Annotated in this window: 101 protein-coding genes, 5 tRNA genes and 1 pseudogene (1 of these 107 running past the window's edge); 33 read left to right on the top strand and 74 right to left on the bottom strand. The window is 36.5% G+C overall.

Annotated features, from left to right (window positions below):
- From ACLI50_RS18885 to ACLI50_RS18860, 6 genes are all read left to right on the top strand, one after another.
- Positions 1-733, top strand: partial view of a cell division protein FtsQ/DivIB gene (locus tag ACLI50_RS18885; protein ID WP_202842292.1) — the 3' portion only. Its footprint begins 236 nt before the window's first position; the window shows 733 of its 969 coding nt (coding positions 237-969); the start codon falls outside the window, past its left edge; it ends in the stop codon at positions 731-733.
- 79 nt (positions 734-812) lie between these two features.
- Positions 813-2198, top strand: a complete 1386-nt coding sequence (gene ftsA, locus ACLI50_RS18880) for a cell division protein FtsA (RefSeq protein ID WP_120232264.1) — start codon at positions 813-815, stop codon at positions 2196-2198.
- A gap of 125 nt (positions 2199-2323) precedes the next feature.
- Positions 2324-4237, top strand: a complete 1914-nt coding sequence (gene ftsZ / locus ACLI50_RS18875; RefSeq protein ID WP_202842290.1) for a cell division protein FtsZ — start codon at positions 2324-2326, stop codon at positions 4235-4237.
- 90 nt (positions 4238-4327) lie between these two features.
- Positions 4328-4774 (top strand): GatB/YqeY domain-containing protein, encoded by a 447-nt coding sequence (locus ACLI50_RS18870; protein ID WP_062672649.1) that lies wholly within the window; start codon positions 4328-4330, stop codon positions 4772-4774.
- A gap of 455 nt (positions 4775-5229) precedes the next feature.
- Positions 5230-5640 (top strand): BrxA/BrxB family bacilliredoxin, encoded by a 411-nt coding sequence (locus ACLI50_RS18865; protein WP_047099553.1) that lies wholly within the window; start codon positions 5230-5232, stop codon positions 5638-5640.
- Between the two features lie 105 nt (positions 5641-5745).
- Positions 5746-7260 (top strand): GH3 auxin-responsive promoter family protein, encoded by a 1515-nt coding sequence (locus tag ACLI50_RS18860; protein ID WP_202842288.1) that lies wholly within the window; start codon positions 5746-5748, stop codon positions 7258-7260.
- A 71-nt stretch (positions 7261-7331) separates the two neighbouring features.
- On the opposite strand, the gene ACLI50_RS18855 is transcribed toward ACLI50_RS18860, so the two are convergent.
- From ACLI50_RS18855 to ACLI50_RS18810, 10 genes are all read right to left on the bottom strand, one after another.
- Complete coding sequence (locus tag ACLI50_RS18855) at positions 7332-7742, bottom strand: hypothetical protein (protein ID WP_343641284.1); 411 nt, start codon at positions 7740-7742, stop codon at positions 7332-7334.
- 28 nt (positions 7743-7770) lie between these two features.
- Positions 7771-8133 carry a hypothetical protein gene (locus ACLI50_RS18850; RefSeq protein WP_202842284.1) on the bottom strand — a complete coding sequence of 121 codons (363 nt, stop codon included), beginning with the start codon at positions 8131-8133 and terminating at the stop codon, positions 7771-7773.
- Positions 8134-8137: 4 nt separating this feature from the next.
- Entirely contained in the window at positions 8138-9109 is a 972-nt protein-coding gene (locus tag ACLI50_RS18845; protein WP_202842283.1) for an endonuclease/exonuclease/phosphatase family protein, read from the bottom strand.
- A gap of 73 nt (positions 9110-9182) precedes the next feature.
- A complete protein-coding gene (locus tag ACLI50_RS18840) occupies positions 9183-10172 on the bottom strand; it encodes an endonuclease/exonuclease/phosphatase family protein (protein ID WP_343641287.1) in 990 nt (329 codons plus the stop codon).
- A gap of 9 nt (positions 10173-10181) precedes the next feature.
- Positions 10182-10937, bottom strand: a complete 756-nt coding sequence (locus ACLI50_RS18835) for a rhomboid family intramembrane serine protease (RefSeq protein ID WP_202842281.1) — start codon at positions 10935-10937, stop codon at positions 10182-10184.
- 5 nt (positions 10938-10942) lie between these two features.
- Entirely contained in the window at positions 10943-12739 is a 1797-nt protein-coding gene (gene mutL, locus ACLI50_RS18830; RefSeq protein WP_343641292.1) for a DNA mismatch repair endonuclease MutL, read from the bottom strand.
- A 315-nt stretch (positions 12740-13054) separates the two neighbouring features.
- A complete protein-coding gene (locus ACLI50_RS18825; protein ID WP_137904592.1) occupies positions 13055-13882 on the bottom strand; it encodes a YoaK family protein in 828 nt (275 codons plus the stop codon).
- Positions 13883-13911: 29 nt separating this feature from the next.
- Positions 13912-14406, bottom strand: coding sequence for a hypothetical protein (locus ACLI50_RS18820; RefSeq protein WP_202842277.1), 495 nt, complete (start codon positions 14404-14406; stop codon positions 13912-13914).
- Between the two features lie 214 nt (positions 14407-14620).
- A complete protein-coding gene (locus ACLI50_RS18815; RefSeq protein WP_110011304.1) occupies positions 14621-16033 on the bottom strand; it encodes a sensor histidine kinase in 1413 nt (470 codons plus the stop codon).
- 3 nt (positions 16034-16036) lie between these two features.
- Positions 16037-16744, bottom strand: coding sequence for a response regulator transcription factor (locus tag ACLI50_RS18810; protein ID WP_062673733.1), 708 nt, complete (start codon positions 16742-16744; stop codon positions 16037-16039).
- A 177-nt stretch (positions 16745-16921) separates the two neighbouring features.
- On the opposite strand from ACLI50_RS18810, the gene ACLI50_RS18805 reads away from it, so the two are divergent.
- The 6 genes from ACLI50_RS18805 to ACLI50_RS18780 all read left to right on the top strand — a co-directional run bounded on the left by ACLI50_RS18805 (position 16922) and on the right by ACLI50_RS18780 (position 26320).
- Positions 16922-17491: a helix-turn-helix domain-containing protein gene (locus ACLI50_RS18805; RefSeq protein WP_202842276.1), complete on the top strand. Its 570-nt coding sequence runs from the start codon at positions 16922-16924 to the stop codon at positions 17489-17491.
- A 600-nt stretch (positions 17492-18091) separates the two neighbouring features.
- Positions 18092-20917, top strand: coding sequence for a TonB-dependent receptor (locus ACLI50_RS18800; RefSeq protein ID WP_411414410.1), 2826 nt, complete (start codon positions 18092-18094; stop codon positions 20915-20917).
- 9 nt (positions 20918-20926) lie between these two features.
- Positions 20927-22225: a DUF5690 family protein gene (locus ACLI50_RS18795; RefSeq protein ID WP_411414409.1), complete on the top strand. Its 1299-nt coding sequence runs from the start codon at positions 20927-20929 to the stop codon at positions 22223-22225.
- A gap of 11 nt (positions 22226-22236) precedes the next feature.
- On the top strand, positions 22237-23391 hold the full coding sequence (locus ACLI50_RS18790) for a TIGR03364 family FAD-dependent oxidoreductase (protein ID WP_411414408.1): 1155 nt from the start codon (positions 22237-22239) through the stop codon (positions 23389-23391).
- Between the two features lie 7 nt (positions 23392-23398).
- Entirely contained in the window at positions 23399-24067 is a 669-nt protein-coding gene (locus ACLI50_RS18785; protein WP_202842268.1) for an HAD-IA family hydrolase, read from the top strand.
- Between the two features lie 399 nt (positions 24068-24466).
- Positions 24467-26320 carry an alkaline phosphatase family protein gene (locus tag ACLI50_RS18780; RefSeq protein ID WP_411414407.1) on the top strand — a complete coding sequence of 618 codons (1854 nt, stop codon included), beginning with the start codon at positions 24467-24469 and terminating at the stop codon, positions 26318-26320.
- A gap of 75 nt (positions 26321-26395) precedes the next feature.
- Here the strand turns inward: ACLI50_RS18780 and ACLI50_RS18775 are convergent, their stop codons facing one another.
- The 8 genes from ACLI50_RS18775 to ACLI50_RS18740 form a co-directional block, all read right to left on the bottom strand.
- Entirely contained in the window at positions 26396-26881 is a 486-nt protein-coding gene (locus ACLI50_RS18775; RefSeq protein WP_202842257.1) for a GNAT family N-acetyltransferase, read from the bottom strand.
- Positions 26882-26892: 11 nt separating this feature from the next.
- Positions 26893-28311 (bottom strand): aminotransferase-like domain-containing protein, encoded by a 1419-nt coding sequence (locus tag ACLI50_RS18770; protein WP_411414406.1) that lies wholly within the window; start codon positions 28309-28311, stop codon positions 26893-26895.
- A gap of 41 nt (positions 28312-28352) precedes the next feature.
- A complete protein-coding gene (locus ACLI50_RS18765) occupies positions 28353-28721 on the bottom strand; it encodes a hypothetical protein (RefSeq protein ID WP_062672683.1) in 369 nt (122 codons plus the stop codon).
- Between the two features lie 229 nt (positions 28722-28950).
- Positions 28951-33753, bottom strand: a complete 4803-nt coding sequence (locus ACLI50_RS18760) for a DNA repair ATPase (protein ID WP_411414405.1) — start codon at positions 33751-33753, stop codon at positions 28951-28953.
- A 154-nt stretch (positions 33754-33907) separates the two neighbouring features.
- Positions 33908-35929, bottom strand: coding sequence for a flotillin family protein (locus ACLI50_RS18755; protein WP_062672688.1), 2022 nt, complete (start codon positions 35927-35929; stop codon positions 33908-33910).
- 124 nt (positions 35930-36053) lie between these two features.
- Entirely contained in the window at positions 36054-36710 is a 657-nt protein-coding gene (locus ACLI50_RS18750; RefSeq protein ID WP_411414404.1) for a hypothetical protein, read from the bottom strand.
- A gap of 1 nt (position 36711) precedes the next feature.
- Positions 36712-37413 (bottom strand): PspA/IM30 family protein, encoded by a 702-nt coding sequence (locus ACLI50_RS18745; RefSeq protein ID WP_411414403.1) that lies wholly within the window; start codon positions 37411-37413, stop codon positions 36712-36714.
- Positions 37414-37432: 19 nt separating this feature from the next.
- Entirely contained in the window at positions 37433-37828 is a 396-nt protein-coding gene (locus tag ACLI50_RS18740; protein WP_343642597.1) for a type III secretion system chaperone family protein, read from the bottom strand.
- Positions 37829-37952: 124 nt separating this feature from the next.
- Between ACLI50_RS18740 and ACLI50_RS18735 the strand changes: the two genes are divergently transcribed.
- Complete coding sequence (locus ACLI50_RS18735; RefSeq protein ID WP_343642599.1) at positions 37953-38573, top strand: helix-turn-helix domain-containing protein; 621 nt, start codon at positions 37953-37955, stop codon at positions 38571-38573.
- Between the two features lie 51 nt (positions 38574-38624).
- Here the strand turns inward: ACLI50_RS18735 and ACLI50_RS18730 are convergent, their stop codons facing one another.
- From ACLI50_RS18730 to ACLI50_RS18685, 10 genes are all read right to left on the bottom strand, one after another.
- Entirely contained in the window at positions 38625-38975 is a 351-nt protein-coding gene (locus ACLI50_RS18730) for a hypothetical protein (protein WP_343642601.1), read from the bottom strand.
- Between the two features lie 80 nt (positions 38976-39055).
- Positions 39056-39406, bottom strand: a complete 351-nt coding sequence (locus ACLI50_RS18725) for a hypothetical protein (protein ID WP_343642603.1) — start codon at positions 39404-39406, stop codon at positions 39056-39058.
- A 79-nt stretch (positions 39407-39485) separates the two neighbouring features.
- Positions 39486-39827 (bottom strand): hypothetical protein, encoded by a 342-nt coding sequence (locus ACLI50_RS18720; protein ID WP_343642605.1) that lies wholly within the window; start codon positions 39825-39827, stop codon positions 39486-39488.
- Positions 39828-39908: 81 nt separating this feature from the next.
- Complete coding sequence (locus ACLI50_RS18715; RefSeq protein WP_343642607.1) at positions 39909-40256, bottom strand: YrhB domain-containing protein; 348 nt, start codon at positions 40254-40256, stop codon at positions 39909-39911.
- A gap of 2 nt (positions 40257-40258) precedes the next feature.
- Complete coding sequence (locus ACLI50_RS18710; protein ID WP_343642609.1) at positions 40259-42763, bottom strand: hypothetical protein; 2505 nt, start codon at positions 42761-42763, stop codon at positions 40259-40261.
- Between the two features lie 369 nt (positions 42764-43132).
- Positions 43133-43216: transfer RNA gene (locus ACLI50_RS18705), tRNA-Leu, on the bottom strand.
- Positions 43217-43293: 77 nt separating this feature from the next.
- Positions 43294-43375: transfer RNA gene (locus ACLI50_RS18700), tRNA-Leu, on the bottom strand.
- Between the two features lie 119 nt (positions 43376-43494).
- Positions 43495-43578, bottom strand: a tRNA-Leu gene (locus ACLI50_RS18695).
- 6 nt (positions 43579-43584) lie between these two features.
- Positions 43585-43660, bottom strand: a tRNA-Gly gene (locus ACLI50_RS18690).
- 4 nt (positions 43661-43664) lie between these two features.
- Positions 43665-43746 (bottom strand) — tRNA-Leu (locus tag ACLI50_RS18685).
- Between the two features lie 178 nt (positions 43747-43924).
- Between ACLI50_RS18685 and ACLI50_RS18680 the strand changes: the two genes are divergently transcribed.
- Genes ACLI50_RS18680 through ACLI50_RS18665 form a run of 4 tightly spaced genes read left to right on the top strand, consistent with a single transcriptional unit; the run spans position 43925 to position 46795 of the window.
- Positions 43925-44302, top strand: a complete 378-nt coding sequence (locus ACLI50_RS18680; RefSeq protein WP_041461994.1) for a DUF3127 domain-containing protein — start codon at positions 43925-43927, stop codon at positions 44300-44302.
- Positions 44303-44362: 60 nt separating this feature from the next.
- Entirely contained in the window at positions 44363-45016 is a 654-nt protein-coding gene (gene aat, locus ACLI50_RS18675) for a leucyl/phenylalanyl-tRNA--protein transferase (RefSeq protein ID WP_202842248.1), read from the top strand.
- Positions 45003-45881: a DMT family transporter gene (locus ACLI50_RS18670; protein ID WP_343642612.1), complete on the top strand. Its 879-nt coding sequence runs from the start codon at positions 45003-45005 to the stop codon at positions 45879-45881. Before aat ends, ACLI50_RS18670 begins: the two co-directional genes overlap by 14 nt.
- 47 nt (positions 45882-45928) lie before the next feature.
- A complete protein-coding gene (locus tag ACLI50_RS18665; RefSeq protein WP_343642614.1) occupies positions 45929-46795 on the top strand; it encodes a hypothetical protein in 867 nt (288 codons plus the stop codon).
- 45 nt (positions 46796-46840) lie between these two features.
- On the opposite strand, the gene ACLI50_RS18660 is transcribed toward ACLI50_RS18665, so the two are convergent.
- The 8 genes from ACLI50_RS18660 to ACLI50_RS18625 form a co-directional block, all read right to left on the bottom strand.
- A complete protein-coding gene (locus tag ACLI50_RS18660; protein ID WP_227943862.1) occupies positions 46841-48223 on the bottom strand; it encodes a tetratricopeptide repeat protein in 1383 nt (460 codons plus the stop codon).
- Positions 48224-48430: 207 nt separating this feature from the next.
- Positions 48431-49399, bottom strand: a complete 969-nt coding sequence (locus ACLI50_RS18655) for a quinone oxidoreductase family protein (RefSeq protein ID WP_202842242.1) — start codon at positions 49397-49399, stop codon at positions 48431-48433.
- A 247-nt stretch (positions 49400-49646) separates the two neighbouring features.
- Positions 49647-50228, bottom strand: a complete 582-nt coding sequence (locus tag ACLI50_RS18650; protein WP_110008917.1) for a Crp/Fnr family transcriptional regulator — start codon at positions 50226-50228, stop codon at positions 49647-49649.
- 47 nt (positions 50229-50275) lie between these two features.
- A complete protein-coding gene (gene glmM, locus ACLI50_RS18645) occupies positions 50276-51658 on the bottom strand; it encodes a phosphoglucosamine mutase (RefSeq protein WP_110008918.1) in 1383 nt (460 codons plus the stop codon).
- Positions 51659-51727: 69 nt separating this feature from the next.
- Complete coding sequence (locus ACLI50_RS18640; protein WP_411414402.1) at positions 51728-52744, bottom strand: DUF4421 family protein; 1017 nt, start codon at positions 52742-52744, stop codon at positions 51728-51730.
- A gap of 218 nt (positions 52745-52962) precedes the next feature.
- Positions 52963-54996 carry a ferrous iron transport protein B gene (gene feoB / locus ACLI50_RS18635; RefSeq protein WP_411414401.1) on the bottom strand — a complete coding sequence of 678 codons (2034 nt, stop codon included), beginning with the start codon at positions 54994-54996 and terminating at the stop codon, positions 52963-52965.
- Entirely contained in the window at positions 54996-55250 is a 255-nt protein-coding gene (locus ACLI50_RS18630) for a FeoA family protein (RefSeq protein ID WP_082798751.1), read from the bottom strand. The genes feoB and ACLI50_RS18630 overlap by 1 nt, the downstream gene beginning before the upstream one ends.
- 133 nt (positions 55251-55383) lie before the next feature.
- Entirely contained in the window at positions 55384-56283 is a 900-nt protein-coding gene (locus ACLI50_RS18625; protein WP_202842234.1) for a GLPGLI family protein, read from the bottom strand.
- A 181-nt stretch (positions 56284-56464) separates the two neighbouring features.
- Between ACLI50_RS18625 and ACLI50_RS18620 the strand changes: the two genes are divergently transcribed.
- Entirely contained in the window at positions 56465-56962 is a 498-nt protein-coding gene (locus ACLI50_RS18620) for a DinB family protein (protein WP_062672748.1), read from the top strand.
- A 56-nt stretch (positions 56963-57018) separates the two neighbouring features.
- On the opposite strand, the gene ACLI50_RS18615 is transcribed toward ACLI50_RS18620, so the two are convergent.
- On the bottom strand, positions 57019-59796 hold the full coding sequence (locus ACLI50_RS18615; RefSeq protein ID WP_411414400.1) for a TonB-dependent receptor: 2778 nt from the start codon (positions 59794-59796) through the stop codon (positions 57019-57021).
- Between the two features lie 445 nt (positions 59797-60241).
- Between ACLI50_RS18615 and ACLI50_RS18610 the strand changes: the two genes are divergently transcribed.
- The gene (locus ACLI50_RS18610) at positions 60242-61123 is read left to right on the top strand and encodes a cupin-like domain-containing protein (RefSeq protein WP_110008924.1); all 882 of its coding nucleotides are present in this window, start codon (positions 60242-60244) and stop codon (positions 61121-61123) included.
- Positions 61124-61183: 60 nt separating this feature from the next.
- Here ACLI50_RS18610 and ACLI50_RS18605 read toward each other — a convergent pair whose 3' ends face one another.
- The 16 genes and pseudogenes from ACLI50_RS18605 to ACLI50_RS18530 all read right to left on the bottom strand — a co-directional run bounded on the left by ACLI50_RS18605 (position 61184) and on the right by ACLI50_RS18530 (position 74121).
- Positions 61184-62908, bottom strand: a complete 1725-nt coding sequence (locus ACLI50_RS18605; RefSeq protein ID WP_411414399.1) for a M14 family metallopeptidase — start codon at positions 62906-62908, stop codon at positions 61184-61186.
- Between the two features lie 146 nt (positions 62909-63054).
- Entirely contained in the window at positions 63055-63783 is a 729-nt protein-coding gene (locus tag ACLI50_RS18600) for a metallophosphoesterase family protein (RefSeq protein WP_202842228.1), read from the bottom strand.
- A gap of 1 nt (position 63784) precedes the next feature.
- A complete protein-coding gene (locus ACLI50_RS18595; protein ID WP_202842226.1) occupies positions 63785-64327 on the bottom strand; it encodes an RNA 2'-phosphotransferase in 543 nt (180 codons plus the stop codon).
- Between the two features lie 10 nt (positions 64328-64337).
- Positions 64338-65279 (bottom strand): ADP-ribosylglycohydrolase family protein, encoded by a 942-nt coding sequence (locus ACLI50_RS18590; protein ID WP_411414398.1) that lies wholly within the window; start codon positions 65277-65279, stop codon positions 64338-64340.
- The gene (locus tag ACLI50_RS18585) at positions 65279-65965 is read right to left on the bottom strand and encodes an SIR2 family NAD-dependent protein deacylase (RefSeq protein WP_202842221.1); all 687 of its coding nucleotides are present in this window, start codon (positions 65963-65965) and stop codon (positions 65279-65281) included. Before ACLI50_RS18585 ends, ACLI50_RS18590 begins: the two co-directional genes overlap by 1 nt.
- A complete protein-coding gene (locus ACLI50_RS18580) occupies positions 65962-66546 on the bottom strand; it encodes a hypothetical protein (RefSeq protein ID WP_202842219.1) in 585 nt (194 codons plus the stop codon). The genes ACLI50_RS18585 and ACLI50_RS18580 overlap by 4 nt, the downstream gene beginning before the upstream one ends.
- A pseudogene (locus tag ACLI50_RS18575) lies at positions 66543-67051 on the bottom strand (O-acetyl-ADP-ribose deacetylase). Before ACLI50_RS18575 ends, ACLI50_RS18580 begins: the two are co-directional and overlap by 4 nt.
- On the bottom strand, positions 67048-68280 hold the full coding sequence (locus tag ACLI50_RS18570; protein WP_411414397.1) for a TIGR02452 family protein: 1233 nt from the start codon (positions 68278-68280) through the stop codon (positions 67048-67050). Before ACLI50_RS18570 ends, ACLI50_RS18575 begins: the two are co-directional and overlap by 4 nt.
- Before the next feature lie 17 nt (positions 68281-68297).
- On the bottom strand, positions 68298-68891 hold the full coding sequence (locus ACLI50_RS18565; RefSeq protein ID WP_411414396.1) for a DUF4291 domain-containing protein: 594 nt from the start codon (positions 68889-68891) through the stop codon (positions 68298-68300).
- Positions 68892-68905: 14 nt separating this feature from the next.
- Entirely contained in the window at positions 68906-69379 is a 474-nt protein-coding gene (locus tag ACLI50_RS18560) for a macro domain-containing protein (protein ID WP_062672771.1), read from the bottom strand.
- Positions 69380-69447: 68 nt separating this feature from the next.
- Positions 69448-70518: an adenylosuccinate synthetase gene (locus ACLI50_RS18555; protein ID WP_411414395.1), complete on the bottom strand. Its 1071-nt coding sequence runs from the start codon at positions 70516-70518 to the stop codon at positions 69448-69450.
- A 63-nt stretch (positions 70519-70581) separates the two neighbouring features.
- On the bottom strand, positions 70582-71436 hold the full coding sequence (locus ACLI50_RS18550; protein ID WP_343642655.1) for a hypothetical protein: 855 nt from the start codon (positions 71434-71436) through the stop codon (positions 70582-70584).
- Between the two features lie 2 nt (positions 71437-71438).
- Positions 71439-71774, bottom strand: a complete 336-nt coding sequence (locus tag ACLI50_RS18545; protein WP_120232302.1) for a hypothetical protein — start codon at positions 71772-71774, stop codon at positions 71439-71441.
- Positions 71775-71851: 77 nt separating this feature from the next.
- Positions 71852-72403 (bottom strand): prolyl hydroxylase family protein, encoded by a 552-nt coding sequence (locus ACLI50_RS18540; RefSeq protein WP_343642659.1) that lies wholly within the window; start codon positions 72401-72403, stop codon positions 71852-71854.
- A gap of 26 nt (positions 72404-72429) precedes the next feature.
- A complete protein-coding gene (gene ybiA, locus ACLI50_RS18535; RefSeq protein WP_411414394.1) occupies positions 72430-72972 on the bottom strand; it encodes a riboflavin biosynthesis intermediates N-glycosidase in 543 nt (180 codons plus the stop codon).
- Positions 72973-73425: 453 nt separating this feature from the next.
- Positions 73426-74121: an NUDIX hydrolase gene (locus tag ACLI50_RS18530; protein ID WP_110008940.1), complete on the bottom strand. Its 696-nt coding sequence runs from the start codon at positions 74119-74121 to the stop codon at positions 73426-73428.
- Positions 74122-74243: 122 nt separating this feature from the next.
- Between ACLI50_RS18530 and ACLI50_RS18525 the strand changes: the two genes are divergently transcribed.
- A complete protein-coding gene (locus ACLI50_RS18525; protein WP_411414393.1) occupies positions 74244-74885 on the top strand; it encodes a DUF1579 domain-containing protein in 642 nt (213 codons plus the stop codon).
- A gap of 55 nt (positions 74886-74940) precedes the next feature.
- Here the strand turns inward: ACLI50_RS18525 and lepA are convergent, their stop codons facing one another.
- The 5 genes from lepA to ACLI50_RS18500 form a co-directional block, all read right to left on the bottom strand.
- Complete coding sequence (lepA, locus tag ACLI50_RS18520) at positions 74941-76737, bottom strand: translation elongation factor 4 (RefSeq protein ID WP_062672783.1); 1797 nt, start codon at positions 76735-76737, stop codon at positions 74941-74943.
- 124 nt (positions 76738-76861) lie between these two features.
- A complete protein-coding gene (locus ACLI50_RS18515; RefSeq protein ID WP_411414392.1) occupies positions 76862-77881 on the bottom strand; it encodes a hypothetical protein in 1020 nt (339 codons plus the stop codon).
- 100 nt (positions 77882-77981) lie between these two features.
- Positions 77982-78494: a hypothetical protein gene (locus ACLI50_RS18510; protein ID WP_202842184.1), complete on the bottom strand. Its 513-nt coding sequence runs from the start codon at positions 78492-78494 to the stop codon at positions 77982-77984.
- A gap of 6 nt (positions 78495-78500) precedes the next feature.
- Positions 78501-79043 (bottom strand): hypothetical protein, encoded by a 543-nt coding sequence (locus tag ACLI50_RS18505; RefSeq protein ID WP_411414391.1) that lies wholly within the window; start codon positions 79041-79043, stop codon positions 78501-78503.
- 17 nt (positions 79044-79060) lie between these two features.
- On the bottom strand, positions 79061-79612 hold the full coding sequence (locus tag ACLI50_RS18500; RefSeq protein WP_110008945.1) for an RNA polymerase sigma factor: 552 nt from the start codon (positions 79610-79612) through the stop codon (positions 79061-79063).
- A gap of 181 nt (positions 79613-79793) precedes the next feature.
- Here ACLI50_RS18500 and ACLI50_RS18495 point away from each other — a divergent pair, with 181 nt between their 5' ends.
- The 4 genes from ACLI50_RS18495 (at position 79794) to porW (ending at position 84327) form a co-directional block, all read left to right on the top strand.
- Positions 79794-80543 (top strand): Rossmann-like and DUF2520 domain-containing protein, encoded by a 750-nt coding sequence (locus tag ACLI50_RS18495; protein WP_411414390.1) that lies wholly within the window; start codon positions 79794-79796, stop codon positions 80541-80543.
- Positions 80533-81051: a KdsC family phosphatase gene (locus ACLI50_RS18490; RefSeq protein ID WP_202842178.1), complete on the top strand. Its 519-nt coding sequence runs from the start codon at positions 80533-80535 to the stop codon at positions 81049-81051. The genes ACLI50_RS18495 and ACLI50_RS18490 overlap by 11 nt, the downstream gene beginning before the upstream one ends.
- Before the next feature lie 8 nt (positions 81052-81059).
- A complete protein-coding gene (locus ACLI50_RS18485; protein WP_202842176.1) occupies positions 81060-81623 on the top strand; it encodes a Maf family protein in 564 nt (187 codons plus the stop codon).
- A gap of 148 nt (positions 81624-81771) precedes the next feature.
- The gene (porW, locus tag ACLI50_RS18480; protein WP_343643423.1) at positions 81772-84327 is read left to right on the top strand and encodes a type IX secretion system periplasmic lipoprotein PorW/SprE; all 2556 of its coding nucleotides are present in this window, start codon (positions 81772-81774) and stop codon (positions 84325-84327) included.
- A gap of 17 nt (positions 84328-84344) precedes the next feature.
- Here porW and tsaB read toward each other — a convergent pair whose 3' ends face one another.
- From tsaB to rpiB, 7 genes are all read right to left on the bottom strand, one after another.
- Positions 84345-85025 carry a tRNA (adenosine(37)-N6)-threonylcarbamoyltransferase complex dimerization subunit type 1 TsaB gene (gene tsaB / locus ACLI50_RS18475; protein WP_202842172.1) on the bottom strand — a complete coding sequence of 227 codons (681 nt, stop codon included), beginning with the start codon at positions 85023-85025 and terminating at the stop codon, positions 84345-84347.
- Between the two features lie 84 nt (positions 85026-85109).
- Positions 85110-85859 (bottom strand): SDR family NAD(P)-dependent oxidoreductase, encoded by a 750-nt coding sequence (locus ACLI50_RS18470; RefSeq protein WP_411414389.1) that lies wholly within the window; start codon positions 85857-85859, stop codon positions 85110-85112.
- 82 nt (positions 85860-85941) lie between these two features.
- A complete protein-coding gene (locus ACLI50_RS18465) occupies positions 85942-86313 on the bottom strand; it encodes a YraN family protein (protein ID WP_202842168.1) in 372 nt (123 codons plus the stop codon).
- A gap of 42 nt (positions 86314-86355) precedes the next feature.
- On the bottom strand, positions 86356-87285 hold the full coding sequence (locus ACLI50_RS18460) for a S66 peptidase family protein (protein ID WP_202842166.1): 930 nt from the start codon (positions 87283-87285) through the stop codon (positions 86356-86358).
- Entirely contained in the window at positions 87282-87968 is a 687-nt protein-coding gene (locus tag ACLI50_RS18455) for a LysE family translocator (protein WP_202842164.1), read from the bottom strand. The genes ACLI50_RS18460 and ACLI50_RS18455 overlap by 4 nt, the downstream gene beginning before the upstream one ends.
- A 256-nt stretch (positions 87969-88224) precedes the next feature.
- The gene (gene rnr / locus ACLI50_RS18450) at positions 88225-90378 is read right to left on the bottom strand and encodes a ribonuclease R (protein WP_395972076.1); all 2154 of its coding nucleotides are present in this window, start codon (positions 90376-90378) and stop codon (positions 88225-88227) included.
- Between the two features lie 340 nt (positions 90379-90718).
- Positions 90719-91153, bottom strand: a complete 435-nt coding sequence (gene rpiB, locus ACLI50_RS18445; protein WP_202842160.1) for a ribose 5-phosphate isomerase B — start codon at positions 91151-91153, stop codon at positions 90719-90721.
- Between the two features lie 644 nt (positions 91154-91797).
- Between rpiB and ACLI50_RS18440 the strand changes: the two genes are divergently transcribed.
- Positions 91798-92988 carry a phosphoglycerate kinase gene (locus tag ACLI50_RS18440; RefSeq protein WP_395972078.1) on the top strand — a complete coding sequence of 397 codons (1191 nt, stop codon included), beginning with the start codon at positions 91798-91800 and terminating at the stop codon, positions 92986-92988.
- A 1347-nt stretch (positions 92989-94335) separates the two neighbouring features.
- Here the strand turns inward: ACLI50_RS18440 and ACLI50_RS18435 are convergent.
- From ACLI50_RS18435 to ACLI50_RS18410, 6 genes are all read right to left on the bottom strand, one after another.
- Positions 94336-95157 (bottom strand): class I SAM-dependent methyltransferase, encoded by an 822-nt coding sequence (locus ACLI50_RS18435; RefSeq protein ID WP_202842156.1) that lies wholly within the window; start codon positions 95155-95157, stop codon positions 94336-94338.
- 113 nt (positions 95158-95270) lie between these two features.
- Entirely contained in the window at positions 95271-97133 is a 1863-nt protein-coding gene (gene mnmG / locus ACLI50_RS18430; protein ID WP_120232317.1) for a tRNA uridine-5-carboxymethylaminomethyl(34) synthesis enzyme MnmG, read from the bottom strand.
- Positions 97134-97280: 147 nt separating this feature from the next.
- On the bottom strand, positions 97281-97700 hold the full coding sequence (gene ybeY / locus ACLI50_RS18425) for an rRNA maturation RNase YbeY (protein ID WP_034694045.1): 420 nt from the start codon (positions 97698-97700) through the stop codon (positions 97281-97283).
- 5 nt (positions 97701-97705) lie between these two features.
- A complete protein-coding gene (locus ACLI50_RS18420) occupies positions 97706-99865 on the bottom strand; it encodes a patatin-like phospholipase family protein (RefSeq protein WP_110008959.1) in 2160 nt (719 codons plus the stop codon).
- A 2-nt stretch (positions 99866-99867) separates the two neighbouring features.
- Positions 99868-102315, bottom strand: coding sequence for a bifunctional UDP-N-acetylmuramoyl-tripeptide:D-alanyl-D-alanine ligase/alanine racemase (locus tag ACLI50_RS18415; protein ID WP_411414388.1), 2448 nt, complete (start codon positions 102313-102315; stop codon positions 99868-99870).
- Between the two features lie 203 nt (positions 102316-102518).
- Complete coding sequence (locus ACLI50_RS18410; RefSeq protein WP_062672824.1) at positions 102519-103106, bottom strand: thymidine kinase; 588 nt, start codon at positions 103104-103106, stop codon at positions 102519-102521.
- Between the two features lie 61 nt (positions 103107-103167).
- Between ACLI50_RS18410 and ACLI50_RS18405 the strand changes: the two genes are divergently transcribed.
- The 4 genes from ACLI50_RS18405 (at position 103168) to fabG (ending at position 107757) form a co-directional block, all read left to right on the top strand.
- The gene (locus ACLI50_RS18405) at positions 103168-104646 is read left to right on the top strand and encodes a DUF8457 domain-containing protein (protein ID WP_110008961.1); all 1479 of its coding nucleotides are present in this window, start codon (positions 103168-103170) and stop codon (positions 104644-104646) included.
- A 2-nt stretch (positions 104647-104648) separates the two neighbouring features.
- The gene (rsmI, locus tag ACLI50_RS18400) at positions 104649-105323 is read left to right on the top strand and encodes a 16S rRNA (cytidine(1402)-2'-O)-methyltransferase (protein WP_047377914.1); all 675 of its coding nucleotides are present in this window, start codon (positions 104649-104651) and stop codon (positions 105321-105323) included.
- 66 nt (positions 105324-105389) lie between these two features.
- Positions 105390-106841 (top strand): WG repeat-containing protein, encoded by a 1452-nt coding sequence (locus ACLI50_RS18395; protein WP_411414387.1) that lies wholly within the window; start codon positions 105390-105392, stop codon positions 106839-106841.
- 172 nt (positions 106842-107013) lie between these two features.
- Complete coding sequence (gene fabG / locus ACLI50_RS18390) at positions 107014-107757, top strand: 3-oxoacyl-[acyl-carrier-protein] reductase (RefSeq protein WP_137904546.1); 744 nt, start codon at positions 107014-107016, stop codon at positions 107755-107757.
- A gap of 55 nt (positions 107758-107812) precedes the next feature.
- Here fabG and ACLI50_RS18385 read toward each other — a convergent pair whose 3' ends face one another.
- A complete protein-coding gene (locus tag ACLI50_RS18385) occupies positions 107813-108850 on the bottom strand; it encodes a GMP reductase (protein WP_343643429.1) in 1038 nt (345 codons plus the stop codon).
- A gap of 61 nt (positions 108851-108911) precedes the next feature.
- Here ACLI50_RS18385 and ACLI50_RS18380 point away from each other — a divergent pair, with 61 nt between their 5' ends.
- From ACLI50_RS18380 to ACLI50_RS18370, 3 genes are read left to right on the top strand one after another with little or no spacing between them, the layout of a single operon-like run.
- A complete protein-coding gene (locus tag ACLI50_RS18380; protein WP_411414386.1) occupies positions 108912-109667 on the top strand; it encodes a prolipoprotein diacylglyceryl transferase in 756 nt (251 codons plus the stop codon).
- A complete protein-coding gene (locus ACLI50_RS18375; protein ID WP_311228504.1) occupies positions 109664-109900 on the top strand; it encodes a hypothetical protein in 237 nt (78 codons plus the stop codon). Before ACLI50_RS18380 ends, ACLI50_RS18375 begins: the two co-directional genes overlap by 4 nt.
- A gap of 10 nt (positions 109901-109910) precedes the next feature.
- The gene (locus ACLI50_RS18370; protein WP_411414385.1) at positions 109911-111314 is read left to right on the top strand and encodes a radical SAM protein; all 1404 of its coding nucleotides are present in this window, start codon (positions 109911-109913) and stop codon (positions 111312-111314) included.
- 52 nt (positions 111315-111366) lie between these two features.
- Here ACLI50_RS18370 and surE read toward each other — a convergent pair whose 3' ends face one another.
- A complete protein-coding gene (gene surE / locus ACLI50_RS18365; protein WP_062672842.1) occupies positions 111367-112155 on the bottom strand; it encodes a 5'/3'-nucleotidase SurE in 789 nt (262 codons plus the stop codon).
- A 366-nt stretch (positions 112156-112521) separates the two neighbouring features.
- Positions 112522-112692, bottom strand: coding sequence for a lmo0937 family membrane protein (locus tag ACLI50_RS18360; RefSeq protein ID WP_110008970.1), 171 nt, complete (start codon positions 112690-112692; stop codon positions 112522-112524).
- 342 nt (positions 112693-113034) lie between these two features.
- Here ACLI50_RS18360 and ACLI50_RS18355 point away from each other — a divergent pair, with 342 nt between their 5' ends.
- Positions 113035-115164: a carboxy terminal-processing peptidase gene (locus tag ACLI50_RS18355; protein ID WP_343643836.1), complete on the top strand. Its 2130-nt coding sequence runs from the start codon at positions 113035-113037 to the stop codon at positions 115162-115164.
- Positions 115165-115343: the final 179 nt, after the last annotated feature.

The following is a 115343-nucleotide window of genomic DNA, read 5'->3' as shown; positions in this document are numbered from 1 at the left end:
AAAGATCAATTCCTTACCGGCAGTAGACAGTGCCAATGTTTATCTGAACCTGAACGGAAAACTGAACCTGGATATCAAACAGAGGGTTCCGGTCTTCAGATTAAACAAAGACGGAAAAGACTTTTATGTGGACGAAAAAGGAATTGAATTCCCAATTTCAAGAACCTATTCGCACCCATGTATGCTGGTAACCGGAAACGTACATCCGGATGAATATGAAAAACTGGCAGAACTGGTAGAAAAGATTGACAAAGATGATTTCAGTAAAAAATATTTTATCGGAATCTCTAAAAGTAAAGACAGTTACAGTCTTTTGACCAGCGAAGGAAACTACAGAGTTGAGATCGGAGACCTTGATAATATTGATTTTAAAGTAAGAGGATTTAAAACGTTTGTGGAAAAATACCTTGTGTATCAGGACCCTCAGAAATACAGCATGGTTTCTGTAAAATATCAGAATCAGATTGTCACTACTTTAAACCCTTATTTTAAAGAAAATGACAGTATTTTAAAGGCAGGAAAGATGGAACTGGCAAAAGTTCCTTCCCCAACAGCCGCTAAAAAGACGGAGGGTAACCCCAAAATTGCAGAGGTAAAAAAAACCGGTTCCTCAACAGTAAAACCGAAAGAGGGTACAAAGCCGAAAACCCATACAAAAGAAACGAAAAAGGCGGAGAAAAAGCCACCCGTCAAGGCCCAGTCCAAGCCTAAGGCAAAAGTAAAAATAGAATAAGTCCCTCAGGGCATTTAATACACAAATAGGAAACTATCCTTATAGATAAAAAAGTAGAAAAAAATCAAATCGATATAAAATGGAAAATCAAGAGTATTCAGTAGGTCTGGACATCGGGACAACGAAGATAGTCGCGATTGTCGGAAGAAGGAATGCACACGGGAAGATAGAAGTTCTCGGTGTAGGAAAAGCTAAGAGTCTTGGTGTTCATAAAGGTATTGTGAATAATATTTCACAAACCATTAATTCAATCAAGGCTGCAGTCTCCGAAGCACAATCCAGCGCCGGAGTTCCTATCCGCAAAGTTACGGTAGGTATTGCAGGAAAACACATCCGTTCTCTGCAGCACTCCGATTATATTATGCGTGAACATCCTGACAAATTTATTACAGACGACGACATCGAAGCATTAAAAGATCAGGTAAAAAAGCTGGTTATGCTTCCCGGAGAAGAAATTATCCACGTACTTCCTCAAGAATATAAAGTGGATTCCGAGGGGGAAATTCAGGAACCTGTCGGAATGCATGGAAAACGTTTAGAAGCCAACTTCCACGTCGTAGTAGGGCAAATGGGCAGCATCAGAAATATTGCAAGATGCGTTCGTGAAGCCGGATTAGAAATGGAAGCCCTTACTTTAGAACCATTGGCATCTTCTGAAGCTGTCCTTACAAAAGAAGAAAAAGAAGCCGGTGTAGCCATTGTTGACATTGGTGGTGGTACAACAGATATTGCAATCTTTAAAGATAATATCATCCGTCATACCTGTGTGATTCCGTACGGAGGCGGAATTATTACCGAAGATATCAAAGAAGGCTGTTCCATCATAGAAAAACATGCAGAACAACTGAAAGTAAAGTTTGGTTCGGCTGTTCCCGAATTAGAAAAAGACAGTACTTTTGTAACCATTCCCGGACTTCACGGAAGACCGGACAAAGAGATTTCTTTAAAAACTTTAGCGCAGATCATCAATGCAAGAGTAGAAGAAGTTTTGGAAATGGTGAATACAGAGCTGAAAGCTTACGGTGCTTTTGAACAAAAGAAAAAACTGATTGCCGGAATTGTTCTTACGGGTGGTGGTTCAAACCTGAAACACCTTCGTCAGCTGGCCAATTATACGACAGGTTTCGACAGCAGAATCGGTTTTGCGAATGAATATATCGCCAATGATAAAAATCAGTATCTGAAAGGCCCTGAATTTGCTACCTCTATCGGATTACTGATGGAAAGTTTAAAGATCAGAGACAAAAAACAGAATATTGACGAAGTTGTAGAAGTTGTTACAGAGCAGCCAAAACCGGAAGTTACTGCAGCACAGGCAGAAACAGCTCAACCTGTTCAGCAGGCAGCCCCGGTTCAGGAGCAGCAGTCTTTCGAAAATGAAAAGCAAGAGAACAGAAAAGCGAAATTGACCTTCGGGCAGTCGCTTATGGAAAAAGTAAAAAAATTCTTTGAAGAAGTAGAGTAAATAAATATAAATGATAAAAGATTAATGATCAATGATACCTGAAATAGATTAATATTTATTAAATTAAAGACGAATATCATTCATCAATTATCATCTATCACTTATCAATTATTAAAAGTATAGTTATGGAAAATATAGGTACACAAGGATTTTCATTTGATTTACCAAAAGGAAATTCATCCATTATAAAAGTAATCGGTGTAGGGGGCGGTGGAAATAACGCTCTGAAGCACATGTACGAGAAAGGAATCCACGGAGTAGATTTCGTGATTTGTAATACGGATGCTCAGACTTTAGATAATAACCCGGTAGCCAATAAAGTTCAGTTGGGAACTTCTATCACAGAAGGTCTTGGAGCTGGTGCCGATCCTGAAGTAGGAGAAAAATCAGCCATCGAAAGTATTGAAGATATCAAAGCTGCTATGGGTCAAAACACCAAAATGGTGTTCATCACTGCCGGAATGGGTGGTGGTACAGGTACCGGAGCCGCTCCTGTCATTGCTAAAGTAGCGAAAGACATGGGAATTCTTACCGTAGGTATTGTTACGGTTCCTTTCAGCTTTGAAGGGAAAAGAAGACTGGAACAGGCAGAAAACGGTCTTGATAAATTAAGAAACAATGTTGACTCACTTATTGTCATCAACAATGATAAACTAAGACAGCAATTCGGAAACCTTGGATTCAAGCAGGGATTCTCAAAAGCCGATGAAGTGTTAACCAATGCTGCGAAAGGTATGGCAGAGGTTATTACCGGTTACTTTGATGTAAACATTGACTTTAGAGATGCTAAATCTGTACTTCAGAATTCAGGTACTGCATTGATGTCTACAGGAACAGCTTCAGGTGAAAATAAAGCTGAAGAAGCGGTAAGAAAAGCCCTTGATTCTCCATTATTGAATGATAACAAGATTACAGGTGCTAAAAACGTATTATTATTGATCAGAAGTGGTGCTGAGGAAGTGACCATGGATGAGATCGGTATTATCATGGACCACATTCAGAAAGAAGCTGGAAACACAGCGGATATCATTTTCGGGGTAGGTGCAGATGAAGAATTAGGAGATGCGGTAAGCGTTCTTGTGATCGCCACTGGATTCTCTAATGACAATAAAAAATTTGCAGGGCCTACAGAGAAAATCAGAATCAGTCTTAATGATAGTTTTGAAGCACCTAAAAATTCTCCTTTCAAAACAAGAGAAGAAAGAGAATCTGCTCCTGAAGCAACGCATGATTTTGGTGGGAAAAACCTTTTCAGACTTGATGACGAAGAACACGACACTCCGTTCAATGTGACGTCTACTGAAAAAAAAATGATTATTGAAGAAGAACAGCCAAGAACTGAAATAAAATTCTTTGATAAAGAGGAAGGTACGGTAAATACTCCGGAACAGAACTGGAGAAATGAGGAGGAAGGAGAAGAAGAATACAGCTTATTCTCTATTGATGAGGAGAGTGAAGATCCTAATGATCTTGAGATCCAGTCTTTCTCATTTGATTTTGAAAATAAAAAAGAAGAACCACAATCCGGAACTCCTTTTAACAACTCGTTTTCAAATGAAAAGCCTGTTGAATTCAGTTTCTTTGTAAATGAGCCTATCAGAAATGAACCTAATACGGATTTCGGACAGCCAAAAGCAGAGTTTAATACACCTACAAATGCCGCTGTAGCTGAACCAGCTCAAAAGATTGAAACTTTCTATCAGAAACAGGAAGAGCCAAAAGTTGAAACGAGACCAGCTTTTGAAAACAAAACAGAAATTGAAACTCCAAAAACTGAAGAATCAGAATTCACTTTCGTGAATAAAACGATTGATCAGGACAGAGTTATTGAAAGAAGAAATAAATTAAAAGAATTCAACTCGCGCTACCAGAATTTTGACAGCACAAGTGAATTCGAATCTATTCCGGCTTTTAAAAGAAAAAATATTTCGATCGACGGAAACAATGCTTCAGACCAGAATATCAATACTTACCTGTCTGATAACAATGGATCCATGCAGATCAGAGAAAACAGATTTTTAAATAAAGATGTAGACTAAATTGCTATTGGCAGCTGGCTACTAGCAAATGGCTTTCGAGACCATATAAAAGCTATCAGCCAACTGCCAGAAGCCAAAAGCAAACAAACCATGAGTTTAGAAAATACAATAAACGAAGCTATAAAAACAGCAATGAGAGCTAAAGACAAAGTGGCTTTGGATTCTCTGCGTGCTGTAAAATCTCAGATATTACTGCTTAAAACAGAGGCTATCGGTGCCGAAGTAACAGCAGAACAGGAAATTGCTATTCTTCAGAGAATGGTAAAACAACGTAAGGATTCTTACGACCAATTTACGGCACAGGGAAGAAATGACCTTGCAGAAGTCGAAGATGCTCAGATGAAAGTTATCGAGCAGTTTCTGCCAAAACAGCTTTCTGCTGAAGAATTGGAAACAGAAATTAAAAATATTATTTCTGAAACCGGAGCTGAATCCGTTAAAGATTTAGGGAAGGTAATGGGAGTTGCATCAAAAGCATTAGCCGGAAAATCAGACGGAAAAAGTATTTCCGAGATGGCTAAAAAGCTCCTTTCTTAATGCGATTAGTTTTGGGATTTTGAGTTGATCTCAATCCTGCAAAACTGTGTCTCATTCCATAACTTAGGATATACAACCTTTGCATATCGATTTGATTAAGAAGCCCGGAACTCTTCAGTTCCGGGCTTCACTTTCTTTGGATATTAAAGTTTGTTAATCAGTTTTTAATTCTAAACTGAAAAAGAATTAAGCTACTACCATATTTCAGAGAGTATTTAAGTGGTTGATTGCTTGAGGGAAAGCTTTAAATGTTTTTTTCACGGTCGTTTGTTTTTCAGAATCATTTCAAATTTAATAATAATATTTTAATATTCCTATAGTTAATTCACGTTTTTTAGAATATTATTGCAATATTAACAGTCGGTTAATTTTATATGACTAATCAATTGATAGTTTTTATATATTGAACAAACGCAAAGAATTGCTTAACTTTGTAGGGATAAAAAACAAAATATATGTATCCAACAGATTTAGTAATGCCTATGAAGGCAGAGCTTACAGATAAAGGTTTTCAGGATTTAACAACTCCGGCTCAGGTAGAAGAAGCTTTGAAACAGTCCGGAACCACATTATTGGTCATCAACTCTGTATGTGGTTGTGCGGCAGGTGCTGCAAGACCAGGAGTAGTATACTCTTTGACAGGAGACAAAAAACCAGATCATTTAACGACTGTGTTTGCAGGATTTGATACTGAAGCAGTAGTAGAAGCAAGAAAACACCTTGCTCCATTCCCTCCAAGTTCTCCATGTGTAGCGCTTTTCAAAGATGGTGAATTGGTTCACATGCTGGAAAGACATCACATTGAAGGGAACCCTGCAGGAGCTATCGCAGCAAATCTTCAGGCCGCATACGATGAATATTGCTAACAAGCAATCAACTAAATACCAAACCGTTACAAAATTTGTAACGGTTTTTTTATTTAATGCCGTAAAAAATTTTCTGAAAATTCAAATATCATTATATTTGTTGAAATGGCAACCAAAGCACTTTTCAATACCGTAGTTAACTGGTTTATCCGTCAAAGGATTGATCAGATACAGAATTTTATAGACCATCCGATTGAAACCCAGAAAGGTATACTCTTTTCTCAGCTGTTTCATGCGGAAGATACGGAATATGGTAAATTATACGGATTCAATTCTATCTCAAGTTATCAGGATTTTAAAAACAAAGTTCCTATTGTTACCTATGAAGAAATGGAACCTTTTATTGAAAAAGCAAGACAGGGACATAAAGACGTAAGCTGGCCGGGGCTTATTAAACATTTTGCCAAATCATCGGGTACCACCAATGCTAAAAGCAAATTCATTCCGATCTCTGCCGAAAGCCTTGAATACTGCCACATGAAAGCCGGAAAAGACATGGTTTCGATTTATGCCAACAACCATCCCGAAAACCAGCTTTTTAATTATAAAAACTTACGCTTAGGTGGAAGTTCCGAGCTTTATGCGGATTTTAATACAAAATTTGGAGATTTATCTGCGATCCTGATCGACAACCTTCCGTTTTGGGTAGAAATTACCACTACTCCCAGCAAGAAAGTTTCTTTGATGGGAGAATGGGAAAGTAAGCTTAAAGCAATTACATCCGAAGTAAAAAATGAAGACGTGGGAAGTATTCTTGGAGTACCAAGCTGGATGATGGTTCTTCTGCAAAGAGTATTAAAGGAAACCAATGTAGGAAGTATTTCGGAGCTGTGGCCTAATTTAGAGGTGTTTTTTCACGGTGGAATCAGCTTTAAGCCCTACAGGGAACAATTCAGACAGATCATCGGAAAAAACATCAATTACTACGAAATTTACAATGCTTCCGAAGGCTTCTTCGGTATCCAGGACAGATCAGACAGTGATGAGATGCTTTTAATGCTGGATTATGGGATATTTTATGAGTTTATTCCAATGGATCAGTTCCATTTTTCAAATCCTAAGGTCGTAAGCCTGGAAGATGTGGAATTAGGAAAAAATTATGCAATGGTGATCACGACCAATGGAGGACTCTGGAGATACCTGATTGGTGATACCGTTGTCTTTACCTCAATCAATCCGTTCAGAATAAAAATAACAGGAAGGACAAAGCACTATATCAATGCTTTTGGGGAAGAACTGATGATTACCAATGTAGAATCTGCTCTTGCAAAAGCCTGCGAAGCAACAGGAGCACAGATCACAGATTTCACGGGAGCACCGGTTTTCATGAAAGGAAACGAAGGAGGCGCTCATGAATGGATTTTTGAATTCAGCCAGCACCCGGATGATCTGGAACACTTTATTGATGCTTTTGACAAACACTTAAAGACCATCAATTCAGACTATGAAGCGAAAAGATACAACAATATGACTCTGAAAAGGCCGATTGTACATATCGCCAAAGAAAATCTGTTCTATCACTGGCTGGAAGCTAAAGGAAAGCTAGGCGGACAAAATAAGGTACCAAGACTAAGCAATGACAGAGAATATATTGATCCATTATTGGAAATGAATAAATAAGAGAGAAAGACTCCTAACTCTCAATTGCATATAAAAAAGCCGTAATTCTGTTGAACTACGGCTTTTATTATTTATTTGCTTAAATCTTCTTTTACTTTTTTCGCGGCTTCTTCTACTTTCGAAGCCCCTTTTTTGGCAGCCTCTTTTGCATCCTGCCCTACTTTGTTGGCCTCAGCTTTGATATCCTGACCCGCTTTATTAAGATCCTGTTTTGTCTTATCTGCAGTGGCATCAATCTTATCTTTTGCCTTCTGTGCGGCATCATCAATCTTATTACCCGCTTCATCTACCTTAGCTTTCACATCTTCTTTAGCGTTGTTGATCTTTGCAGTATCCACAACGTTTGGTGTTTCTGTAGTGGTAGTGGTTGTAGTGGTAACTGATCCGTCAGGATTTTCTACCTGTTCTGTTTTTGTTGTTGATTTTGTACATGCTACCGTGAATACTGAGATCACCAGTGCAGCTAAAATTTGTTTTTTCATATTGTTTATTTTTTAATGGAATCTGGATTTATTCTGATTTAGTTTCCTGCGCAGCCGTCTTTTCTGCTGTTTTTAGTTTCTTTTCGGCTTCTGCTTTTTTCTTTTCTTCTTCCTGTTTTGCTTTATTTTCTTTTTCGAGCTCGGCTTTAATTTTATTTTCTTCGTCCTGAAGCTTTTTAGCCTGTTTTACAGAATCAATATACTGGGGAGAAGACATTCGTATTTTGCGTGCAATATCCACTGAAACGGCTCCTGTAGAAAAGGAATCGACAGCAGTAGTATCATAACTTATTTTAACTTCCTGCTCAGCCCCGAATCCCGGTGATTCTTTCTTCGAACAAGCAGTAAAAAGAATGATAAAAATAAAAATCGCAGCCAGTAAATTTTTCATGGAACTAATTTAATAGAAATTCCGCAATTACAGGATAGTGATCCGATAATTTCACAGACTGGTCTACTTTATAGCTTAGCGGAATGATTGATTTCGAACTGAAAATATAATCAATTCTCAAAGGCACTTTATAATCATGGAAACTGCTGGCACTGCCCTTTCCGGCAACCAGGAATGCGTCCTGAAGGTCTTTTCCAAGGTTATAATACTCATATGAATTGGGAACAGAATTAAAATCTCCGGCCAGAATAACAGGATAAGGAGATAAATCTATCATTTTTCTGATTCTTTTTACCTGGTCTTCATGTGCCTGAAATGTAGGAGTCATATGAGAAAGTAGCGTTGATACATTTCCCAAACCTAGTTTATCAAGTTTCGTAAACATAGATTTATGAAGTCTGAAGGGTTCAAGATACACATTAATAATTCGGATTACTTTTCCATTAATGTCTATATCAGCATAAAATGAATTTCCACGTGCTTTCTCGTCAATAAGCTCTGCTTGTCTTACAATTTTATGCTTGGTTTTAAGAATAACCGACGGGTATTTTATAAGATCACGCTGTATAACACGGTTTGTATCTTTTTCCTGTACAAGAATAATATCTGCATCCTGTGCCTTGATATAATCTTTTACTTTATCCCAGCCATATTCTCCATATTTCACATTAAAAGTCAATACCTTAATATCACGGATTGTTTTTAAATTTTCTGTTTTTGGGGAAAAGTTGATCCATCGTCTGATCGGATTATAGAAAATAAATGTACCTAATACAAAAGCAATGGCTATTTTTTCTTTTTTGAAGATCCAGATCAGCGTTAGAATTACATGTGCCAGTATCAGATAAGGAAAACCAAGAGACAGAAGATTCAGGTTGCCTAAAATGTTTGGTGGAATCCATGCATTCCCCAATGTGCATAACAGCAAAACAGCAACAACGATATGTATAAATAGTAATATCTGGTTCGACTTCATGAAAAAACGGTCTTGGTACGATTTTCTTTCAACAAAAATCCTACCAAGCAGACAATTTTAACTCTTTTTATGATTATTTATTCTCCGTAGAAAATGTTACTGCGACAGGATAATGATCTGAAATACTTACAGAACGGTCAATTTCGTAAGATATTGCCTTTAATGACTTTGAAGAAAAAATATAGTCGATCCTGATGGGGAATTTATAATCGTGAAAACTGGTTGCACTTCCTTTTCCTGCAGTCAGAAATGCATCGTCAAGCCCATCAGATAAATGATAATATTCGTAAGAATTGGGAACAGAATTGAAATCACCTGTAAGGATAACAGGGTAAGGCGAATTGTCAATTACTTCACGAATAAGCGCTACCTGATCCTGATGTTTTTTAAAGGTAGGAATGAGTCTCTTAACAACATCTTTTATTTTTTGTTCGTCGTTATCGGTATCTCCGTTAAGTTTCACCATCTCTTTTTGAAAGCGAAATGGATTGAGATAGACATCAATGAACCTGTAGGTTTTGCCTTTAATTTCTATATCAGCCAGCACACCGGGAATTCTTACCTCTTCATCTTGAGGATCAATAATCTGCTGTTTAATGATTTTATGCCTGGTCAGAATTGTTAAGCCGCCTCCGGGATTTGCTTTCTGATAACCATCAAACTGATATTTAATACCCGCGTCCTCCTGTAAAAGAATAACATCAGCATCCTGAGATTTCAGGTACGGTCCTACCTCTTTGTTTCCTATTCTGCCAGCCCTTGTATTAAAAGAAATCACTTTTATTTCAGCGTTTCCTTTCTGATCAGAATAGTTAACCCATCTTTTTACAGGATTCATAAATGCCAAACCCGCCAACATAAATACAAAAGCCCTTTTTTTCCAGCTTAATACCCAGAATATGGTCAGGATCATATATAAAATCATGAGAACCGGGAATCCTAATGACAGCAGATTAAACCATGGAAAAATCTTTGGCGGTACGTAAGCGTTCAGTAAAGTACCCAGCAGCAGAAACAAAATTCCCAGATGGATAATAAATACTATGAGTCGGAAAATCTTCACAATGTTACTTTAGTTGAATCTGTATAAATGCTTTTTCCATATCCTTGCCAAAAGCCATCCAACCAAAGCTCCTCCTACGTGAGCAAGGTGGGCAATGCCTCCTCCGTTTCCTGATACTCCAAGATATATTGAAATTACAACAATAATTGGTAAAAGATATTTTACTTTAATCGGAACAGGAATAAACATAATTCCGATTTTAGCATCGGGATATAATGTGGCAAAAGCTGCTACTACTCCGAAAATAGCGCCGGAAGCACCCATCATACGAGATATAAGCAGGTTATAATATTGACTGGATAATTCCTGTCCTTCAACTGTTGTAGCACTGATCTTCAGACTTCCCACATAATCAAGTGCGGCTTTTGGATAAATTTCGGCCGCGCTAAGTCCCATATCTTGTAAACCAGAAATAATTTGCTGAGCTTCTACAAAATTCCAAAGATTGAATAAGAAAAACGAGCCTAGTCCACTTGCGAAATATAGTATCAGATATTTTTTATCTCCCAATGTTTGCTCCAGAATAGGTCCAAAGCTAAATAATGTAAACATATTAAATAAAATATGCATTATACCCCCAGGCTCTCTAAATGGAGCGTGCATAAACATATGGGTAATAACCTGCCAGGATTTAAAATTGGGAGAGAATGGATAAAACCCAGAAAGTGTATCGTATAAATTCGGAAGCATAAAATTAGCAACCAAATAAACAATAATGTTGATAATAATAATGTTCCTTGTAATGGGTGGTATATTGTTAAACATATTTTTTAAAATTTGTTTTTAAAGTCATTAAACGGAACTTCATAAAAGCATCTTTTGCCATCCGGTAAAAATTCCGGGAAGCCTAATGCTGTAAAGTCTTTGATCAGTTGTTCCGCATCTTTTTTATAAATAAAGTCAAATCTGGATTTCGACTGCATTTTATTCCATTGGTTATGGTAATACTGCATGAATTCTTCTTCCGTCTTGTAATCCAGGATCTCAAAAAGGTTCTCCAGGAATTTCATGGCCTGGGTTTCTTTCAGCCCTTCCGGAAGTGAATCTATTCGAAGTACACTTTCATGAGCAATTTTCATGTCAAACCCTAATTCCGGAAGATATTTTTTGATCGAATTGTATTTTGCCTTTTCGATTTCATTCATATGATACTCCAGGGAGAAAAGAAGAGCATGGCTGTTTGTGCTTGATTTTCTGGTGGATTTGTTTCCTTCAGAAACCAACAGTCTGTGCATTCTTCCCAGATCCAGCATTAAAGTGACATCTCCTTTGTTAAAAAGCCAGTATCCATTGGGAAGCCTCATCAGATCTTCATCAAAATCCTCATCTTCAAACAGATTAATCTTTGAAGGCTCTGCTGTAATATTCTGATGGTACATTTCCGTAAGGTTCTGAATTTCCTCCGGATGTACTACATTTTTCTCTTCCAGAAACGGATTATAGTCTTTATCTACAATGATTTCAGGCATTTTGAAAACACCTCCGCCGGATCCTCCTCCATTTCCTTTGCTCGGAATAGGTTTATTCATCATTTCATCCAGTTCGGGATCTCTGTCGAAATCCAGGCTTGGAGAAACATTGTAAATCCCTAAAGATCTCTTAATGGTTGAACGAAGCAAAGCAAAAATAAGATGCTCATCTTCAAATTTCACTTCAGTTTTCTGTGGATGGATGTTAACATCTATTTTCTCCGGATCAAGTTCCAGAAAAAGGAAAAAGGATGGCACATATCCAGGCTGAAGCAGGCCTTCAAAAGCTTCCTGTACTGCTTTATTGAAGTATGCACTTCTGAAGTATCTTCCATTAACAAAAAGGAACTGCTCGCCTCTTGCTTTCTTGGCCCCTTCAGGTTTAGCAACAAAACCATGAAGTTTACACCAGATAATGTCTTCTTTAATAGGAATCAGAAGCGGCTGAAGCTTTCTTCCGAAAACATCCACAATACGCTGCATCTGGCTTCCTTTTCTCAGTCTGAAAACAGCTTCATCATCATGAAAAAGGGAAAACTCCAGATTCTCATGAGCCAGTGCAACACGCTGAAATTCATCAATTACGTGTCTGAATTCAATATTATTATTTTTCAAAAATTTCCTTCTTGCAGGAACATTGTAGAAAAGATTTTTTACTAAAAAATTTGATCCGTCTGCTGTCTGAACCGGATCCTGAAACTGGAAAACCCCTCCTTCGATATAGATATTGGTTCCAATGGAAGTATCCTTCTGTTTTGTTCTGAGCTCCACCTGGGAAACTGCTGCTATAGAAGCCAGCGCTTCACCACGAAATCCTTTGGTGGCTATCTTAAAGATATCTTCAGTTCCTTTGATTTTTGAGGTAGCATGCCTTTCAAACGCCATACGGGCATCTGTTTCAGACATTCCTTTTCCGTCATCCACCACCTGGATAAGGTTTTTCCCGGCATCTCTGATGATCAGTTCAATTTTCGTTGCATCTGCATCAATAGCATTTTCCAAAAGTTCTTTCACGATGGATGCAGGCCTCTGCACCACCTCTCCTGCTGCAATTTGGTTGGCTACATGATCCGGTAAAAGCTGAATAATATCTGACATAAAAACGTAAATCAACTTACAAAAATAGTCAATGAAAACGGGAATTAAAATACTAAAATCGTGATTTAATATTTAATTATCAACATTTTTGCCTATTTATCCCCAACCGGTTTTTTTAATGTTTGTAATGAAGGGCGTTAGCAAGTTTATTGCTCCAATCCGGAAATCTTTATTTCAACAATCGTTAAAAACAGGACAAAAACAAGTCATTTTTACATAATTAAATTAATTTTTAAGAAAAATGCCCCTATTCTATGATAAAATAAGGGCACTTACAGCTAGTTTATACAAAAAATTAATAGTGTGTTTTATATTTTAATCCTCAAAGACAAGCTTTCTTTTCTTTTCTCTTTTAGGAATTCCATGGATTTTATCATACAGATAAGCAAAGAGATTAGGTTTTTTATAAATCCTGCTGTATCTGTATTTTGTGTTGAAATGACGAATATGAATTTTATAAGCATCATATCCGATGACAATCAGAAGACATATGCTGATCACATAGAATACTCTGAATTCCAGATAGTAATATGTTAACCCCGAGAATACAGCGCCCATTACATAAGCAAGCATAATACTCATGAGAAGTTTTGCCCTGCCAATCAGCTCCCCGTTTTTTCTGTATTTTTTCTGGGTAAACATGGATACCAGAATTCCCAGGTCGGTAGTGGTTCCGGTAAGGTGGGTCGTTTTCACAGAGAAGTTGGAAATACTTGCGGTAAGACCGTTCTGAAGTCCGGTGGCAAAAAGCATCAAAGCCACTAAATATTCTGTTTCTTCCAATGTTTTCTGGTAATAAAACTGTCCGTATATTCCTACAAACAGAAGACATATGATTTCCAGCACAATCGGCATGGCATGGGCGAAATATTTACTTTTCTTATTAAAATTGATAACAATAAAGTTGGACAGGAAGCTTCCGAAGAAGAACAAAAAGATCCATCCGCCTACAACTCCTACCTGTGTCCAGTTTCCTTTACTGATTTCTGCCGCTAAAATAGCGTAATGTCCTGTTACGTTTGACGTGAAAGAGAGGAATATCAACAGGGAAGCAATGTTTATAGTACCTGCCGTGAAGGCAGTCAGCGTTCCCAACCTGATGTTGTCTCCCAATGTCCTGCTGTTACTATAATTTCTTAACATTTTTTATTTTTTTAAATTGTGTTTAATTTTCAGACTTCTACAAAAATCTCTGCCAGCCTTCCTCTTTCCGGAAGTTTTTCTCTTACTTCGACCGTAATTTCATGAGATTTCAGTTCTTTGCATTTCCTGATATAAGGAATCAGATCAAATTTTCCGTTTCCTCTGCTTTTGATGGATGGAGAATAATAAGCTTCCTCAATGTTTTCCGCCTTTACATATTGGTTGAATGTTCTCTGGAAACTTCCTGTGAAAATGTCGCAGATGATTTTATTGACCAGATGAGGATATTTATTGCTGATAATTCCCAAAGCATCACAGAATTCTGCAGGTCTTATTTTATTGAATACCGATGTTTTGGTACTGAACAAAAGATCTCTGATAGAATCTCCGGAATCATACCCGGAAGTCAGAAAAATGTTATATTGGTTCTGATCTTCTGCTGCTTCTTTCTCTTTAAGTACTTTTTTCAATATATTCAATGACTCAAGAGAGTAATCTGTTGCAATTAAAATTGTTTTAGTCATGTTCTTATTATTTTGTATTGTGTTTATCTTTTTTGATGATACAAAACTAGAACGACCATATTAGAAGATCTTTGGAATGGAATTAAAATGTGATTAAAGAGATTAAAATAAGATTAGAAAATTGTTAACGGGAATTAATATGGCGAAAAGCTCTTTGCATTTTTGCCATTTCGCTTTTTCGTCAATTTGCGATTTTGCCTATTGTTATTCTGGTTTACACTTTGGCTTGTTCCCCCTTCTGAGTGCTGTAGAAATTAGGAAAACGCATTTGTACCGTTGTTCCCTGGTTTTCGTGAGAGCTTACAATCAGTTCACCGTGGTGCATTCTGACGATATTCCTTGCCAGTGGAAGTCCGATCCCGTAGCCTTCATAATTATTGGTATTGGAAGCTCTGAAAAACGGATCGTAGATTTTATTCATTTCCACTTCAGGAATTCCGATCCCATTATCTTTTATAATGATGTAGACATCTGTATTGGTGGCGCCAAGAGAGACTTTAACCTGCTGAAAATTAGAATATTTACAGCCATTACTGATGATATTGGCCACTGCAAGATGCAGTAGCTGCTCATTCCCCTGAACTTTTAATTTCTTAGGATTATCGGGAAGCATGCTGATATCAAGATAGATATTGTTTCGGGAATCAATTCGCCTTAAGGTTTCAATAACGTCCCAAAGAAGCTGATCAATTCTCACCTTATCCATTTTCTGGATTTTCCCGTCGAATCCGGTTTGGGCAATCATTAAGAGTGCTTTAATCTTTTTATCCAGCTTTTCAGCTTCATCCAGAATGATTCCGAGGGTTTCTTTGTATTCATCAGCCGTTCTGCTGATAGAAAGCGCAACATCGGCTTCTCCCATGATGGATGTAAGAGGCGTCCTCAATTCGTGGGAAACATTGCCAATCAGGTGGTTCTGGGTTTCAAAAGACGTTTCAATGCGGTTGAGCATATCATTAAAGGTATCTACCAACTCATTAAGCTCTTTATTATCAGGATGTGATTCCAATCTTAAGTGAAGGTTTTCAGAACTGATTTCTTTTACTTTTCCTGTAATTTTTAAGATCGGCCTGAATAAGGTTTTGGACAGATAAAAAGAAAAAATCATACTGAAAAACAGAGACAGTACAATACAGGTAAGCAGTGTTCTCTTTAAAAAGCCCAGATAATAAACAACATAATGGTTTTTGGCAGAAGCGATGGCAATATAATCTTTATCATCATATCTGAAACTTTGTCCTATATAATAGAATTCTTCATCATTATAATTGGATTCTCCTTCTCTGATAATATTTTTAAAGAAATAATCGGGGATATGAACTTCCTGAGATATTTTTTTGAAATTGGAATCGGCAGGAACCGCAAAAACATAGTCTCTTTCCATCGGAAGTTCCTCATCATTCAGGTTGCTGAGAATATAGTTTTCAGGAAGGTCGAGATGATCTTTACTTTTTTCGATCTGAACAATGGTCGCTGTCCTTATCTTCAGCAGCTCATAAAACCTCTGATGTGAAAAATTAACAATAGAAAAGTACACCAAACCACTGAACAGCAAAATGATGGCGGTAAAAACCAACATCAAAAGCACCATCGTTTTGGTTTGATTTGTAATGACTCTGTTAAACATTCATTATGTCTTTTTCAACACATAACCCATTCCTATAACGGTATGAATCAGCTTATTATCATCCTGGCTGTCCAGTTTTTTCCTTAAATAATTAACATAAACATCTACCACGTTGGTTCCCAGTTCATAGTTTACGCCCCAGACCGCATCCAGAATTTCTGCTCTCGAAATTACTTTTTCCGGATTATTCAGGAAATACAGCAGCAGTTTATACTCTGTGGAAGTAAGAGAAATCTCTTCTCCGGCTCGGGTTACTTTCTTGGTATAATCATTCACCATCAGATCCGAAAACTGGAATACATGTTCATTATCCGGCTCCGGTTCAGCAATTTCCTGCGGACCGTTGTTATTGCTTCTTCTTAGCAGGGATTTTACCCGCGCAACCAACTCAATGAATTTGAAAGGTTTCACCAGATAATCATCTCCACCGCTTTCCAGGCCGAGAACAATATTTTCAGAAGTTCCCAAAGCAGTCAGAAATAAAATAGGAACGCTCTGATTGGTTTTTCTTATTTCTTTGCACACATCCAGACCGTTCATTTCCGGAAGCATAATGTCTAAAATTACCAGATCAAAATCGTTAGCCTGCACCAGCTGAACTCCTGTACGGCCGTCAAAAGCTACAGAAATTTCATATCCATTTTCCTGAAGTCCCTTTTTAATAAAGGACACCACACTGGTTTCGTCTTCGATAAGAATAATTTTTTTCATAGATGAAATAAGGAGTTTTACAAAAATAGGGAAATTTTCCTGGGAGAAAAAGCGAGGAATATCAGAGAGTCAAGTAGCAAATAATAATTTTCAATGAATTGATTCCCTCCTGTACCTAAACTCTATAGAATAATATTACCTTTGTTTGAATATAATTCAGGTTAAATTACACACAGTATGAATGACTTTTTAATAGGTATCGGCAAGAGATTAAAGGATATTAGAAAAAAGAATAATTTAACCATTAATGAGCTGGCCTTCAAAGCGAATGTGAGCAACGGACTTGTTTCCAGAATTGAAAACGGAAGAACGATTCCTTCACTACCTGTGTTATTGGATCTGATTCAGTCGCTGGAGATTGATGCCAGTTATTTTTTTGAAGGAGTTGAAAAAAAGTCCAATGCCAAATTCATTTATGTCCCGAAGGAGAGCCAGCAAATTATAGAAAAAGAAGTGGAAGCTGAGGGGTTTAAATATATGCACATCTTCAGCAAGAGCCTTCATTCTTTAGGTTTTGAGGCCGTTCTGCTGACGCTTGAACCTAATTCTAAAAGGGAAAAGGTCATTACGGATGCCTGGGAATTTAAATATATTCTGAAAGGAGAAGTGAAATATGTGATTGATAATGAAGAAGTCATCTTAAAAGAAGGAGATTCTTTGTATTTCAACGGAAAGTTTCCTCACGTTCCGGTAAGCATCAGCAATGAAAGCTGTGTAATGCTTGTTCTTTATTTTTATACGGCTTAACTATTCATTTTTTTAACGCAAAGCTTTTACTATTTTTCTTTTGTCATTCTGACGAAGGAAGAATCTCTTATTTGCATTCAATAACGCGAGATTCTTCATTACATTTCATTTCATTCAGAATAACAATTGTAGTGTAGATTCCTTATAAATACACATATAATAATCAAGCTTCTTCAACGACAACGTCGTAACCTTTGCACACTTATAATTTAGCATTATAATTATTAAACTTTGCATTTACATCATATCTCAATTTTTACATTATTCTTCAATTTTTGACTTTACAGCACACACAAAAGTTTACAAATATGCAACTTCTGGTTTTCGTCATTCTTCCAAGATGAACGAAATATGAACCAAATCAAGCCTGCTTTTGGGAAATTTCAATTCCTTTTATTTTCAGGAAATATTTGTGGAAAATGCTGAAACAGTGAATTTAAAAATTGTTTAGATCTGTTTTTAAAGGATGGCATTAATACATTTAAAGGTAAAATAAACGTAACAAACAGAACTTATTTGTTAAACAATACTTAACACAAAATATTTATATATATTAAAATTATTAGCTTGATTTGCATAAAAAATTTAATATATGTAAAAATGAAAACAAAATTAGAGAAATTATTCACCCTTGTTTTTGTCTGTCTCATAGTCTTTGTTTCAGCGCAAAAACAGTTAATTATAGGAACTGTGCTTGACGACAGCCAGCCTCTCCCCGGGGCCACAGTCAAAATAAAAGGCTTATCTAAAAATATAACGACTGATATTGAAGGGAAATTTGCCATCAATGATATCAAAGAAGGCCAGTACACTCTACAAATCAGCTACATTGGTTATGAATCTTCAGATATCAATGTAGATCTTAAACCGGAACAAACGGTTGACTTAGGAATTATCAAACTATCCCAACCGAGAAAAAATATTGGCGAAATTGTCGTTACCGGAACGTTAAAAAATACGGAAGCGAGAGCTTTAAACCTTCAGAAAAATGCCATTAATATCACCAATGTCATCGCTTCAGACGGAATCGGAAAGCTACCGGACAGAAATGCAGCAGAAACCGTACAGCGTGTGCAGGGAGTTTCTATTGAAAGAGACCAGGGAGAAGGAAGATTTGTTTCCCTGAGAGGACTTCCGCCATTCTGGGCATCCACAACCATTAATGGAAACAGACTTCCCACCGCAGAGGAAGAAACGACTTCCAGAGCAACGGCATTTGATTTCTTTCCTACAGAACTGATCTCCTATGTACATGTAAACAAGTCTTTTACCCCAGATATGGAAGCTGACGGAATAGGCGGCGGTGTCAATTTTATCACCAAAACTCCACCGATGAAAACAGAATTTAAAGCTACTGTGGGAAGCGGTTATAATGCAAAGTCTGATAAAGGCGTCTACAACCTTGGATTTTTATATGGAGGAAGAACAAAGGATAAAAAATTCGGGTATTTATTCAACTTTGCGCATTTCATAAGAAACTGGTCTACCGATAATTTTGAAGCACGAAGAAGTGGTGACGAAGGGGTTTTCAGGCTGGAACTTCGCGATTATAACGGAGTCAGAAAAACAACAGGAATCAATACTGCTTTCGAATACGTACTATCTCCAAAAACGACCTTCTATTTAAAAGGAATGTATGGTACCTTATCGGATGACGAGACTCATTATAAACACAGAATCCGTTTTGATAAATTCAGCAGTGCCAGCAATACAGCAAGAGTAGAGCTTCAAAACATCCACAATTTACTGATAACGGAGCTTACTTCTGTTTCTTTGGGAGCGGTTCATCAATTCAATAAAGGAAAAATCGACTGGGATTTATCTTACTACAACAACCAATTCAAGTATGGAAATATCCCTGATAAGCAAAACAATTCTTACTATGTCATCAAGTACACTCAATCTGGTGTAGGCATCAATCCTGATTATATTTCAAATCATGGAAATGGTCCTAGAGCGTATTGGAAAGCTGACGGTGGGAAATTAGATTATAAAAATCCGGATGCTTTATTCGGTTTCTACAGTGATCCGAACTTTAAAATGGATGCTTCTCAGATGAGATTTACAGATCTTGAATTTTATAAAGTCTTTGTAGAGGAAAAGGATAAAATCGTAGCGGCATTCAACCACGAAATTAATGCTTCTGATAAACTGACTTTAAAATATGGTTTTAAATACCGAGATAAGGAACGTAATGCAAAATTCTCCGATATTTTCTACAACTGGAGCAGCGGAACAGCGCCTCTTCTGTCAAATTATTCTCAATACATCACGACACAGCCCAACGGACCGAAATATTTAAGTGAAATGAATGCCCACATCGGCAATACTTTTGGTCCGGTACTTTCAACCACAGGAATGAACCAGTTTTGGTATGACAACCAGGGACATTTAAAAATCAATACTGCTGATTCCGAAGCATTGCAATATAATAAAGCATTAGGAAGAAACTTTGATGTGTTTGAAAAACATGCAGATGCTTACGGAATGGCAACCTATAAACTGAATGATAAAATCATCATTTTAGGAGGAATCAGGTTATCCAATACCAATACTAAAGTAAGAGGATACAGCGTGAATGATAACGTACTGACACCGGTAGAAAATACTAAAAACTATCTGGCTGTTCTCCCAATGATTCATTTAAAATATACGTTAAACGATAAAACCAATCTTCGTTTTGCTGCGACAAGAACTTTTTCAAGACCGAATTTTGGCGATCTTACTCCGGGAGGAACTTATATTGAAGCAGATAACGAGTTCAAAGGGGGAAACCCAAATCTTAATCCTACCTATTCTTTGAATTTTGACCTGATGGGAGAATATTATTTTTCCAACGTAGGGATTCTGAGTGGCGGTGTTTTCTATAAATCGATTACTGATCCTATTTTCCAGGATTCTTTTATCGGAGATTACAATGGAATCAACGGCGTACAATTCACAGCTCCTAATAATGGGAAAGCAGCATGGTTAGGAGGAGTTGAGTTGGGAATTAATAAAAGATTTGACTTCCTTCCAGGGTTTTTACAATACTTTGGAGTACAATTGAATGCTACCTTCATGACTTCCGAAATGGAAAAGCCAGGCGGAAGAACGGTAGCACTTCCCTACCAGGCAAAAGAATTGTACAACGCGCAGCTTTTCTTTGAGAAAAAAGGATTCAATGCAAGGCTGGCTTACAATTATAAAGGAAAATATGCTGTAGAATATGCCGAGGAAGATATCAATGATTCTTACTATGGCAAATACAGTAATCTTGACTTCGGAGGTTCTTACCGGTTTACCAAATACCTGACCTTATATGCGGATGTGAACAATATACTGAACAAACCGTTAATCTATCACTTCGGAAAAAGCGAAGACCGTCCTGAACAGGTGGAATATTATGGAGTACGTTTCAATCTTGGAATAAAACTGAACTTCTAAACCATTACCATGGCCAGAACCATCAATAAAAAAACACTGGTAACACTGAAGGCCGCATTTGCTGCTTTCGGTGTTTACTTCTGCATGTACGGTTTCAGGAAACCTTTTACCGTAGCTTCCTTCGAAGGGCTTTCCTATTTCGGAGTAGATTATAAAATTCTGATTATCATTGTCCAAGCTATTGGATATTTTATCTCAAAATTCATCGGGATCAAATTTATTTCGGAATTGAAACCTGAGAAACGAATCGCTTATCTGTTTACTTTCATTGCTATTGCTGAGCTTTCCTTATTAGGATTTGCAGCCGTTCCTGCTCCTTACAATATTCTCTTCATGTTTATTAATGGTATTCCGCTGGGAATGATCTGGGGAATTGTTTTCTCTTATATTGAAGGACGAAAAACCACCGAAATCATAGGATTATTTTTATGTTCAAGCTTTGTGGTTTCTTCAGGTTTTACAAAATCTGTAGGAAAATTTCTGATGGATACTTTTTCCATTTCAGAATTCTGGATGCCTTTTTCAACCGGACTTATTTTCATTATTCCTCTGATTCTTTTCGGATTATTGCTTGAAAGAATTCCCAAACCTTCAGAAGAAGATATTTTGCTTAAAAATAAGAGACAACCGTTGAATGGTAAAGAAAGAAAAGCCCTGATCCAACAGTTTTTTGTTCCAATTGTGTGCATCATATTTTTATATATCAGTTTAACCGTTTTAAGGGATTTCAGAGATAATTTTAATCGTGAAATCTGGGACGGACTGAACTTTACTTTTGACAGTTCTATTTTCACTTTAACGGAAATTCCTATCGCCGTAATGGTTCTGGTAATTTTAAGCTTTATGGTAAAAGTAAAGAACAATAAAAAGGCATTTGCCTATTATCATTACATTCTTTTTATGGGAATTCTTACGGTAGGGCTTTCTACGTATCTGTTTCAGCAGGGTTCTCTGTCTCCTTTTTTATGGATGACGGTTTCAGGCTTCGGAATGTACATTTGCTATATTCCTTTCAATGGAATTTATTTTGACCGGATGATCGCCGCTTTTGAAATTAAGGGAAATGTTGGTTTTCTGATCTATATTGTAGATTCTTTTGGTTATCTGGGAAGTGTTCTGATTCTTTTGTATAAAAACTTTGGCTCGGCCCAGACTTCCTGGTTGCATTTTTATATCCACTTAAATTATATCATTACCATAGCGGTTTTCGTTCTTTCCGTGATTGCTCTTCTGGCTTTCAGAAAAAAGTCAAAACCCAAATCTAAATCTAATCAATTCATCAATTTCGATACGTCGAAAATCTTATAAATATTTGCAAAATGACAACAAAATTTGATTTACTCGTTGTAGGAGGCGGAATTTTAGGAACATTCCATGCTTATCATGCGCTGAAGAAAAATCTTAAGGTAGCTTTACTGGAAAGAAATTCTATTCCCCAGGGTGCCACGGTAAGAAATTTCGGACAGGTAGTACCTTCCGGAATGGATCTTAAATGGCAGAATTTCGGAAGGGAAAGTCTTGCCATATACAATGAACTTCATAATCAGGCAGACCTTACCATCAGGCAAAATGGCTCCATCTATATTGCTTCCAATGATGAAGAGCTTCAATTGATTGAAGAGCTATATGAAATCAACAGAAATAATGATTATGAATCTGTTTTATTATCTAAAAACGACTGCATCAAGAAGTTTGATGGTCTTCGTTCAGACTATTGCAAAGGAGGTCTGTTTTTCCCACAGGAACTTTCCGTAGATTCTGCAGATATGATTGTAAAGCTTCACAAGCTGCTTCAGGAAAAAATGGGATTACAGATCTTCTACAATACATCTGTACTGGAAACCCATGAAGATGATCAGAAATGTACAGCGGTAAAGGCTGATGGAACGGAATTTAACGCTTCCAAAATCATAATCTGCGGTGGACACGAGTTTAAAACTTTATATACTAAAGTATTCAATGACAGTGATCTGGAAGTGAGTAAGCTGCAGATGCTTCAGACCAAACCACAAGGAATCTATTCACTTCAGGGAAATATCCTTACTGGACTTTCTGTAAGAAGGTATGAATCTTTCAGCGAATGTCCTTCTTTTCAGAAAATCAAGGCTTTAGAAGATCCTAATTCGTTTGAGAAGAAATACGGAGTTCATATTTTATTCAAACAGGCTCTTGACGGTTCTGTAATCATAGGAGATTCTCACGAATATGCAGATGCCAAAAATGCCGATGATTTGGGGTATGACCTTAATATGGAGATTGATGAATTCATGATTCATGAGGCCAAAAAAATTATTGATCTTCCTACGTATGAAATTCAGAGAAGATGGTTCGGAATCTATTCTCAGTGCAAAACGAAAGATATTTTTGAGCACAGCCCTTCTGCCAATATTCATATTGTAACAGGGATCGGAGGAAAAGGAATGACGGGAAGCGGTGGCTTTTCCAAATTTAATATTGAAAAAATTTACGCATAACATTTACATGAAAAATATAGAATTACTCGTTCTGGATATGGCCGGAACAACAATTGATGAGGATAATGTAGTTTACAAAACACTTACCAACGCTGTGAATGATTATGGCTATGTGGTAAGCCTGGAAAAAGTATTATCCAGCTGTGCCGGAATGGAAAAACTGGAAGCCATCACAAGTCTTTTAAAAGAAATCAATGGGAACGAAGAAGATGCTTCTGCTATTTTTGAGAATTTTTCTGAACAACTGAAAGAATCTTATCAAAATCTGGATGTAAAACCCATCAACGGAACGGAAGATTTCTTATTGAATATGAAAGCTCAAAACAAGAAAATCGTTTTGAATACAGGCTATACTTCAGAAATAGCCCATCAGCTTTTAGATAAACTCAACTGGAAAGAAAGTATTCATTTTGATGCTTTAATTACCGCTGATGATGTTTCAGAAAGCCGCCCGAGCCCTGAAATGATTCATCTTGCCATGAAGAAATTCAATATCACTGAAGCTCATAAAGTATTAAAAGCAGGGGATTCTGTGATTGATATTGAAGAGGGCAAAAATGCTGGTTGCGGATTAACAGTGGCGGTTCTTTCCGGAGCTCAGACCCAATCAGAACTTGAAAAGGCAGCTCCTGATTATATTCTGAATACGATTTCTGAAGCTGAGGGAATCCTTTAATCCATTTTTTCAGATTATTTTTAAATACTTCTTGACACAAATGTTTTCATGGTTTTTCTATTGGAAATGTTTGTGTTTTTACCACCCCGTCAAATTTCCAATTTGACACCCCTCCGGAGGAGTGGAATGTAGTACTGATCATTAGGTATTTGTTATAACCAACATTTCCAGAAACCTTTTTTGATCTTCTATTCACAAAGCATGTAACTTAAAATAAACAGAGTCATTTTTCTTTTGTGGCTTTTGTGGTTAATATCTAAGCTTTTTTCGGTGATCTTTTTAATTATCAATTAATTAACTTTCAGTTCACGAATGTTTACAAGTAGTAAACTAATTTTACAATAATTAAAAATAAATTACTATTTGTAAACTTTCACAATTCTAAAAACCCTTTTCCCCATGAAAACAAAACTATTCTCAATGGCTGTTGTAATGAGCTGTTTCCTTGGAGCTCAGACTAAAAAAGTTCTTTTTATTGGTATTGACGGATGCCGTGCAGATGTCATGATGTCTACACCTACTCCCAACATTCAAAACCTTATCAGCCAATCGATCTATTCTACCGACGGGCTTTGTGCTGCTACAACCTGGAGCGGAAACGGATGGAGCACCATGCTGACCGGCGTATGGCACACCAAACATAATGTTCAGGACAATAATTTCACAAGCCCGAACTATGTCAATTACCCTGATTTTCTGACAAGAGCAGAAAATTACAACCCTGGCTTAAGAACTATCTCTCTGGCACATTGGTCACCCATCAACGACAAAATCATTCAAACCGCAGATGTAAAAACCAATCTGGCAACAGATCTTGCCGTAAAAAATGCTGCTGTTACGGCTTTGCAGAATGACAATCCTGATATTCTCTTTGTAGATTTTGATGATGTAGACCATGCAGGCCATTCTTATGGATTCTCATCAACAGTTTCACAGTATGTAAATTCCATTAAAACAACAGATTCTTATATCGGAGAAATTGTTGCAGCAATGAAAAACAGGCCATCATATAACAATGAAGATTGGTTGGTGGTATTAACAACAGATCATGGAGCTGTAGACTCTTCACACGGAGGCGGAAACCTTTCTGAAAGAAACATTTTTACAGTATATTCCAACCCGGGATTTACTCCACAACAAATCAGCAAAACCATTCTGGAATCCAATAAAACCTTCAATCAGTTGAATTTCCCGGCAGGGACTTATGCCAAACCAGCCAGCCAGACTTCTTTCAATTTTGGAGCCAGTCAGGATTTTACCATTGAATTTTGGGTAAAACCTAATGCTTCTTATTCAAGTGATCCGGTTATGATCAGTAATAAAAACTGGGCTAATGGGAAAAATAAAGGATTTGTTTTTTCAGGATATTCAGGACAGACTTTTAAAATGAATATTGGCGATGGCACTAACAGGATTGACCTTGTTGGTGGAAAAGCAGAAACCAACAAATGGAAACATATTGCTGCAAGTTTTGACAGAGATGGTCTTGTAACGTTGTATGAAGATGGCGTTCCGGTAACTTTTGCTAAAATGAATACCATCGGAAATATTGATTCCGGGCTTCCTCTTACATTAAACCAGGATGGAACCAATGTTTATGGAATCAATCTGGCGGCTTCTTATAAAGACATAAGAATCTGGAAATCTGCTCTTCCCAATGATGTTATTGTGAATTGGGCCAACCAGGATATTACCTCTTCGCATCCTTATTATTCTCAATTACTGGCCAACTGGAAGTGTAATGGAACTTCAGGAAATACATTGACTGATTCAAGTCCGAACGCTAATCATATGACTGTTACAGGTTCTCCAACCTATAATGCCAATACTGTTAATAATTTTAAAGTGTACGACTATACCTCTACAACAAGAGAAACAGATCATTTCCCAACGGTATTGAACTGGCTTTGTATTCCGGTGCAGTCTTCTTGGGGAATTGACGGAGTAAACAGAATTCCGGCATGTTCCAAAGAAGTATTGACAGCAAAAGAGACAAAGGTAACCGCTGATGATCTTAAAATATATCCGAATCCCGTTTCTACCTTTATTGGAATCCAGTATCAATCTGAAGATAAGGAAATTAAAGCAGAAATCATTGACAATAAAGGATCGGTTGTTTCAATTTCGCATTTGCGGTCTTTAAGAGGATATTATGATGAAAAAATTAATATTGAAAACCTTCCTTCAGGAGTGTATTTCATAAAAATCAACGGCAGCAGAAAGTCACTGACCAGGACTTTTATCAAGAAATAAAACAGTAAAGCAATTAGATTTAAATTTTGATATTAGAACAAGGATATTCCTATCCGAGTTCTAATATTTTTTTTCTTATTTATTGAAAATCAGCTCCATCTGCACATCGGCACGGTCATACTCAGCATTGCTGATGGGAGTATGGATAAAGCCCAGCTTTTCATAAAGTGTAATGGCCGGAACCAGTATAGAATTGGTAACCAAAAATACTTTTTCAGCTTTTAATTCCTTTGCTTTTTCCACTAAAGTATTTCCCAAAAGGTAACCTAGTTTTTTCCCTTGCGCTTTGGGACTTACTGCCATTTTTGACAATTCAAAAGTGAGGGGACTGTCTTCTGTTTTTACTAATGCACAGGTTCCTACTGCTTCTCCATCCAGCAAAGCAAAAACAATGTGCCCTCCTTTATGTAAGATATGCTCTTCAGGATTATCCAGCAGTTTATAATCGCCGGCTTCCATGACAAAGTATGTTTTGATCCATTCTTCATTCAAAGCTTTGAAAGCTTCTTTATACTGAGGTTCATAGGCTACGATTTTTACTTCATTATTGTTATCATTCATCGCTATAAGGTTTATTTAATTCTGTTTTTTATCATTTTTCCAAGCTTTTCCAGATCATTTTCCACCCTGTCTGTCCATTCCAGTGCATAGTTCAAACGCATGCAGTTCTGATACTGATTATGCTGTGAAAACATTCTTCCGGGAGCAAAATTGATTTTCTGCTCAAAAGCCACATCGTAGAGATCTTCCGTACAAATTCTTTTATCCAGCTCCAGCCAAAGCATAAAGCCTCCTTTGGGTTCTGAAATTTTTGTATTATCCGGAAAATACTCAGTTACCGCTTTTTGAATCTGAAGGTAATTTGCGTACAGCTTTTTCCTGAACATTCTGAGATGGTGATCATAACGTCCGTGGGCAAGAAAATCCGTAATTACATCAGAAAACAAAGAAGGTCCGCTTACCGTCTGAACCAGTTTCTGACGGATAATTTTTTCTTTAAATTTTCCGGGAGCTACCCACCCAACCCTGAAACCCGGTGCCAATGTTTTGGAAACCGAGCCTACCCACATCACAATTCCTGCTTCATCATAAAATTTACACGGCTTGGGTCTTCCCGCCCCGAAATAAATGTTACCATAGACATCATCCTCCACCAAAGGAACATTATATTCAGTAAGCATCTTTACCAGTTCTTTCTTGTTATCATCAGGCATCTGAAATCCCAACGGATTATTATAATTCACCACAAAACAGCACGCAGAAAGCTTTGGCATTACCTTTTTTAACTCATCCAGATCTACTCCTGTAATTGGATGCGTAGGAATTTCCACAGCCTTAAGTCCTAATAACTGGATGGCCTGAAGAATTCCAAAGTATACAGGACTTTCCACCGCCACAGAGTCTCCAGGCTGAGTAACTGCCATTAAGCAATTATAAACGGCGTTCATAGCTCCGGAAGTAATCACCAGATCATCTTCTGTGATTTTCCCTTCCATCACCATCGACCATTTGGCAATTTCCCGGCGAAGCACCTCACTTCCTTGTACAGGTTCATAGTTGGTTCCGCTGTCGCTCTTTCTTTTGATCACATCAATCATGCATTTCTTCATCTTGGCCACCGGAAGAAGGCTTTTCCCCGGAATTCCAAGAGCAAATTGTGTAACATCTGTTCCTCCGATACTTCCGAACACCTTGTCAATCAAATCCTGAGGGGTATTTTTACCTTCAGAAACCTTCATCTGTGTCACAGAAGGCAGCGCCAGTTTTCGCTGAGAAGTCTGGCTTACATAATATCCATATTTCGGACGTGATTCTACCAGCGAACGGCTTTCGAGTTCCATATACGCCTGTTTTATGGTATTCAGACTTACATTATATAATTTCTGGGCACTTCGCAATGAAGGAAGCCTGTCCCCAAACTGCAGAGTTTCACTTTTAATCTGCTCTGTGACAGAATTGGCTATTTTAAGGTACAGAACATCTTTAGACATAGAATCCGGGTTTTAAGTAAATGTACAATTTTATCCTGTTTTTATTCAGGATTCAGCCAACTGATCATACTGTTGATACTGCTTTTTAATTGCTCCGGATCCTTGAAATTGGATGTATTATTATTTTTGCAATATCTTTCAGCCCGGGAATAAAAATTCCTTTTTTCTGATTCCGTCATTCTATTTTTATCATAGATTTTAAAAGATATTTCATCCTTTTCGTTGATGATAAGACTGGCAAAAGCAACAGTTTCTTTTCCGTTTTTAGCCAAAAGAAAAGGAAGTCCGAAATTCTGATCTACCTGCTTCAAATTCTGTGTTTCCAGAAAAATGTTTTTCAGCACCAACATGTCTGATACATAAGCCTCAGCATATTGAAACTGTTTCTGATGTTGAGTGATTGTTTCCATATTTTCTTCTTTAGCTAAACAAAATTATGGAGTATTTAATTTTGGACACAGATACAGAACTATAGAATATTATGGGTACAGATTTTTTATCTAATCTTTTTCCTGTCGCATATAAAGCAGATTTTTTCCGGAAGAAATCGTTATTCGCACAATTGATAATAGCATAGAAATAAAAAACAGACTGTTTCACATAGAAACAGCCTGTTGACAACTATTTAAAGTCTCATGGTTATTGTTCTGCTTTTTTAAGAGCTTCTTTGATTCCTTCCAGTCCGTCTCCGAATTGCGCAAGCAGTGCTACAATCTGCGACATTCTATCATTTTCACCCAGTCCTTTCAGAGTTTTATTTTTAACAAAGGTTTTCTTTATTTCATTCCATCGTTCTGTTTCTTCTTCTGAAAGAATTCCTATCAGCTCTTTCAGTTTCAGCATATTGGCTTCTGCTCCGGTTGTCAGTGTCTGAGATTCATTCTGATAGTGATTCAGGACAATCTGGGTAACTTCATTATCTTTAAGAATAGGCTGTATTTGTGCAATCAGCTTATTCATATTACGGTAAGATCCCTGCAGTTTGAATGGCGGCTCATTTCTGTAATCGTCTGACATGGCTGCGGACGCGATATATTCTTTGTTCACCTTCAACACCATATTTCTCACTGTGATTGTGCTTTTCAGTACTGATCTGAAATCTGATATTTCACTGGAGCTGAAATTTCCTTTCAGGTTATCGGCAGGATTATCTGTAAGTACACAATCATAAAGTTCATACAGGTTTTCCATTCCCGGATTGGTCAGCCTGGTCAGATATTCATTAGACATTAAAGCATTTTCAATAAGACTCAGGTCAAAAAGGTCTGTTTTCGATCCAGATATTTCTCCCAGATTGTATGTATCTGAACGGTTGGCCAGCATGTCCGGAATTTTAAACTTTTCTCCACTCTCTGTGTATGGATTTCCAGCCATGACAAGGCAGAATCTTTTGGATCGAAGGTCATAAGTTTTACTTTCTCCATTATATATTCCTTCAATCTTTCTCTGTCCGTCTGCAAGAGAGATGAATTTCTGTAAAAACTCAGGATTACAGTGTTGGATATCATCAAGATAAAGCATAACATTATCTCCCATTTCCAGCGCAAGATTCAGTTTTTCAAGCTCTTGTCTTGCCCCAGCATTTTTGGCTTCAGAAGGGTCTGTTGATACAATATCGTATCCTAAAGATGGTCCGTTGATCTTCATAAATACCAGTCCCATACGCTCTGCCATATATTCCATCAGGGTTGTTTTTCCGTATCCGGGTGGAGATACTAGAAGAAGCATTCCCATTCTGTCTGTTCTTTTGTCTGAACCTGCTGTTCCCAATTGCTTGGCAAGATTCGCTCCGATAAGAGGAAAATAAACATCATTAATCAGTTTATTTCTCACAAATGAGCTTAATACCTGAGGCTTGAAAGTATCCAGCTTCAATGCTTTTTTCTTTTCATCTACCCAGTTGTATTTCAATTCCTGAAGCTGTTTGTATTTAGGAACGGTAACTGTATTAAAATGGCTAAGGCGGGATACAAACTCAAAGTAGTTAAGATGATATTCTGTCTCTTTTTCAAGCGACTTCAGCTCTTTTATGGCTACTTCATACGCAATGTGTTTGATATTTTTCGGATCAAATTTTTGGGTAATGATAAATGCTGCCACCTCCGGCATAATATCCTGGTTAGCCTCTGAACCCAAGGCCTTTACCGCGCTTCCCGCAATATAGTAACATGCCTTAGGATATTCATACATCACCTGTAGCTGGTTAATAAACTCAAGGTCTTTGCCTTTTTCCTTCAGTTCTTTCAGGAACAATTCATACAATGCTGCTGCTTTTTCTGAAATCAGGAAGTTTTCTTTATCTTCCTGTTTCAGGTAGGTGGCAGCATTGATACAATCCGTTTCTTTAAAAATACCATGGGCTGATGCAAAAGATTTCATTTCTTCTGAAAGTTCTCTGCTTAAATACTCAAATCCTTGCTTTATAGTGAATGATTCAGCAATAATAGCGGCTGCTTCAAACTGTTTGGTATAATATTCTTTTTTATCATTTTCCAGGAAAAACCAGAAAAGCTGTGCTAATGATCTTTCCTCTGCTGTGAACCTCATCAGTCCCAGTTCATTGTGCATCTGCTGAAGTTTCAATACAATTGTCTCAGCATCTTTATCATGAATTCCTTTTACCAGTCCTTCTCCGAAATGCTCTGCTGTAAACTGCTGTACAGCCTTTTCGTTTTCAGCCTCTGAGGTTATTTCCTTGTGAGCGAAAAACACATTCCAGGCAAGATATTCAAACCTTTTTACTTTGCTATTTTCCGAAACAAATTCCTGATTCCATACTTCTTTGAATTCATCAGCTGTAAAGTTTAAAGGTTCATAAAAGCTGGTTCCGGTAAGGTGGTAGTAATATTGAGCATTTCTTAGCACCAAAGTAAGGTCCAGCTTCTGCTGATTGACTGCAAATTTATAGTCTCCCAATGCAATAATACTTTCCCCGTCTGCATAGATCTCTTTTTTATCTTTCAGCTTTCTTACGGCTTCCTGCTGCTGGGTTTTTAACAAGGTCTGAACCTCCTCCGACTTTGCTGAATCTTCCAGTTCTGCAAGCTGCCTGGAAAGATCCCTCACTTTCTCTACCATCAGATCTGCTGCAAAATAGCCATTGATCTCATTTTCTGAGTCAAAAGATTCTGCTTTGGTCTGTACCGATTTCAGGATTCTCTGTGCAGCATCAAAAAGATTCTGCGTCCTTTTATTTCTTGCTTCGGTAAGCTGTACCCTTTTATTCTGGAAATGTCCGTAAACCTCTTCTCTTTTGATTCCTATCTGCTGAATGAATTCTTCGAAATCAATAAATTTCGTTTCCATTTCTTCCAGCTGAATAGAAAGTTTGGTCAGATATTCATCACATTTCTCAGGAGTTTGCGAAAGCTCCAGAAAATTGATCACAGACTGGTCAAATAAGGTAATCTGAGCCTGAAAATCTGAAGCCAGTTCTTTTCCTGAAATTTCTCTTTTTCTTTTGCTGAGCCCAAGTCTTTCCTGATTCAGCCTGGCAAAAATCAAAGAGATGTTTTCAATAATTTGGGTAGACTGGGAGGTATCTTCAATTTTAAGGTTATTAACGATATCCACCAATAATTCAAGCTGCCCGGAAAGCGTATTGATATTTTCTTCAATTGTTTTGGCATCAATGGCTTTCTGTAATCCAATGATATCTTCGGAAATCTGCTGTGCTCTTTCTTCGTATGGCAATAATGCTCCTTCCTGAAGCAGAAATTCCACACAGGCATTTGAAAGTTCTGTATAACGGTCTGCAAGGGATTTTTCCAATTTATCCAGCAAAGCAGTGTCTGCATATTTAAACTCTTTTGCTCCTGTCACTTCTCCCCTTAAAGTTCTGATCTGAGAAAGGACATCAATATACTCTGTAAGCTGAGAATAATGAAGCCTTTTGGTATCATCAAGAATTTTCTCACAGGACTGTTTTATCTTTTCTAAAGCTTCTTCTGTATTTTTTCTCTGTTCTACTACTTTTTCGTATTCATTGATGGCAGAATGGGCAATCGCTCTGATCTCCTTCAATGGTGCATCAAGCTTCTGGACCTCATCTTCACCAAGGAAATAGTAAGTATCCAGAATAAAGGTTGAGAGCTTTACGATATCATCATATAAACCACTGTAAGAATCTTTTTTATTTAAAAGTGTAATCAGCTCCTGGCTTTCTGCCATGACTCGTACAATATCCTTATTTCCTATTTTGTAAAGTAAACTGTCTGCTTTTTCAATATTGGGTAACAGTTCTTTAGAAAAAGGAGTCTGCCAGATCTGGGACAGATGATGTTTGGTTGTTTCTATGCTTTCTCTGAGATAGATCAGTTTCCCGTCCTGCAAAAACGTAAATCCACTACAGCGGATCGGAGTTTCTATGGTCTGGGTAATGATATTGTAAGAAATAAGCTGATAGTTATTCGTTTTATCATCATAAAAAACATACAAAAAGTTCTCTCCGTTTGGTTCCGTAATGGTTTTCAGATAGTAAAGCCTGTTCTGATCCTGAGAAATCACTTTTAATCCTCCGGTCTGAAGCGCATATCCGTTTGAAAACAATACCCCTTGATTTTCGGGAAGCAAAAGCCCCGAATATTTAAGAGCATCTGCTCTGGAAACGGTTTTTTCTTTGTGGTTATAAATAAAATAGCGTTCTGTTTCCTGATAAGGCTTTATTTTAAACAAAACAAGATTATCCAGATCACAGAAATGAATCTCTGCATCATCCAGATTCTGATCTTTGTGAATGACATCTTCAGAATAAATTCCCTTCCCGGTATCTGTATTGTCTTCTACTTTGATGGTAATATCTCCACCGATGCTTTCTACAAAAACTTTATCTGCTAAGGAAATATGAGGATGTTTTCCGGATCTCTGCATATCTCTTGTTGCCTTTGTCCATACAAAGCCATGCTGCTGAGGATATGAGGTTTCGGAGGCACTTCTCGAATCGATATACGTCAATTGATTCCCTTTAATCAGCCATTTAAAGGCTTTGATATCTGTAGTACTTTCCGACAACTGAAAAACCATATAAAGATAGTTTTCCGTGAAGGTAAATCTTGCAAAGAAAGTATTTCTGTAATATTTGTAAAGGTTTTTAAACTCGTCAATGAAAACCTCATCATTGATCAGGGTGTGATCCTGAGGTTCAAACCGGTCATTATTGATTGTATATATTGAAAAAACGTCCGAAATATTGATTTCCGTCTGAAGTCCCAGATGTGCATTAGACCCGAAAATCAGGTGGTCACCCAGTGAATAGATATCTTTGGCAATACAGCTGTGATCCGTAGAAATTCTTTCATTGGCTACAAGCGAAAAATCTACTCCGCCAAATATATTTTTACGGTTTTCATTAAGCTGTTGAAGTCTCAGAATCAGATCATTCTTCTGCTCATTTAAACGGTTCTGAATAATTTCGTAAGTTCCGGAATTAAGTTGTTCTGACATCGTTTTTATTTAGGTTGTCATGACTGCTGAATTACAGCAGTTCTTTGTATAACTTGTGGTACTTTGAAAATTTTTTTGATATAAACCTTATAGGTTTTAAAAACCTATAAGGTTTGAGTGTTAGAATCTTTTAAGCATTTAAAGCACTCTTGTATTAAACATGGTTGTTATTCACCGGCTTGTGCTCCACACCCAGGTGTTTAGCCATGTCCAGAGCTCTTTCCAGAATTCCTTTTTCCTGTTGATTGGCTACGCCATTCAGTTTAAAGATCAAAGAAGCAATGCTCATATTTTTGATGTCATCAGAAGAGATTTTATATTTATCCACCATTCCCATCACTTTTCCGATGATATTTTCTCCATCACCCAGAAGGTTTTCTTTTACAATCTGTGCGTTTTCGCTGTGGCTGATGAACTTATCCAGCCCTTTTCCTGCAGAAACCTGTCTTATAACATTGTCGAAGAAAGTATTGTCCCCTCCTACGATATCAATTTTTGCAGATTTGAAGGCTTCTGCCAGAACCATAGACTGCGCTTCTGCAATATCTTTCTGAATAGCGATCTGAGCCAGTTCCACATCTTTTTCTTTTGCCAATTGAAGACGGAACTCTTCGTGGTCTTTTCCGGCATCGTTCAGTTTCTTCATGGCTTCTGCTTTCTCTGTGATTCCTGCTGCTTCTGCCAATGCTTTTTCTTTGATAACTTCTGCCTGAGCAATTCCTTCTTTTTTGTTGGCATCAGCTTTTTTCTCAATAACAGTTGCTTCTGCAACACCTTGTCTTTCTGCAGCATCTGCTTTCGCATGCATTACCTGAGCTTCTGATAATCCTACAGTTGCTTCTTCTTTTGCTTTCGCGTCTGCAATGATCTTACGGGCTTCAGCTTCTTTTTCTGCTGCATCTCTCTTCGCCTGTGCTTCAATGACATATTTCTGAGCATCTTTTTCTGCTGCCAATCTGCGGGATTCTGCAGCTCTTGTTTCCTCGATCAGCTTTTTCTCTGCTTCCTGAGTGGCAACGGTAATTTCTACCTGCTTGTTTCTTTCTGCAGTTTTGAAAGCTTCCAGATCTTTGATTCCCTGCTGCTCTTCTACTACGGTTTTCTCCATGGTTAAACGCTCGCGGATCGCATCCTGAATACTTTTTTTCTCCAGTTCTATTGCTTTTTCCTTTTCAATCTGAGCAAGAGAGACAATTCTTTCTCTTTCTGTAGCTTCAAGGGCTTTATCTTTTAATACTCTTTCGGTTTCTACCAGATCTGCACGTTCTTTATTTTTGGCAGCAATAACGACCTGACGAAGTTTATTTTCTTCTGCAATCTGCAATTTTTCTTCTGTAGCAATACGAACAGTTTCGTATCTCAGACGCTCTTCTTCTTCTACTTTCAGAATTTCTGCATTTTCACGGGCTTTGATATTAGCCACTTCCCTTTTTTGAGATTCTTCTTTTTCTGCCAGCTGTTTTTCAAGTTCCAGAATGGCTTCTCTGGCTTCTACATTTTGTTTTGTAATGGTTTTTTCTTCATCACGACGAACCTGATTGGCTTTGATATTCTGAGTGGCCGTAAGTTCAGTAATTTTTTTAATCCCTTCAGAATCAAGGATATTATCTTTATCCAGTTTGTCAATAGAAGTCTGCTCAAGGTAGTCTATCGCACAGTCGTCCAGAACATAGCCATTAAGATCTGTTCCGATGATATCAAGGATTTCCTGGCGGAACTCGCTTCTTGCTTCGTATAATTCTGTAAAATCAAATTTCTTTCCTACCGTTTTAAGAGCTTCCGAAAATTTAGCTTCAAAAAGTTCTCTTAATGTCTGGGCGTCTGAAGCACGCTGACAACCAATAGTTTGACCTACATTCACAATATCATCTACTGATTTGTTGACCCGGATAAAAAACGCCACCTGAATATCTGCTCTCATATTGTCTTTGCAGATTAATCCTGCTCTTCCTTCTCTTGAAATCTCCAGTTTTTTTACAGAGATATCCATAGATTCCATACGATGGATAATGGGAATGACAATACCGGCATTAAAGAAGACTTTTGTACCTCCATAACCAGTTCTTAAAATAACAATTCCCTGAACAGTTTTTTTATACATCGATAAAATCCAGAAAATCAATCCGATTGACGCTACGACAGCAACAACAATTCCAGCAATTAAAGGTAAGTTCATAGTTTTATAAGTTTATAGTTTATATAGATGTGTTTTTTTGTTTTTATAAGAATTGGAAGATGATATCCTGGATATAATTCAGCAAGATCAAAAAAATAGTTAGCATGGTTATTAGTTTTTTATTTTAATATCTTATTGATTTCTGTACGTAGTAAATCCTTTTTTCGGGTTCCTCATCTACAATCATAACCCGGGTTCCATGCTCCAGCCTGCTTCCGTCTTTACTTCTCACCATCAGCGTCATAGGATCGCTTCCGATAAAGACTTCCATCATCCCTATTTTATCATCCTGAATGCTTGATTTCAGGCGGCCTTCTCTTCCTAAAAAGGCGTACGATAATTCACCTTTATGATTGATTTCCTTAAAAAAGGGATTCAGCGGTTTCAGAATGATTTTGGTTAACAGCATTCCTCCAATCATCAGCGGGAATATAATCAGTATTCCTGCCCATGTAGGAAGTGGAATGAAATAATTCAGATAAAATGACCCCAGCCAGGTAATCAGCAGTGAAAGGGTGAGAAAATACGTTATAGGAACGATATCCAGATTCAGAAATTTCAGGAAGTGCATCCATGCTGAAGGATCATGATCAGGGGTATGAACATGGCCATCCGGAACGTCTATATCAGCATCTGCATCCAGGTCGGAATGAATTCCCACATCTATATCCAGCCCTGTAAGAATGGTAAAGAGCCAATAGATCACTGAAAGCCCGAGCAGAACTGTTAGCACCGTATTCACCGGAGAAAATGCTACATTTAAAAATTCCTGAAAGGTCATATTAGCCTTTTTTTAGTGTTTCTTTTAATCTGTTTAAAGCTTCTTCAGCCTTTGTATCGCTATTGTTTACTATGGCATTTATCTCATCATCAATGTTTTTTCCTGATTTTGAAAGATCAGAATAAGCTTCTGCAAGGGCTTCCTGCTGTACAACACGATCCTTCAGTTTTTCCAGCATGCTTACCGTGCTTCCGGTATCCATCTGGGTCATCTTCTGATTGATATCTTTTGTGGCTTCACTCACCTGAACTCTTGCTTTCAGGGTTTTCAGTTCATTTTCCCATTTGGTAATGCTTGACTTCAGGTGGTTGATATTTCCCTGCATTTTTTCGCATTCATCATATAGTTTTTCATGTTCTTTCTGAAGAGCATCTGCATTTTCCTGAGAAGCAGTCTGCCTTTTCAGAGCTTCTTTGGCAAGACGGTCTGCTTCTGCTGTTTCTACCTCTCCTTTTTCTGCTTTCTGAACAATGACTATAGCTTTATTATAGTAATCTTTGGCAGTCTGCCCTTCTGTCTCTGCTTCGTTCTTTTTACGTATAGCAAGGGCTTTCAACTGGGCAAGTGCTTCTATACTTTTTCCCAGCTGTTCTTTCATTTCACGGATTCCCTCTTCCGTTAAATTGATCGGGTCTTCAAAGCTGTCGATCACAGAATGGATCTCTGCTTTTCCTATCGTTAACAATCTTTTGAAAATGTTCATTTTAAATATCTTTTGTGAATTACTTACTCATTTCCAGCATTTCTGTTGTAAATTCCCCCACCAAAATTCCTAAAGAATTAATGGAAGCCATTACTTCGTTTTGTGCCATGTTATCAGTGGGAAGCGTATCTCTGAAAATCACACGTCTTCCTGTACCGTCCAATGCGAATGCCCCGTGAACAATGTCTCTGTTTTTCTGAAGCAATCTCAGAAAAATTTTTTCGGTGGGATTTTTAATTTCAAAAAGAAACTGTTCCATGATCAGAATAGAGTCTGACACGATAAGGATCATGTTTTTTATTCCGTTGGATTCTTTTTCAATGATTAAGATTCTCTGAGCTTCATCCTCCAGCGTGATGTTGAACTCATAATCTAACAACCATTCTTTAACCGTTCTGAATATTTGATTTCTCATGATGGCTGGTTTAGTGTTTTATTTTTTTCGTCTACACAAATATAAAATAAAATTTTCAAATTGCAAATATTATTAGCAATTATTTATTCCAGATTCTCTATCTTTGCAAAAAAGATTAGACAAAATGAGCTTCTTTGGAACTAATATTAAAAAAATAAGACAGGTGAAAGGACTAAGCCAAAAGGCTTTTGCTGATTTATTTGATTTAAACAGAGGAGTGATCAGCTCTTACGAGGAAGGGCGCGCAGAACCTAAGATAGAAACTATACTAAAGGTAGCGAATCATTTTAATCTTAATCTTGATAAATTACTGACTGAAACCCTTCAGGTAAACCAGCTAGTAAGTGTTTCAGACATTGATCAGCTGATGCTTTTCCCGGAGCTGGCTATTCAAAATAGCAAAGAAGCAAAAACAAACACAGAAGAAAATAATCCAAACACGGCACTATTGCAAAAAATATTAGCATCTGTTGATCTGGTCTATGAGTTTTCTCCTGAAAAAACACTGCTTCCCCAGTATCAATCCGGTGATATTTTATTTCTGAACAAAGCAGATCCGAAAACAGAACCTATTAACAATCTACTGGTTCATATCAATGGAAACCTTCAATACGCAACCGATAATCAACTAAAAAACAAAAACGATCAGGAATACTTTAAGATTGTAGGATACTTTTCGACAGGAAACAAGAATATCTTCACTGGTATTTTTGAAAGACTGGAGAATTTGGAAAATAAAAGATAGTTTTAAGTCTTTAAAAACAGCAGTAATTGCACTGCTGTTCCTATTTTCATTTTATTTGTAATCAAATCTATCTTCATCAGGATACCAGTAAGTGTCTAAAGCCGTTGATAATGTTCCATTTTCATAGGCTTTTAGTTGCCTTTCTAATATCACCGAAGTACCAAAGGTAACCACTTTTCCTGTCCTTTTTTCCACTAAAAAAGAGGCATTCCCTACTAATGTTTTATTAAAATCTCCTGTTAAAAGAAATTCTTTAGATTGATAATCATAAATATTTCCATATGACTTTTTAATGATATGATCTGTCAATATTACTACTTCAATATCTAATCCTCCAAAGTGTTCCGCTCTACTTTGTAAATAGCGTTCCGCTATCTTTAGCATTTCTTTATCTGTTAACATAATTTTTCAGCTTTTGTGATTTTGAAGTATGAAAAATAATAAAAAACAGCAGTAATTGCATTGCTGTTTCTATTTTCATTTTATTTGTAATCAAACCGATCTTCGTTGGGATACCAATAAGTGTCTAAAGCTGTTGATAATGTATCATTTTCATAAGCTTTAATTTCATTTCCTAATATACCTGCTGTGCCAAATTGAACCACTCTTCCTGTTTTTTTCTCCACTAGAAAAGAAGCGTTTCCTACTAAGGATTTATTAAAATTTCCAGTTAAAATAAATTCTTTAGACTGATAATCATAAATATTTCCATATGACTTTTTAATGATATGATCTGTTAATATTACGACTTCAATATCTAATCCTCCAAAGTGTTCTGCTCTACTTTTTAAATAGCGTTCTGCTATCTTTAGCATTTCTCTATCTGTTAACATAATTTTTCAGTTTTGTGATTTTGAAGTATGAAAAATAATAAAAAACAGCGGTGAAATTACTGCTGTTTCTATTTTCATTTTATTTGTAATCAAATCGATCTTCGTCGGGATACCAGTAAAGGTCTAAACTTTTTCCCATCGTTCCATTTTCATAGGCTTTTACATTATTCTCTAAACTCATTGCTGAAGCAAAAGTAACCACTCTTCCTGTTTTTTTCTCAACTAAAAAAGGAGCGTTGCCTCCCAGTGCTTTATTAAAATCTCTTGTCAAAAGAAATTCTTTGGACTGATAGCGATAAATATTGCCGTAGTTTTTTTTAATTATTTCTTCCAATAATATTATCGGTTCTATATTTTTATCTACTATTCTTCTTACAAAACGTTCTGCTATTGCTAGCATTTCTTTGTCTGTTAACATCATTTTTTCTTCAGTTTTGTGATTTTGAAGTATGAAAAATAATAAAAAAACAGCAGTAATTTCACTGCTGTTTCTATTTTCATTTTATTTGTAATCAAATCTATCTTCGTCCGGATACCAATAAGTATGCAAAGATGTAGATAATGTTCCATTTTCATAAGACTCTATATAATCTTCTAATCTTCTTGCTGTACCAAAGCCAACTACCCTACCTGTTTTTTTTTCTACGAGAAAGGGAGCATTTCCCATCAATGATTTATTAAAGTTTCCAGTTAATATAAATTCTTTAGAATTATAGAAGTAAATATTACCATATGGCTTTTTAATAATATCATTTGTATAGATCATAACTTCAATATTCTCATCTCCACGTTCTCCTTTTCTTTTTAAATAACGCTCTGCTATTTGCAGCAATTCTTTGTCTGTTAACATAACTAATTTTTTATTTTTCCTGTTTTTGTGTACATAAAGTTTAAATAATTTCTTTGGAGAAAGTTCCTAGCTTTCATACTTTTTACATCATAAACGACATATTCACCTGTTTGCCCATCAAATAAATGTAATTCCTTATTCTTTTTCACTGCCACAAAATAATGCCCATCAACTATTCCACTTGGATGGTATTTCTTGGCTCCATAAATAATAGCAATTTCACCTTCTCCTAATATAGCCTCTTTTGTTAAACGAGGAAATGTTGTATCACTAAAGCGACCTCCTCCACATTTTGCTATTACTTTATCAAATGATTGATATGTCGATGGCTTGGCTAATTGTAATTCCCCTGTTTTTAAAAATCCTATTACAGCTTCTACGACATTAGCACAATTCTCATCATCTATTTGTTTGACTATATTCCCTTCTGATTTATGATTAAAATAAGGCATCGCTTCTTTCATCTTTTCAAAAGGATTTTTAATTATGGTATTTAAAAATTGTTTTTCCCCTTCTATAAATGCTTTTACTTCTGCTTCAACGGTTGTTTCTACAATAGAGCTGCCTGGCGGCACATGTCCACCCAGATGTTCCAGCTCCTCTACTAATTTTTCTCCCTGTAATTTACGCCATTTTTTGTAGAACATATGCATTTCTGCTTTAGTAAACTCTTCTATCACTTCACCTTTGTACACAACAGCATAGGCGTTCAAAAATGTCCCCTGTCTTTGTCCGGATAAGAAAACGACTCCGTTTTCTGCCATGGTGTTACCAAGCACTCTATATTCCGCTCCGAGGAAAATTTCCCGGGGTTCGATTACTTTTATCGTATTTCTTTGGAAGTTAGAAATATTGGTTTCCAGCACAGCTTTTAATACCAAAGTCTTAAGATAATTCTTAGCACTTCCGTCAGCCATTTTTGCAATCAGTTTGGCTGCTCCGGTATAAAAACCACCTACAACAGTTAAACCTGCCAATGCCATACCTCCCACCATATAAATCTCTTCCCAGACTGCCAGAAATTTTGCCCCCCCTTCATAGGTAGCAATTTCTTCTTTAAATGTCTGTACGGTAAGGTCAGCCCCCGCCAAAGAAATATCGGCAGCAGCCAGTAAAATAAAATAGGGATTTCCGGAGGTTGCCAATGTGGCAACACCAATTACAATAGCGATAAGATTAGCCGCTATACGGATGTTCTGCTGTACAACCGCCCACTCTTCTGCATCTGCCATTGCTTTCAGATAAATAGCAGGCACCAGATAGGTTTTCTCTTTCTCTCCGCTGATATCTGTAAGATACACCATATCCAGAGGATGAAACTGTGTCCCTTCATCCAGATCTTCTGTAACGGTCTCTTTTGCATTGGGATCTCCTTCTTTCGGTACTATTTTTACATTTCGCTGTACCTCTTTCTGCTGCTGCAGGAGAAATGTATCTCTGTAGTGGTCATCACTTCTCTGGAAAATTCCCATTTCAAGAATATCACTGTTGATTTTATAACCCTTACCAATAATAAAGGATTGGGCTTCTTTTTTCCGCTTATCATTATTCACAAACAGAGAAAACAGCATCATGATATTGGCCAGGATCATCCGGTTGCTTTGCATTTTACCCTCATATTCTGTGCTTCCGTCTAAATTGTAATACATTCTGTTCAGCTTACCCGGGTTTTCACGGAAATACTTAAGAACAGGAACCGGATCTCCGATTGCTTTGAAAACCTGTATCACCGCAGAACTGCTGTCCTTGAAAATATTTGAGTCATCTGCGTCCGAAAGTATTTCAAGATGATTAAAGAATGTTAATTTATCAATATGCACAGACAAATTGGATAAAATAGTGTCCGGAATGTTTTCGTAAATAAACTTCAGCGATTCAGGGTTTTCATACTTTTTGAGAGCATCAGCAAAATTTTTCAGAAAGTATTTGTAGTCAGCATCATAATCATCAATATTACCATACCCTAACTGTATATTCAAATCCCTGAATTCCTGATAAGAACAGGTTTCCAGGATAATTGCCTTTTCGTCACTTTTTCCATAGAAAAAATTGATTCTGTAATAGATTTTTTCTTTTCTTACTGCTATTTCCTGGGCAATTTGGGTCTGGCTCCATTTTACTGAGACACTTTCTGCTTTTGAGTTCAGATAAGCTTTCAGCCTGATGAAATTTTTGCCCGGAAGTGAAAGACTCTTGCTTTGAGTATTAGATTGATAATCATTCGGATTGTATTCCAGAATATAATCCCTCATTCCACTGTTGGCATACTTAATTTTTGAAACCAAAAGTTCCAGATTGATATATTCATCCGTCTGCCAGTCTGAAATATCTGAAACCGAAGGCGAAGTGGATGGTAAAGAGGTTTCTTTTTGTAAATCCGTGGGTTGTTTTAGTGTTTTGCTTAAAAAAGATTCACTGTACACCAAATGATTTGAGAAAGATTGCAGGATTCTTTTACTCGTTTCATCGAAGTCATCAAAATCGTTAAAATAATTGTCATAGTTCATTGCTTAAAATTTTAGGTTAATAAAAATTCAGCATGAAAATCGAAACAAAGTTTAGGGAAAGATTCAAATATCTGATCAGGATTATTTTAACCTTAAATTCTATAATACCCGGCACAGAATCTTCCTAACTTTGATATTGAATTTCATATTTGTGTTTTTATTGTCACAAATATCAGTGCGGAAAACGACAGAACTTGACGTATTAAAATTTAAAAGCAAACATCACTTAATTTTTGAAATCTTGGTTAATATTATAAACAGATCAATCAAAGTGGCTATGATTGAAACACACCTTATAATAAATCCGAATAAATAGTTGTGATTATTAGAAACAAAAAAGCCCTCCGTAATAAATTACAGAGGGCTTTGTACCCCAGACGGGACTTGAACCCGTACGTCCTTGCGGACACAGGATTTTAAGTCCTGCGTGTCTACCAGTTCCACCACCAGGGCATGGTGTGGGCAAAAAAAAAGATTCGAACCAGAGGTTCCAACCTTCTTAACGACTCTAAAGAGCCCTTTTCGAATTGTGCGGATGAAGGGACTCGAACCCCCACGCCTCACGGCACCAGATCCTAAGTCTGGCGTGGCTACCAATTACACCACATCCGCTGATTCGCTGATCTGAATACTCAGATTCAACCTGATTTCTTACAAATATAAGATTTTTATTTAAAGAACACTCTCTATTAAAACAAAAAACCCTCCGTAAGATATTACAGAGGGTCTTGTACCCCAGACGGGACTTGAACCCGTACGTCCTTGCGGACACAGGATTTTAAGTCCTGCGTGTCTACCAGTTCCACCACCAGGGCATGGTGTGGAGCGAAAAACGGGATTCGAACCCGCGACCCCAACCTTGGCAAGGTTGTGCTCTACCAGCTGAGCTATTTTCGCATAGTGCGGATGAAGGGACTCGAACCCCCACGCCTCACGGCACCAGATCCTAAGTCTGGCGTGGCTACCAATTACACCACATCCGCTGGTTTTTTATATTGTAAGTTTTAAAGAGCTTGCTTCGTTTTTGTGAGTGCAAATATAGGACAATTTCCTTTACTACCAAACTTTTCAGGAAAAAAAAATAAAATTTCCACATTTTTTTTTCACAGCTTCTTTTATTACATTTCATTTTCTTACTTTTACATCGTTAATATTTACGATATGGAATTACAAGGAACGGTAAAGAAACTTTTTGATGCTCAAACATTTGCGAGCGGGTTTCAAAAAAGAGAAATGGTTATTTTGACCCAGGAACAGTATCCACAGCCGATAAACATAGAATTTTTATCTGATAAAATCAGTTTATTAGATAACCTTAAAGAAGGAGAAAACGTAAAGGTAGGAATCAACATCAGAGGTAGAGAATGGGTTTCTCCGCAGGGTGAAACTAAATACTTCAACTCTATTACAGGGTGGAGAGTAGAGAAAGTTTTTGATAATGCTTCAGAACCTACTCAGGCAATGCCTCAGCAGTCTGCATCCCCGGTTTCTAATGAGAATCCTTTTGCCGGAGACGACGATGATGATTTACCTTTCTAATTAAAGAATAAAAGATCAATTATAAATCCTGCTTTTTGAAGTGGGATTTTTTTGCTAAAAATGGTCCGATTAGACGAAAACGAGATTTCATTTCCCGACCCGGAGCTGTATGATGGCCATGAGGGAGTGGTTGCTTTTGGTGGCGACCTGTCCGTAGAGCGTATCTGGTTTGCTTATCAGCTCGGTATTTTTCCCTGGTACAACCCCGGAGAGGAAATCCTTTGGTGGTGTCCCGATCCAAGGTTTGTGCTTATTCCTGAAGAATTAAAAGTTTCAAAATCTATGAGAAAGATACTCAACAGAAATGTTTTTACTTTCTCCGAGAATAAGAATTTCAGGGAGGTAATCAGAAATTGCCAGCAGGCTACAAGAAAAGGGCAGTCGGGAACGTGGCTTTCTGATGAACTGATGGAGTCTTTTATCCAGCTTCATCAATACGGTTTGGCCAAAAGTATTGAAGTATGGCAGGATGGAGAACTTGTAGGGGGTTTTTACGGGTTGCAGATTGGAAATGTATTCTGCGGAGAAAGCATGTTTGCCAAGGTAAGTAATGCTTCAAAAGCGGGCTTTATCAACTTTGTGGAAAGCAATAAAAACAGCCTTGAGTTAATTGATTGTCAATCCCATACAGAACACCTGGAAAGCTTGGGGGCAAAAATGATTCCCAAAAAAGAATTTCTAAAAATCTTACACGAAAATAATGAACGCAGATAAAGAAAAGTGGGTTCTTCTGATTGTCCTGAGTATTATCTGGGGATCATCTTTTATTTTGATCAAAAAATCACTGGAACATTTTAATCCGTTTCAGGTAGGTTCTTTACGGGTTCTTATTGCCGGAATTATTTTACTTCCGGTCGCGATTTCCAATTATAAACTTTTTCCCAGAAAACATCTGAAGTGGTTAATTCTGGCTGCTTTTACAGGAAATTTCATTCCTATGTTTTTATTTCCGATTGCAGAAACTGAAGTAAGCAGCAGCATTGCCGGAATTATCAACTCAATGATGCCTATTTTTGTGATTATTGTGGGCGCATTGGTATGGAAGTTTGAAACGACAAAAAAACAGATCATAGGAACACTTATAAGCTTTACGGGGGTATGCATTCTGGCTTTTGGCGGAGGCGACAGCGGAGAGTTGAAAATGATCCCTATTCTGCTCCTTTTATTGGCTACTTTATGTTATGCACTGAGTACAACCACTGTAAAATCAAAGCTTATGGAGGTTTCTTCTACGGTTTTATCTGCTTTTGTATTTTCTTTTGTTTTATTGCTGCCTTCCATTCTTGCGCTGACAGGTACGGGATTCTTTTCGGAATTCAGCTTTTCGAAGGATAATCTGATGGGACTTATGTTTGTCAGTCTGTTATCTGTTTTCGGAACAGGTCTGGCGATGATGATGAATTACCGTTTACTTAAAGTTTCCTCTCCTCTTTTTGCATCCACAGTAACTTTAGTGATGCCTATTGTTGCTATTATCTGGGGAATAATTGATGGTGAGAAACTGACCTATTTACAATTTGCAGGAGCTGGAATTATTATTGCCGGGCTCATCTTTTTAAGAACAAATCCAAAAAAATAAAATCATATTATAAATTAAATTATATTTGGGTGATTTAACTTATAACTATGAAAAAACTTCTACTTTTGGGGTCCGCAGCCTTATCTTTACTTTCCTGTTACAATGCTGACGATACTCCTTTTGATAACAGTGATCCCTCTAATCAAAATGTGATTCTTCCTACGAAGATGACAATGGATGGGATTGTCATGAAAATCAATTACAACGGAACTAAAATCATCAGCATGATTAACAATATTAATCACGGGCAAAGAATTGAGTTCACGTATACCGATGATTATATTACAGGCATTAAACATTACGAAAATAATATTCTTGAAAGCACTGTTGAATATGGATATAATAACGGGCGTATGTCAACAGCGGTTACGAAGGAATATTCTACAACCGGAACCGTACAGAACACTGTTACATTTACTTATACCTATACCAGTACTACAGAAATCAGCGTAAAAAAACAAACGAATTCAGGAGCGGCAGGTTCTTCTATTATCAACAGTGTAATCACGTATAATAATGGAAATATGGTAAGCAATGCAGGCTCAGGAACCGGAATTGTCAATGGAAATACCGTTAACTATACAGAAAAAGAGACTTATACATACACGGATAAAAACTATCCTTTCAAAAATGTAAAAGGTTTTGACAAAATTATCTTTAATGGAAATGAGAGCAGCGATGGCATAAGCATGCTATTCTCAAATATCAAGAACAGCTTAAGTGCTTATAAGGGAGAATTTACCCAAACTACAGCCGGAGGGGGAACAGCAACCGGAACAACTCAGCATAAGTATACAACAACTTTTAATACTGCCGGTTACCCATCTGAAGAAAGCAGGCAATCGCTTGATACAAACGGAAACCCGAACAGCATTGTCCCGGATAAGTTTTTCTACGAATACAATTATCAATAAAAAAAACCTGCATTTCTGCAGGTTTTTCTTTTATTTTAGGTTATTCTAGTTCTTTTTCTTCACTTTACTGGCTTTTACCTTTTTCACCTCATCTTTAATGAAAGGATATTTTTTCTGCATATCCTTTGCTAAAGAAGGATCAAGTTCCAATGCTTTTTGAAGAGATTCAAAACCTTTATCCTGATCTTTAAGATTGTAATAGCAATTGCTCAGCTGATAAAAAAGCTCTGCTCTGTAATGTTTTTTTATGGCTCTGTTCAAGACTGTTACCGCATCTTCATACTCTCCTACCAACATCAAAACTTCTGAATAGGCATACCAGTTGTAAAACCTTGAAGGTTCTGCATCTACCAGTTTTTTAAGACAGGAAAGGCTTTCTTCAAATTTTCCTGAATCGATGAATAAGAACGCTAATCTCTTTTGATAATCAAGATTGTTTTCATTCAGCTGGGTAGCTTCTTTGGCAAAATGCAATGCTTCAGACATTCCTCCCATTTCTTCGTAAAGATAAGACTGTTCCATCATGGCAAGATAAAACTGAGGGTCTTCTCTTAATGATTTCTGGAATGCATTTAAAGCTAAAATAGGCTGTTTTAAGGCCTTATTGCATAGTCCGATCTTATAATAAGTAAATGCTTTCGTGTATTCCAGCTCCAGCATTTCTTCATACGTTTCGATCGCCTTCTGGTATTGTCCCAAAGCTTCATAACAAGCTGCTTTATTGGCATATACTCCTACAGAGTTTGAGTTGATTGCCAGTAAATAGTCGTAGCCTCTTATCGCTTCATCATAATTTTTTCTGTTAAAATAGAATTGTCCGTATTCAAACCAGGCGGTTTCAGAATAAGGGAATTCATCTAAATATTCATTAAGAAAGGCAATAGCCTCCTCACTCTTATTCAGGTCACTGAAGCATACCATAGCATTTTCCAGCGAATATTCATCCGTAGGATCTTCCTTCAGTGCTTTCCTGTAATGTTTAAGAGCGTTAAAAGGATCTCCGAGATTCACATATTCGTCCGCAATAAAGTTGTGGAGAAAGTTTTCTTCTTCCTCTAATGTCAAAGCTTTTTTGCAGATTTCAATGGATTTTCTGGGATTTCCTAGGTTCGAATAATACTTGGCGTAACAAACCAAAAAGTCTGTATTCTCCATAGAAGCGCCTTTCAGTTCGTCAATAAGTTCTTTCGCCGTATTATAGTCTTCCCATTCCAGAAGGATTTCAAGTCTTTTGATCTTAATATCCAACGAATTAGGGTGAAGCTTCAGTCCATAATTAACAGCCATGTCAGCGTAATTAAAATCACCAAGCTCCAAATAATAAACAATGATATCTTCCAACTCTTCTGTATCAAAGTAGAATTCGTCATTGTTTTCCATCATTTCCTCGAACTTTTTTACAAGTTCATTTCCAAAATACTCTTCCAATAGTGTCCTCTTTGTCGGCCTGATGTCTGAATTTGCTTACAAACCTCGGCAAACGTTTAATTAATAATATATCTGAAACTGATATTCAAATATTTATGCAAAGTTGCAACTTTTTTTTGAATATTCCATTTCATAAATTTCTATTATAAAAATAGTAAAAAAAGAAAACCGATAAAAGGATTGTGGATAAAAAAACGGAAATTGGGGTTAAATTCTTATGACCAGGCGTTTTCCACTTTGTATCTCAGCATTCCATACAGTTTCGATATTTTTAATATCAACATCCTGTGTTTCCATTTTAATTTTTCCTTCTGTTGCTGCCTGAAACATTTCAGGGATGATTTTTGAGAACAGGAGGTGAGATTCTTCTTTAGTCCAGCTTCCCAATCCTGATCCTGAAATCTGAATATCGGTTCCTCTTAGGATCTGTGAAGACAGCTGAACGATATCACCGCTCATTCCTCCTATTGTTATGAGTTTTGTTTTATGCGAAAAAGTTCCGTCTCCTTTAAGAGCTGACAGTATAACTTCTACAGAATGCCCCCAGATATAGTCTATAATAATATCTATAGGAGTTTCCATATGAATTTCTTTTATTTTCTGCTTACAATCATCATCTTCCAGCCTGAGCGAAATCACCTCATCGGCACCTAATTCAAGCAAAGACTGCAGAGATTCTTCATTTCTACCGGTAACAATAATTTTACCTGCTCCATATATTCTGGCCACCTGAACGGCAATTTTCCCTGTAATTCCAGTTGCTCCGTTAATCAGTACAGTATTTCCCGGTTGCAATCCTGCTTTGAATTTTAAGGCCATTGCGGATCCCATTATTGCATTGGGTAATGCGGCCGCCAAAGAAAAGTCCAGTTTTTCAGGAATGGGAATGATCATTTTTTTATCAGCCACTGCCTTTTCCGCTACGGTTCCTTTTTTGCTGAAAAAATACACTTTATCTCCGTTTTGAAGATATCCTGCTCCATCTGTTCCGATAACTGTCGGCTGGTGTTCCTGGTTTTCAGTTGAATAGTGATTTCCACCTGCTCTGGCCCTGTCGAGGTTTTTAATCGACGCTGCTTTTACAGAAATCAAAATTTCATTGTCCTTTACTTCAGGGGGCGGAAAATCTGCATATTGTGGAATACTTCCTTTTTCAAATACTACTGCTGCTTTCATTCTTTTTAATTTTTACGTAAAATTAGGAGGGAAGAAGGCTGCGAAGCGATAACATTTGTTATGAGTTTTGGATTTTGGGAAAGGAAGCTGGGGGTTTATAAAGACGGTAATAGAGTTAAAACAGTTAAAACGCTGCGGTCGCTAGGAAACATGATATTGTTATTATTTGCGAACATTGCATTTAAGATGAGTCAGAATTTATGCAGTTTCTTTTTAAACTTCCGGCTTCCGGCTTCCATCTTCCCGCTTATTTCAATCTTTCTTTCAATATTTTACTTTTGATTCTGCTGAGATGTACGGTTGTAATCCCAAGATAGGAAGCTATATAATGCTGCGGAACTCTTTTGATAATTTCCGGTTTTTGCCTGACAAGGTTCAGGTATCGCTGCTGTGGTGAGTCTTTAATGAATGAAAAGAAATGTTTCATATAATCGAATACTCTTTCAAAAAGAGCATCCATAAAGAAATTTCTGAGCTCTGGATTTTCATAAACTTCTTCTAAGAAAGCTTCCACATCAGGTTTGTTGATTCTGTATAAAATACATAGTTCTATGGTCTCAAATGACACCATACTCGGCAGGCCTTTTTTAAAACTTTCAAGGGATGAAAACATGGTACTTTCAAGAAAAAACTGGAATGTTATATCTTTTCCGTCGTTATTGTACCAGGCTCTTACCATACCTTTTTCAATATAATAGGCATTACAGGACACCTCGCCTTCTTTTAAAAGCAAAGTTTTGGAAGGAACTTCCATGCGTTCGAAACTGCCCAGAAATTTTCTCCACTTTTCTTTGGGGAAAGGAAATCTGTCTTTGATATGTTCAAACATTTCTGATATAAAAAAGAACGGACAATATGCCCGTTCTTCCTATATTATTAGATTAAACTCTTGATTTTAGCAATGATATCATCTCCCAACTGATCGGCTTCTTCCTGAGATTGAGCTTCAGTATAAATTCTGATGATTGGCTCTGTATTGGATTTTCTAAGGTGAACCCAGTTGTTTTCAAAGTCTATTTTTACACCATCTACTGTAGAAACTTCTTCATTCTTGTATTCCTGCTCCATTTTGCTTAAGATAGCATCTACATCAATCTCCGGTGTCAGCTCTATTTTCTTTTTACCCATGAAATAGCCCGGATATCCTGCTCTCAGTTCAGAGACAGTTTTATTTTCTTTGGCTAGATGCGTTAAGAACAGTGCAACCCCCACTAAAGAATCTCTTCCGTAATGTAAATCAGGGTAGATAATTCCTCCATTTCCTTCTCCTCCAATGACAGCATTTTTCTCTTTCATCAGAGTAACTACATTTACTTCTCCTACAGCGCTCGCAAAGTATTCTGAGTTGTGAGTCTGTGCCACATCTCTCAGAGCACGGCTTGAAGAAAGATTAGAAACAGCTACTCCATTTTTATGTTTCAGTAAGTAATCTGCAACGGCAACCAGGGTGTATTCTTCCCCAAACATTTCTCCTTTTTCATCAATCAGGGCCAATCTGTCTACATCCGGATCTACAACGATTCCCAAATCTGCATTTTCTTTCTTCACCAATTCGCAGATATCTCCCAAATGTTCTTTTAAAGGCTCAGGGTTGTGTGGGAAGTGGCCTGTTGGCTCACAATATAATTTAACGGTTTCACAACCTAATTTATCCAAAAGCATTGGAATAGCAATCCCTCCTGTAGAGTTTACCGCATCCAGAACAACCTTAAAGTTCTTCGCTTTGATGGCATCAACATCTACCATTGGCAAATCCAGGATCTGCTGAATATGGATATCGAAAGCATCGTCTCTTGTTTCATATTTTCCAAGATCATCAACTTCTGCATAGTTGAAGTCTTCACTTTCTGCAAGAGCCAGAACTTCAGCACCGTTTTCACCGCTGATGAATTCTCCTTTTTCGTTTAATAATTTAAGGGCATTCCATTGTTTTGGATTATGAGAAGCGGTAAGGATAATTCCTCCGTCTGCATTCAGCTCAGGCACCATTACTTCAACAGTCGGAGTTGTAGAAAGGCCAAGATCTATCACATTAATCCCCAATCCCTGTAATGTAGCTGTAACTAAGGAAGAAACCATTTGGCCGGAAATTCTGGCATCTCTTCCAATGATAAGAGTAAGATCTTTTTTGTTTTTATTATTTTGAAGCCAGGTTCCGAAAGCGGATGCGAATTTTACAACATCCAGCGGTGTTAAGTTATCATTTACTTTACCACCAATGGTTCCGCGAATTCCGGAAATAGATTTTATTAATGACATGATGTTTTTTTAATTTATTTTGTTTTCTCTAAATTTTCCAACGCAAAGATACTTAAAAGACCCTTCAACTTATAAAACCGGAATCTTTTTTTGGACTTTATCATAGGTATCTTTCACAACTTTCGGTGGCGCAAAACGATACCCTATATATAACAGTCCATAAAGGTTATTATTCTCTACACTCTGGCTGTTTTTCTGATCGTAGGCATAGCTTTTAAAATTTATTTTACCTCCGAACAGAAACCGGTCAGTATTATAACCCACATGAAGACCGCCCTGCATTCTTATAGTTGCATATTGGGCATTTTGTTTTGTTGATCCGTTATCAAGCTCTCTGTAACTGGAGAATTTACCTCCAATCCCAACAGCCAGATGAGGTGAAATATTTACTTTTTTTCCAATAACCCAATTATAGAAATATCCAATATTGCCTCCTATATTATATTGTGTATTCTTGCTTTTAACTCCGTCAATAGTATTTCTGAAAATAGTAAGATCATAATCTATAAACGGTACCCAGCTTCCGCGGCTTTTCTTCTGCCATTCTCCTTGTGTATAGATACTTCTTGCTGAAAAATTTTTATTGAGAATATAGGATGTAGACCCGCCAAAGGTTTGTACCCTTAAATCCGGAAACTGAATATAGGGATCTCTTCCTTCCTGCCATTCCGGAGATAGTTCTTTCATGTTTTCAACATAAAAGCCTTTTACATTTTTATAATAAACATTTTGAATAAATCTTCCCGGAAAAAACCTGAAGCTTAAGTCGGAGTAAGAACTTTTCCCTTTCATTTCATCATCATTATTTCCCTCTAAAAATCTGGGTGCAAATGATACTGTCGCACTTATTATTCTATAATCAATTGAAAACGATGTTTTCGTTTTATTGTTGATAGACAGGTCCATATTGAACGCATTCTTACCTTCTCCTGATGAGAAAACATAGCTTTCAATATTGGTGTCAAGATTCACACGAATCATTACCTTGTCTGCGTAAGACTTGGTATTTATGGTATCTGTTTGTGCCTTTCCGAAAATGCCCAGTAAAGAAAATACTATTAATGATCCTGCTTTTAAAAAGTTCAACCCGAATAATTTATATTAGAAAAAATGAAATTACTACATTTTTTTCAATATCCGTTGAACCCAATATTAAGAACAGCCGCAATCTTTATCGCAGTGGGTTCTTTTGGAGCTGAATTTCTTTGGAGCGAAATTCTTTTTAAGTACTTTAAATAAAGAATAGCAGGCGAATGCTACAATTAGTATAACAAGTACGTACTGAATAATTAATGATGAGTCCATTACTTTAAAATCTGATATACTATCATCGACACAAAATATGCCAAACCTGTCATCATGACTACCTGAAAACTGGTCCATTTCCAGCTTTTGGTTTCTCTGTAGACTACTGCAAGTGTAGAAACACACTGCATTGCAAATGCGTAGAAAAGAAGCACCGAAATTCCGGTTGCAAAACTGAAGACTTTTTCTCCGTTGGGTTTTACATCTCTTCTCATTTTATCAATTACTTTCACTTCCGGAGCATCATCTTCCAGGCTATAGAGCGTAGACATTGTTCCCACAAAGACTTCTCTTGCCACGAAACTTGTAAGAATTCCTACACCCATTTTCCAGTCGTAACCAAGAGGAGCAATTACAGGTTCTATTCCTTTACCCATTTTAGCAAGGTAAGAATGATCCAGGTGAACGTCTGTGGCTACAAACTCATTTGTTTTTTGGCTTGGCCCGAAATAGCTTAAAAACCAGATAATGATACTTACGATGAAAATTATTTTTCCGGCTCCCGTAATGAATTCCCATACTTTTCCTAAAACCATTTTAAAATCATATCCGAAAAGCGGCTTTTTATAAGCAGGAAGATCCATTACGAGATATGTTTTTCCTTTGCTTTTAATAAATCTTTTGAGAATTGATGCGGAGAATAAAGCGACCAGGAAGCCAAGAAGATACATCCCCATCAATACCAGTGCCTTATATTTTATTCCTAAAAATGTTCCTTCTGAAATAATCAGTCCGATGATAATACTGTATACCGGAAGTCTCGCAGAACATGTCATGAATGGTGTTACGAGTATGGTCAGCAATCTTTCTTTTACATTTTCAATGTTTCTTGTAGAAATCACCGCAGGAATTGCACAGGCAGTTCCTGATACAAGCGGAACTATACTTTTACCGTTAAGTCCGAAGGGGCGCAGCAGTCTGTCCATCAGGAATACTACTCTTGCCATATATCCTGAATCTTCGAGCAGGTAAAGGAAATACAAGAGAATTCCGATCTGTGGTGCAAAAACCACAATTCCTCCTATACCAGGAACAATTCCATTTGAAATCAATGAATTAATGGGGCCTTCAGGAAGATGTTCGCTGGTAAATGCAGCCAGCCAGGAGAATGTATCTTCAATCCAGCTCATCGGATATTCTGCAAGGAAGAAAACACTTTGGAAAATAATCAGCAGAATTGCTAAAAAGACTACATAACCCCAGAATTTATGAACTAAAACTTTATCCAGTTTTTCGGTTAATAATTCTTTGAACTGAGCCTTTTTAGAGATGACATCAGCCAGAATTTTGTCCACATTCTGATACCTTCTTACGGTTTCCTGAACCTGCAGCCTTTTCGGTACTAAGCTTTTAGAATCCGGTTCATTCAGCTGTTCCATTACTCCGCTGATTCTTCCAAGATCAGTTCCCAATGAAAGGCTCATCCAGGCTTTATATTCATTATCGAAACCTTTATGTGCCGCCAGTTTCTGAATAAAGTCTCTATGTTCACTCGGTGTTTCAAAAGAAAGTTGATCTGTTTTTACAAATTCGTTGTTATAAACAGCTTTCCTTACTTTATCAATCCCGATCTGTTCTTTGGCATTGGTCTGAATAATTTTTATCCCTAATGCTTCGGAAAATTTTTGAATATCTATAGTGATTCCTCTTCTTTCTGCCTGGTCAATCTGATTGACAATCAATATCATAGGAATTCCAAGATCCTGAATCTGCTGAAACAGAAGCAGTCCTCTTTTTAAACTTAATGCTTCAAGAATATAAACAACTCCTGCATAGTTTTTCTGCTCATCAATAAGATATTTGGAAAAAATAGCCTCATCTTCTGAACTCGGGTATACACTGTAAGAACCTGGAAGGTCAATAACCTCTACTTCTTCGTTTTTGTAAACATAGTTCCCCGAATGACTTGCAACGGTAACGCCGGCGTAGTTCCCGGTCTTCTGCTTTTTGTTGCAAAGCGTGTTGAAAACCGTTGACTTTCCTACATTAGGATTCCCGACTAAAAGTATCTGTTTTTTCTTGTTTTCCTGCATTAATTCAATTCTTCAACAATGATGTAATCTCCTTCTTCCTCACGAAGAGCAATCCGGCTTTTTTCTGCTCCAAATTCTACATACATTGGCCCGCTAAACGGAGCCTGATACAAAATTCTGAAAATGGTCTCCGGAAGAAGTCCCATTTCAATAATTTTATTGGGCATTTTAAGATGGTCGTTATCATATCCCAATATCTTCCCCATTTTGTTTTTAGGGAATCCACTTAATTTATGTAATCCTTTCTCTTTCAAAGCCTAATTTTTAGTCCTGCAAATATACGCTATTTAAATTTAATCTAAATAACGTTTTAACATAAAAGAAATCACCCCAAACACATTGCTGTATCTGGGGTGATTCAAAATATAATTTAGTTGATATGAAGTCTTATTTTTTCTTCTTGTCAGAAGGCTGTTCTTTTTCTATTGGATTATCGTTAGATCCGAAGAAATCTTTCACTTGTTTTTCAAGTCTTTTCATAAAGTCACCTACAGTTCCATCTGTTCCTGGCATTGGTCTGCTCATATTCTCTGCAGTCATATATGGACGGGATTCTGCAAAAGGATCTGCTTTGTATCCTTCATAAGATTTAAGAAACTTTTCTTTTGATGTAGGCGTTACTGTATTGCTCATCATTCCCATTTTGGCATTAATCTTATCAGCATAAGATAATTCTTCGTAGTTTTCTATTTTTTTATTGCCGCTTAACTGCCATGAGTAATTTTTATCACCATCTTCAATTTTTACAATCAGCCCTGGAAGTCCTTTAAATTTGTAAGGTCCATCCTGAAAAGGGATATCCGAACTGAACCATGCTGTCCATGTTCTTCCTCCAAATTCAGTAGTTGCTTTCTGAGCATTGTACGCGCCTATTTTTTGTTTATCTGGTAGAATACTCCATTGCAGCTTCGGATCGTCTTCATATGAAAACAGATTTCTGCTGATTCTGTCTACATACTGTACTTTCATGTCAGGATAAGTCTTAATAATTTTATAGGAAAATTTCGGCCACCTAATCAACTTGGTCATATCCTTAAAAGATTTGGTTTTCTCCATTTCTTCTATCTGAACTTTAATGATAGAATCCTGAGCGGGCATTGTATAATCCTGATAGATTGATTTTTTTGGCGTGATATCAAGAATGGTAATGATTTTATCCATTCTTGCTGAATCTTTCTTAGGCTTAAAAGTCAGTTCATAAAAGAAACGGTTGGCTGTTTCTTTCGACTCCTGAGCGCCTGCAAAAGCAAACAGAGTGATCAAAAATATAGAGAATAACTTTTTCATTGTAACAAGTTTATATAATTAGTAATCATATGTCTTCTTTTGTTACAGTTTTTTTCAAATTTTATTTTCCAGTAAAAAATATTCTTCCTTTTCAATCTTTACTACTTAAAAAATTATGATTCTGTTAGAACAGTTTCATTTTTAAAACGCTTACCTTTAAGTTTCTAAAAAACAAAATATTATGGACACTTTATCTCAATTAAAATCCGAACTGGAGGGAGAATTTCAAACCACAAAAAAATTTATTGAACTATTCCCTGAAGGAAAAAATGATTATGCTCCGCATGAAAAAAGTATGAAAATGATGCCCCTTGCCACCCATCTTGTAGAAGTTTTTGAATGGCCGAACACAATTTTAAAAACTTCTGAACTGGATTTTGCCAAAGGAGATTATAAACCTACCATTCTTTCTACAAGAGATGAACTGATGAAAAAACTGGAAGATGATTACCAGTCAGCAAAAACAGCATTAGAAAACAGTACAGAAAACGATCTGAATCCCAGCTGGACGATTAAAAATGACGGCCATGAGCTGGCAAGCTGGAGCAAATATGGGGCAATACGCCATGCCTTAAACCAGATTACTCATCACAGGGCTCAACTAGGAGTGTATTACAGGCTGAACAATATTCCTTTGCCGGGAAGCTATGGGCCTTCAGCAGACCAGCAAAGTTTTTAATTAACATCTCAATATATCTCAACAAAAAACCAATCCGCATGGATTGGTTTTTTGTTTTATTTAAAGTTGAATTTTACGGTTAGCATGACCTGGCTTGGGCGAAGCTGAATTTTCGTGTAAGAAGAACTATTTGTTGTTTGATTGATATTATAGGTTTCAAAGAATTTTCTGTTAGCAATATTCAACCATTTAATTTCAAAATCAATTTTCTTTTTAGACCATGAAAATTGGTAAGAAATATCATAGAACGCATTTTTATATTTATTACTTCCATCACTTGTATTCACCTGATCCCAATTGAATCCAATCGTATGGTCTTCTATAGGATAGAAATAAACTGCCAGATTGTGATTAAATCCTGTATTGACACCGAGCCTGCTCTGATTAGAACTCAAGCCTATATTATCTTGCTTGTTTCTTGATAAATTAAGTGTATAATCTACACTCGCCCAGCTAAAATAGGTATTATTGAACTTAAGTCCATAAGTCTGAGTATTGTTTTTGCTCAAATATTGAGTGTCATCCAAGAACGCATCACTTTTTGTCAATGTATTTCCATAGCTCACAGAAGCATTGGTCTTGAATTTTGGAAAGTATTTACCAACCTCAACATTAAATCTATTACTCTTTGAATGATTTTCTCTTTCAATGTATCGGATTAAAGTAGACCCCGTTGCTGCATCCAAAATTGGAGAAGAAAGCAAATTTCTTTTACTATCACTCAATGAATAATTAATATTAAAGAATAGATTGTTTAATGGATTTCTGTATTCAATTCTAGATCCTGCCATTTTTGACGTTATTTGAGGTATCGGGTTATTAGGATCCATTACATTAAATCCTCTAGGGCTTAATAACATGTAACCTGCATAAGCCGTTTGAATATCTCCAAAATTATTGCTGATGTTTCCATTCAAACTTGCTTTCCAGAATGAAGCAAATGAATACTGAATAAAAGCATTTGGAGTAAACGTTGTCTTATTTAGTGATTTTGAAACTCCTCTTAAATCATCTTCAGCTTTAATGCTATTGAAATTTGCTGGAAAATTTGCAAAAATACTCCAAGCTTCAGATTTATAATTAACACCTAGCGAAGCAGAAGGAACAATTTCTGTAAATTTCAGGTTGTTTTCATAAATACCATCATTGAAATTTGGCGGTACATCATTCGGCACAGAAGGATTTTGAATTGCTTGCCCATCAAAGTTTGTATTTAGCTTATCTGTAGAGAAATCAAATCCCACCTGAGGAGTGAATGTCCATCCTTTTTTAGAAAAACTAATATTTGCTGAATGTGAGGTATCTAAAGTTTTTAGTCTGAACTGTTGTAGCGCTAAAGTGCCTGGTGCAAAATTTACAATGCCATATCTATCTTTTTCGTTAGGATCGTTCGGGTTTACCTTTGGAAGTTTGTATGGCAGCTGTAAATAACTTGCCGGATCTACTTTCAATGTCTGCTGATCATCCTGATAATTGATATATGATTTGAAATTCACCATCTTTTCTCCCCATGGAATAATAGTACTCAATGAGTTTTGGAAAGATGATGTTGGAGATTCCACTCCCTGATTTCCTGATCTTCCTGCTCTTTCAGCAAATGCTCTGTCTGCATTCCAGAACTGGCTGAAACTTGTGGTATTTTTAAAGAACCCTTTCTTAGCATTTTTGGTAAAGATCAATTCTCCCTTCAGTTTATCTGTATAAAAATTATTTCTGGTACTCATCACTACAGTAGACTGTTGTGGTCTTTCTTTAGTTGGAAAATAAGTTGTTTCATTATAATCCTCTCTTTCTACTGCGTTATTTGTATAATTTGCATTAAGCTTCAATTCCCATTCCTTCTTTTTATCAATATTTGTTAAATAGTTTGCAGACAAATAGTGAACGTTATTCATCAAATACCTTTTCACTGGTAAATTTGGTGTACTTGCATTTTCTACACTCAGCCAGTTATTTTGAGAAATATTACTTCTTCTTCCTTCCCATGAACTTCCAAACGCCAGAATATTTCCTTCATTTTCTACCTGTTCCCCCATGTTGTTGGTTTTATAATTGACGACCCATTGGCTTTTTTGTCCGAAAAACATGGGAGTCAGTTTTACATTCCAAAGCCATGGATCTCCGAAACCGGTCCCTACTTCACCTCTCCCGGTCATGGTAACAGAGTTTTTAAGTTTGATATTGATAGCTGCCTGATCTGAAGGTACTTTATCCTGAAGGATTTTTACCGGCTGGTGGTTCTCCAGAACTTCTACTTTCTGTACGGCATCTTTAGGAAGAGAGTTGTTGATGGTTCCATAGCCTCCTTCCATAAGGTCTTTTCCGTTGACGTAGAATTTATTGATGGCATTTCCCTGATAAAGAATTGTTCCGTCCTTGTTTACTTCAATTCCCGGAATCTTCTTCATTACATCCGCAAGGGTTCGGTCATTTTTACTATTGAAAGCCTTAAGATCATAAGAAATGGTGTCACCTCTTGCGGTGATCATTTTGGTTTTCAGCTGTACTTCTTTAATTTCTGTAGCTTCAGACTGCATTTTAAAGTTCAGAGTCTGATCGCTGTTACTGATTTGCTTTGTAAGAGGTTTCTGATTGAACGCTTTCACTTTCAGATCCACATTGGATTCAGCGGAAGTGAAGGTTACTTTATATTCTCCTTTTGAGTTCGTAATAGCGTAAGCAAGAATAGCGTCTTTGCCGGGCTCTTCGATCGTCACACTGGCACTGGGTATCGCGACCCCATCATCATCGGTGATCTTTCCTGAAACCGTTTTCTGCGCAAAAGTAAGCACAGTAAAGAATAGCATCAGAAATAAAGAAATATTTTTTTTCATACTTATTATTTGCTCAATTAGTTAATGGTTATTGTTTTTTGTTACACTTTTTATAAAGATGAGTTTTACGATTAAAGGTTAAATCTTTATCACTACAAACATAGTGATAATTTTTAAACTTTTGTTTTTCTATGAAAAAGAAATATATTAAAAAAGAATCAAAACGATTCGCCCTTTTTTTTATGATATCTATTTCATGATAAGATGATCTTTGGCATATAGATTCTGCAAAAGAAGAGTTAAATTAATTTTTGATTTGTGTAACATAATATGAATAGGTTTTGTCTTAATGAAGGCATAAACAACAATTTTAAAGGGAAGTAAGAAAATTGATATTTTTACTTATTCTAAATAGGAAAATCTGATTTGAATCATAGATTAAAAAAAAATTAAACACTCGTACATATATATATATTTAATAATTTTGTAACATAAAATTTATAAAATGGGAATTATTTTAAAGCCTATAGATGTTGTAGAAGACATTTCTAAAGAAGATTTCTACGAAAAATATCTGAAGCCAAGAAGGCCCGTTGTCATCAGAAATATGGCAAAAAAGTGGCCTGCTTATCAAAAATGGACGATGGAATATATGAAGGAAGTTGTAGGAGATGTGGAGGTTCCGCTATACGACAGCTCAAAGGCAGATCCTTCGGCTCCCATCAATGCATCAGCAGCAAAAATGAAGTTTGGAGATTATATAGATCTTATCCAGCGAGAGCCAACCGATCTTAGAATTTTTCTCTTCGACCCTATAAAATATGCCCCGAAATTACTGGAAGATTATATTTCTCCCAAAGACCTGATGGGAGGATTCCTGGATAAATATCCGAATATGTTCTTTGGTGGAAAAGGATCAGTGACGTTCCTTCACTTTGACATTGATATGGCTCATATTTTCCATACTCACTTCAACGGAAGAAAACATATTCTTCTTTTTGATTACAAATGGAAAGAAAGGCTGTATCAGATTCCGTATGCAACCTATGCCCTGGAAGATTATGATATTGAAAATCCTGACTTCACCAAGTTCCCTGCACTGGATGGTGTGGAAGGAATTGAGTGTTTCCTTGAACATGGAGATACATTGTTCATGCCTACCGGATGGTGGCATTGGATGAAATATCTGGACGGAAGTTTCTCAATTTCTTTAAGAGCCTGGGACAAATCATGGGCTGTAAAAGCACATTCCCTATGGAATCTTACCGTACAGCGTAAATTTGACGATATCATGAAGTCTAATTTCAAAAAGAAATACATGGACTGGAAGGAGAAAATGGCGATCAAAAGAGCAGAAATAGCTTTGAAAAGAGGCTTACCAAGATAATTAAAAAAAGGCGTTTCCGTGGAAACGCCTGTTTTAGTTTAATTCTTTATTATCAATTAATTACAATACTCTGTAAACCGGATACTGCCTGAAAGTTTTCTCTTCAAAATAAGGAGAATGCCTGTAGATCCAATCCAGTTGTGCAGTTCCATCTTCGGACAGTTTTTTGTCTGACACTTTCGCTGCTTCAAAGGCTTCTTTCAGCTTTTTATCTTTTTTCAGGAGTTCGGCAGCTGTATCTTCGAAAATATAAGCAGAATAGTATTCTTTCTGCGCCAGAATTCCATCGAAGAAATTCCAGTTGAAAAATGAATCTAATGCCTCAGGCTCAAGAGTTTCTATAATATATTTTACCCCTGGCTGATCGGTAGTAACAAGATAATCCCCTGCCGAAAACAGCAAACTTTTACGGGAAGCATCAACCGTCGTTTCAAAGTGCAGATAATGGCCTTCATAAGGGTTTTTAACGGTTTTAAAATCTTTGATTTTATAGGACTCAACAGACAAAGTACTGTCTTTCTGCAAAGGACTCATCTGAATATTGTTTCTCTTCAATTCTTCAATTACACGATATTGTGATTGTGGAATGACATAATACTTCGGAATGGTAATATATCCCGTTGGAACAGCTGTTGTAAAAAGCTTGATGTTCTTTGTAAAAGGCTTATTACGGTCATAATACAGCCTTGGCTTCCCCGAAACTTCACTAGGTTTGTACTTTCCTTCGTAGCCCTTAAAATCCATCGTTGAAAATTTTGTGGAGTCTATTTTCCAACGGATTCCATATTGTTTTCCGGCCTGATACTGTTTTAAATTTTCAATACGGAGCTGCTTTATGGTATGATAATCTTTATCCAAATTCTGCAGGTTCACCAACATATATTTGTAGGTAGCATCTACCCTTTTATCATAAGGCTTCAACATATGGGTTTCCGGAACAGTTCCTAAGGAATTGAAAAGCGAAGTATATCCTGTAGAATATCTGGGAGAGTCTTCAAATGAGGCAAATCCTACTTCCGGAACATCTCCGTGAATGTTGACGTAAGGTGTACTTTCATACCCCAGCTTTTTCATATCTTCAAGATTTTTAGCCTGATAATGATTGTAGAAGTAATTCCCCAGAGTATTGCCCAGACGTTCTTTAAAAGTAGAAATATAGGTAAACGTATATTGATAATCCGCTCCGTTGCTGACGTGATTATCAATAAAAACATCCGGTTTTAACCACTGGTAGATTTCCTGAAAGCTTCTGGCATTTTGGGAATCTGCCTTGATAAAATCTCTGTTCAGATCATAATTTCTTGCATTTCCCCTGAAACCGTACTGCTCCGGTCCATTCTGATTGGCTCTCGAGTAAGATCCTCTGTTGAGCATTCCACTGACATTGTAAGCGGAAATAGCAGCAATAATAAAGTTCTGCGGAGTTTTAATTTTTTTAGCCGCCAGATCTCTCATCAGCATCATGGTAGCATCTATTCCATCCGGCTCTCCCGGGTGAATTCCATTGTTGACAAAAAGAATGGCTTTGTTTTTTCTTAATTTTTCAAGGTCTTTTTCAGGAAAAGGATTATAAACCACTACATAAATGGGTTTTTCATTGTCATCTTCTCCCTTTTTAAGGTATTGAATGGTATTGAAATTTTTAGCCAGATTCTGGTAATAGCTATTCATTTCATCGTAGGTAACAGTTTGATTTCCGTTTCCTTTTTCAAAAGGGGTCTGAAATGATTTTTGAGCCAAAAACAAGGTAGAACTCAGGGTGAATAAAAGATATTTCAGTTTCATTGAAGTCATATTTTCAGACTTTAAAATTAATCATCTTTTGTGAGAAACGGGGATGGGTTGACAGTCAAAATTACAAAAGGTAAAATTGTTTTGCAGATAGAAACCTAACAGGTTTTGAAAACCTGTTAGGTTTGTTCTCAACAGTATTAATTTCGCCCTTTTTCTTTTGGATATAAGAAAGGAAGCGGATCGCTTTGCCAGAATTCTTTGGAATCGATATCCATAATAGATAAAGATCCGGTATAAGCCGCTCCGGTGTCCATATTCCAGATATTGGCTTTGTTGGCCGGTACTGTAATTCCGATATCAAGAGTCGGTGTATGCCCTATAAATATTTCATTGTACAAAAGCAGTCTCTTAGGATAAAGCTCTGAGTTTTTCTGCAGTTTTTTATCCATTGCAACAGCCGTTTCCCAGAGGGTTCTGTCCCAGCGGTAATTGCTGGAATATACTTCTCTTTCGGGGCCGTGCATGGAAGCATATCCGGCATGAATAAACAACCGGTTCTGATCGTCAATATGATAGTTTTTCATCCTTTGAAAAAATTCAAGGTGAAGATCCAGATCTTCCAGAAGATATTCTTTGTAGCTCTCAACAGTACTTTTTCCTCCGTTGAAAAGCCAAACATCAGGATTTTTGCCTGATGTTAACCAATCTTCGCACCATGCATCGTGGTTTCCTTTGATGAAAATACATTCCTGCTTTTTGGAGAGATCCATTAAAAAATGTATTATTTCAGAAGACTCACTCCATCCGTCTACATAATCTCCCAGGAAAATCAGCTGATCATTTGGCGTAACCTCGGCTCTTTCAAGAACCTGCCGTAAGGCTTTAAATCCTCCGTGAATGTCTCCAACCACTAATGTTCTGCTCATTTTACTTTGAAATATATTTTGCATCTACAAAATCTGTTAACCAAACCCCGTTTGCAGACTGATAGAAAGATAATCCTTCCTGATGCATTGTTCCGGTTCTGATGGTCAAAATCACAGGTTTACCGTGTCTCATTCCAACCTTGGTAGCAGTCTCTTTATCAGCACTTAAGTGTACATGCTGACGGCTTCTTTTTTCAATTCCTTTTTCTAAAATAGAAGAAATATTGGCTTCTGCTGTTCCATGGTACAGAAATTCCGGAGGCTGTCTGGCTTCCAAAGCCAGGTCAATATCAATAGAGTGTCCCTGACTTGCTCTGATCATTGTTTTATCTTCATTAAAAGCAAAACGCTTTTTGTTGTTTGTTTCTACCACCTCATCCAATTCTTCGGAGGTAAAATATATTCTCTTTTGGGCTGATTTTGCTCTCAGCTCTTCCACATCTGCCCAACCATTTTCATCCAGGGTAAGACCTATACTATCCGGCTGATGACGTAAGATCAGGCTTAAAAATTTACTTATCTTTTTCTTTTCTATTTCGTTCATGGGTTGTGTTTTAGTTCATTAATTTTTGGTGTAATTTCTCACATAATGCTTCAATATCATCCTTTCTCACCAGCTCAGAAATCCATTCTTGTGGAATATTTTCATATCCATAATAAATTCCGGCAATTCCTCCTGTGATAGCTCCCGTTGTATCGGTATCTTCCCCGAGGTTGACAGCCTTCAAAACAGCTTCAGAATAGGTTTCTGAGTTTAAAAAACACCATAGAGAGGCTTCCAGGCTGTGAAGAACATAGCCGCCGCTCTTAATTTCATCTTCAGGATATTTGGAAATATCATTTTTTAAGATCCTTCTGAAAAGTTCAATTTCATTAGGATTAAATCCTTGTTCTTCAGCATATTTTAAAGTGATATTCTGTGTTTGCTCATATGCTTCTTTTTTATTCTTTCCTTTCAACAGTTGAATGGCAAAAATGACATAGATGAAACAGGCAAAAACAGAACGGAAATGGCCGTGAGTTATTGCAGAAACCTCTTTTACCGTCAGATAGAGTTTCTGAATATCATTTTCCTTCTCAAGATAGAAAGCGAGGGGAAGAATTCTCATCAGAGAACCATTCCCGTTATCTTCTTCAAAAATATTTCCTGAAAATCGTGCACTCTCACCTTTGATTAATCTCGCCAGAGAATGTCTTGTCGTTCCTCCAATGTCAAAAAGCCTTCCATGGGCAGTCCAGTGACCGTATTTATTCCATTTTACGAAACTCTGTCCGATTTTTTCCAGATCATATCTTTTGGAAAGTTCATCAGCAAGGCAAAGTGTAAGAGAGCTGTCATCACTCCAGGTTCCTTTGGGTTGGTTCCATGACATATACTCCAGCATTTTCGTTACCGGAAAACGTTTTAAATCTTCTCTTTTTTTGAATTCTACAGGAACGCCAAGAGCGTCACCTATGCAAACACCCATAATTCCAGCTTTTACCTTATTTTCCATCAAGCTAAATTGACTAATTTATCAAATAATATTTTCATTCCCTGAGTGGCTGTTTCCTTCATTACTACAGCTCTCTGTCCGTATCCGAATCCCGTTTCATTAGGATTGATGACAATTAAAAGACAATCGTCTTTGATATCATGAATCAGTCCTGCTGCGGGATATACCTGCAAAGAAGTCCCGATAACCAGCAGAATATCCGATTCTTTTACGATTTCTCTTGCCGTTTGATACAAAGGGACATCTTCTCCAAACCAAACGATAAATGGTCTTAATTGTGCCCCATCTTCAGCTTTATCACCAATTTTAATATCATCTTTTTGTTCATAAATCAGGCTTTTATTATTACTCGAACATGACTTGAACAATTCTCCATGAATATGAAGAATCTTAGTAGATCCTGCTCTTTCGTGAAGGTCATCAATATTCTGGGTAATGATCTGAACATCAAAATATTTTTCCAGCTCTGCCAGTAAGCGATGAGCTTCGTTGGGCTGTACTTCATGCAGCTGGCGTCTTCTCTGGTTGTAAAATTCCAGAACCAAAGCTCTGTCCTTTTTCCAGCCTTCCGGACTTGCCACATCCGTTACATTATGATTTTCCCAGAGACCGTCTCCGTCTCTGAAGGTTTTTATTCCGCTTTCGGCACTGATTCCTGCACCGCTTAATATGGTTAGTTTTTTCATTGGTTTTTAATTTTTTCTATTAAAACTTGGCCCGCAACAATAATAAGCACGATTATAATAAAAGGAGCTACCAGAATCCCTAAAAGGGTATTTCCTATTCTTTTAAGTCGCTTTGGTCCAAATTTATCTTTCGTTTTATAATTGATAAAATCTACAAAATTTTCTTTATTTGTAAGCTCTTTATCATATCCTCGCCAATCAAAATTGGTCATAAAGTCTCCAAAAATATACAGATCGGGAGATTCAGGATGTGATAAATTGAAAAAATAAAAGGTTTCAAAATCCTGTCCCACCAGAGGTTCATACTCTATATTATACTGAAAACAAAAAAGACTTTCGGTGCTCAGTAAGCCTCTTTGCTTCAAAGCATCTTTCAATTGATTTTGGTATTTTTTCAGCTTTACAATATCATTTTCCACAGGGAAAACATTTGATTCTTTTCCAGCATGTTGAAGATAATAAATATAATTTTCAGGAAACCGCAGATTCAATTCTTTCTGAAGAAAAGCAATTTCTTCATTTGCCAATCCCACGTTAGGATCTTCAGGTTGATCTACGAATCTGAAATTATTTTTTTTCACAGTTGTAAAAGGTCTTTATAAATCTTTTCATTTTCATCATCAAAACAGACAAAAATAACTTTCTCAAAACTATCTGAATGAAATTTTCTGACTTCATCTACCGCAATTTTTCCTGCCAGTTCTTTTGGAAATCTATAGACTCCTGTACTAATATTAGGAAAAGCAATGGTTTTCACACCAAGGCTTCCGCTAATTTCAAAGAATTATGATAGCAGTTTGCAAGAAGTTTTGATTCTTTCTCAGCATGACCATTCCAAACCGGGCCTACCGTATGAATAACATACTTTGTCGAAAGATTTCCGGCAGTAGTTACGACAGCTTCGCCAGTATTACACTTTCCTTGCCTGTTTCTGATTGCCCTGCATTCTTCCAATATCTTAGAACCTCCTGCCCGATGAATGGCACCATCAACTCCTCCTCCACCAAGTAAGGAAGAATTGGCTGCGTTGACAATAGCATCGGCCTTGATTTTTGTGATATCCCCTTTTATTAATTCAATTTTCATTGTATTTCTTCAAATGGTTTCAACATTTCTTCTTTCTTGGTAAGCACTGCGAAAACCACTCTTTTAAATTTATTTTTATATTTTCCCTGAAGATGTTTTTTAAATAATCCTGCAATTTCTTTTGGATCATTTTTGAAAACTCCACAGCCCCATGCACCCAAGATTAACACTTCATTTCCTTGTTGTAAAGCCAGTGAAAGCATTTTATCCATTCTAAGATCCATTGCATCAAGAATTTCATGTGCTCTTTCCGGTTCCTGACGTTTTACCACGCCTGCATTGACTGCCGGAGACGTGATGAAATTACACAGAACAGGCTTAGGAAGCAACTCTCCCTTATCTTTCCTGAAAACAGGAACTTTAGGACTGTAAATCATTGTATCCGTATAAAAACAGGATTCCATTGCACGATGAATTGTGTAATAATCAAATGCCTGAAGTAAGCTTTCATACAGTCCGGAAGTTCTTGCCAGACTTTCTTCCTGTGCTTCTGCTCCATTGATAAATCCTCCACCCGGATTTTTTGCTGATGCAAAATTGAGACACATAATCTTTTCCTGATTTTCTTCTTCGGCTAATTGTAAAATTGCTTTTAAAGAACTGCACTTCCAGGTTTCAATTTTTGTTTCAAAACTGATTTCCGGCAACGGAGATTCTTTCATTTCAGAAAGCTGTTCCGGAGTGAAAAGAGAGGTTTCTTTTTTACTGATTTCCAGCTCGTTTTCTATATTTATTTTTTCGTTATGTTCGTTAATATAATATTTTTTAGCTAAGATATCCAAAGTATCTTTTGCCATTCCTTTATTAGTCATCGTTAGTTTTTTTATGTTGATCATCAAATCTTCCAACTCAGCACTTGCAGCCTTCTTAAAGTCATCTCCTATAAAGACTTTGATTACTTTGATATCTCCTACAATTGCCTTATTAAAGCTGTTAAGATCCTCAGAAGGAACCCATAATTCATTGTGATTTCTAGCCCCAACATTCTGTGCAGGATATTGATCCGTCACTTTTTCCAACACCTCAAACCGGGTTACAAAACCAAGATAGTTTCCAGCTTCGTCTCTGGTGTTCCATTTTTCCGCAATCTCTGAAGCATATTCTTCATTAAGAACGGGGTAAAAAATGGGCTGCCATTCCAGTCTTGGAGGAAATTTTTTAAATCCGCTTTCCATAATCAATATCATTTCTTTTTCTCCTACCGGTCTGTATAATGTTGTTGTTTTCATGACGTTCGTTTATTTGGTTATACTGTGGCTCCAATTCTGTAAGCCAGTTCTTTTGACAGAGGATAGTTTTTTTCTACCGGCAGCAGTTTTTTTGCCTTATCAAATTCTCCCGACCTGGTAAGATTCAGAATCTTCTTAACCAAAGGAGAATAATCCTCTATTTTTACAATCCATTCTTCATTGAACTCTTTAATCAATGAGCGGCTGATTCCTACCTGAATGGAACGGTAATTCAGTTTTGCTCCTTTAATATTCCTTTCAGGATCCCACTGCACATATATTCCGGCATTTTCAAAATCTTTTTCCCATTTTCGGGGATCGGGATAAACCCTTTTTTCAGGTGAAGTAAGAATTGCTTTGCTTAAAGCTTTCTCCCAGGCTTCTCTTTTAATATGTATGGCCAGGGTACATTCCTGATTGGGTTTCTGTCCATAGTTGCTGCGCTCCATCATCCAGAGAAAAGAAGGCTTTATCCAGGTCATCCTGTTGAATGAAAAAGGAGCTGTAAATTTCTGATTCTCTACGGCTGATTTTGCAATTGCTTTATTATAGGCCTGATAGACAATCAGCGTGTCATTTTTATAATCTGCTCTTATTTCAAATTCTCTCATTGTTGGTTAATTTATTAAAAATCATACACATATACCTCCACATTCTTTACAAGCAATGTTCTTTCGATAATAGGTTCAATTTCTTCCCATTTTCCTCCTGCCAGTCCACATCCGATTCTTGGCATGTGAACGCTTGCGTTCAGCAGCAAAGCTTCGTTGGAAAGTTTTTCCAGAGCTTTTTCAATGGCATCATACCGAACAGGGACACCATTACTTCCGGTTTTTATTCCTTTTTGCCCGATTATATTGGCTACAAAAATGTATTTTTCAACCTGAACCAATTGAATTTCTCCTAAAGCAAAATTATTTTTACTTCTGAAACGGTGCCAGTTTCTATATTCTTTTTCCGGCTCTTCCCATCTTTTGGAAACTGCCAGTACAAAACCTTTTCCCCAACCTCCGATATCATTGCAGATGTGGGCGATGATCTTTATTCCTTTGGCCTGTGGGACCGTAGCATCCCCTTTTAAATATTGTATCGTTTTCATGGTTATTTACTTTTATTCTCTATCATTTCCTCCTCTCCAAATAAAATTAACATTTTTAACTGCTGAATTTAAAAAATCCGTTTAAAATCTTTAGAATAAGGAGAATAGGATCCATAGACAACATCAAATTCCTCATCAAGATTTTCTACTTTAAATTCCTCATCAATCTGATCCAGACAAGTAATGACAAGATTTTTTTTAACCGGAAATGCATAAGCTCCATCCAGTTTTAAGGCATAATTCAGCAGTTTGTAATCTATTTCTCCGGTTCTTAGCTCCTTTTGATATTCATTGAATATACAGATTTCTTCTTCATTGTTTTTCAGATCCATTACTTTTTCATTGCTCATCCAGCCATTTCCGTGACGGGTAGAATAGCTTCTGGTGACATAATACATTTCAACGTCTTCAATTTTTAAAAGCCTACAGATCTCAAAGGCATTTTTTGAAGTGGTATGGGCATAGGTCACATTGGGAAAAACGCCGTGATCCATATCGAGTAAAATACCCTGACTTCCTTCAAAAATAAGGTGATCGAAGCTAGCCAGATAGTTATAGTCACTTATTTTCCAATCCATACTGTCAATAGCATCTAAAAAAGGCTGTAAAAGTTCACTAATTTCGTTTTTATCTATAAAGCCATAATAATAGGCAATTCCTTTCAGCTTTTCCATCAGCATCTCTCTGGGCGCAACCAGGTCTGCAGCAAATAGTTTATAAGGGCTTTCGTGTCTTTTCATCGTGGCTCCCACTCCTTTTCCGCAGGTTCCGTGTTCCAGATTACGGGCATTTGTTCTGTTCTGCCATACATCGAAAGGAGTTGTCAGCTTTGCCAATGGATGGATATGCAGCTCAATGTTTCCGTTCTTTGCTTTTAACTCTTCTCTTTCATTGAGTAGAAAAACCGGATGAATGGTACAATGCTCGGTAAAGTAAGAAGGCAGACCACGAAGTGCACCGCTTGCAAAACTGGAATGCACATGTTTTCTTTCATTCATCATTACGGTATGGGCAGCCTGCTGTCCTCCTGAAAATCTGATCACAACAGCTTCCGGATTCTGAGAAGCCAGAAAATCTGTGGTAATTCCTTTTCCTTCATCACCAAAACCAAGTCCTATTACGATTTGCGCCTTTTTCATCTCTTTTTATTTTTTTAAACCTTAATGACCGCTTTATCAATTTACTACTGGTATTCAGAAATTCTAAAGCATTTGAAACTGATCCAACCCTCCTGTTCCTGGTGTCCCAAAGGTTTGGTCTTTAAATTTATCACAGATAATGTTTTTTATAACATCCGGAATGTTCCTGTGATCTGCTATGGAAATACAGTTTTGTCCTAATAATTCTTTCCAGCCTCTGTCTGCTCTCAGTGCCTGATCCGAATGCAAAACACTGATGTGGTATACTTCGTATTTTTTCTGTGCTTCTTCCAGCAGTTCAAAATGAGTATAGGTTTGCTGCCCTTTTCCCATAATTTCCCTGATGGCGGAAGCAGGAAGTGTTTTTAAACAAGGTTCATCACCTACGGTAAACAGCAGTCCTTTTTGTTTTCTCTTTTCAAAGGCATCTGTTCTTGTGTGAAATGCTGCAAAATACCACGCTAAAAGATAACTTTCACCTGCATTCCCACCTCCTCCGGATTCAATATAGGTTCGGGTAAGCCACATATCCAGTTCTGCATCTCCTGATTCGAACTGTCCCACCTGTAGCGGATAACCATCACATTCATGATCTCCGATTCCAAGGAATAGTAAGGCCGGATCAGGAACGCCTCCCTGGATGATTCCGCCCATGAGTTTCGGTAATCCATCTCTGATCAACTCATGAGGAATATGTCCCATACTTCCGGTAACATCTAATCCTAAAATAATGGGAACTGAATTGGGGTGGACTTCCGAATCCCGGGATTCCCTGAAAGAAATTCCATGTGGATTCATCGATTCATGAGCTATTCTTTTGGCATTCTGAGTGAAAATTTCCCCTGCGGATTTTGTTCCGTAACCTGCTTTTCTTGCTCTGTCATAACGAGCTTCTAAATCATATCTTGTACTTCCCATGACTATAATTTTTTTCCAAATAAATATTCAAATCTCTTTTGGGTAACTTCGAGCTGAATATTCAGATTTCTGATTGTTAATGATAATTCCATGTCTTTCTGAACGAATGCTTCGGGATTGAAATCCGCAAAAGTCAGACTGTTTCTGTCTAAAGGACTGATATCAATAAGCCCTTCCTGTTCGCGCTCGAGTCTTTTAATTTTTAATTCGATATCTTCCACTCTGCGCCTGTAAATCAGTTCGGAATCTGCTCCGATGATTTTTGCACGGTCTTCTCTGATCTGATCATTATTTCTTTGTAATGATTCGATAAATCTGGGTTTTAATTCATCTTCCATGATCAAATATTTTTATTTGTGTTAAAATTACGCTAATTAAACAAGACATAGCAATGCCTTTCTCCGATCCTGTTGACTTATACTATTGAATACATTATATCTGTTCTCAAAACATATTTCAAGCCACTGATCAGTGTTTTTCCTTCGTGTCTTAAAGGGTGGTGAAAAACAAGAGCGGTTCCTTTCTTCGGAGCTACTGTAAACAGGTTTTCAAATTCTGTTTCTCCTCCTTCAAAATCATCATTCAGATAGATCATAAAAGTGTAGAAACTTTTCTCCTTTTCATTTCGGATATAACTTCCATCTCTGTGCATTTTGAACTGCTGTCCGGGAGCATATTTATAAACCCTGAGCATTTCATTAAAGTTAAAAAGTTGATATCCACCACATTCCTGAGGCAGAAACTCTACAGCCTTATTAAAAAGCTCTTCAGCAATTGCAGTATCAAAAATCATCAGTCGGTCATTATTTCTGATTCCTTTATTCATCTGCTGGCGTCCGAATACATTGATTTTTGCTTCTTCAAATACTTTGTCCTGGGCAAGAGCGATATATTGATCGCATTCAGTTTCGGTTAGAAAATCTTCAATGAGAAATATGTCCGGGTGCAGTTCTATTTTTTCCATCATTACTATTTTGTGTCTGGTTTGTGTTTTTATCTTCTTAATTCATCTCTTACTTCCATCAAGGCAAATCCTAAAAGGTTTTCTCCGTTCCATAATAAAGGGTTTTCAGCTCTGTTATCTGTTTCCAGCATCCCGATTCCCCAGATTCTATCATAAGGACTTGCCTCCACTAAAACTTTGTCTCCGGTTGATAAAAGAAAGTCTTTAAATTTCTGATTTTGGGAGAATTTCAAAAGATTTCCCTGAGTTACAATCTGATATTTATGTTCATCCCAAAGTTTCGGGTCGAAGTTTTTCACTTTCCGTCCGAGAGCTTTTGCCTGATTCGGAGTAGTGGCTTTTAAAATTTCCTTTTCCATTTCAGCATCATTAAATAATCTTGCTTTTGCAGCCATCATATAATGTTCTGCTGTTCTATAGGTAATTCCGTTTTCTTCAAAACTTCCTGGAGACCATTGGCTTAAACATGATTTGGTAACAATATCTGTTGCCGTGTGTCCCCAGAAAAAGAGATATTTTATCTTTTCCTTTTTTTGAAAGCGTTCTATAATATTTTGTAAGGTATATTTCATGATTGCGTTATTTTGACACAAATTTAAAAGAATATCAGCTTTTACACCAAATTTATTTGTGTTAATTTTACGCTAATAAATATAATTAATTGATTTCCAGCAATAAAAAATTAATCTTAACAAACACGAATAACACAAATTTTAATCACAAATGACACAAATTTGATAGGTTTCAGCTAAAACTGGTGGAATTTGATCTTAAAAATTGTTATTATATCAATGTCATTCTAAACACAGACTGAAGGTCTGCGAACGTAGTTCAACAGTGTGTGAAGAACCTAATCAATTAGGAGATTCTTCCTCCGTCAGAATGACAGAAGACCGATAATACAATCCGGAGTTAGATATTTCCTATTGAATGTCTTAATACTGTATAATGTGCATTCCGAAAATGCCTGTAAATATTAATGAATATTTGTGCAAGACATTTGTGAAATTTGTGTTTAAAACAAACTATTTGATTTCAAAATAAAAGCCCTGCTCTTCCAGCTCTTTATATTTTTCTTTATTGAAAGTAAAAAGTTTTCCAGGTCTGCCGCTGCCTTCTTTTTTAACATTATTGGTTTCGTTCAGGAGTCCGTAGCTCATGATTTTCTTGCGGAAGTTTCTTCTGTCAATTTCTTGTCCGACAATGGTTTTATAAAGATTTTCAAGATCTGAAAAAGGGAATTCTTCATTGAGAAGATTGAAGCCGATCGGCTGGTATTGAATTTTTGTGCGAAGTCTTTTTAATGCTGTCTCAATAATGGTTTTGTGATCAAATGCTACTGATGGAAGTTTATTAATACTAAACCATTGTGCGTCATCGGCATCTGAATCGGCAAACAGTTCATGATAAGATGGGTTTACAAGCCCCAAATAAGCCACAGAAACCACTCTGTTTCTCGGATCGCGGCCCAGATTACCAAAAGTATACAGTTGTTCCAAAAAATCGGGCTTTATACCGGCTTCTTCATACAATTCTCTTTTTACCGCATCATCTACACTTTCATCATCAAGAACAAGCCCTCCCGGAAGTGCCCAGCCTCCTTTAAAAGGTTCAATATTTCTTTTAATCAGAAGGATCTGAAGATCTTTTTTATCAAAATATCCAAAGATAACGGCATCTACAGCCACTTTTATATCCTGTAATTTTTTTGGAGACTCCATAATTTGATTTGCGTTATGAATACACAAAGTTACAATTTATGCCTGTATTAAAAAAAATTTTAATTAGCATAAAAGTTCTTACCTTTAAGTTATCTTTCTAACCATCTTAAAACTAAATTATTATGAAAAATTTATTAACAATTCTTTCTGCAGCTTTTTTATTAATAGCTTGCGAGAAAGGAAAAACGACAGCTGCCACTGGTTCTGATAAAACAGATTCAGCTTCTACATCTGAATGGAAACCTGTAGATTCCGCAACCGCAATGAAAGACTGGATGGCGTACTCAACTCCGGGAGAAATGCAGAAAATGCTTGCAAAATCTGATGGAACCTGGACAGGTGAAACGACAATGTGGATGGAAAACGGAGCAAAACCTATGATGAGTAAATCTGAGGCGACCAATAAAATGATGTTTGGCGGACGTTATCAGATCACTAATCATAAAGGTGACTTTATGGGGATGCCTTTTGAAGGAATGAGTATTGTGGGATATGATAACGCAAAGAAAAAGTTTGTCAGTACATGGATCGACAATATGGGAACCGGAATCATGCACAGCGAAGGAGACTGGAATCCTTCCACAAAATCGGTTGAGTTTAAAGGAAAAATGACGGATCCTTCAAGACCTGGAAAAGATTGTAATTTCAGAGAAGTATTCACCTTTGTGGATGATAATACTCAAAAACTTGAAATGTACGGCCCTGATTCCAAGACCGGAAAGGAATATAAAACTATGGAAATAAAATATACGCGTAAAAAATAATCCATAAAAAAACCGCTTCATCAGAAGCGGTTTTCAATTTATAATAGATTAATAATTAATCATTTAACTTTAATACAGCCATGAACGCTGATTGCGGTACTTCTACTCTACCAATCTGCTTCATTTTCTTCTTACCTTCTTTCTGCTTTTCCAATAACTTACGTTTTCTGGAAATATCCCCTCCGTAACATTTTGCGGTAACGTCTTTTCTCAAGGCCTTAATAGTTTCTCTTGCGATTACTTTCGTACCTAATGCAGCCTGAACAGCAATATCAAACTGTTGTCTCGGGATCAGCTCACGAAGCTTTTCACACATTCTTTTACCGATGTAATAAGCATTAGAATCGTGAATCAATGAAGATAAGGCATCTACCATATCACCATTGATCAGGATATCCATTTTTACAAGCTTGGAAGCTCTGAATCCGATTGGATGATAATCAAATGAAGCATATCCTTTAGAGATAGATTTTAATCTGTCATAGAAATCGAATACCACCTCAGCAAGAGGCATATTGAAAATTAACTCTACTCTTTCTGATGTCAGATAACTCTGGTTAACGATTTCTCCTCTCTTTTCAATACATAAAGTCATTACTGCTCCTACGAAATCGGATTTTGTAATGATAGACGCCTTGATGAATGGTTCTTCTACTCTGTCCATCGTTGAAGGATCCATCATTTCAGATGGGTTGTTGATCAAAATCGGAACTTCAGGCTCTTTTTTAGTATATCCAAAATAAGATACGTTCGGTACCGTCGTGATTACGTTCATATTGAACTCTCTGTCAAGACGTTCCTGAACGATTTCCATATGAAGCATTCCCAAGAATCCGCAACGGAAACCAAAACCAAGAGCGGCAGAACTTTCCGGCTCGAAAACCAGAGAAGCATCATTCAGTCTTAATTTTTCAAGAGAGAATCTTAATTCTTCAAAATCTTCAGAATCGATTGGATAAATCCCGGCAAATACCATTGGCTTTACTTCCTCAAATCCATCAATTGGTGCATCAGCAGGTTTTTCAAATGAAGTGATGGTATCTCCTACTTTTACTTCACGGGCATCTTTAATACCGGATACAAGATATCCTACATCTCCGCAATGGATTGTTTTCTTCGGAACCTGCTTCAGTTTTAATGTACCCACTTCATCAGCTCCATATTCCTTTCCTGTAGCGAAGAATTTGATCTTTTCATTTTTAGTGATGCTTCCGTTCACTACTTTAAAATAAGCTTCAATACCTCTGAACGGGTTGTATACAGAGTCAAAGATCAAAGCTTGCAGCGGACCGTCAGGATCTCCTACCGGTGCAGGAATTCTTTCAACAATCTGCTCTAAAAGGTTATGAACACCTTCTCCTGTTTTACCGGAAACTCTCAATACATCTTCATATTCGCATCCGATAAGGTTCATGATCTCATCGGTTACTTCTTCAGGATTTGCAGACGGAAGATCAATTTTATTCAGAATCGGAATGATCGTTAAATCATTTTCCAATGCAAGATACAGGTTACTGATGGTTTGTGCCTGAATACTCTGTGCAGCATCTACAATAAGAAGAGCTCCTTCACAGGCAGCAATAGAACGGGATACTTCATAAGAGAAGTCAACGTGTCCCGGGGTATCAATAAGGTTTAAAATATATTTTTCTCCTTTATACTCATAATCCATCTGGATGGCGTGTGACTTAATGGTAATCCCACGTTCTTTCTCCAGATCCATATCATCCAGCGTCTGAGACTGCAATTCTCTTTGGGTAACGGTATTCGTGTACTCCAATAGACGGTCTGCCAGGGTACTTTTACCATGGTCGATATGAGCGATTATGCAAAAATTTCGTATGTTTTTCATTTAAGAATCTTGTAATTTGCAAAGATAAGAAATTGCAGGAGAATTTTTCATCCTTAATTCTTTCTTTTAACTGAAACACAGATAACAATAAGAAAAGAGGGAAAATTTTTCCTCTTTTTAAATATCATTTTGTTTTGCCAAAGTCTTCCGGTAATACATAATTTCCAGTAAAAGGATCAAGATAAACTTTAGGTCCTACAGTATTCTTTCTTTTGCCTGATAAACTGACATCTATCACTGCACCAATAACGCCACCAATCAGACCTCCTGCTGCGGCGCCAATTGTAACCCCCGTTGTTGCCGTTTCAGGAAATAATTCTGCTTTTGTTACCTCAATAAAAACACCTTTATCATCTTTAAAAATTTCAGTGTAACCCACAGGAATATTTTTGTATGCGATGCCCTTATAGACAAAAGCATAAAAATATCTTATTGCCGCTTTTTCATCTCCTTTTACAGCCTTTGTAATGATTCCCTTATCATTAGCCTGCAAAGTAAACCCGGGTTCAGGATTGTGAGTAAAAAAGCTATAATAGTCTTTGTAAACCCCTTCTTTAAGTTCATTTGCTTTTAGAATGCTCAGTTTTTCTTTTAATACAGAGGCATAGTCAGAAAACTCATTTTCTGAAATGCTAAGTTCCCAAGGGGTTGCTTTATAGGAATCTTTAAAAAGATCCGTAAGAATTAAAGTCACTTTTCTTGCCAGACTTTGTGCCAGATAAGGTGTTGTACGTGATGAGACTGTTGCGACAGTGTCTACTCTATCCATAAAATGATATCCGTCTTCTTTCTTAATAAATGTACTTGCCTTTAATTCAAGCTTTCCAATAGAATACTTTTCCTTTTTATCTTCTGAAATACTTAAATCTTCAAGCAAAAAAACCATATCATTATTTCCTCGTGATGGATTGTATTTATAAAACCAATCCTGTATGTCTTTGCTGGCATTATTTTCGAAAATAACTTTCACCTCATCCTTATGGTACATCACCATTCCGATTTCCTGATTACCTCTTTGATCTATCACTGTAATACTTTTGATAGAATTTTTGCCATCTTTAATGGATTTTGAAAGATCAATGGTTTCTATTTTCTGTGCTGATGCAAAAGCGGAAATCATTAAAAAGAAAAAAATGTTTCTCATAATTTATGTTTAACTTATCAAAAATAGGAATTTACAAAAAAATTAAACGGCTCTCACAGAAAGATCTGTAAGAGCCGTCCAACATTAAAAAAATAAACTATTATGGGTTCTGTTTGGATCCCGAAGCATTGTTATGGTTTCCGTGAGGTCTTCTTTCGTCCATTTTATCCTTCATCATTTTCTCGGATTGAAACAGCTTCAAAACTTTCTGGCAGGGAATTACCTGCTGCATTTTATCTGCGTATTTCTTTCTGTTATCCAATAACTTCTGTCCCAATTCAAAACTTTGCTGCAATTTTGCTTTAGCCTCGTCATCCGTTAAGGATTCAGGATCAAAGTTCGAATTAAACTGACTTTTTATCTGCCTCTGGCTATCCAGATATTCGTTATACAATTGTGTAAATTCGGCTTTATCGTCTGGATCAACATTAAGATTATCCATGATCATATTGTCCCTGAATTTCTTCAGGAGTTCTTTTCTCTCTTCCGGAGAAAGATTATTGATGACTTCTTTCCTTTGTTTAGGATCCATCTTTTTCCAATCATAATCTGTTCTTTGGGCATTTAATCCAAAGCCATAAATAATCAAAAACGTCAATAATATCTTTTTCATTTTCTTTTAATTATAAATATCCAAATAAACGTCCTGAGTCGAATTACTTGCTAACTCTGCAATTTCAGAATTAGAAAACGAGTCCAGATATTCATTCATTCGTGTTTCTTCTTTTTTCTTTACAGTTTTCACCGGTTCAGGGGTCTCTGCAGTTTTTTTGGTTTCGCTTACGCTTTTAGAAGCGTAGACATTGTTATTTTTTTGATTGTCAACTGTTTGATCATTATTTTCAACAGAAGTTAAATCAGATTTTAAAGTTTCATAAGCCAGCTCGCTTTCTGTTTTCGGCGCTCCGTCGTTGGCAGCATAAGCTGTTTTAGAGTTCAGCATCTGTTCAGGGGAATCATTATCTGAATTAAAAACATAAGTTGCTCCAAAGATCAAAGCCAGCGATGCTGCTGCTGCATACATCCAGTTCAGCTTAAAGACAGGTGCTTTTTTACTTGCCTTTATATCATTCATAACATTCTCCTGAACATTTTGAAATAAATTATCAGGAACTGTGTAAATGTTTTTACGCTCTAATTTTTCTATGTCGAACTCTTTCATCTTTGTTGGGTCAAAAATTATTTTTCGTAATTTTCTTTAATATACTCTTCTATTTTCTGTTTGGCATAATGATAATTTGTTTTCAAAGTGCCTACCGACATATCCACAATTTTTGATATTTCTTCGTAGGGCAAATCATCATAATACCGCATCATAAATACCAGTTTCTGCTTTTCGGGCAGGCTCTGTATAGCGTTCTGCAGTAAAATCTGTATTTCTTCAGCATCTCCTTCCGTATTATCTGCGACGAGATTCTGCATATGATACTCCGGATCCTCATCCGTTTTCTGCATTTTTTTCATTTTGTTGACCTGCTGTAGTGCTTCGTTGGTAGCGATTCTGTACAACCAGGTATACAACTGGCTATCATTTTTAAACTGATGAAAATTCTGATATGCTTTAATAAAAGTTTCCTGCAAAGTATCCTGTGCAAGATCTCCGTCCACAATAATTCTTCGTATGTGCCAGTACAATCTGCTTTGATAGGCATCCATCAAGGCACGAACCCCTTTATCCTGGGTTCGTGGATTTTGCATCAACGAAATAATTTCCGCGTCCTTAATCTTCATAAGATGCCTTCATTGTTTTGGATTACAAAAATAGCTGAAAGTTAAATTAAAAATTCAATTTTCATTTTAAATATTAAAAATAATATGAGACACTTACGCAATAAACGTGCCTAGATTACAGTCCCTGATTTCTGAAGTGATCTTCCTTTCCCGGCTCAGCTTAAAATCTTATATTTGTTATATGCAAATTGTAATCATCGGTTCCGGAAATGTTGCCTATCATATGGCAAAAGCTTTCACGTTGAAAAGCATTCCTGTGGCGCAGCTATTTGGGAGGAACGAAAAAGAATTAAGTAAAATCTCTGAAGAATTAAATATTCCTTACTCTACGGATCATCTGGGAGAAGCAGATCTTTATATCATCTGTGTAAGCGATCATTCTGTTGAAGAAGTCTCAAAAATTATTACAAAAAAAGATTGTCTGGTGGCCCATACCTCAGGATCTCTTCCCAAAGAAGTTCTGGCTGGTGAGTATAGAAAATCCAGCTTCTACCCTTTACAGACTTTTTCAAAATCCAAGGAACTTGACTATGAAAAAATTCCGTTTTTCGTAGAAGCCGGAAATGAAGAGGATCAAAAGATACTGTTCGATCTTGCTTCAAAAATTTCAGAAAGGGTGATGAAAAGCAGCTACGAGAAAAGAAAATATATTCACCTGACAGCTGTTTTTGCCTGCAATTTTGTGAATCACCTTTTTTCAAGGGCTAAAGAAATTTCAGATTCTCAGGAAATTCCGTTTGATTATTTCTTGCCGCTGATTGATGAAACGGTTCAGAAAATTCATGAAATTGAACCTAAAATGGCACAAACAGGCCCCGCAGTAAGAAATGATGTAAGAATTTTACAGCTGCATGAACAATTATTAAAAGACGAAAGTCTTGAAATTTATAAAACAATGAATCATTCTATTCAGGAAATGTATGAGCTATAAAGAGAAATTAAAAGATATTAAGGCATTTGTATTTGATGTTGACGGAGTTTTCACAGACGGAAGCGTATATCTGCTTCCCGGAGGAAATATGTGCAGGGTAATGAATGTCCTGGACGGTTATGCAGTAGTAAAAGCTTTAAAAAACAATTATTTAATTGGGGTTATTACGGGAGGAAATGATGAAATGGTAAAGCACAGAATCAATTATCTGGGTATTCAGGACTACTACCCTAAGTCCCACAACAAAATGATTGATTTTGAAGACTTTAAGAAGAAATACAATCTTAAGAACGAAGAAATACTAACCATGGGTGATGATCTTCCGGATATTCATATTATGGAAAATTCAGCTATTGCGGCATGTCCTGAAAATGCGGTTCCTGAAGTAAAAGGAATTTCCGATTATATTTCCCCGAAAAAAGGTGGAACCGGTGCGGTTCGTGATGTCATTGAACAGGTAATGAAAGTTCAGGGGAACTGGCATGACGATAATACTCAATCTGTATAAGTATCTGTATGAAATTACTTTTAGCATCACAATCCCCAAGAAGAAAAGAACTTCTTTCGAGTTTAGGCTTTGAATTTGAAGTTGTAAAAATAGACTGTGAAGAAATTATTCCGGAAAACATCAAAATAGAAGATGCTGCAGCTTATCTTTCTGATTTAAAAGCTTCAGCCTTTAGAAAACTTGAAGCGGGTGAAGTACTTCTGACTGCCGATACGGTAGTTGCTATCGACAATCAGATCCTTGGTAAACCTAAAGATGAAGCGGATGCCTTTAAAATGCTTCAAAACCTTTCAGGAAGAACGCATCAGGTGTATACGGGAATTACCATCAAAACCGCCGGAAAATCGATCACTGAAACCGATGTGGCTGATGTTACTCTGGACAAGCTTTCGGATGATGAAATAAACTATTATATTCAGAACTATAAGCCTTTCGACAAAGCCGGAAGCTATGGTGTTCAGGAATGGCTGGGAATGGCAAAGATCACAAGTCTTACCGGAAGTTATTATACCATTATGGGGCTCCCTACCCATCTTGTTTATAAAATACTGAAAGAATCTTCTCTGATTTAAAAGATTATCAGGTTCGAAACTCCCATTAAAGAAGAAATAAAATATTTCTACCAGAAATATAAATATTATTCATTATAAAATTTTATTATTTTTACAAAATCATCAAACTGCTGATAATAAAAAGCAGATTAGCGAGTTATATTGAATAATGAAAAAGAATATATTATTCCTTTTAGTCATATGTCTTGTTGCTTCCTGTGCTACCAAAACCAAAAAGCCGGAGCAGCGATCAAGAGTATTGAAAGGATTTTCCACATATTATAACACATTATTTAATGCAAAAGATGCATTAAACAGTGAGTTTACCACCAGAGACAAAGGGCATAAGGACAACTTTTATGCTCCCTACATTCCTATTCTGACTTATGAAGAACAGCCTTTAGGAAGTGATCTTGGACAGACTGAGGCTTTTGCCGAAAATTCGATGAAGATGGCAGAAGTAGCCAACAGACCTTCAGGAAGAGGCAATTCAGGAATTCCGAATATTCCCGGCGGACCTCAGGGAAACGGTCCTTCAAGACCTGACGGAGAAGAGAATAAAGGAGCCACTACTCTGGAAATTGCAGAAGCTAAAGCTTTAAAAGCAATTAATAAATATTCTGTAACCAGAAATGGTGAAGAGAAAAACAAGCAGATTTTTGATGCCTACATGATCCTTGCGCAGGCAAGAATTTACCGTGGTAAATCTCTGGAGGCCCTGGATGCTCTCAATTATGTCTTCACCCGTATGAAAGATGATAAGAGAATTGCACTTGCAAGAATCTATCAGGGGCTTGCTTATGATCAAATCAAAGATTATCACAGAGCGCATGAAACATTTGCCAAACTGAAAAGTGAAGATATCAGTAAAAGTTATGCAAAACTGCTGAGCATTTACTATTCCGAATCTCTTCTTGATGCCGGTAAGAAAGAAGAAGCTGCCAAGGAACTTGACAATGCTTTTGAGCTCAATACAAACAGAAAACTGAAAAGCAGAATCGCTTATCTGAGAGGTCAGGTGCTGGAAAATCTGAATCAGAATGATAAAGCAAGAGAAAGCTATGCTGCAGCGTATAAATATGCCAGTGATTTCGAATTTGAAGTAAAATCTCAGGTTGCCATCGCCAAAACTTTTAACGGCAAAGGTGATTATGCAGGAGCAAAAAATTACCTGGAAGGAATCAGTAAAAAGGGAATGTATGGCTCCAGAAAGAACGAATTTTACTACGCTTTAGGATTAATGGCCAATAAAGCAGGCAAAAAGGATGAAGCGCAGCAATTCTTCAGAAAATCACTGTTTGAAAAGGTTTCTGATCCTCAGATCCGTGGATTGGCTTATTATGAAATAGGAAAAAGCTATCTTGATAAGAATGATTATATCGGAGCCGGAAGTTATTATGATTCTGCACTTGCTGTAATGACTTATGAACCTTCAAAAATACTGTTAAAAGACCAGTCTGAATACATTAAAAAGATTTCCAAAAACTACTATCTGATCAAAAAGAATGACAGTATCCTTACGCTGGCAAAGATGAATGACAGTCAGAAAACAGATTATTTCACAAAATATATTGCCAAATTAAAGATTAAAGAAGAGAAAGAGGAGCAGGAAAGAAGACGTGCAGAAAGAAGTAAAGGTTTTGATACCGGAGATTACAGTGCCAATTCTATTTTTGCCAATAGCGGCAATTCTTTTGAAGACTTTGGAGTCACTACAAAAGGTTTTTATTTCAGCAATTCAGGAACGGTAAGCAAAGGAACCTCTTCATTTAAGCAGATCTGGGGAGACCGTGCCCTGGCCGATAACTGGCGTTCTTCCAAGAAAATGGCCTCTATTGAAGATATGAAAAATGAAGCGTTGGGAGTAACTTCTGCGCCTAATCCAAGACGTTTTGAGCCTGCGTACTATATTGAACAGATTCCTACGGATCAGGGGAAATTATCTCAGTTAAAAAAGGACAGAGACACTGCTTCACTAGGTCTGGGAATTATGTATCAGAATTATTTTACCAATACTCCACTGGCTACGAAAACGCTTTATGATCTTGTAGATGTAAAACCGGAAGAAAAAGTGATGTTACAGGCATTGTATGAGATTTTTGCCATGAATTATGAGAAAAATCCACAGGCTTCTGAAAGAGCAAAACAAATTCTCTTAGCTGATTATCCTTATACTTCTTACGCTGAATTTGCCAGAAATCCTAAAAATAAATCATTTGTAAAATCAACTGAAGAAGTTGAAAACGAATATAAGAAGGCATATGCGCTATTTGAATCAGAAAAATTTGTGGAAAGTAAAGATATTATAGATCAGACGATTCAGAAGTTTCCGAAAGATGCTCTGGTTCCTAAGCTGTATTTATTAAATGCGTTCAATGCAGGAAAATCAAGTGGAAAAGAAGTTATGATTCTCCAGCTGGAACAGATTGCCCTGAATTATTCCAAAACACCTGAAGGAATAAGAGCTAAAGAAATGCTGAATTATCTGAAAAGTGACCTCAGCTTCCAGGCAACGGACAACAAAGGAAATAATATTCCTCAACAACCGTCAGGAGCACCTGTACAACCTAACACCCAAAATACGGGAGTTCCACAAATGAATAGTGGAAAAGTACAGAAGCTGGATACGATGCAGAACATTAATACGAATACTGCTCCACAGCAAAGTCCTAAACAGCCAAACGAAACAAAATCGGGTTCCAAGATCCCGCCAAGACCTCAATAAAATAAAAAAGCGAAGATTTATTCTTCGCTTTTCTTTTTCTTTACTCCGTGGAAGTCCTTCAGATAGAAAGGCTCAAAATAAGCCATATCTTCAAATTCTTTATTTTCTATTTTCTCCAGCGTTTTTCTGATCAGATATTGGGAAGACGGATAAACGTTTTCATTAAAAACTGCATCCGGAAGATTTACGATCTCTTTTGCTTTTTTAGCGCCATCCCCTATAAACAGAACTTTTTTATCTTTAAATTCTTTAAAAGATGTTTCATCCAGAATCTTGGCTTCGGTATTGGATAACTCCTCCCCTGTTTTACCGTCATAAACGGCCGTATAAACCTCCATTCTCCTTGCATCGATCAAAGGGATAACGAAGTCATAGTTATCGCCTAAAAAAGGCTCTATCATGCTTTCAAGAGAATTCACTGCTACCAGAGGCACCCTGAGTCCATAACAAAACCCTTTAGCTGAGGCTGCTCCGATTCTTAGGCCGGTATAAGATCCGGGACCTTTTCCTAAAGAAACGGCTTCGATATCTTTAAGCGCTATCCCCGCTCCTTCCAATGCCCACTCTACATAAGTGTGAAGACTTTCAGACTGTTTATAGTTTTCAGAAACTTCTTCACAAAGGCACAATAACTTCTCATTATCTGATATGGCTACTGAACAGTTTTTCGATGATGTTTCCAGATATAGAATTTTCATTTTTTTGTTTTAAAGCTAAACAGCAAAATCGCGAAAAGCAAAATCGCTTTATAATATTCTACAAATTTACTCCATTATTTTGGACTATTTTCTATAAATCGTTCTTGGTTCAGCCTGAGCACTTGGATAGATGGTCATATCTGAAATGGTAACGTGTTTCGGTGCGTTCACACAGTAAGCAATAGCATCAGCAATATCTTCCGCCTTCAGAGCATCATAACCTTCATAAACCGTTGAAGCTTTTTCACTATCTCCCTTGAATCTTACCAGAGAGAAATCTGTTTCTACAGCGCCCGGCTGGATGTTGGTTACTTTGATTCCAAATTCCGTAAGCTCCAATCTCATCCCTTCCGAAATAACGTCTACTGCTTTCTTCGTTGCACAGTACACTACTCCATTCACATAGGTTTGTCTTGCTGCTACAGAACTGATATTTACAATATGACCTAAATTTTTAGTTTTCATAGTTGAAATGATCATTTTGGAAACATACAGTAATCCCTTCACATTTCCGTCAATCATAGAATCCCAGTCGTCCGTCTTACCAGCAGAGAGAGGATCTAACCCATGAGCATTGCCGGCATTATTAATCAGAACATCAATATCTTTCCAGTTCTCAGGAAGAGAATTAATGGCTGCTTCCACTTCTTCAAGATTTCTTACATCATATATTAAACTAAATATTTCGGTGTATTGAGAAAGTTCTGTTTTTACAGACTCCAGCACCTCACTTCTCCTTCCACAAATAATAATTCTGTTTCCTTGCTTTGCAAGAAGCTCTGCAGTGGCTTTACCTATACCGGAAGTTGCACCGGTGATTAATATTGTCTTCATAAAATTGGTTGTTAAATGTCCGAATGCACTCCTCTATCAATGTCATGATTCTGTTACATTCAAACATTGTTGTATTGATTTATTAATTCGCATCAAAAGACTGAAAAGCATCTTTGATATGGTCAATTACTAAATTTTTGTTTTCATCGGGAAGAACAGAAATAATGTCAAACCTGGCTTCCTGATCGTTATTACATTCCTCCAGATAATGATTAGCTGCAGAAACAATAGATTTTATCTTTGTTTTGGTTACAGCTTCCTGAGGAAGGATGAACGCATCGGTGGATCTTGCTTTCACTTCCACGATAATAATCAGATTATCTTTTTCAGCAATGATATCAATTTCGTTTTGCTTAAAACGAAAGTTTCTGGCCTTAATTTTATAGCCATTTTTCTGAAGATAATCAGCAGCGAGATTCTCTGCTATTTTTCCAAAATCATTGTGATGAGCCATAGTTTATAGTTAAGAGTCTGGAGATGGGAGAGTAGTAGTGCCTTAAAAATCTATTTTTACATTAGCATCCACTTTCATTTTCACGTTGGCACCAATTAAAAGGGGTCTGTTGTCCTTAATATGTCCATTCGGGAAAGCAAACACTACGGGAAATTTATATTTTGAAATTCTGTCTGAGATCAGTTTATAAACGAACTCATCAAAACTTTCATCATAGCTTTGATTTTCCTTTTCATCACCCATATTGGTCATTCCACCAACAATCAATCCTTTGATTTTATTGAAAACACCTGCCAGCTCCAGACTCATGATCATACGGTCCAGTGCATAGAAGTTTTCCCCGATATCTTCAATAAACAGAATCTTGTCTTTAAAGTCAAATGAATATTTGGTTCCAAGAAGGGCATAGATAAGGGCTAAATTCCCTCCGACCAGTTCTCCCTGAATATTCCCCTTTTTATTGAATGGGTGAGATTTAAGGCTGTATTTTGGCTTTTCCCCTTTCAGGATATCGAAAATAAGATCATAACTTTCTCCGGTAACTCCAAAGCTGGATGTTTTGATGGTTTGTCCATGGATGGAAACAAAACCTTTTTTCATCAGATAACTTTGGATAACTGTATTATCAGAATATCCAATATACCATTTCGGGTTTTCTGAGAAATTTTTCAGCTTCAGATGCTGAATAAGATGCTGGCAACCATAGCCTCCTCTTGAAGCCCATACAGCTTTTATTTCCTTATCGTTAAAAGCCCAGTTGATATCTTTTGCTCTTTCCTTTTCTGTTCCGGCATAATTATATCCGTTTGAAAATTTAGTGTAGAGATGTTCTCCGGGAACGGGTTCAAAACCTCTGCTTTTAATCATTTCTATTCCCTTTTCCAGTTGAGTGGCATCTACAGCTCCTGCAGGGGAAATAACAGCTATTTTGTCTCCTTTTTTAAGAGACTTTGGAAAGATCATTTTTTTCATTTTGCTTTTTGATATTTTACTTCTTTCTTTTCTGCTTCCTCCAGTTGTCTTTCAAACTGATTGAATTTTTTGAAACTCTGCAGGAAAATAAAGAAACTGAAGATAATGAGAATACAGCCAACAACTCTTCTGATCTGGTTGGCCAGTTTTTGTGTTAATTTATCATGAAACTGCTTGGCAAGAAATATCTTGGCAAGATCTATAGAAAGGTAAGTGGCCAGAACTATGCTGATGTATAAAACAAAACTGCTGGTGTCCGGATATTGATTCCTTACGGAAATTACCGTTACCAGCCAGAAAAGAATGACTCCCACATTGAGAAGGTTAAAGAAAAAACCATTGAAAAATGTCTTAATATAATTCTGTCCAATAATCCTTTCTTCGCCGGGCATATGCATTTTGGTTTTGGTTACCAGCATTACAATCCCGTAAACAAAAATAAGAATAGAAGTGATCCTGTAGAATCCCGGATGTTTATCTATTAACGTTACAATATCTGTACTGGCATAATAGGCTGCTACAATGCATAATAAATCTGCTGTAATAACGCCAAGATCCAGTGACAAGGCATGTCTGGGGCCTCTGGAAAAGCTGGTTTCAATAAGCAGGAAAAAAATAGGTCCTATGAAAACCAGGCTTAGCATAAATCCTAATATGACGGCAGATAGTACAAGTTCTAGCATTAAGTAGTGTTTTAAAATGAATAAAAATTCATTTCGTTTAATACAAAGTTAGACTTTATGATTTAATTATTCAATAAAGTTGTGATATATCAAGTGGATTTTAATAAGAGTTTAATGTAATTTTTTTATTAAGAAATAGGAGAGTAGAGGAGAGTACATTTTCATACTTTTTACATTTAGAAAATAAAAGGCTGACGGTTTGGTAACACATCAGCCTTTATAATTTTATCAACAGTCTTCTTTAATACTTAATTCTTTACTTCACAATCTGGAAGTCAAGCTGCTTCTGAATCAGATTGGCTTTCACCACCTTAATCTGAACTTCATCTCCAAGCTGGTATTTATTTCCATGTCTTATTCCGTATACAGCATGGGTTTTCGCATCATACATATAGGAATCATCCACAAGGTCTCTTAACTTGATCAAACCTTCAGCACCATTCTCAGGAATTTCAACCCAGAAACCAAACTCTGCCACTCCGGAAATCACTCCTCTGAATGTTTCTCCCAGATGTTTTTCCATGAATTTCACCTGCATGTACTTGATGGAATCTCTTTCCGCATCAGCTGCCAGTCTTTCCATAGCACTGCAGTGTTTTGCTTTTTCTTCAAGCTCACCTCTGTTTGGAGATTTTCCTCCGTCCAGATAATGCTGAAGAAGACGGTGTGCCAGCAAATCCGGATAACGACGGATAGGAGAGGTGAAGTGACTGTAATACTCAAAACCTAAACCATAGTGGCCGATTGGTTCCGTAGAGTATACCGCCTTACTCATACTTCTCATCGCAAGGGTTTCAATCATATTTTCTTCCCCTTTTCCTTTTACATCATGAAGAAGTTTATTCAAAGACGCAGCCACTTTTTTGGTATTGGCCAAATCCATTTTATATCCGAAAGTAGCAACGAAGTCTCTCAACGATTCCAGCTTTGCAGGATCCGGATCATCGTGTACCCTGTAAATAAATGTATTATTGGTGATCTCACCTTTTCTTGAAAGGGATACAAATTCTGATACTTTTTTATTGGCTAAAAGCATGAATTCTTCGATCAGGTGGTTGGAATCTTTACTGATTTTAAAGTAAACCCCAACCGGCTCATTATTTTCATCAAGATTGAATCTTACTTCACTTCTGTCAAAAGTAATGGCTCCTTTTCTCACACGTTCATGACGCATTATTTTGGCCAGCTTATCAAGTGTATTGATCTCTTCAGCCAGATCTCCCTGTCCGGTTTCGATACGCTCCTGAGCTTCTTCATATGTGAATCTCCTATCTGAGTGGATTACTGTTCTTCCGAACCACTGCTTTTGAATTTCAGCATTATCATTCAGTTCAAAAACTGCAGAAAAAGTATATTTATCTTCATGGGGACGAAGTGAACAGACATCATTACTCAATACTTCCGGCAGCATCGGCACAACCCTGTCAACAAGATATACCGAAGTGGCTCTCTGATAAGCTTCATCATCCAGAATAGTTCCCGGAACTACATAATGGGATACGTCTGCAATATGAACCCCGATTTCCCAGTTTCCGTTTTCCAGCTTTCTTATGGATAAAGCATCATCAAAATCCTTCGCATCCTTAGGGTCGATCGTAAACGTACAGATACTACGCATATCCCATCGTTTTGCAACTTCTTCATCTGTGATGCTTCTGTCGATTTTATCTGCGTCTGCTTCTACTTCCGGTGGAAACTCATAAGGAAGACCATATTCTGCAAGAATAGAGTGGATTTCCGTTTCATGTTCTCCCGGAGCACCCAGCACCTGAATGATTTCTCCTTCCGGATTTTTGTCACCCGGCCTCCATTCTGTCATTTTTACAATGACCTTATCACCATCTTCAGCATTGTTGAACTTTCCTTTCGGAATAAAGATATCTGTGTTGATTGTTTTTTTATCACAAACCACAAATCCAAATTCCTTGTGGGTAACCTTCTGAAATGTTCCTACAAATTCTGTTCTGGTACGCTCCAAAACTTCCAGGACAGAGCCTTCCAGCTTCTTTCCTTTATAATGATAAGTTATAATAAGAACCTTATCTCCCTGCAGCGCATCCTTCACATTTTTGGAATGAACGAAGACATCATCTTCCAATCCTTCCACACTTACATAAGCATTTCCACTTTGGTTGAAATCAATAGTTCCAGTAAGCGTTCCTGCGATTTTCAGGTTCACAATATACTTTCCCTTTTCTACTTCTTTAATCTTTTCAGATCCCTGAAGTTTATGCAGTGCCTGGATCACAAGTTCTCTTTGTCTTGGATTTTTGTAATCTATTCCGTCAGCGATCTGCTTATAATTATAAATTTTGGATGAATTTGCATTCATAAAACGGAGGATCATTCTTCCGATCTCCATCATTTTTAAATCATTTTTATGACTTATATATTTTCTTTTTTTTGGCATTTTAATTTTCTTTTAATTGTTTTGGTCTTATCTCAAATAAAACCTTTTTCTAAATCTTCCTTATTCGTTCCTTTGTATAAGGTCATTCAATTTCATCATTAGAATCTTTCCGTAAATCATCAGAAATTATCTTTCAGTTTACTTACAACGGGAGCTTTAGTTTTGTATAAATTTAATACAATTCTGGAGAAGAAAAGAGAAAAACCTTCTATTAATATATTTCAAATATAAGAAAGGCTTTGGAGAAAAATAGAGTATAAATTTCTATCGGACACTGCAAATGTACGAATAAAAAATAAATAAGGCTTGCAAAGTGATTTACAAGCCTTATTTTATTTATTTAGCAAAATGCAATTTTGTCAACTCTGTTCTGGTGTCTTCCACCTTCGAAGTCTGTTGAAAGAAATTGATCTACAATTTCCAGCGCCAGTTCTTTAGCTATAAATCTTGCCGGCAGTGAAATCATATTGGCATCATTATGCTGTCTTGCCAGTGTTGCAATCTCCGGCATCCAGCACAAAGCACATCTTATTTTCTGGTGTTTGTTCGCAGTGATCTGAACTCCGTTTCCGCTTCCACAGATCAGGATTCCCAGCTCATTTTCTCCGTTTTCCACAGAGGTTGCAGCAGGGTGTACAAAGTCCGGATAATCCACACTGTTTGTGGAAAACGTTCCAAAATCCTGAACTTCAAACCTTTCTGAAAGGTAGTTCTTAACAATCTCCTTATATTCATAGCCGGCATGGTCTGCTGCGATCGCAATTTTTCTTTTCATAATACTCTTATTAAGCTTTATTAGATTCTATTTCCTTACAAAGGTAAGAATAATAACAATTCGTGTTAGTAAACCCTGAGTTAATTGTGAAAAGGTATGTGAATAACTGTGGAAAACTTTTCTCAACTTTCTATTTTTAAAGATCAATTTATTTCGTAATAGAAATTCTTTCCGAAGATTTTTACCACAACTTTCCAGATGTTTTCTTCAGCTATCCCCAGATTTTTCCATAATAAAATAACTAATAATGGCTTCATTTCAAAGTTATCAACATTTGTTAATAAGTGTTTGAAATAGCGGGTTTACAGGAATTTATATTGTGAGTTAAATATGAATTGGATACAAGTTGAATGTTATCAATTATTATCATAAAACTTATCCCCGAAATTCACAACACTCAACAACAACTACATTATTCTTTTTTTTTAAAGAGAAAAAATTGTTGATTAATGGGTGATTGGGTTCGGGGAAAGTTTTTGAAAACTTTTATTTTAATCAAACTGTTGAAAAAGTTTAAAACCTTACATTTGTGAAACAAAAATTCAATGAGATTTATGAAATTGTTCTTGCGAGATTTTTCCGAAAGCTAAAACGGATTTTGAGCACGACGGTTTCATAGGGCTTAGCAAAAAATAAATCTACTTATGAAAACAATCAATGATCTTAATTTTAAAGATAAGAAGGCTCTGGTAAGAGTGGACTTCAATGTTCCGCAGGATGATCAACTGAAAGTGACAGACAATACAAGAATTGTTGCTGTGAAACCTACAGTGGAGAAGATCCTTAATGATGGTGGTTCTGTCATCTTAATTACACACCTTGGAAGACCTAAGGGAGAGGTTAAAGATGAATTTTCCCTTAAACATATTGTAGGCGAAGTTTCTTCTGTTTTAGGACAGGAAGTAAAGTTTGTGGATGAATGTATCGGAGAGAAAGCAGAGCAGGCAGCTGCCGATTTAAAACCTGGGGAAATCTTATTATTGGAAAATGTACGTTTTCATAATGAAGAAGAAAAAGGGGATGCTGCATTTGCGGAGAAACTTGCAAAGTTAGGAGATGCTTATGTAAATGATGCATTTGGTACAGCGCACAGAGCTCATGCTTCCACAGCAGTAATCGCTCAGTATTTTCCATCAACTAAATATTTCGGTTTGCTAATGGCTAAAGAGCTTCAGGCTATCGATAAAGTATTGAAAAGTGGGGAAAGACCTGTTACAGCTATTTTAGGAGGTTCTAAGGTTTCAACTAAAATTACCATTATAGAAAATATTCTTCCTGCAGTAGATAATCTGATCATTGGTGGAGGTATGGCATTTACCTTTATTAAGGCACTTGGAGGAAAAATTGGTAATTCTCTTGTAGAAGAAGATAAGCTTCCTTTGGCACTTGAGATTTTAGCAAAAGCTAAAGAGCATAAAGTAAAAGTATATCTTCCTTCTGATGCTATCATTGCTGAAAGCTTTAGTAATGATGTGGAGAGAAAAGAAGCTGATATCTATGCAATCCCTGAAGGATGGATGGGACTTGATGCGGGTCACAAATCGAGAGATCAGTTTAATGATGTATTGTTGAATTCAAGGACTATTCTTTGGAACGGGCCTATCGGGGTTTTTGAAATGTCAAATTTTGCTGGTGGTACAGTTGCTTTAGGAGAGAGTATTGCTGAAGCAACAAGACTTGGTGCTTTCTCTTTAGTTGGAGGAGGTGACAGTGTTGCTTTTGTTAAGCAATTCGGATATGCTGATCAGGTAAGCTATGTTTCTACCGGAGGTGGAGCAATGCTTGAAAGTCTTGAAGGACTTGAGTTACCAGGGGTAGCAGCAATCAATAATTAATAGAAAAGGCAAGATATTGTAAAGCCTGCTAATTATATTAGCAGGCTTTTTTTATTTCCGGAATATACAGAAAATCCTTTATCGATCGGTATTTCCATTGTATTTTAGATATAACTTATAGTTATATGTGATTAAATTGAATTCTCTTTCAACTGCTTAAGCTTTTAAAGTATTTTTTCTTATCAGAATCTTCCTTTATATCTCCGTAATTTTAGTGTTTTTTCTATTTTTTAAACAGAATTTTTGGAGATCATTGGCTCATTTTTTTGCTTTGTAATTTTGAAATAGTAGATAGATTATTGAATTTTATTTATCAATTTTCTGGTAAATTTTACCTGGTTGAAGATCTCTATTTTAAAAGCAGTTTTGATCGTTTTTTATTTTGAGATTTATTTTTCCAGGTAGTTTTTTCATAGGTGTAGGTAACCTAATGACTGAACTTATAGCTTTTATTTTTGAAATAGGGTAGATTTACTTTTTCTTTCTTGCTTAGAAGATTCTGATAGTTATTTTAAAATACTATTTTGCATCTAATTTATTTCATATAAGTGTGAATGCTCTGTATTTTGTTGAATTTCAATAAATAAGCTTATTTATTTTATTTTTTAAATGGTTTGGTTTAGCTTTGATTATTTCTTAAGTACTGTAAAATGAACCAATTACCAGATTTTCTTATGTTATTTATAGTAAGAAAAAATTAGGTAGTTTTTTGAAATACTTTTAGCATTGAAATTTTTTTAAGAATTAATTTCTGATAAAATTTTACAAACTCGCTTTATTGTTTTCTGCTACTTTTATATTTTGTCATTATTCTTGATGTGTAGGGTAGGGCAGTTCTTATTTTCATTTCCTGCATCTTTTGAATCAATTTAAAAATTAATGTCTTGTCTGACTGCTGGTTTTTATTTTTGCCTGAAACGCTGAAAAATTGACCTACATAAATGCCTTTAAAATCGATTTTCTGTTTTTTTTCGGGAATTTATATGCTGATTTATTTTTAGCAGGAAATACTATTGTTTTTGGGGAATTTTATTTTCATAATTTGTTTTTTTATATTTTTTTCTCTTTTAATGCCCGTAGAAAGATTGTATAATATTCTGACATGATTTTCAACTTTAGATTGATTTTGGATTGTTCTTTGAATATTTTAAAAATAGAGTAGGGGATAGGTCTGTTAATTTTAATAAAGATAATCAGATTAAAAAATTGCATTTAAAGTTGGTAAAGAAATTATTGATTGAATAGATATAAAAAAATAAAACTCAGAAGAAAAAATCCTGAGTTTTTTATTTTTAAGTTTAAAATTGCTGAAAATTGACCTTCATAAATAGGTCAAAAATCGATTTTCTATCTTTTTTCGATAATGTATATCAAACTTGAAAATTCGTTCGAAAATAATGCCTTTACGTTGGAAATTGTTCCAAAGATCACTGCTTTTAGCCAAAATAAGGGTGATTTTTTGTATTTTTCGCTCAACATAGAGATATAATATGAATCAAGAACCAAAGGTTTGATCTTTCTCATTTTCCAGTCAGGATTTTTGGAAATCAGGTTTTCCATACCGTTCTTTGAAAAATGATAGATATGTCTTGGAACATCATAAGCGGCCCAATATTCTTTATAATGTTTTGCATCATAGGAAGTAGGGTTGGGAACTGCAATAACAAGTATTCCTTTTTCTTTTAATTTTTGATGAAAAACAGCAAGCATTTCGTCCTGATTCTCGATGTGCTCAAATACATGCCATAGTGTAATAGCATCTAAGGTATTTTCCTCAATTTTGTTAATATCATCTAAAATAGAAGCCTTGGTTATTTTTCCCTGTGCTGCTTTTCTGGCATCAGAATCCGGTTCAAATCCATAGGTTTCAAAATCATTTTCAATATATTTTACAAATTCTCCTGCGCCGCATCCATAGTCCAAAACTTTTGATCCTTTTTTTATTCTGTCTACCAGTATATTTTTTTTATACTGCAGATTAAAAGACTGAAGAAATTTATAAAGTTTCTCTTTTAAACTTCCGGAATCCTGGTGGTGAGAAATATAATCTTCACTTTCATAATATCTGGAAATATTGGATGGAATAGGAGTAGTTTTAAAAACTCCTTTAGTTTCTGTTTCTTTAATTTCAAATATTTCCTGTGAAAGAAAATGATCTTTTATTTTCATTGAAGTAAATATCTTTTATATGATAAAAAAATTAAGATATTCAGAAGTGTTTTACGCTTATAAATACCTTAATTTTTGTTTTTATTTTCTAATGTTTCACGTGAAACATTTTTTTAACGCCCTAGGTAAACCAATAAAACATTAATATCAGCAGGGGAAACTCCGCTTATTCTTCCAGCTTGTGCAATAGTCTTCGGACGTACATTAGACATCTTCTGTTTTGCTTCTGCAGAAAGACTGGAAAGCTTTGTATAATCGAAATCTTCAGGAATTTTAATATTTTCCAGACGATTCAGCTTTGCAACGTTTTCTTTTTCTTTCTCAATATATCCTTTATACTTAATATTGATCTCTGCCTGCTCTCTTACTTCATCATTATATTGGGTAGAAACTTCTTTAATAAAATCAATTTCATCCAGTTTTTCTAATGTCATATTAGGTCTGGTTAGGATTTGAGCTGCTCTGTAAGCTTGGTCTACTGGGCTGCTTTCAATAGATTCCAGGACAGGGTTAATAATACCTGGTTTTAAAGAAGTTTCTCGAAGGAATTCTTCAAGTGATTGACTTTCAGATACTTTAGTTTCGACGCGTCTTAATCTGTCTTCTTTTGCCAGTCCTAGCTGATATGCTTTTTCTGTTAATCTGATATCGGCATTATCCTGTCTTAAAAGGAGTCTGTATTCTGCACGGGAAGTAAACATTCTGTAAGGTTCTTCAGTTCCCTTTGTAATTAGGTCATCAATCAATACTCCAATATAAGCTTCATCTCTGTTTAGGATAAAATCTCCCTTTTCATGTACTTTATTATGTGCATTGATTCCGGCAATTAATCCCTGGCCGGCTGCTTCTTCGTATCCGGTTGTTCCATTGATCTGTCCTGCGAAATATAAATTATCTATTAATTTAGTTTCCAGCGTATGTTTCAATTGGGTAGGAGGGAAGTAATCATATTCAATAGCGTAACCCGGACGGAAAACTTTTACATTTTCAAATCCTGGTATATGTTTCATCGCTTTGATCTGTACATCTTCCGGGAGAGAAGAACTGAATCCGTTGACATAGATTTCCACAGTTTTCCATCCTTCCGGTTCTACGAAAAGCTGGTGTCTGTTTCTTTCTGCGAAACGGTTAATTTTATCTTCAATGCTTGGACAGTATCTTGGGCCTAAACTTTGAATCGTTCCATTAAACATTGGACTTCTGTCAAAGCCTTCTCTTAAAATATCGTGTACCGTTTCATTAGTATATACGATATGACAGCTTAGTTGTTTGGTGAGTTTTGGTGTATCAAGATAGCTGAACTTTTGAGGATTTTCATCTCCTTTCTGTTCTTCCATTTTTGAATAATCCAAACTTCTTCCGTCTACTCTCGGTGGAGTACCGGTTTTCATTCTTCCTGCCTCAAAACCTAAAGTGACCAGTTGTTCTGTAATTCCAAAAGCTCTTGGTTCACCCATTCTTCCTCCTCCTAATTGTTTATCTCCAACATGGATTAATCCGTTAAGAAAAGTTCCGTTTGTAAGAACTACAGATTTTGCTTTAATCTCAATTCCTAAAGAAGTAACCACTCCGGCTACTTTATTATTTTCAACAATCAGTTGTTTCACCATATCCTGAAAGAAATCAAGATTGGGAGTATTCTCTAATGCTAAACGCCATTCTTCGGCAAAAAGCATTCTGTCATTTTGGGTTCTCGGAGACCACATCGCAGGACCTTTTGAAAGATTCAGCATTTTGAATTGGATCGCAGATTTGTCTGCCACAATTCCGGAATATCCTCCCATTGCATCAATCTCTCTTACGATCTGTCCTTTTGCGATTCCGCCCATTGCCGGGTTGCAACTCATCTGTCCGATGGTCTGCATATTCATTGTAATAAGCAGTGTTTTTGAACCCAGGTTAGCTGCTGCTGCTGCTGCCTCACAACCTGCGTGTCCTGCACCTACTACTATTACATCATATATTTCTGAAATCATTTTTATCTCGCTTGTTTTAAGCTTTAAACCTTATCTTTATAACCAATGTTTCACGTGAAACATTTTTGGAGAATGTACTCTAGGTAAACTTATATTGTTGCTAGAATAGAGTACTTTAGATGTGGGACTTTAAGTGATTCTTCAATTTTAAAACTTTAAATCCCTGTATTTATCCAGGTACAGATCTTCCATTCTCCGCATCTCTTTTTCTTCCTCTTCCGTCTTATCTTTATAGCCTGCAAGGTGTAAAATACCGTGGGCTAAAACCCTTCTTAATTCTTCTTCATAATCTCGGGAAAGGGTAGAGGCGTTATCAGAAATGCGCTGCAAAGATACGAAAATCTCAGCGCTTATTGTCTTACCTTTTACATAATCAAAAGTGATGATATCTGTATAATAATCATGCTGCAAATAATCCTGATTGATCTTAAGAAGATATTCGTCATCACAGAAAATGTAATTGATTTCTCCTAATTTTTTTCCTTCTGAAAGAATAAGATCTTCCAGCCATTTTTTGTAATCTGTACTTACCGACTCTGGTAAGTTTTCGTAAAAGAACTGTATCATTTTTTTTAAAACCAGTGTCCTAAAATAACACTGAATATACCTTTTTGGTTATTTTTTAGGGAGTGGCTGAAGTTTACTTTTATCTGCCCGAAAGGAGATTTGTAACCAGCTGTAATTCCCAGTGAGCTATAATTTACTTTAACTGCATCCTCAAACTTGATATCGTTTGATAAGTTGGCAAAGGTAAAGTTTCCGCTGATAAAATAGTTTTTATTAAACTTAAACTGGATATCATTAGATGCCAGTATTACATTGTTTGTATACAACTGGGCGAAATAAAATCCACCAAAGCTTTTAAAATTGATGAGATTCTGCTCAAAAATTCCGCCTAATCTGTATTGGTAATAGCCTGGAAGGTTTTCACCGATAGTAACTCCTCCAAACAGATTGAGACGATAGCTGAATTGTTTGCTAAGCGGAATATTAAGCTTAAGGTCCGCTTTGATCTGAATGATTCTTTTATCAACTTCAGACTTTAAAAGATCTACAACCTTTCCTTCTGCTGCAAAATAAACCCCTTTTGTAGGGAATTCCTTATCATCCTGAGTGTCGGTCTTAATAAAAACATAAGGGTTCAGAAAACGGCTGTATCGCCTGTTATCTCCATTGCTGTTTTCTGCTTTAAAATAATCGTGGCTAATACCGCCGCCAATGGCAAATTTATCCTTCCAGGTCGACTGTATATAAGCTTCATTTCTGATCCATTCCCAGCGGTCTACTACATAATTATCTACATTCTTTATATCAAAGCTCATTCCTGATGAATAGAGCCCAACTCCCGGAATGTATCCGTTATCTACAAAATAATTAAGGTAATATCTGAGACGGTCTCCTACAACGAGATCAACCGAAAGGTTTGAATTTTTGAATAAAAGCCTTTTTGCAGAATAATTCAAAAGAAGTCCCGTTTTAAAAACTTCGTCATAATGCAATCCGAATTTTAAAAAATGACGGGCATCATCTTCAGTTACGTAAAGCTTCAGATAATTGGCGTCATTCTCCTGAACGATATCATAATTGATAAATTTGTAGTTGTTGGTAGCAACCAGTTTATCTATCATTTTATTAATGCTTCCATAGGTCTGCAAAGAGGGAAGGCGTAATCCCATTTTTCCCAGCGTGTAGTTTTTACCATAAATTTTGCTTCCTTCAATGGAAATACTGTCTATTTTATAAACATTGGAATATATAGGGTTCACCTGTTGTCTGAGACGGTCAAATGATCTCTTTGGCAGTTGGTCTAATACCTGGGAATATTTCATACCTTCCACATATCCGCTGTCGAGAATTTTCTTTTTATCATCGTAGCTTGTAGCAGACATTCCTTTCAGATTGGGTTTAATATTGATATCTGTATATCTGTATTGTCTTCGGGTATCTCTTTTGATACCGAAATCTATGACCTGGTTCAGAATGGCTATAATATTGTTTAAATCTTCTCTTTTAGAAAGATCCTGATTAAGGTCCACACCAATGACAATGTCAATTCCTTTGTCCTTTAGAGGCTTTGACGGATAGTTTACCGTCATTGCTCCGTCTATATAAATGCTGTCACCAATTTTTACGGGATCCATTAAAGAAGGAAACGCAGAACTTGCCATAATAGACTGTACGAGATCTCCTTTTTCAAAAATCTGCATATTTCCGCTTTCAAGATTGGTGGCAACACATAGGAATGGGATAGGCATTTTAGAAAAGTCTTCAATATTGGAAACGTTTTTGAAAAGTTCTTTCAGAAGATAAACGTTTCTCTGGCCGGTGCTGATGGAAGAGGGAAGTGTAATTTTTCCGTTTTTAAGCGGAATGGATAAAAGATATTTGTCTACGGATTTGTTGAAAAAGCTTGCTTCCTGCCGGGACTTCGGATCCATAATCAGAGAATAGAAATCCGTATCCATGACTATTTTTTCTATTTCTTTTCCGGAATAGCCTGCGGCGTACAATCCGCCTACGATGGCTCCCATACTCGTTCCGGAAATGTAATCCACTTTCACTCCCAATGAATCCAGCACTTTAAGAACTCCAACATGTGAAAATCCTTTGGCTCCGCCACCGGCCAGAGACAGGCCTATTTTTGGATTCTTCGGAATTACCAGATTTTTTTTTACCTGAGAATGGATCAATAACAGTGGGAATATGAAAAGCAGAATCAGGAGTTTTCTCATAGTTAATCTTTTATATAAATCCGTTTCACCCGCGGGGAAATGGAGGTTAATACTTCATAGGTTATCGTTTTGCAGTATCCTGCGAATTCTTTTAAGCTTGGTTTGGCGTTGAAAACAGTTACTGTATCACCTTCCTTTACATTCGGAATATGGTCAACATTGATCATCATCATATCCATACAGATATTTCCAACGATGGGTGCCAGTGTTTTGTTAATTCCGACATTTCCTACCTGATTTCCGATCAGTCTTGGAATTCCGTCCGCATATCCCACAGGAATTGTTGCAATTCTTGTAGGATGATCTGCTTTATACCTTCTGCTGTATCCTACCGACTCCCCGTTTTCAACGGTTGATATTTGTGAAATTACGGTTTTAAAACTTACAACAGATCGTAATTGTTTCTGAATTTCAGCATCTGCTGATTCTCCCAGCATTCCGATACCAATTCTCACCATATCATGCTGATGATCTTTATAGCTGGTAATTCCTGCTGAATTCAGGATGTGGCGGATAGGAGTGTAACCCAGTTTTTCAATAAGATAGCTGGAATTTTTTTCGAAAACCTCCAGTTGTTTTAAAGTGAATTCTTTTTCTTCAGGCATATCAGAAGAAGATAGATGACTGAACATACTTTGAACCTTTACATTTTTATGGCTTAAAGTTTCGTTTAATTGATCCAGCTCAAAGTCTTTAAAACCAAGACGGTGCATTCCCGTTTCCAACTTGATATGGATTGGATACTTCTTATCATATCCGGATTTCTGAACCGCTTCATAGAATAATTCCAAAACTCTGAAACTGTAGATTTCAGGTTCAAGGTTGTATTCAATAATTGTCTGATAACTGTGCTGTTCGGGATTCATCACAATAATAGGAGTAGTGATTCCTTTTTTTCTGAGCTCTACACCTTCATCTGCATAGGCTACCCCAAGATAATCTATATGATGATGCTGAAGAAATTCTGATACTTCAAAGCTTCCCAGCCCGTAAGCGTTGGCTTTCACCATTGCCATCATTTTAGTTCCCGGTTTCAGCAATGATTTATGATAGTTGATATTGTGAAGAATTGCATTAAGGTTTACTTCCAATACCGTATCATGCTTTCTGAGTTCAAGAATATCTTTCAGTTTTTCGATCTCAAATTTTCTGGCTCCTTTGAGCAGAATAATCTGATTTTCTATTTCAGTAAGATGTTTGCTTTCAATGAGCTCTTTAGTATCAATAAAAGTATATGTTTTAGTTTTAAATAATTCACTAAAGTTTGATATTTCATCACCAATTAAGAAGACAGAGTCAAAATTTTGCTCATTCACCAGTTCAGAAACTTCTTCATATAATTCTTTGGCGTTGGAGTTTACTCCTACAATATCTGTTAAGACCAGTGATTTTTTAGATTTGTTGTATTCATTCAAAAACTGCAGGGCAGTCTTCAAAGAGTCGAGGTCAAGATTAAAAGAATCATTGATGATAATATTGCCTTTAATTCCTTCAATGGCTTCAAGCCTCATTTCAACGGCTTTTAAAAGGTTGATTTTTTCAACGATCTTTTTATTTTCGATATTCAGTTCCTTAAGCACGGAGATAAGCGCCATAGCATTGGTTAATGTAGCTTCGTCTCTCTGATGCGCAGGAAAACTGATTTCTTCACCCAAATATTCAACAATGATGTTTTCATCTTTGGAAATATTGTTTTTGATGAAAACCTGATTCTCTTTTTTAAAACCGTAAGAAATTAATTTTTTATCAGAATAGGATTTTTTAATTTTTTGATCAACCAAAAAATTATCTCCATTATAAATGATCACTTCAGAATTTTTGAAAAGAATAATTTTTTCATTAATCAATTCTTCCTCGGAAGAAAAGTTGGCCGCGTGAGCAGTTCCGATATGCGTGAGCAGTCCGATCTGAGGGTGGAAAATATTTTCAAGTTTTTCCATTTCATGCGGTTTTGAAATTCCCACTTCAAAAATTCCCAGTTGATGAGAATTGTTGATTTGAAGAAGAGACAGCGGAAGGCCGATCTGGGAATTAAAACTCTTAGGGCTTTTCACTGTAGGAAATTCATTCCACAGACATTGATAGAGCCATTCTTTTAATATAGTTTTACCATTACTTCCCGTAATCCCGATGGATTGTAAATGAGAATGTTCAAAATGATACTTTGCTAACTTTTGAAGAAACTCTACAGAATTTTCAACAATGATCCAGGTTATATTTTCAAACGCCGGATAATGATGTTCAGAAATAATGACATTGATTCCCTTGTCCATTGCAGACTCAATAAATTTTTCACCGGAATTTTTGTGAGTATTGATCGCAATGAAAGCTGTATTCTTGATAGAATAAATAATCCTGCTGTCGTATGCTATATTTTTGATCAATAAACTTCCGTCACCAATGAACTGTGAATTGGTGATCTCTGCAATGTGTTGTACTGTATAATTCATTGGTACCCTTTCTGCTTTTTTTAGCGAAACGGCAAAAAGGTAAAATAGTAAAAGGGCTAAGATTTATGACATCATCCGGTTTTTCCTTTTTAAATATTTTACAGTGTAGCTTTTTCGCTTTTCATTTTATATTAGTGAATATATTTTACGGTTTATAGCAAACAGTTTTACAATTTAGTGATTTCGTCGTCTGCTTTATCCGATTATTTTCTTTTTGAAAGTACTTCGTCAATAAAAACACGGCGGCTTACTGCTTCATAACTTTCTGTTTCTCCCAGTTCCACCAGATTATCTCCCTGTGAAGTTCTCATCGAGTAGTTGGCAAGATTACCGGTTCTCTTACAAATAGCATGCACTTTTGTAACATACTCTGCAGTTGCCATCAAATTGGGCATTGGCCCGAACGGACGGCCTAAAAAGTCCATATCCAATCCTGCAATAACGACTCTGATCCCGCTATTGGCGAGCTGGTTGGCAACATCAACAATGCTTTCATCAAAAAACTGAGCTTCATCAATGGCTACTACATCACAATTGGAAGCCAGCAGAAGAATTTCATTAGGGTTTTCTACTGCTGTACTGCGGATTTTATTCTGATTATGGGAAACTACATCTTCTTCAGAATACCGTACATCCATTTTGGGTTTAAAAATTTCCACATTCTGTCCTGCCATTTCCGCTCTTCGCAATCTGCGGATAAGTTCCTCGGTTTTACCGGAAAACATAGAGCCACAAATTACTTCCATCCAACCACTTTGTTTGGAATGATTAATTGTATTTTCTAAAAACATTTGTTAAATTAGCCGTATATTTTTAACATCAAAAGTAAGCAATTTTAATAAGAATCTTATTATGCAGAATATCCAAGATTTAAAGGAAAAGATTTTTTTTGAATCCATGAATATCATTGATAATCTGGACAAAATAAGTAATATAGACGAATTACTTTCCAAGCAAGATCTTGTAGATGAGCTTGCTAACAGGATTTCTTTTTTGAAACTGCTGGAAAAAAATATCGAATACTTCGTAACAGATAATACGGCACAAAATCCGGAGCATCAGTATGTCTCTTTTGTTTCAGGAGAAACAGAACATCATGATACAGGAAGTGAAGTAACCGAAGAGGAGGCTATTTTCAATAATGAACTGAACGAAATTGATGAAAATGAAGTTTTTTCTGAGGAATCTGAAGAAGAAGCCGTTTTCAATAATCAGCTGAATGAAATTGTTGAAAACGAATTCCATGAAAATATCGTAAGCTTTGTAGAAGAAAATAAGACTGAAAACGCACCTGAAAATCAGGAACAGGATTTTGGAAATGAAACGCTGGAAGAAGAAGCAGTTTTTAATAATCAGCTGAATGAAATTGATGAAAATGAAATTTCAGAAGAACAAAGAGCTGTTCTGAGTTTTGTGGATGAGGATAAAATCCTTGCAGATTCTACACCGGATTCGGATGAAGATCTTAACGAAGATCTGTTTTATAATGAAGTCACAGAGGAAGAAGCTGTTTTCACTAATCAGCTCAATGAAATAGAAGAACAGGAAGATGAAATTATTGTGACGAAATCTGAAAAAGAAACGGATTCTGTTGTAGTAAATGATGTAAAATCTTCTGTAACGGAAACAATTCCGAGCATTTTTGATACAGAGACGCTGGATGATGAAATACTGATTGAAGAAAACGAAGAACAATTTGTGGCTTCAAACATTTCCATAGAACAGGGAGAAATGGCTACAGAGACTTCCAATGTAGAAAATATTCTGAGTGAGATCAAAAATGACCACTCTGAAGAACCTGTAAAAGAAGAAAGTATTCTTGCTGAAGTCTATGATCGCAGAAAGATTGTCGAAATCGACAAGCCTGTTCCCGAAGAAACAGATAAACATCGTTCCGATGAAAGCTTCGAAAATTTAGAAGAATACCATCGGGAGAAAAAAATAAAATTAGCCAATATCAAAGGAATGAAGGCTGTTCAGTCACTTTTTGATGACGACCACCTGGAACTTTCCAAGGAAGAAAAAACAGCTCCTGTTGTTAAAGAAGATACAGGAAGTATTCTGAAATCCAATATTCCAACCCAATTCATGGAAGCAGATAAGCTGAAACCTGAATTTAAGCTGGATCTGAATGACAGACTTGCCTTCACGAAGATGCTTTTTGAAGGAAGCCAGGCAGATCTGAATGATACCGTTTATCAGCTGAACCAATTCAGAACACTGGAAGAAGCCAAAGAATACCTGAGTGATCTGTACTATGACAGAAAATGGAATAAGGTGGATGAATATGCACAGAGACTTTGGATATTGGTGGAAAATAAATTTTTATAATTTTGAGCGGAATCCTATATTTTGTTCCCACACCCGTTGGGAATCTGGAAGATATGACATTCAGGGCAGTAAATGTTCTGAAAGAAGTAGATTATATTTTATGTGAAGACACCAGAACTTCAGGAATACTTTTAAAACATTTTGAGATTTCCAAGCCCTTAAAGTCTTATCATTTACATAATGAGCATCAGGCAACGGAGAAAGTGATTACAGACCTTAAAAACGGGCAGAATATTGCTATTATTACCGATGCAGGAACTCCCGGTATTTCAGATCCCGGATATTTGCTGGCCAAAGCAGGAGCAGATAATAATATTGACATGATTTGCCTTCCCGGAGCTACGGCGCTCATTCCGGCACTTGTTGTTTCGGGGCTTCCTAATAATGAATTTCTATTCGCAGGATTTCTGCCGCAGAAAAAAGGAAGACAAACCAAACTGAAGCAGCTTGCAGAAGAAAAAAAGACCATCGTTTTGTACGAGAGCCCTCATAAGATTAATACCACTCTGGAACAGATCAAAGAATTCTTCGGAGAAGAAACCAAAGTAAGCTTAAGCCGTGAGATTTCTAAGAAATTTGAAGAAACTAAAAGAGGAACAATCAATGAATTAATTGAGTTCTCCAAGAGTAAAACTTTAAAAGGAGAGATCGTCCTTATTGTCAATAATTCTATTTAATTTTCTTTGAAAAAATTAGTTTTTGTATTGTGTTCTGTAGTCTGTACAGCACAAACTAACCAATATATGAAGGTGATCCTGTCGAAAAAGACGGGGAAAGAAATCAGTTCTTATTCTGAAGGATATGGAACATTCTACGATACTGATTATAAGAAACAGGGAATTGTGGATTCTTTGGGAACTATTACATTTGAATCTCCTTACAAAGGAAGTATTCTGCATGTTTTCAAAAACCGGTTTATTCTTTATTCTGAGGAAGGAAATGGCAGAAAATCAGCTGTTATTGACGAAAAGGGAAAAGAACTTATTCCTCTGAACGATCAGGAATTTAATACACCCTGGTGGAGTGAAGAATGCATTATTTCATCAAAACAGAATTCAGAAGCTGTTTATGATTTTAACGGAAAGGAAATCATTCCTTATTCGGAAAAAATCCGTTTTTCAGGGAAGAACAGACTTTTTGTTTTAAAAGATAAAAAATGGTTTCTGTATGATTTTAACGGGAAACAGCTCAGCACGCGGGAATTTAAAGAAGACTACAGCTTTGAAGATGACAGGGCACTTATCATTAATGAAAATGGAGAAAGTGAAATCATTGGTAATAACGGACAAACGCTGCATAAATTTTCTAAACAGGTTGTAAACATCAATGCTTATCCTTATCTGATTACTAAAAATAAAAGTACAGGAAAGTACGGTTTGATTGATGCAGAAGACAATACGATTGCCGAAGAAATCTTTAACGATATCACCCCGGAATATTTTGGCAAAAAAGAATATATCTATCTTACAAAAAACGGAAAGACAACAGTTTTCAGTAAGAAAGACGGAAAGCTGTATGCACAGACTTTTAAATATGTAAATCCTTTATTGGGTAATTTGTTCAGTGTTTATAATGATAAAGCAAAAAAATCCGGCATTATAGACCTGCAGGGTAACATCATTTTTCCTCAGGAATACGATTTTATCAAAAGTTTTACTATTTCCGGAAAAGATTTTATTTACCTTAAAAAAGAAAATGAAGAACAATTCTTAGATAAAGATCTTAAAAATATTGTAGGAGACGGAGTTCAGATTTTCGGGTTTTATCCCGACAATCTTATCATTGGAAAGCAGGACCGCTATTATAGATTTTCTGTAAAAGATCATTCTATATCTGAGTTGAAAAATATCAGCGAGATTAAAAATGAAGATGTTGACTATTTTAATCCTCTCAATCAGTATTCAAAACCTTTGGTCTGCAGAAATACAGACAACTTTTATGGAATCCTGGATGGGAAGGGAACAGAAATTGTACCGTTTGTATACGAAGATATTATCACATTCGGAAATGCTGAAAATGAAATTGTCGTTAAAAAAGAAGGAAAATTTGGGGTTTCCAATTTTCAGAATGAGCCTTTGAAAGACATTATTTATGAAAAATATTTCTGGCAGAAAGAGGTATTAAGACTGGATAAAAGTAAAAAAACAGACTTTATTTATTTCACCAGATTTAAAAATAATTATGTTCAACTTTAATGAAAATCCTGATATTCATCAAAAAAAAGCTAGTATTTTGACAATTTAAATGGGTTGAATAACATTTTATAATATCTTTGCAAACCGTTTAATTCCAGAAAGGAATTGTAGAAACATGAAGAGGCAGCTGTCACTAGCTGAACGAGTTATAAAAAAATAATTGTCAATAGATATGAAAATATTAGAAGGAAAAGTAGCACTAATTACCGGAGCTACAAGAGGAATCGGTAAGGGAATTGCTGAAATGTTTGCTCAGCAGGGAGCAAAAGTAGCATTTACCTACGCTGGCTCTGTAGACAAAGCAAAAGAATTAGAAGCAGCTTTAAGTTCTGTAACCCAAATTAAAGGATATCAGTCTGACGCATCAGATTATGATGCTGCTCAGAAATTGGTGGAGGAAGTGATGGCAGAGTTCGGGCAGATTGATATTTTGGTAAACAATGCAGGGATTACAAAAGATAACCTGTTGTTGAGAATGTCCAAAGAAGATTGGGATCAAGTAATCAAAGTAAATTTAGATTCAGTTTTCAACCTTACAAAGGCAGTAATTAAGCCGATGATGAAGGCAAGATCAGGATCTATCATCAATATGACTTCTGTAGTAGGTGTGAAAGGAAATGCCGGACAAGCCAACTATGCAGCTTCTAAAGCCGGAGTTATTGGGTTTACAAAATCTGTGGCATTGGAATTAGGATCAAGAAATATCAGATGTAATGCGATTGCTCCCGGATTTATTGAAACAGAAATGACGGCTGTTCTGGATGAAAAAACCGTTCAGGGATGGAGAGAAGAAATTCCAATGAAGAGAGGAGGTCAGCCAGCGGATATCGCCAATGCATGTGTATTCTTAGGCAGCGAAATGTCTGCATACATTACCGGACAGACGTTAAACGTTGACGGTGGAATGTTAACATAACAATATAAAAAGGCTGCATATCATTTATGCAGCCTTTTTATATTTCTTTGATTTTTTAGTTAAAAATCTGATTTTCCTGCTCCTGAACTCTTATAAAAGTAGTTCTCTTGGAAAGTTCTTTAAGCTTTGAAGCACCTACGTAAGTACAAGTAGATCGTACACCTCCTAAAATATCCTTTACCGTTTCTGAAACAGGACCCTTATAAGCTACTTTTACTGTTTTTCCTTCAGAAGCACGATATTCTGCCACACCTCCGGAATGCTTATCCATGGCTGTTTTAGAACTCATTCCATAGAAAAGGCGATATTTTTTACCGTTTTCTTCAATCATTTCGCCACCACTTTCATCATGTCCGGCAAACATTCCGCCCAGCATGACGAAATCTGCACCGCCACCGAAAGCTTTTGCTACGTCACCGGGAACTTTGCATCCGCCGTCAGCAATGATATGTCCTCCCAAACCGTGTGCAGCATCTGCACATTCAATAATCGCAGAAAGTTGAGGATATCCCACTCCTGTTTTTACTCTGGTCGTACACACAGACCCAGGTCCAATACCTACTTTAATGATATCTGCACCTACCAGAAGAAGTTCTTCTACCATTTCTCCGGTAACCACATTTCCTGCTATAATAATTTTATCCGGAAAATTGGCTCTTGCTTTCTTCACAAATTCAACGAAATGTTCAGAATAGCCATTGGCTACATCGATACATAGAAACTCAATTTTTGGGTGCTTATTGAGAATCTGTTTTATTTTCTCTTCATCAGCTTTTCCGGTTCCGGTACTCAGTGCAATATACTGATGAATACTTTCAGGCTGGCTGTTGAGAAACTTGCTCCATTCCTCAGGAGTATAATGCTTATGAACCGCGGTAATAATTTTCTCCTTGGCCAGTTCCACTGCCATTTCAAAAGTTCCTACCGTATCCATATTGGCTGCAATTACGGGGACTCCTGTCCATCTTTTCCTGGTATGTTTAAAGGTAAATTCTCTCAGTAAATCAACTTCCGAACGGGATTTCAAAGTAGAACGCTTAGGGCGGAACATTACATCCTTGAACCCCAGTTTTATGTCATATTCTATACGCATTTTGTAATTATTTGTCAGAATAAAGGTAGTGAATAATATGAAATAGTGTATTTTTGAAATAATGGATTTTCCTGTAACATTTCATATTTTCGGCAAAACAATCCTTGCGCATCCGCTTTTTGAGGCTGCCGGAATGTTTTTGGGCATGAGATATTATTTTTATCTGAAACGTAAGGCTAAAGAAAAACTTTCTTTCAATACTTCTGCTGCGGTTTTAATTGGTGCTACTGCCGGAGCTTTGATCGGTTCCAAGCTGATCGGTAATCTTGAAAATCCTTATGCATTATTTGAAAATTTTTCCTTCAGAAAGGTCTGGTCAAACAATACTATTGTAGGCGGACTGGCTTTTGGTTTATTGGGAGTAGAGCTGGCAAAAAAGATTGTACATCATAAAGAAAGTACGGGAGATCTTATTGTTTTCCCTCTGATATTGGCCATGATTATAGGCAGAATAGGATGTTTTCTTACAGGTATTGGTGAAGAGACATATGGTATTCCTAGTGATTCTGTTTTTGGGATGCATTTGGGGGACCAATATCTCAGACATCCTGTTGCCTTGTATGAAATAGCCTTTTTAATTCTTCTTTGGATAGGATTAAAGTATATTCAGAATCGTAAGAAGTACGCCTCCGGTTTTATTTTTCAGCTGTTTATGCTCAGCTATTTTACATTCAGATTCCTTTTGGATTTTATAAAACCAAGGGTAGAAATCATTGGAAATATAGGTACGATTCAAATGGTGTGTATCTGTGTAATTATTTACTACATTTATAAAATAAAAAATACCGGATCTTTATATTTAAAATATTCAAGATGAAAACATTAACTATTTTAGAAGGGAATCTCAATCTGGCTGGGGTAGTGATAATGATTATTGGTGCAATTATTTTGGCTGCACTAGTTTTTTCCCTCATCGTCGCTTTTATTACAAAACTTATTTACGAAAGAAAGGGAGACAGGAAATTCACCAGAAAACAATTTATCCAGACCATGCTGATATCTCTTCTGATCTGTGGATTGATCAGCGGTTATATTTGCGGAGGACTTTAAAAAATTTGCTATGCCAGTAAGAAATTATACTTATTATGATTATACCATCAGTCTTTGCCCGGAATGTCTTAAAAGGGTAGGTGCCAAAATCATTATTGAGGATGAAGCTGTTTTTATGACCAAAAGATGTCCGGATCATGGATTTTTTAAAACAAAAATAGCTTCTGACGTACAGTATTATAAAAATATAAGAAACTATAATAAAGCCTCTGAAATGCCCTTTCATTTCGGAACCGATGTGGAATATGGATGTCCCTATGATTGTGGACTATGTGTAGATCATGAACAGCATAGCTGTCTTTCTATCGTAGAAGTTACAGATCGTTGTAATCTGACCTGTCCAACCTGCTATGCAATGTCCTCACCCCATTATGGAAGTCACAGAAGCCTGGAAGAAATTGAGGCTATGTTTGATGTTATTGTAAAAAATGAAGGGGAACCGGACGTGGTGCAGATCAGTGGAGGAGAACCTACAATCCATCCGGAATTTTTCAAAATTATGGATATTGCCAAATCAAAACCGATCAAACATCTGATGCTGAACACCAACGGAATCAGAATAGCCAATGATCCGGGATTTGCTGAACGATTGGCGACCTATGCTCCCGAGTTTGAAATTTACCTTCAGTTTGATTCATTTAAACCTGAAGTCCTGGAAGATTTCAGAGGGAAGGATCTTACCGCGGTCAGAATGAAAGCATTGGAAAAACTCAATGAGCTTAACCTTTCTACGACACTGGTTATTGTTCTTCAAAAAGATAAAAATATTGATGAAATTGGAAAAATTATAGAATTTGCCCTAAAACAGAAGTGCGTAAGAGGAATAACCTTTCAGCCGGTTGAAATTGCCGGAAGAAACCGGGAAGATTCTGCTCATGAAAAAATTACCTTAACTGAAGTAAGACAGGAAATTATCAATCAGTTTCCGTTATTAAATTCTGATGATATTATTCCCGTTCCATGTAATCCGGATGCGCTGGCTATGGGATATATCTTGAAACTGCAGGGCGAAACAATCCCTTTAACCCGGTATATCAATCCTGCAGATCTTCTGAATAATGAATCAAGGAATACCATTGTTTATGAACAGGATAAAGGATTGCATATGCAGCTGCTGGATATTTTCAGCACCGGAATTTCCGTAGATAAAGTTCAGCCTAAAGTCAATCAGTTACTGTGCTGCCTTCCGGATGTTTGTGCTCCGGATCTCGACTATGATAACCTTTTCAGAATAATTATCATGAACTTTATGGATGCTCATGATTTTGATGTAAGAGCGGTGAAGAAGTCATGCGTACATATTGTCAATAAAGACCTGAAGCTAATACCTTTTGAAACCATGAACCTCTTTTACAGAGATGAAAAAAAGGCTTATCTTGAAGAACTCAGGAAAGAAGATAAAGTATTATTTTAACAATATAAAAACAAAGCGTGAAATCCAATTTCACGCTTTTATTATTTCCTTGTTATTTTACTTCTTTTACATCTTCAAAAGTCATTACTTCCTCCAATGTTTTCATATATTCATAGGCAGTAAGATCAAACTTTACCGGAACAATAGAAATATATCCATTGGCCAATGCTGTTTCATCAGCATCTTCAGAATCATCCATATTGTTGAAATAACCTGTCAGCCAGTAATATTTTTTACCATGAGGATTTACTCTCTCATCAAAGCTTTCTTCCCATTTGGCATTGGCCTGTTTACAGACTTTTACTCCTTTAATCTCTTCCGCCGGAAGTTTAGGAATATTTACGTTCAGTACAACTCCTTTTGGCATTGGGTTTTCCAATGTTCTTCTTACAATATTCTGAATAAATTCTTTAGCCTGAGTGAAATCTGCTTCCCAGCTGAAATCCAGTAATGAGAATCCAATGGCAGGAATTCCTTCTACACCTGCTTCTACTGCAGCCGACATGGTCCCTGAATAGATTACATTGATAGAAGAATTTGCCCCGTGATTGATTCCTGAAACCACAATATCGGGTCTTCTGGTCAGGATTTTATCAAGAGCCATTTTTACACAGTCAACAGGAGTTCCGCTACAGGAAAAATCTGTCTGCGGGCCATCCAGAGTAACTTCTTCGTAGCTTAGGGTAGAATTAATGGTAATAGCGTGGCCTTTTCCACTTTGAGGAGAATTGGGGGCAACAACCACTACTTCTCCGATTTCATTCATAAAATTTACAAGATTTCTGATACCAGGAGCTGTAATTCCGTCGTCATTAGTCACCAGAATAAGTGGTCTTTCCATAAATTATCTTTAATTTTTTATTTAAACAGAGTGAGTTTGTTCATTTTCAGAATTGAACAAATAGATTTTCAACACATCAAATGTAGGTAAAAATCAGACGCCATAAAATACCAGATTGGGATTGGCTGTTGTGAAATAGAAATAAAATCCTTCTGCTTTTGCTTCAGAGATTGAAGATCAATGCACCGATAAAGAAAAATGCCAGAAGCAGAATATCTGACTAAAATGAAGGAATTTTAATATGAATTTTAGTTCATCAAACTCAGAATTTTACAGGTGCCTCCCATGAAAATCTCTTGTTATCCTGTGAAGAACACCTGTAAAGCCTGATAATTTTAATGTTAAGTGGTCGTACAAAATAATAAACTAGTCGAGAGGTTTTCTACCGGAAATGATATTATAAAGAATAACAATAATAGCAATAACCAGTAAAACGTGAATTAAATAACCTGTGCTCATTCCGGGAACAACTCCTAGCATTCCCAATAGCCAAACAACGATGCAGATGACTGCTACTAACCATAATAAACTTTTCATGACTTAATATTTTGAATTTGTATGGTTAATTCTCTGCATATTTTATGCCTTTATGGCTAAAAATTGATTTTTGTGGTATGTGTTTCTGTTTTTAGATTAAAAATTAAAAATTTAGGTGTGTTTGAAAAAAGGATTGATCTGTATCACTTTATAACGAAACTGTCTGATAATAGGAAATGGCTCATACTGTCCTGATTATTTGTAAATCTCTTTAAATAAAAATGATCAAAACTGTCGATATTTGTAAATAAGGTATTAAATTTGATCATTTGTAACAGTACCAAACTTACTGCTACTAATTATTATACTTATTTTAAAAAAATTAATAAATAAAGACAGTTTATGTGGAAAAATTTCAAACTGAATAAATTTTTACTCCTTATTCCATTAACCAGTCTAATGTTTTGTTTCAACTCGCCACAGAATGACGATGAAAAGATGCAGACGATAATGGTGAGCGTAAAAAACACACTTTCTTATCTGCATTATAGCCCGAAATCTATCAATGATGCCTATTCGAAGGACGTTTATAAGCATTATTTCGAATTGGTAGATCCAGCGAAAAGATATTTTCTGCAATCTGATATGGATGAATTCAGCAAGCATGAAACAAAGCTTGATGACTATATCGGACAAGGTGATCTTACATTCTATAAGCTTACCATTGACAGACTTTACCAGAGAGTGGATGAGATTGATAAAATCACACAGGATATCTTCAGCAAGCCCATCAATCTTCAGGAAGATGAAACGCTTACTCTTGAGCCCAAACTAAAAAAAGTACCTGCCAACAAACAGGAACAGTATAATGAGTGGAAAAAATTCATCAAATACAACATCCTCCAGGAAGTTGAGTCGATGAACAGCAAAGAAGAAGCTCAGAAAGAAAAGAAAGACTCTGTTCAGAAATACAAACTGAAAGATACGATCAAGTTTAAGCCACTTACTCAGGACGAGAAGATCAAAAAAGCGACTGATGAGGTAAAAGACCTTGTAAAAGATACTTTCACGAGATTCAAAAAGAGAAAGAAAATGGATTGGTTTACCGTGTATATGAATGCGTATACTGAAGTATTTGATCCGCACACCAACTATTATTCTCCAAAAGATAAAGAAGATTTTGATACCCAGTTCACCGGAAAAGTAATTGGTATCGGAGCCCTGATCCAGGAGAAAAAAGGAAACCTTTACTTAGGAGCGCTTACCATTGGTGCACCGGCATGGAAATCCAAGCAGCTTTCAGAAGGAGATAAAATCCTGAAAGTAAGATCAAAACCGAAAGAAGATGCTGTAAATGTGGTAGGAATGCTTTCTGATGAAGCGGTAAGATTAATCAGAGGTGAAAAAGGAACTCCGGTAACCTTAACTGTTCAGAAAAAAGATGGTACTATTAAAGATGTAACCATGATCCGTGAAGAGGTTGCTATCGAAGATACATTTGCAAGAAGTATTGTAGTGAATGCTCCAAATGGTAAGAAATACGGTTTCATCAACCTGCCAAGCTTTAATGCTGACTTTGAAAATGCCAAAGGAAGAAATGCTTCTGATGACATCAAAAATGAGATTATTAAGCTTAAAGCCCAGAATATTGAAGGAATTATTCTTGACCTTAGAAATAATGGCGGAGGTTCTTTAACTGAAGTAGGCGATATTATGGGACTTTTCATGGAGGCCGGGCCTTATGTTCAGGTGAAAGACGGAAATGGAAAAATACAGACGCTTAAAAATAAAAATGAAACTCCTATCTGGACTGGTCCGCTTGTCATTATGCAAAATGAACTTTCCGCTTCAGCTTCAGAAATTCTTGCAGGAGTAATGCAGGATTATGGTAGAGCGATGATTATCGGATCTCCACAATCTTTCGGAAAAGGAACTGTTCAGACTTTTGTGGATCTGAACAGATTCCTGAATACAGAAGATGATTTCGGATCTTTAAAACTGACGATCCAGAAATTCTACAGAATTACCGGAGAATCTACCCAGAGAAAAGGAATTGTTTCTGATATCCAGATGAAAGACTTCTTTACGTATGCTGAAGTAGGAGAGCGATATGATGATTATGCATTGGCGTGGGATAAAATTCCACCTACAAAATTCCAGAAACTGAATTATTTCAATATCCAGGCTCTGGAGAAGGCAAGTGCAGACAGAATGGCTAAAAACAGCAATTATCAGTTGCTATTAGAATCTGCTCAGTGGAGAGAAAAACTGGATAAAGAAGAAAATATCACATTGAATATTACAAAATTCAATGAGCTGATGAAGAACAGAAAATCTCAGATTGAAAAGTTCAAGGCTTTGACAAAATTTGAAAACGGTCTTCAGTTCATCATGTATCCAAGTGAAATTGAAAGAGAGAAAAAAGACGAAGCTTTCAAGAAAAAATCTGAAATGTGGATTAAGAACCTGAAAAAAGATCTTTACCTGCAGGAAGCAATGAATATTGTATCGGATATGGGAGCTAAATCCTAAACATAAAAAAACCGCTAATCAAAAAGATTAGCGGTTTTTTTTATTGAATAAATGTCTCGTCCTGAAATAGCGATACACAAAAAAGAATCGTTATGGCAGAAACATTAACATCCACGTACATTAAACGTACACAGAAGGATTACAGTTTAAGTTTAAAACTTCAAATCGTGAAAGAAGTT

The organism is Chryseobacterium cupriresistens, assembly GCF_046614675.1.
Lineage (GTDB): Bacteria > Bacteroidota > Bacteroidia > Flavobacteriales > Weeksellaceae > Chryseobacterium > Chryseobacterium cupriresistens.
Note: the sequence above shows the minus strand (reverse complement) of the source record. Positions and strands in the feature narration are given on the sequence as shown.

Coding starts and splice junctions, on each gene's coding strand:
- ACLI50_RS18810 (WP_062673733.1), bottom strand. CDS start 16,744: ATGAAAAAAATTATTCTTATCGAAGACGAAACCAGTGTGGTGTCCTTT.
- ACLI50_RS18600 (WP_202842228.1), bottom strand. CDS start 63,783: ATGAGCAGAACATTAGTGGTTGGAGACATTCACGGAGGATTTAAAGCC.
- ACLI50_RS18835 (WP_202842281.1), bottom strand. CDS start 10,937: ATGTTTAACAATATACCACCCATTACAAGGAACATTATTATTATCAAC.
- rpiB (WP_202842160.1), bottom strand. CDS start 91,153: ATGAAAAGAAAAATTGCGATCGCAGCAGACCATGCCGGCTATGAATAT.
- ACLI50_RS18655 (WP_202842242.1), bottom strand. CDS start 49,399: ATGAAAGCAGCAGTAGTATTTGAAAAAGGAAGTATTCCACAATATGCA.
- ACLI50_RS18570 (WP_411414397.1), bottom strand. CDS start 68,280: ATGAAAACAACAACATTATACAGACCGGTAGGAGAAAAAGAAATGATA.
- feoB (WP_411414401.1), bottom strand. CDS start 54,996: ATGCAGGAAAACAAGAAAAAACAGATACTTTTAGTCGGGAATCCTAAT.
- ACLI50_RS18720 (WP_343642605.1), bottom strand. CDS start 39,827: ATGATGTTAACAGACAAAGAAATGCTAGCAATAGCAGAACGTTTTGTA.
- ACLI50_RS18860 (WP_202842288.1), top strand. CDS start 5,746: ATGGCAACCAAAGCACTTTTCAATACCGTAGTTAACTGGTTTATCCGT.
- ACLI50_RS18710 (WP_343642609.1), bottom strand. CDS start 42,763: ATGAACTATGACAATTATTTTAACGATTTTGATGACTTCGATGAAACG.
- ACLI50_RS18855 (WP_343641284.1), bottom strand. CDS start 7,742: ATGAAAAAACAAATTTTAGCTGCACTGGTGATCTCAGTATTCACGGTA.
- ACLI50_RS18730 (WP_343642601.1), bottom strand. CDS start 38,975: ATGTTAACAGATAAAGAAATGCTAAAGATAGCGGAACGCTATTTACAA.
- ACLI50_RS18765 (WP_062672683.1), bottom strand. CDS start 28,721: ATGGAAACAATCACTCAACATCAGAAACAGTTTCAATATGCTGAGGCT.
- ACLI50_RS18800 (WP_411414410.1), top strand. CDS start 18,092: ATGAAAACAAAATTAGAGAAATTATTCACCCTTGTTTTTGTCTGTCTC.
- tsaB (WP_202842172.1), bottom strand. CDS start 85,025: ATGAAAATTCTATATCTGGAAACATCATCGAAAAACTGTTCAGTAGCC.
- ybeY (WP_034694045.1), bottom strand. CDS start 97,700: ATGATACAGTTCTTTTACGAAAACTTACCAGAGTCGGTAAGTACAGAT.
- ACLI50_RS18825 (WP_137904592.1), bottom strand. CDS start 13,882: ATGTTAAGAAATTATAGTAACAGCAGGACATTGGGAGACAACATCAGG.
- ACLI50_RS18775 (WP_202842257.1), bottom strand. CDS start 26,881: ATGAATGATAACAATAATGAAGTAAAAATCGTAGCCTATGAACCTCAG.
- ACLI50_RS18610 (WP_110008924.1), top strand. CDS start 60,242: ATGGGAATTATTTTAAAGCCTATAGATGTTGTAGAAGACATTTCTAAA.
- ACLI50_RS18865 (WP_047099553.1), top strand. CDS start 5,230: ATGTATCCAACAGATTTAGTAATGCCTATGAAGGCAGAGCTTACAGAT.
- ACLI50_RS18870 (WP_062672649.1), top strand. CDS start 4,328: ATGAGTTTAGAAAATACAATAAACGAAGCTATAAAAACAGCAATGAGA.
- ACLI50_RS18410 (WP_062672824.1), bottom strand. CDS start 103,106: ATGTTTTTAGAAAATACAATTAATCATTCCAAACAAAGTGGTTGGATG.
- ACLI50_RS18545 (WP_120232302.1), bottom strand. CDS start 71,774: ATGGAAGATGAATTAAAACCCAGATTTATCGAATCATTACAAAGAAAT.
- ACLI50_RS18540 (WP_343642659.1), bottom strand. CDS start 72,403: ATGATGGAAAAAATAGAACTGCACCCGGACATATTTCTCATTGAAGAT.
- glmM (WP_110008918.1), bottom strand. CDS start 51,658: ATGTCATTAATAAAATCTATTTCCGGAATTCGCGGAACCATTGGTGGT.
- ACLI50_RS18500 (WP_110008945.1), bottom strand. CDS start 79,612: ATGAAGATTAAGGACGCGGAAATTATTTCGTTGATGCAAAATCCACGA.
- ACLI50_RS18745 (WP_411414403.1), bottom strand. CDS start 37,413: ATGAACATTTTCAAAAGATTGTTAACGATAGGAAAAGCAGAGATCCAT.
- ACLI50_RS18650 (WP_110008917.1), bottom strand. CDS start 50,228: ATGTTTGAACATATCAAAGACAGATTTCCTTTCCCCAAAGAAAAGTGG.
- ACLI50_RS18725 (WP_343642603.1), bottom strand. CDS start 39,406: ATGTTAACAGATAGAGAAATGCTAAAGATAGCAGAACGCTATTTAAAA.
- ACLI50_RS18555 (WP_411414395.1), bottom strand. CDS start 70,518: ATGAAAAAGGCGCAAATCGTAATAGGACTTGGTTTTGGTGATGAAGGA.
- ACLI50_RS18605 (WP_411414399.1), bottom strand. CDS start 62,908: ATGAAACTGAAATATCTTTTATTCACCCTGAGTTCTACCTTGTTTTTG.
- ACLI50_RS18420 (WP_110008959.1), bottom strand. CDS start 99,865: ATGAGAAAACTCCTGATTCTGCTTTTCATATTCCCACTGTTATTGATC.
- rnr (WP_395972076.1), bottom strand. CDS start 90,378: ATGCCAAAAAAAAGAAAATATATAAGTCATAAAAATGATTTAAAAATG.
- ACLI50_RS18770 (WP_411414406.1), bottom strand. CDS start 28,311: ATGTCTAAAGATGTTCTGTACCTTAAAATAGCCAATTCTGTCACAGAG.
- ACLI50_RS18665 (WP_343642614.1), top strand. CDS start 45,929: ATGAAAAAACTTCTACTTTTGGGGTCCGCAGCCTTATCTTTACTTTCC.
- ACLI50_RS18495 (WP_411414390.1), top strand. CDS start 79,794: ATGCAAATTGTAATCATCGGTTCCGGAAATGTTGCCTATCATATGGCA.
- ACLI50_RS18585 (WP_202842221.1), bottom strand. CDS start 65,965: ATGAAAAAACTAACCATATTAAGCGGTGCAGGAATCAGTGCCGAAAGC.
- ACLI50_RS18435 (WP_202842156.1), bottom strand. CDS start 95,157: ATGAAAATAAAAGATCATTTTCTTTCACAGGAAATATTTGAAATTAAA.
- ACLI50_RS18735 (WP_343642599.1), top strand. CDS start 37,953: ATGAGCTTCTTTGGAACTAATATTAAAAAAATAAGACAGGTGAAAGGA.
- ftsZ (WP_202842290.1), top strand. CDS start 2,324: ATGGAAAATATAGGTACACAAGGATTTTCATTTGATTTACCAAAAGGA.
- ACLI50_RS18550 (WP_343642655.1), bottom strand. CDS start 71,436: ATGGGAAGTACAAGATATGATTTAGAAGCTCGTTATGACAGAGCAAGA.
- ACLI50_RS18845 (WP_202842283.1), bottom strand. CDS start 9,109: ATGAAGTCGAACCAGATATTACTATTTATACATATCGTTGTTGCTGTT.
- mnmG (WP_120232317.1), bottom strand. CDS start 97,133: ATGATTTCAGAAATATATGATGTAATAGTAGTAGGTGCAGGACACGCA.
- ybiA (WP_411414394.1), bottom strand. CDS start 72,972: ATGAAATATACCTTACAAAATATTATAGAACGCTTTCAAAAAAAGGAA.
- ACLI50_RS18370 (WP_411414385.1), top strand. CDS start 109,911: ATGCCAGTAAGAAATTATACTTATTATGATTATACCATCAGTCTTTGC.
- ACLI50_RS18760 (WP_411414405.1), bottom strand. CDS start 33,753: ATGTCAGAACAACTTAATTCCGGAACTTACGAAATTATTCAGAACCGT.
- ACLI50_RS18820 (WP_202842277.1), bottom strand. CDS start 14,406: ATGACTAAAACAATTTTAATTGCAACAGATTACTCTCTTGAGTCATTG.
- ACLI50_RS18460 (WP_202842166.1), bottom strand. CDS start 87,285: ATGAAAAAAATGATCTTTCCAAAGTCTCTTAAAAAAGGAGACAAAATA.
- ACLI50_RS18795 (WP_411414409.1), top strand. CDS start 20,927: ATGGCCAGAACCATCAATAAAAAAACACTGGTAACACTGAAGGCCGCA.
- ACLI50_RS18415 (WP_411414388.1), bottom strand. CDS start 102,315: ATGAATTATACAGTACAACACATTGCAGAGATCACCAATTCACAGTTC.
- ACLI50_RS18510 (WP_202842184.1), bottom strand. CDS start 78,494: ATGAAAAAGATATTATTGACGTTTTTGATTATTTATGGCTTTGGATTA.
- aat (WP_202842248.1), top strand. CDS start 44,363: ATGGTCCGATTAGACGAAAACGAGATTTCATTTCCCGACCCGGAGCTG.
- ACLI50_RS18515 (WP_411414392.1), bottom strand. CDS start 77,881: ATGAGAAACATTTTTTTCTTTTTAATGATTTCCGCTTTTGCATCAGCA.
- ACLI50_RS18785 (WP_202842268.1), top strand. CDS start 23,399: ATGAAAAATATAGAATTACTCGTTCTGGATATGGCCGGAACAACAATT.
- ACLI50_RS18530 (WP_110008940.1), bottom strand. CDS start 74,121: ATGGAGTCTCCAAAAAAATTACAGGATATAAAAGTGGCTGTAGATGCC.
- ACLI50_RS18715 (WP_343642607.1), bottom strand. CDS start 40,256: ATGTTAACAGACAAAGAATTGCTGCAAATAGCAGAGCGTTATTTAAAA.
- ACLI50_RS18470 (WP_411414389.1), bottom strand. CDS start 85,859: ATGAAGACAATATTAATCACCGGTGCAACTTCCGGTATAGGTAAAGCC.
- ACLI50_RS18360 (WP_110008970.1), bottom strand. CDS start 112,692: ATGAAAAGTTTATTATGGTTAGTAGCAGTCATCTGCATCGTTGTTTGG.
- ACLI50_RS18750 (WP_411414404.1), bottom strand. CDS start 36,710: ATGACCTTTCAGGAATTTTTAAATGTAGCATTTTCTCCGGTGAATACG.
- ACLI50_RS18590 (WP_411414398.1), bottom strand. CDS start 65,279: ATGGAAAATAAGGTAAAAGCTGGAATTATGGGTGTTTGCATAGGTGAC.
- ACLI50_RS18405 (WP_110008961.1), top strand. CDS start 103,168: ATGCAGAATATCCAAGATTTAAAGGAAAAGATTTTTTTTGAATCCATG.
- ACLI50_RS18625 (WP_202842234.1), bottom strand. CDS start 56,283: ATGAAAAAGTTATTCTCTATATTTTTGATCACTCTGTTTGCTTTTGCA.
- ACLI50_RS18680 (WP_041461994.1), top strand. CDS start 43,925: ATGGAATTACAAGGAACGGTAAAGAAACTTTTTGATGCTCAAACATTT.
- ACLI50_RS18525 (WP_411414393.1), top strand. CDS start 74,244: ATGAAAAATTTATTAACAATTCTTTCTGCAGCTTTTTTATTAATAGCT.
- ACLI50_RS18395 (WP_411414387.1), top strand. CDS start 105,390: ATGAAGGTGATCCTGTCGAAAAAGACGGGGAAAGAAATCAGTTCTTAT.
- ACLI50_RS18740 (WP_343642597.1), bottom strand. CDS start 37,828: ATGAGAAATCAAATATTCAGAACGGTTAAAGAATGGTTGTTAGATTAT.
- ftsA (WP_120232264.1), top strand. CDS start 813: ATGGAAAATCAAGAGTATTCAGTAGGTCTGGACATCGGGACAACGAAG.
- ACLI50_RS18440 (WP_395972078.1), top strand. CDS start 91,798: ATGAAAACAATCAATGATCTTAATTTTAAAGATAAGAAGGCTCTGGTA.
- ACLI50_RS18505 (WP_411414391.1), bottom strand. CDS start 79,043: ATGAAAGAGTTCGACATAGAAAAATTAGAGCGTAAAAACATTTACACA.
- porW (WP_343643423.1), top strand. CDS start 81,772: ATGAAAAAGAATATATTATTCCTTTTAGTCATATGTCTTGTTGCTTCC.
- ACLI50_RS18615 (WP_411414400.1), bottom strand. CDS start 59,796: ATGAAAAAAAATATTTCTTTATTTCTGATGCTATTCTTTACTGTGCTT.
- lepA (WP_062672783.1), bottom strand. CDS start 76,737: ATGAAAAACATACGAAATTTTTGCATAATCGCTCATATCGACCATGGT.
- ACLI50_RS18780 (WP_411414407.1), top strand. CDS start 24,467: ATGAAAACAAAACTATTCTCAATGGCTGTTGTAATGAGCTGTTTCCTT.
- ACLI50_RS18595 (WP_202842226.1), bottom strand. CDS start 64,327: ATGAACGAAATAGAAAAGAAAAAGATAAGTAAATTTTTAAGCCTGATC.
- ACLI50_RS18485 (WP_202842176.1), top strand. CDS start 81,060: ATGAAATTACTTTTAGCATCACAATCCCCAAGAAGAAAAGAACTTCTT.
- ACLI50_RS18670 (WP_343642612.1), top strand. CDS start 45,003: ATGAACGCAGATAAAGAAAAGTGGGTTCTTCTGATTGTCCTGAGTATT.
- ACLI50_RS18620 (WP_062672748.1), top strand. CDS start 56,465: ATGGACACTTTATCTCAATTAAAATCCGAACTGGAGGGAGAATTTCAA.
- ACLI50_RS18560 (WP_062672771.1), bottom strand. CDS start 69,379: ATGAAAACGATACAATATTTAAAAGGGGATGCTACGGTCCCACAGGCC.
- ACLI50_RS18790 (WP_411414408.1), top strand. CDS start 22,237: ATGACAACAAAATTTGATTTACTCGTTGTAGGAGGCGGAATTTTAGGA.
- ACLI50_RS18380 (WP_411414386.1), top strand. CDS start 108,912: ATGGATTTTCCTGTAACATTTCATATTTTCGGCAAAACAATCCTTGCG.
- ACLI50_RS18755 (WP_062672688.1), bottom strand. CDS start 35,929: ATGAACTTACCTTTAATTGCTGGAATTGTTGTTGCTGTCGTAGCGTCA.
- ACLI50_RS18565 (WP_411414396.1), bottom strand. CDS start 68,891: ATGAGAGAATTTGAAATAAGAGCAGATTATAAAAATGACACGCTGATT.
- ACLI50_RS18455 (WP_202842164.1), bottom strand. CDS start 87,968: ATGCTAGAACTTGTACTATCTGCCGTCATATTAGGATTTATGCTAAGC.
- ACLI50_RS18805 (WP_202842276.1), top strand. CDS start 16,922: ATGAATGACTTTTTAATAGGTATCGGCAAGAGATTAAAGGATATTAGA.
- ACLI50_RS18490 (WP_202842178.1), top strand. CDS start 80,533: ATGAGCTATAAAGAGAAATTAAAAGATATTAAGGCATTTGTATTTGAT.
- surE (WP_062672842.1), bottom strand. CDS start 112,155: ATGGAAAGACCACTTATTCTGGTGACTAATGACGACGGAATTACAGCT.
- ACLI50_RS18465 (WP_202842168.1), bottom strand. CDS start 86,313: ATGGCTCATCACAATGATTTTGGAAAAATAGCAGAGAATCTCGCTGCT.
- ACLI50_RS18375 (WP_311228504.1), top strand. CDS start 109,664: ATGAAAACATTAACTATTTTAGAAGGGAATCTCAATCTGGCTGGGGTA.
- ACLI50_RS18850 (WP_202842284.1), bottom strand. CDS start 8,133: ATGAAAAATTTACTGGCTGCGATTTTTATTTTTATCATTCTTTTTACT.
- ACLI50_RS18385 (WP_343643429.1), bottom strand. CDS start 108,850: ATGCGTATAGAATATGACATAAAACTGGGGTTCAAGGATGTAATGTTC.
- fabG (WP_137904546.1), top strand. CDS start 107,014: ATGAAAATATTAGAAGGAAAAGTAGCACTAATTACCGGAGCTACAAGA.
- ACLI50_RS18815 (WP_110011304.1), bottom strand. CDS start 16,033: ATGTTTAACAGAGTCATTACAAATCAAACCAAAACGATGGTGCTTTTG.
- ACLI50_RS18355 (WP_343643836.1), top strand. CDS start 113,035: ATGTGGAAAAATTTCAAACTGAATAAATTTTTACTCCTTATTCCATTA.
- mutL (WP_343641292.1), bottom strand. CDS start 12,739: ATGTCAGATATTATTCAGCTTTTACCGGATCATGTAGCCAACCAAATT.